This window comes from Rhizobium sp. CG5 (genome assembly GCF_023701945.1).
Lineage (GTDB): Bacteria > Pseudomonadota > Alphaproteobacteria > Rhizobiales > Rhizobiaceae > Allorhizobium.
Genome location: NZ_JABAEF010000002.1, coordinates 393,984 through 506,903 on the forward strand (window position 1 = coordinate 393,984; position 112,920 = coordinate 506,903).

The window sequence follows — 112,920 nt, forward strand, 5'->3', positions numbered from 1 at the left end:
ACGGGAATATTTCGGCATCTGGATCGTCAACGTGCTTTTGACCATCGTCACCCTCGGCATCTATTCCGCCTGGGCAAAGGTCCGGCGCAACCGCTATTTCTACGGCAACAGCGTCGTGGCCGGCCATTCCTTCGACTATCATGCCCGCGGCAAGCAGATCTTCATCGGCCGGGCCATCGTCTTCGTCATCTTCATCATCATCCAGATCGTCGCGGCCTTCTATCCGCTGTTCGGCATCGTCGTGCCCTTCATCCTGCTGGCGGTTTTGCCCTGGCTCATTTCCCGCGGCCTGCGCTTCAATGCCCGCGTCACCAGCTATCGCAACATTCGTTTCGACTTTGTCGGCACCGGCTGGCGCGCCTTCCTGTCCATCCTGCTGGGGGGCCTCCTGGCTTTTTTCAGCTTCGGCATCCTGGCGCCGCTCGCCAGCCGCTGGCTCTATCGTTACATGCTGAACAACCTGCGCTATGGCGATCGCGCCTTTTCGACCGATCCCAAGCTCGGCAAGCTCTACCGCGTCTGGGTACTGCCGGCGCTGATGGTGCTGGTCGGCCTGATCCTTGCCGCCCTTGCCGGCTGGATGGTCTATAGTTTCGATCAGGCCTCCGACCCGGACGCCCTGCTGGACGAAACCGATCTGCAGCTTCGCATTATCGGCACCATCTATGCTGCCGCGATCGCCCTCTTCGTGGTCTATGCCGTGGCAGGGATCTTCTATCGGGTCGGCGTTCGCAATGTGGTGATGGACGCTACACTGCTCGACGGCAAGCACCGGCTTTACAGCGATCTTTCCCGCGGCCGCTATTTCTGGATCGTCCTGTCGAACCTGATGGTCATGGTGCTGACGCTCGGCCTGATGCGGCCCTGGGCGGCGGTGCGCGAACAGCGCTATGTCGTCGAACATACCGGCATCGTGTTCATGGGCGATCTCGATGACATCATGGCCTCCATCCAGGCGACCGGCACGGCGGCAACCGCCGAATATCTCGACATGGAGGGTTTTGACTTTGGCTTCTGACGGTAGCGTGATCGCGACGGGCCATTGGCATCCACCCGGCTCCAGCCGTGCCCTTGCGGCCCGTCTGGTGGGCGAAGGCAGGCGCTTGTCCGTGCAACTCGCCGATGACGAGGACGAACCGGCGGCGGCTGGCGATCTCGCCGACCTCGCCATCTCCGACCGCGTCGGACGCATTCCGCGGCGCATCGGCTTTGCCGACGGCTCGCTGTTCGAAACGCCTGACAATGACGCTATCGATGCCTGGCTTGCCACCCATCGCGCCAACCGCACCGGCTGGATCCATAGGCTCGAAAAATTCCACCCGCGTTTGATCGGCTTGGTCCTGGCCGTCTTCGTGCTGGCCGGCCTGATCTATCGGTATGCCGTGCCGGCCCTGGTCGAGGTGGCAATCGTCCTGACCCCGCCGGTCGCCACCGAAATGATGTCCTCCGGCACCCTGTCCTCGCTCGACAAGGCGGTGTTTTCACCGAGCAGCCTGCCGGACAACGAGCAAACCGATATCCGCACCCGCTTCGAGGCGATCACCGCGCATTCGGTGCGCGGCGTCGACGGCTATTCCTTGAATTTCCGCAGCGGCGGCTTCATCGGCCCCAATGCCTTTGCGCTGCCGGATGGCACGCTTGTTATCACCGACGAGTTGATCGAACTGGCCGATGGCGATACCGAGATGGTGCTGGGCGTGCTTGCCCATGAAATCGGCCATGTCGAGCGCAATCATTCCCTGCGCCAGATCTACCGTGCTGCCGGCACGGCCGCGCTCATCATGCTGATTGCCGGCGATATCGGCACGGCGGGCGAGGATATCCTGACCAATGGCGCAGCCCTGCTGTCGCTCTCCTATTCGCGGTCTGCCGAAAGCGAGGCGGACCGCATTTCGGTCGAACTGATGAGCAAGGCCGGCCATGATCCCGCCGCCATCGGCCGGTTCTTCGCGGTGCTGGAAGAAAAGCTCGGCAGCAGCGGCGAGACATCGATGCTGTCCACCCATCCCGGCACCCCGGAACGCCGCAAGGCGATCGACGATTACGCGATGCAGTTGAAGGAGCGCCAGGCGGTCAAGTGAGCCGCAACACGTGGCGGCTTGACACAGGGTACAGCAAAAACATTCCTGAACGTGTGATGTTTTTACACTCTCGGTTAACCTAACAAAGGCAATTCTTATTGGTGAGGGCCACCCGAATTGCTGCGGTGCTGCATGATGCTCCTGCCTTCCTTTGCTCCCCAGCCATTGCACCGAACCGCTATTTCCCGTCGGCTCGCGTTCCCGCCACAGAAAGTCTTTCCATGTTAAGCCGTTTTTCGATCAAGGCTAAAATTCTGTCCATGATCCTGCTGCTGGGCGTCATCTCCCTGATGGGGATGTCACTGCTGGCAGCCAGGTTCAACCAGGTCAACGCCTCCTATGCCAGCTTCATCCAGAACGAGACCCAGGCGGCCATTCTGGGCGCCCGCTCGTCGGCCGGCATGTGGACGGCGATCAACGCAATTTCCCGCGTCGCGGTTCTCGACGCGGCTTCGCCCGAGTATGAGGCCCTGAGTGCCACCTTCGTGCGCAACTATGCCGGTGCCGCGGAAAAGATGGTCTCGATCGGTACCATGGTGCCGTCCCGCAAGCCGGCCGCGACCGAAATCCTGGCCAGCATGGAGCAGTTCAAGGCTATCTTTGAGGAGATCACCGCTCTCAAGAAGGCCGGCAAGGATGCCGAAGCCCTCGTGGTGGCCAAGCGCATGGACACGCTCTCTGCCGATATCTCCGCCAAATCAGGTGCCAACAACACCGCGATGATGGCCATGATCACCGATGGTGGCAAGGTTCTCTCGGATCAGACCTCGTCGGACATCATCTCCAGCCTGTCCATCCTGGTCGGCGCCATCCTGGCCGTGACCGCCCTGGCCTTCTATGTCTCAAATGCCGGCATCACCAAGCCGATGGAACGCCTGCGCCAGCGCATGCAGTCGCTCGCCCGCGGCGAAGCGCGTGCGGCAATCGAGGGTCTTAACCGGGCCGACGAGATCGGCACCATGGCCCAGGCGGTCGAGGTGTTCCGCAACAACGAGGTCGAGCGCGTAAGGCTGTCCGCCGCCACTGAAAGCGGCCGCACCCAGCGTGAAGCCGAACTTGCCGCCGACGAGGCCCGCCGGTCCCAGGAATCGGCGATACTGCAGCAGGTTGTCCAGGCGCTTGCCGGCGGCCTCCAGGCGCTGGCCAATGGCGACCTCTCGCACCGCATCGACAAGCCCTTCGGCGCCGATCTGGACTCGCTGCGCAACGACTTCAACCACTCGGTACAGAAGCTGAGCGAAGCCATGCGCGTCGTCGGCAGCAATGCCGCTGCCATCAGCTCCGGCTCGAATGAAATCCGCACCGCCAGCGACGACCTGTCCAAGCGCACCGAACAGCAGGCCGCCGCCGTCGAACAGACGGCCGCAGCGCTGGAAGAGATCACTACCACCGTGCGCGACGCCGCAAAGCGCGCCGACGAGGCCCGTCGCCTGGTCGTCGAAACCGGCGCAGACGCCAAGGGTTCGGGTGCCGTCGTGCATTCGGCCGTCGAGGCCATGCGCCAGATCGAGAGCTCTTCTGCGGGCATCTCCAACATCATCGGCGTCATCGACGACATCGCCTTCCAGACCAACCTGCTTGCGCTGAACGCCGGTGTCGAAGCCGCGCGTGCCGGTGAAGCCGGCAAGGGCTTCGCCGTCGTCGCCCAGGAAGTGCGCGAACTCGCCCAACGCTCGGCCAACGCCGCCAAGGAGATCAAGGCGCTGATCAATACCTCCAGTTCGCAGGTCGAGGCCGGCGTCAGCCTGGTGGACAAGACCGGCAAGGCGCTGGAGGCGATCGTCTCCCAGGTCGCCCATATCAGCGACCACGTGCAGGCCATTGCCGAGGCTTACCGCGAACAGTCGCTGAGTCTCCAGGAGATCAACAACGCCGTCAACAGCATGGACCAGGGCACGCAGAAGAACGCCGCCATGGTCGAGGAAGCCACCGCCACGGCCCATGGGCTGGCAACGGAAGCGGCCGAACTCATGTCGCTGCTGAGCCAGTTCCGGCTGCCCGGCGAAGCCCAGGCCTCGCGCGGATACGCTACCGGCGCCCAGCGTTCGCGGGCTGCCTGAAGGGCGGCATCCCGCGCCCCTGAGGCCGGGTCTTCAACACTGGAAAAGGGCGCTCAACGCGCCCTTTTTTGTGGTTCCAAAACGATTGGTTGCCCTGGCCGGTCCCAAGCTCCCGGTCATTCCAGCGAAAAGCTGGAATCCAGCCGCGGCGCGTCTGCGCGGAGTTCTTGATCCCGACCATGACGTAGGGATCTCCCCATCCCAGCAAGCCAGGGGCGGCCGATTGGTCGCCCTTGGCCTATCTGCTGAACATAAGCCCGACTGCATCGCCAAGTGCAGAGTGCCTTTCCGGTGTTACTCCGAGGCGAGTTGCTGGCGCATGAAGGCGACCGCGCCGATCATGGCGGCGGCGACCAGCCATAGCGACAGGATGGCAAACCCGGTCGGCGCCCCGCCTTGTGCCTCTGTGAACCCGACCGGTGCAGCCAGCCAGTCACGCAACATTCCCGCCGCCAGTGAAGGCAAGGGCAGGACGTCATCGGTACGGCCGAAATAGACCTGCGAAAGCGTTGCGCCGATCCCGAGCAGGAAGGCCGGAATGACGGCGGCGATCATCGAGCGGGCGAGGATGGTGATGGCCGAGACGAAGGCCGCCAGCACTGCAAGCTCCAGAAAGGCGATGGCGAAGGCGAGGACCAGGGTCGAGGCGCTGCCCACTGGCAAGGCGGTTGCCAAAATTCCCTGACCGTAGACAAGCGCGTTGCCGATATTGAGCATGAGGCTCCCGGCCGCTGTCAGCACAAGGCTTGCCGAAAGCAAGATCAGGCAGGCGAGAAACTTGGCCGCCCACAAGTGCAGCCGCGAAAAACGCGGCACCAGATGCCGCCAGGTCGAATGGCGATATTCCACGTTAAAGACCGAAGCGATGCCGATCGCAAAGAGCAACTGCGCGACCGAGTTGCCGGAGATGTTGAGCGCCTGGGCGGCCGAGAGCAGGAAATCGGCGTCCGGTGCCGGTATGCGTCCGGTATGGCTGAGCACAAGCGCCTGCAGGCCGAGCTTGAACAGCGTGGCAGCGATCGGGACGGCCAGAAAGCCCCAGAACAGGGTAGCGCGCTGGCGGGAGAGCTTTGTCAGTTCAGCTTTGACCAGCGGCATCATCGCCTACATTCCTTGTTTCCGATAGAAAGACCTGCTCCAGATCCGGCCGGATCCACTTGGCCTCGTAGATCAGCAGGCCGGAGGCAGCCAGCGTGCTGATCAGGGCTGGAACCTCGTCGCGCGCGGTGCGCACATAGACCCCGCCATCACCTGCACTGGCGGTCTCGCCGAGCCGGGCGATCAGGGCCTCGGGCCTGTCGACCTCCAGGAAGAAGCGGCCCTGTCGATCGAGCAGGTCGGCAACATTGCCCTCGGCCACCAGTTTTCCGCGCTTGATGATGGTGATGCGCTCGCACATCCGTTCGACTTCGTCGAGAAGGTGGCTGGAGAGCAGCACGGTGATGCCGTCCTGATGGGCGAGTTCCTGGATCAGCGCCCGCATCTCCAGGATTCCGTCGGGATCGAGCCCGTTGGTCGGCTCGTCGAGAATCATGCCGTCGGGCCTTGAAATCAGGGCGCAGCCGATGCCGAGTCGCTGTTTCATGCCGAGCGAGAAGCCGCTGACCCGCTTGTCGGCCGCATTGAGAATGCCAACGCGGCGCAGCACCGCATCGACTTCGGCCGGCTGGTCGGCGAACGAGGCCAGCATCGCCAGATGCTCGCGCGCTGTCATGAAAGGATAGAAGCTCGGGGATTCGATCAGCATGCCGAATTTTCGCCGCGAGGCGGGGCTGGCGGGCGCGCCGAACAGGTCGATGCTGCCGCGATCGGCGCGTACCAGTCCGGCGATGATGCGCAGAAGCGTGCTCTTGCCGGCGCCATTGGGGCCCAGCAGGCCGTGGATCTTGCCGCGTGGGATTTCCAGCGACAGGCCATCAAGGGCCACGACCGCTCCCGGTCCAAAACCGAAGCGCTTGTAGACCTGGCGCACGGAGATCGCATTGTCCATGTCTGGCCTCATGGTCGCGGCGTCACCGTCGCAGCAGGGCGAGGCCGGCTGCAGGTTGCCCCAGATATTGCTCGAAACCGCTCGATCATCGGCAGCCGTCTCCTTTTGCGTCCGCACCTCCACCGCATCTACAGCCATGCGCCGGCAAGCGCCATTGCTTTTGATCCGGTGCGGCGGATACGTGGCCGAAAACGGCGCCACAATCAGGACCGCGGTCATGGCCGCAACGCAAAACGGCCCGGCGATTTCTCCCCGGGCCGCTCTTGGTATCAGCCTAAGACGAACAGGCTTTCGTCTGCAACTTACTGCGTCGGGCCGTCGTTGAAGCCGACCTTGTCGACCAGTTCGGAGGCCGCCTTGCGGTTGGCAGCGATGTCGGCGAGCGACAGGGTGTCGGGCTTGATCGTGCCGAACGAGGCGACGATGTCGGAGGTCTTGGCGCCCGGCATCACGGGATATTCGAAGACCTGCTCGGCATAGATTTCCTGGGCCTCGCCGGAGGCCAGAAACTCCATGAATTTCACCGCATTATCCTTGTTCGGCGCATTCTTGGCGAGCGCCATGCCGGAAATATTCACATGGGTGCCACGGTCCGCGCTATTGGGGAACAGCACCTTGATGGCGGCCGCCCATTCCTTTTCTTCCGGGTCCTTTTCATTGGTCATCATCAGACCGACATAATAGGTATTGCCGAGCGAAATATCGCATTCGCCGGCCATGATCGCCTTGGCCTGGCTGCGGTCATTGCCGTCCGGCTTGCGGGCCAGATTGTCCTTGAAGCCACGCAGCCAGGTTTCGGTGTAGTCGGCCCCGTGATGGGCGATCATCGAGGCGAACAGGCCGATATTGTAGGAATGCTGGCCGTCGCGAATGCAGATCCGGCCCTTCCATTTCGGATCGGCCAGGTCCTCGTAGGTGATCGCCGTATCCGATACGCGCTCCTTGGAGGCATAGACCACCCGGCCGCGGGTTGTCAGGCCGAACCATTCGCCGGCCGGATCGCGGTAATGGGCGGGGATGTCTTTGTTGATGATCTCGTTGCTGAGCGGCTGCGTGACGCCGCCGTCGCGCGCCTCGACCAGCCGTCCGATATCCACGGTCAGGATGACGTCGGCCGGCGAATTGACGCCCTCGGCGCTGATGCGCTCTACAAGGCCCTTGTCGAGGAAGAGGACATTGGTCGTTATACCGGTTTCCTTGGTGAAGGCGTCAAGCACGGGCTGGATCAGTTCCGGCTGGCGATAGGAATAGATATTGACCTCTCCCTCGGCGAAGGCCTGGCTGCCGATGGCGAAGAATGCTGCCGATGCGGCCAATCCTACGACTGATGTCCTGATGCGAAACATGAGACTCCCTTTTTAGTTTCTGTGCCGATTTTTACTTGAGTAAATATATCATGATATTTTCTCGGCATGTCAACGCAGCCGTGATATGAGGGTGATCACGACCTTGTGTATTTTTGCTATTTTGGAATTGTTCAAAACTGCAAAAGGCATTATATACCGATAAAACTTGATTCCGGGAGTTAAGCATGCGTTTGACGAAGCAGACAAATTACGCGGTTCGCATGCTCATGTATTGCGCGGCCAATAACCAGGGCCTGAGCCGGATTCCTGAAATCGCAAAGGCTTATGGCGTTTCGGAGCTTTTCCTGTTCAAGATCCTGCAGCCGCTCAACAAGGCTGGACTGGTCGAAACCGTACGGGGCCGCAATGGCGGCGTGCGCCTCGGTCGCCCGGCGACCGACATTAGCCTGTTCGATGTCGTGCGCGTCACCGAAGACAGTTTCGCGATGGCCGAATGTTTTGAGGATGACGGCGAGGTCGATTGTCCGCTGGTCGACAGCTGCGGTTTGAACTCGGCCCTGCGCAAGGCGCTCAACGCCTTTTTCGGCGTGCTGATGGAATATTCCATCGACGACCTGGTCAAGGCGCGCCCGCAGATCAACTTCCTGCTCGGCATCAACGAATTCGCCGTGCCACGCGGCTCGGCCGTCACTGCACCGGCTGCCTGACGCCTCACTGTGCAACAGATTCTTCATGAGTCCGTGGACTTTGTCCGCGGGCTTTTTGATGTCGTGTTGCCGCGACGTATCGGTGACGTCGCCCGCCTTTGGCAGCCCATGGGCCGACTTTCGTGGCTCTTGAGTTTGTCACTCCATCAGGCTACGTTTACGTAAACGGAATAGGACTCGCCCGGGGAGAAACGACGGGCGACCTCCCGTCGCAGGGATATCGGGCCGGGGGAACGGATGTTCGATTATGTGGTGGTCGGCGGAGGATCGGCGGGTGGCGGTCTGGCCGGCCGGCTGAGCGAAAATGCCGATGTCAGGGTCTGCCTGCTGGAGGCTGGAGGCATGGGCCGCGATCTCTTGATGCGGGTGCCGTCCGGGGCTGCCGCCATCGTCCCTGGCCATCTTCATTCCTCTAACTGGGCCTTCGAGACCGAGCCGCAGGCAGGCCTTCATGGACGACGCGGTTTTCAGCCGCGCGGCCGCGGGCTCGGCGGGTCCAGCGCCATCAATGCCATGCTCTATGTCCGCGGCCATCCGGGCGATTATGACGATTGGGCGGCGGCGGGTTGCGAGGGCTGGAGCTTTGACGATGCGCTCCCCTGGTTTCGCAAGGCGGAGGGCAATGCCCATGGCGCCGGGCCGCTGCATGGCGCGGATGGCCCTTTGCAGGTCTGCGATGCCGATTGGGCGCGGCCGGTCAACCAGGCTTTCCTGGACGCCGCCGAACAGCGGGGTTTTGCCCGCAACGCCGATTTCAATGGCGTGACCCAGGAGGGCGTTGGTCTCTATCAGGCCACACAGTTCTGGAAGGGGCCGCGCAAAGGCGAGCGCTGCTCGGCCGCGGCCGCCTATCTTCACGACCATGTCGACCGGCCGAACCTGACGATCCTGACCGGCGCCCATGCAACCCGGATTCTCCTTGAGAACGGACGGGCCACCGGCGTCGCCTACCGCCAGGGCCGAAGCGAAGGCCGGGTCTTGGCGGCGCGCGAAGTGCTGTGCTGTGCCGGCGCATTCCAGTCGCCGCAGCTGCTGATGCTGTCCGGCATCGGCCCGGCGGAAGACTTGCGCCGGCACGGCATCACGGTCGCAGCCGATCTGCCGGGCGTCGGGGCCAACCTTCAGGATCACCTGGATTTCACGGCGATCTATCGCTCTTCCGACCGCGACATGATCGGCATCGGCCCGTCCGGTGCCCTGGATATCGCCCGCTCGGCCCGCCAGTGGCGAAACGAGGGTGCCGGCCATCTGCGCTCGACCTTTGCCGAATCGGGCGGTTTCCTGAAAACCGACCCGGCGCTCGACCGGCCGGATATCCAGCTGCATTTCGTCGTCGCCATGGTTGATGATCACGCCCGCAAATTGCATCTGGGCTATGGCTATTCCTGCCATGTCTGCGTGCTCAGGCCCCATTCGCGCGGCCGCGTCACCTTGCGCAGCGCCGATCCGATGATGCCGCCGTCCATCGATCCGGCCTATCTGTCCGACCCGCGCGACATGCAGGAGCTGCTCGCCGGCGTGAAGCTGATGCGTTCGATCGTCGAGGCGCCGGCCTTGGACGCTTACCGCAAATCCGAACTCTACCCGATCGCCGGGCTGGACGATGCTGCGCTATCCGAGCAAATACGCCGTCGTGCCGACACGATCTATCATCCGGCCGGCACCTGCCGGATGGGAACCGACAGTGCGGCCGTCGTCGATCCGCATCTGCGGGTGCATGGCGTCGAGGGATTGCGTGTCATCGATGCCTCCGTCATGCCGACGCTGATCGGCGGCAATACCAATGCGCCCGTCATCATGATGGCCGAGAAGCTGTCGGCAGAAATCCTTGGACGGGCAAGCCCTTGAAGCCTGAAGGCCAATGTTGACCTGACGGGATGTTGCTCTAAAAGGAACTGGCAGCGTGGGCACCGTTTTGTCCTCCCGTGTTTCCTGTCCATCAAGACGATCCCGCCCCCATGTCCCTGCCGGAAATCCGCTCCCTGATTGTGACCGTTCTGCTGGGGGCCCTGGGCGCCGCCGCGGCATTTTACCTGGCGTTTCCCGCACCTTTCCTGATCGGCCCGGCGCTGGTGGTGACGCTGGCAGGTCTTGCCGGGCTGAAGCTCATCATCCCGCTCTGGCTGCGCACGGTCTGCTTCGTGCTGGTTGGCATATCCATGGGTACCGCGGTGACGCCCGAGGTGCTTGAGGCGGCCAAGACCTGGCCGCTCAGCTTCGCCATGGTTTTCGTCGCGGTGGTCGTCCTGCTCTATGCTGCCTATTTCGTACTGAAGATCGGCTTCGGCTACGATCACAAGACCGCCATGCTGGCCGCTTCGCCCGGCCATCTGAGCTATATCGTCAGCCTCGGCGCCGATATCGGCGGTGACATTGCCAGCATCAGCATCATCCAGAGTGTTAGGGTCCTCGCCCTGACGCTGACCGTGCCGCTGATCGTCGAGTTCCTGGATCTCGTCGCAGTCACCCCCGGCGCCTCGGCCGTTGTCATGAGCGCGCCGGTGGTCGCTCTCGTCATCGCCGCATCGGCTGGTCTGGGCTTTCTCTTCCTGCGGATGAACATGCCGGCGGCCTTTCTGCTTGGCGGCGTCGCGGTCTCGGTTGCCACCCATCTGAGCGGAATGGTGTCGGGTTCCGTGCCGCAATGGCTTTTGATCCCGTCCTATGTGACGCTCGGCTGTCTGATCGGCTCGCGCTTTTCCGGCGTACCGATCAGCCGCATGAAGAAGGCCTTTGTCGCCGGCGCCGTGGTCACCGTCGTGGTGGTGGCGATTGCCGCTGTCATCGCCATCTTTGTAACCTCGATGACCGGCCTGCCGCTCAATGCCACGGTGATCGCCTTTGCGCCCGGTGGTCTGGAGACCATGGCGGCCATGGCGGTGATGATGCATGCCGATGCCACCTATGTCGGCGCCCACCACGTCCTGCGCATCCTGGTCCTGACCGTCTTCATGCCCTTCGTGCTGCGGCGTGGCAAAGGCGAGGCCAAAGAATGAGCGCTGCGGGCAATGATCAAGGGAGAGCCGGCATGAACGAACTGCGCAATATAGGTCCCGGTCGGGCCATCGTCGTGATGGGGGTTAGCGGCTGCGGTAAGTCGTCGGTCGGCGCAAAGCTGGCGCTTCGCCTTGGCGCGCCATTTCTGGAAGGCGATAGCCTCCATCCATCCGCCAATGTCGAGAAGATGGCCAAGGGCATTCCGCTGACCGATGACGACAGGTTTCCCTGGCTCGAACGGATCGGAGAGCAGCTCGCCGAGGCGCTGGCGCGCAATCAATCCATCGTCCTGTCCTGCTCGGCGCTTCGAAAATCCTATCGCGACATCCTGCGGCGCGCCGGCAACGGCCGGACCGCATTTGTTTTCCTGGACGGAACGCCGGAGCTTCTGGCCCATCGCATGGGCGCCAGGGAAGGGCATTTCATGCCGACATCGCTGTTGACCAGCCAGTTGCAGACGCTGGAAAATCCAGGCGGCGAGGCAGGGGTGGTGACGGTCAGCATAGACCAGGATCTGAATGCGATCGTCGCCGATGCCCTGTCCGGGCTGGGCGAAATCGGCTGAGCAGCAGCCTCTTCCAGCAATTGCCTCCTGCCTGTGTCGCATTGATGCGACAGATCTGCAAAGAATTTCAGGTCGGACGGCTGACTTTCAAGCGAATGTGATGATTGTTCACCTTGTCCGTGCGGCCGGAAAAGGTCCTTTATACAATTAGACATCGCTCAAAAAGGACAAGCCGTCTGTCATGATCCTCTTGCCGTACCCGCCACCGGCCCTACCTCTTTTTTGTTTTAGCGACAATGACATGGCAGGCGAAGGAAAGCTGACTGATGGCAAGGGGTGAGCGGGCACCGATCAGCCCGGGTCTGCGTCGCAAACCGAAGCAGGAAAGAGCCAAGGAACGGATAGACGCTATCCTGAAGACCACCATGCGCCTGTTGGGGGAAAAAGGCGTGGATGCCGTCACCATGAAGGAAATCGCGGCTGGCGCCGGGGGTCCAATTTCGTCGGTCTACCAGTATTTTCCCAACAAGTCGGCGATCCTGATTGCGCTTTTCGAGCATCATGCGCAATCGGTCCGGTCCCTGTTGGCAGAAAGTTTCAGCAGGCTTCAATCTCTGGACGAGGCGATCGTCGCGATCGAGCAGACGATCCGGGCCTATTATGGCATGTTTTCTGCCAACCCGGCCTTGAGGCAGTTGCAGGTCGCCATCCAGGCCGACAAGTCGCTGACCAATCTCGACATCAACGAACGCCGGGTCGAGGCCGATTTTTTCTTCCAGGCCACCGTGCGGTTCATTCCTGAGGCCAATCGCGACGAATTTCGGCGGACGGTCTTTCTGATGTTTCAACTTGTCAACAACGCCATCCGCCTGGCGCTGGTCGTTCCGCCGGAGGAGTCGGGCGATGTCATGGACGATTTTATCGCCATGATGTGCGACCAGATGTGGCTTTTGGGGCGTGGCGACACGTCGATCAATGTCTGACAGGCCGGAGGATCGCCCGATGAAAATCCAAAGGGACGCATGCGAGGGCTCTGCCCTGCGCCGACAGCCCAAGCAGGACCGCAGCCGCGAACGGCTCGACGAAATCCTCAAAGTGGCCATGGAACTGATCGGCTCAAAGGGGCTGGATGCGGTGACGATGAAGGAGATCGCCACCAATGCCGGCGGTCCGATTGCCTCCGTCTACCAGTATTTCCCCAACAAATCGGCCATCATCGCCACGCTCTACGAGCGTTATGCGCTGTGCATCCGGGCGCTGGTCGCCGACAAGCTGACCCATATCGATGGCTGGGAGGATGTCGGTGCGGCAGCGGAAACCGTGTTCGATGCCTACTTCAAGCTGGTGTCGGAACATCCGCCGACCCAGGATCTGCTGAACGCCATCCAGGCCGACACAAAGCTGAACGACGCAGATGTCGAAGAAACCCGACTGCATGCCAATATGTTTTCCGACGCCACGCAACGCTTCATCCCCGAACCGCGCCGCGAGCAGTACAGACGCACGGTCTTCCTGATGTTCTGCATGGCCGGCGGTGCCGTTCGTCTGGCGCTGATGTTCCGCACCGACGAGACGATCGACATTACAGGCGATTTCAAGGCGATGATCCGCCGCCAGCTGCGGATTTTTGCAAGCGATGACGCAGACTGAATCCCTGCTCAAACCCCGCCGTCGAGGCTGGCAATCGCACCATAGAGATCCGGACGCCGGTCGCGAAACGGGCCCCAGGCCTGCCGCTGCCGTGCAATCCCGTCAAGATCGAAGGTGGCCGTCAGCACTGTCTCGCTGCTGCGGTCGGCCTCGCAGACCATCTCCCCGGTCTGGCTGGTGATGAAGGACGAGCCGTAGAAGGTGAGTTCGGTGCCATCTGCGTCGCGGCGACGGTCACGGTGCGCATGGTCAACGTCCTTTGCTAGATGCCGAGCCTGTCGCGCATGCCATACCACCAGGCGCCCAGCAGGGTGAGCGGCACGCGGAACGTCTTGCCGCCGGGGAAGGGCAGGGCCGGCAGCGACGACCAGACGTCGAAACGTCCGGCATGGCCAGCGACCGCCTCGCCGAGGATCTTGCCGAGCAGATGGGTGGTGGTCACCCCATGGCCGCTGTCGCCATGGGAGAAATAAACGGTGTCGGACAGCTTGCCCATATGTGGAATGCGCGTCAGCGTCAGGGCGAAATTGCCGCTCCAGGCAAAGTCGATCTTGGCGCCGGCAAGCTGCGGAAAGGTTTTGAGCATGTTTGGCCGGATCACGCCGGTCAGGTTGGCCGGATCCTGTCCGCCATAGCCGATGCCGCCGCCATAGAGCAGGCGGTTGTCGGCGGTGCGACGGTAATAGTCGAGCACGTAATTGGCGTCCTCGACACAGTAATTGGCCGGCAGCAGTTCTTCGATCAGCTTGGCGTCGAGCGGCTCGGTCGCCATCACCTGGCTGGAGACCGGCATCATCTTGTCGGTGATCTTCGGCAGCAATTGCCCGAGATAGGCATTGCCGCAGACTAGAACATACTTGGCCTTGACCGAACCCTTGGCGGTATGCACCACGGGATTGGCCCCCATGTCGAGGCCGGTGACGCGGGAATTCTCAAAGATCCGCCCGCCCAGGCTTTCGACGGCCGCCGCTTCTCCCAGCACCAGGTTGAGCGGATGGATATGGCCGCCCAGCCTGTCGATCATGCCACCGACATAGCGGTCGGCTTTCACGTAGCGGCCGACCTCGGCCTTCGACACCATCTCCAGCCCGCTATGGCCGTGCTTTTCCCAATGGGCCTTGACGCCGGCCATCTCGCGCACCTGCTTGTCGGTAAAGGCGGCATAGAAGCCGCCATCAACCAGATCGCACTGAATGCCGTATTTCGCCACCCGATCGCGGATGATCTGGCCGCCCTCCAGCGACATCTGCCCGAGCATCATCGCCTTGTCGGGGCCATAGCGTTTGGCGATGGTTTCGAGATCCCGGCTGTAGCCGTTGACGATCTGCCCGCCATTGCGCCCCGATGCGCCAAAGCCGACGCGCTCGCCCTCCAGCACGATCACCGAATAGCCGTTCTCGGCCAATTGAAGCGCCGCCGATATGCCGGTGAAGCCGGCGCCGATCACGCAGACATCGGCAACCTCTTCGCCCTCCAGCGCCGGGCGGATGCGCGTGTCATTGGCAGACGCCGCATACCAGGAATTGGCATGGCCGGGATTGTGGCTGTTGGTTCTAATCTGGTCGCTCATCTCACACCGTCCTGATATAGGCGTCATATTCGACATCGGTCACGCGCAGCGAGAATTCCGCCTGTTCCTGCTGTTTGCAGGCCGTATAGAGCCCGCGGTATTTGGGCCCGAGCGCCGCATAGGCGAAACTCGACTTGGCAAAGCGCTGGATGGCATAGTCCCAGTTGGTCGGCAGCGGCTCGTGGCCGATCGCATGCTCGTCGCCGCTGATGGCGCCGCCCGGCTGGGTCTTTTCTCGCATGCCGGCGAGCGCTGCCCCCAGGATCATCGCCAGAACGAGATAGGGATTGGTATCCGAGCCCGCCACGCGGTGCTCGATACGGGTGGCGGGTTTGGAGGCGGTGATGACGCGCACCGCGGCCGAGCGGTTGTCGAAACCCCAGGAGGCATAGGTCGGCGCATGCTCGGAGGGGCGCAGCCGGCGATAGGAATTCTGGTGCGGCGCGAATACCGCCATGCTCTCGCCCATGTTGTCGAGAAGTCCGCCGACGCAGTGCATCAGCACCTCGGCCGGGCCGTCCTCGCCGACGAAGATATTGCGGCCCTCTTCGTCGAGAATCGAGAAATGCACATGCATGCCGCTGCCGGCCTGGGTGCCGTAGGGCTTGGCCATGAAGGTGGCGTCCAGATCGTGACAGCGTGCCACGCCTTTGACGATGCGTTTCAGCAACAGCGCATAATCGGCCGCCGCCAGTGCGTCGGGCACATGGTTGAGGTTGATTTCATATTGGCCCGGACCGTTTTCGCGCAGCGTCGTATCGGCCGGAACGCCTTGCGCCCGCGCGGCGGAAGAGATGCCGTAGAACACCTCCTCGAAATCCTGCAATTCCGAAATCGACAGGACCTGCGTCTGGCCGGTGTGCCAGCGCCCGTCGCGCGTATTGGGCGGGCGCACCGGATCGAGGGCCGAGCGCACCGGGTCGATCAGGTAGAATTCCAGTTCGGTGGCGACGACCGGCGTCAGCTTCAGCTTCTTGTAGCGCTCAAGCACCGCAGCCAGCACCTGGCGCGGGTCGCCATAAAAACCGCTGCCATCGGGGTTTTTCATCTCGAGCAGAACCTGGGCGGTCGGCCGCGACAGCCAGGTGACGCGCGACAAGGTGCCGGGAACCGGGAAACAGATCCCGTCCGGATCGCCCGTGCCCTCGGCCAAGCCTGCGGCATTGACGTCACGGCCCCAGACATCCAGCGCATAGACCGAACGGGGAATGGCCATGCCCTTGGTCAGTACGTCAAGCGCCCGCTCGCGCGGGATCCACTTGCCGCGTGGCACGCCGTTGACGTCGATGACGAAGGCTTCAAGCACCTCGATATCGGGGTTGGCGTCGAAAAAGGCTTTGGCTTGGCTTTCCATATCCATAAGGCACCGGCTGTTGCTCGTTGGTCTTGATCAATCGGCATGACACCACGCCGCATGCGAAAGAAACACCGCTAACGGTGCGCGCTCTTCGCGTTATAGATCAAAAACCGTGCCATGCGTCTGCCTGTCGCCTGCTGTCGTGCCGCTTCGGCCGGAGGCTGCCGAAAGACAGCGCTGCATCAGGGCCGAGTGCCTTCCGGAGGGAAGGACTAAAAAACTGGTCGAATGACCAGTTTCTATCCTAGCACTGCTTTGGCCGCAATTCCAGCCGGCCCTTTGCGATCAGGGCCATCCCTTGACGATCAGGGCTTGAAGCGTTCCGGCCGGTAGGGTTCGATGTTGAGGAACGGCTTCTCGCCGTCCATCGCCTCGGCAATCAGCCGGCCGGTGACGGGGCCAAGCGTCAGGCCGTGATGGGCATGGCCGAAGGCGAACCAGACATTGGCGTGGCGCGGCGCCTTGCCGATGATCGGCATCATATCCGGCGTGCAGGGGCGGGCGCCCATCCACGGTTCGGCATCCAGCCGTTCGCCGAGCGGGAAGATGTCGCGGGCAACCTTTTCGGCGCGCTCCAGCTGCACCGGCGTTTTCGGCGCATCGCGAAAGGCGAATTCGGCGCCGGTCGTCAGGCGGATGCCCTGGTTCATCGGCGCCAGGAAATAGCCGCGCTCGTTGTCCATCGTCCAGTTGTTGAGCGTCGCATTTCCGGTCGTGCCGTAATGCATGTGATAGCCGCGCTTGACGCCGAGGGGGAAGCGATAGCCGATGCGCTTGGTCACCTCGTCCGACCACGGACCCATGGCGACGACCACCTGGCTGGCCTCGATCGGGCCGTCGTCGGATTTGACTGTCCAGCTCTTTGCAGACCGGTTTTCGGTGAGCGTCGTCGCGTCGCCCTTGACGAAGCGGCCGCCAAGGCTCTCGAACAGTTTCAGATAGGCCAAGGTCAGGGCATGCGGATCGAGCACCGACCACGGATCCGACCATTTCAGCGCGCCGGTGAAGGTGCCGCGCAGATGCGGCTCTTCTCGGGCCAGATCGGCGGAGGACAGCTCGGTATAGCCGACGCCATAGTCGCGGGCGAGCCGCGCGGCCTCCGCATATTCGGAATCGCGCTTGGCATTGCTGCGGAAAATCTCCATCCAGCCGTTCTTGCGGATCAGATGGCCGGCGCCGGCCGCCTCCACCATCTCGCTATGCTCGCTGACCGAATGCTCGATCAGCGGCGCGTAAGCGCGGGCGATGTCGAGATGGCGCCGATGGTTGGAGTGCCACCAGTATTTGGCCAGGAACGACATGACGCTGGGCACGGCGCGGGGATGATAATGGGCGTCGATCCGGTTGTTGAAGCTGTAGCGCACCAGAAGATCGAGGTTCTGCGGGAAACCGTAAGGCACCACGCCTTCGCGCTGGATCAGGCCGGCATTGCCGAACGAGGTTTCCTCGCCGGCGCCGCGGCGGTCGAGCAGCACCACCGATTTTCCGCGACGCGCCAAATGGACGGCTGTGGAAACGCCGATAATCCCGGCGCCAAGAACGATGGCATCTGCTGACATTCACTGAATTCCGTTTTGAGATCTGGATGGCTTGCAAGGATGCAATTGCCTTTGCTGCGGCGCAAACGAAAAATGCCGGCAGGGATGAAATAGCGGTGGGCGTTGCAAAAATGTGGTCATGGCCCTCCGCTTTGGTGTTATAGCATGTCCCTGATCCCCTCCCACCGAAGGACGCACACGATGATCCGATTCGAGAAGAAGTCCGAGCCCGACCTTCCCAGTGAGGCTGCCAAGAAGACAAAGCCTGCGGAAAACACGGTCGATTACGCTTCGCTTGCCAAGCCCGTGTCGAAAAAGCGCGGCCGCAAGGACGCCACCAAGGACGACGCAGAAGAAACCCTGCTCTAAGGCAGGGTTAAGGCTGGTGACAAACCGGCAATGGGTGCGTCGTTTGGAGGTCTGCTGGAACAGCTTCGGCCATCATCCGGCCCATGACGAAGGATCGGGCCTGATCGCTGCGTGATCGCAAGCAGCACCTGCCGGGTCGCCGGGTCGCCGGGTCGGGCCATCGGCGCCTTGGCCCATTGCCGGGATCGCTTCCAATCGGAAAGGCGCCGGCCGCATGTCTCACACTTGCGTTGAGGCCTGAGGCGATCACACTTACACAGCGCCTCCTATCGCGCGTTCTAACCCTTGATTCTGACATTCGGCCGCGGCTCGATTTGGAGGGGCGTGGCCGTCCGATCGGGCTGCTCTTGGGGCGGCAGGGGATCGGCATGGTCGGCGGCCCGGATATCCGCCAGACCGTCCTCTTGCAGAAGCTGGTTGCCGATAATCTCGGCAACCAGCTGTTTCGCATAGCCGCGCATCTTGCTTGGCGGCGAGCCCATCAGGCCATTCCGGCCGGGTCGCCGATCGGCAGCAGCGCCGGATCGTTCGGATTTCGGTTATCGCCCGGCGCTTGCACGGGCGGCTTTGGGGCTTCTTCCTGCGAGCGGTCGGGCATGCCCGGTGTACCGCTTGGTCCGCGCGGCGTTTCGGCGTCAGGCCGCGGGGTGTTGGGAATGGTGGTCGGCATGGAACTCTCCCTTTTCTCTGGCGTTGGTGGCTTTGGTCATACGTGAACGAGCAGGACGGGCCGATGGTTCCGAATTGTGCATCACCGCCTTCGCAGACCGTGGCCCAAAGCCAAACGGTGGCTGTGCCTTCGAAATGCCCCTTTAGGGTTGGAAGGGTACCCTCGTCCGTCGCTTTTGAACCTTCCTATGCGCCGCAACGGGTTCGCCGATCGGGGGCCGATGATCGATTGCGCGCATGATTTCTAACGGCTTCTGCCGAATGGACAGCCCGGTGCCCAAGCACCGTCACGATATGACAAGGAGACTGATATGATGAAGAATTTTGGAATGGCGCTGACCGCTGCCACGCTCGCTCTGGCTGGCGCACAGGCCGCTGCCGCCGCTGACATGACCCCCGGCTACACGCCGCCGCCGGCCTATGATCAGGACACCGAGGGCGGCGTGAAGATCGGCAACCTGACCTGCGACATCGGCGGCGGCACAGGTTATGTGCTCGGCTCCTCCAAGCAGGCCGATTGCGTGTTCCGTTCCACCGTCGGCACCGAGCTGCTCGACAATTACACCGGCGAGATCCGCAAGCTCGGCGTCGACCTCGGCTTCACCACGCGCAGCCGTCTGATCTGGGCGGTCTTTGCACCGACCGCCGGCTACCACCGCGGCTCGCTGGCCGGCCTCTATGTCGGTGCCTCGGCCGAGGCCACTGTCGGCGCTGGCGTCGGCGCCAATGTCCTGGTGGGCGGCACATCCGGCTCGATCCACCTCCAGGCGGTCAGCGTGACCGGCCAGCTCGGCCTCAACGTCGCCGCCGGCAGCGCCTCGATGACCCTGACGCCCGCCAACTGACCCCTTGAACACCCTTCCCCTTGCGCGTGGTCTAGCAGCGCAAGGGGAAGGTCCGCCCTGCAGTCGTCGAAAGCAGCTCCAGCGGCCGATGACAAAGGCCCGCGCCGAGCGCCCATCCGACCGTTCTGTTCGCCTGGACGGGACGCGAAGTGGCCGTGAACCGGCGGTGCATGCCCGTGTGCTTTGGCCGGCACAATTGCAATCACAGCCATTCGTTGCAACAATCCCTGCCATCGGATCAGGTCGACGGGTACGGCCAGCGGATCCGGCCAACGGATGCGGCCAGCGGATGCGGCCAAGGGATGCGGCCAAGGGATGCGGAAGGAGATGCAGCATGGACCAGGTCACCGGCGGTTGCCTGTGCGGCAATGTCAGATTTCGGGCATCGGGACGCCCCTATAGGGTCGGCATCTGTCATTGCCTCGATTGCCGCAAACATCACGGCGCCCTGTTTCACGCATCGGCGATCTTTCCCGAAGCTGCGGTGACCGTCGAGGGCGAAACCCGCGACTACGCCGGCCGCTTCTTCTGCCCCCGCTGCGGCTCATCGGTGTTCGCACGCAGCGCCGACGAGGTCGAAGTGAACCTCGGCTCCCTGGACGCCCCCGACCAGTTCACGCCCACTTATGAACTCTGGACCATCCGCCGCGAATCCTGGCTGCCGGAGTTTGCGCTGGCCAGGCGATACGAGCGAGACCGCGAGGATGGCGGGCGGTTCGAGGGGTAGGGGGAACGGTGCAACGGACGGTTCCGCGGCGGCAGCCTCTGCCGTGCAAGCGAAAACGGGACTAGACATCTCGACCGATCAGGAATGAAGGGCTTTTCGGGAGAATTGGCTGGGGAACCTGGATTCGAACCAAGATTAACGGAGTCAGAGTCCGTCGTTCTACCGTTGAACTATTCCCCAACTGGGCTGCTTGGCGCTCTCATGTGCGCCTGCCGGTGAGGCGGGCTTATAAACAAAAAGATCGGCACTTGCAAATACCCCCGGCCAAAAAAACTGCAAGAAAATAGCGGAGCCGATTTCATGGCCCCGCAAAGCCCGAACGAGGTCGTGCGGGGCGGGCTTTAGCCGTTGGCCAAAAACCGTTTGGCGAAAGGCCGGGCGGCTGGTATCATTGATCCAACGAAAATCGAAAAGACGCCAGCGGCATCCCTTGATGGCTTTGCGCGGCGCGACGGAAAAAGACAGTGAAAGACCCCGAAAGCGGCCCAGCGCCGCCACTCGAAGGGGCGTCTGCGGCAAAGCGCGGGGAGAGCAATTCCTCCCGGCGTGGCAAGTCGAAGCGGAGAGGGCAGAATGCCTCCCCGCCCGCGTTGTCTGGTGTCGAGGGTCAGTCCGTCAAGGCCGACCCGGCAGGACGTTTCCCGAACCAGGATGGATCGTCTCCGGCGCGCAAGCGCAAGCGTAGACGCAAGAAAAGCACGTCCGCGGCTCTGCCCGGCGCGGCGCCTCAGGCCCGTGCGCCAGAACCCGTCATCGATTCGGCAGTGAGTGTCGCTGTGCCGGCGGACAAGGCCGGCAAGCGTCGGCGCAAATCCCGCAACAAGCGCAGCCTGCAGGGTCGGCCGCTGGTCCCCGGCAAGGCCGCCGTTCCGGCCGGTCGGCCTTCAGGGTCCGGCGCTGCTGCATCTGCAGGCCGCCCATCGGGCCATCCCGACGCGCGCGTCGTGCCGAACGGCGCGCCGTCAGGCGGATCTGCCGCAGGCGAGGCGCCATCACGGCCGGCGGTGGCCGCCGCACCCCATATCCCCGATCTCTATGCCGCGCTCGATCTCGGCACCAACAATTGCCGCCTGCTGATCGCCCAGCCGACCAAGCCCGGCCAGTTCCGCGTCGTCGATGCCTTTTCGCGCATCGTCCGGCTTGGCGAGGGGCTCGCCGCCAGCGGCCGCCTGTCGCCGGAGGCCATGGACCGGGCGGTCGAGGCGCTGCGCATCTGCGCCGCCAAGCTGGCCGGTCGCGAGATCCGCCGCATGCGGTTGATCGCCACCGAGGCCTGCCGGGCCGCCGCAAACGGCGAGGAGTTTTTGCGCCGCGTCGTCGAGGAGACCGGGCTGGACCTGGAAATCATCGATCGCGAAACCGAGGCGCGGCTGGCGGTGTCGGGCTGCTCCTCGCTGGTCGGCCGCGAAACCCGCTCGGTCGTGCTGTTCGATATCGGCGGCGGATCCTCCGAGATCGCCGTGATCCGCATTGCCGACAATCGCTCCAGCCGGCTTGCCAATCATATTACCCATTGGACCTCCCTGCCGGTCGGCGTCGTCACGTTGTCGGAGCGCCATGGCGGCCGCGACGTGTCGCCGGCGATTTTCGAGGCGATGATCGACGAGGTGGCGGCCATGCTCGATCGTTTCGATTGCCCCCCGCTTGCCGATCTCGGCCTTTCCGATGCGGCGGAGGATTTTCACCTGATCGGCACATCGGGGACGGTCACGACGCTGGCCGGCGTGCATCTCGATCTGCCGCGCTACGATCGCCGCCGGGTCGATGGTCTGTGGCTGTCGGACGACGAGGTCACGGCCATGCAGGCCAAGCTTTTGTCCTGGGATTATTCCAGCCGCGCCGCCAATGCCTGTATCGGCCCGGATCGCGCCGATCTGGTGCTGGCCGGCTGCGCCATCCTGGAGGCGATCCGCAGGCGCTGGCCGTCGAACCGCATGCGGGTCGCCGATCGGGGCTTGAGGGAAGGTCTTCTGACCGACATGATGGCGGATGACGGCGTCTGGCGACGCCATCGACCGCGGCGGCCGAACGGCCCAAGAGAGCGTTGAGCACGGGACATAGCATGGCTAAAGCATCGATCGGTGGAAACCGGACCGGCCGTAAACTCGGCCAGAGGGTCAAGAAGGGCAAGCTCAAGGCATCGTCGCGGCGGTGGCTGGAGCGCCATATCAACGATCCCTATGTGCAGCGCGCCAAGCTCGAGGGCTATCGCGCCCGCGCCGCCTTCAAGCTGCTGGAGATCGACGAGAAGCACCAGATCCTCAAAGGCGCCCAGCGCATCATCGACCTCGGTGCCGCACCTGGCAGCTGGTCGCAGATCGCCGCCAATGTCACCGGCTCGACCGATAGCGATATCCGCGTCGCGGCCATCGATTTTCTCGAAATGGACCAGTTGCCGGGTGTGAAGATCCTGCAGCTCGACTTTCTCGATGCCGATGCGCCGCGCCAGCTGATCGAGGCGGTCGGCGGCATGCCCGATGTGGTGATTTCCGACATGGCGGCGCCCACCACCGGCCACCAGCGCACCGACCATCTGCGCACCATGCATCTGTGCGAGGTCGCGGCCTATTTCGCCATCGACGTGCTGGCCGAAGGCGGCCATTTCCTGGCAAAGACCTTTCAGGGCGGCACGGAAAAGGACCTGCTCAACCTGCTCAAGAAGAATTTCAAGCAGGTCATCCATATCAAGCCGGGCGCCTCGCGCGCCGAATCGGTCGAGATGTTCCTGCTCGCCAAGGGCTTCAAGGGCCGCGAGGGCAATATGATCGTCGGTCACCATGACGAGGGCGAGGTGGGCCCCAGCCACGATGCCCGCGAGGATGCCACCGCCGACGAGAACCAGGATTGAGGAAAAACGGCCGCGATGCTGCTCTATGTCACCCTCGGCTCGACGGATCTCGTCCGCTCGAAGCGCTTCTACGATGCGGCCCTGGCCGTGCTTGGGCTGCAGTGCCGCGTCAGCAAGGACGATGAGATCGGCTATGGGGCGGACGGCGATGGTCGCTGCCGCCTGTGGCTGCTCACGCCGGTGAATGGCGAGCCCCAGACGGTCGGCAATGGATCGATGATCGCGCTTGACGCGCAAAGCCGCGCTGCGGTCGATGCCTTTTACCAGGCAGCCCTTGCCCAGGGCGGAACGGACGAGGGCGCGCCGGGCCTGCGGCCCTATCATGCACATTTCTATGCCTGTTACGTGCGCGATCCGGACGGCAACAAGCTGTCGGCTGTCTGCGAGACGCCGGAATAGCTCTCGCGGCAGCTCAAGCTCCGCCTTACTTGACCGGCATTTCCTCATGCGCCTTTGCCACCCCATGGCCGGACACGGCGGCGCCGGCATTGGGCGAGAGCGTCAGGAACGGCAGGGCTGCCAGCAACGACAGCCCGGTGACGATCGCAAAGGCCAGATGGAAATCGCCAAGACCGAGCGGTGCGCCGCTGATGAGGACGCTGGCCTCCAGGATCGCCGCAGCCACGGCCACGCCGAGCGCCTGGCTTACCTGCTGCAGCACGGACCCGACCGAGGTCGCCTGGCTGGCCTGGTCGTCTTCGATATCCGAATAGCTGAGCGCATTGACACCGGTGAAGAAGAACGACCGGGCAAATCCGGCCATCAGCAGCACGGTGGAAATCAGGATAGTGGAGGTCTCCGGCGTGAAGAAGGCCGAGGGCAGGGTGGTGGCGGCGGCAAACAGCGGTGCGGCGATCAGCATGCGGCGGAAACCGACGGCGGCAAACACCCGCCGGGCGGCAAATTTCGTGGTAATGGCGCCGATCGCCCCGGTAAAGGTGATCATCCCGGATTGAAACGGCGTCAGCCCGAAGCCGAGCTGCAGCATCAGCGGCATCAGGAAGGGAATGGCGCCGGTCGAAATCCGGAACAATGTGCCGCCGATCGAGGCGGCGCGGAAATTGCGGTTCTGGAAGAGAGTCAGATTGATCAGCGGCGCCCTGTGGCGGCGGGCATGGTGCACGAACAGCACGGCGCCAAGGACGCCCGACACCATGGCGGCAACGCCGACGATCGGCGGCAGGGCGGGCAGGCTGACGACCGACAGGCCGAAGACGATGCCGGCGGTGGCCAGCGCACAATAGAAAAAGCCCTTGACGTCGACCGGCGGCGGATTGGTGGCCGGCACCTCCGGCAGGTAGATGGTCGCCAGCCAGACGCCGAGAAAGCCGATCGGCACATTGATCAGAAAAATCCAGTGCCAGGAGAAATAGGTGGTGATGAAGCCGCCGATCGGCGGTCCGCTCAACGGACCGACCAGCGCCGGAATGGTCAGAAGCGCCATGGCCGACACGAGATCGCTGCGCTTGGTGGTGCGCAGCAGCACCAGCCGCCCGACCGGCGTCATCATCGCCCCGCCCATGCCCTGCAGGAAGCGGGCGCCGACAAAGGCAAACAGCGAGGAGGACATGGCGCACAGCACCGATCCGAGCACGAAGACCAGGATCGCCAGCCGGAAGATCCGCTTGGCCCCGAATCGGTCGGCCATCCAGCCGCTGACCGGGATGAAGATCGCCAGCGCCACCATATAGGAGGTCAGCGCCAACTTCAGCGTGATCGGCCCGACATGGAGATCGGCTGCGATCGCCGGCAGCGCCGTGGCAATGACGGTGGAATCCATCTGCTCCATGAAGAGCGCGACGGCAAGGATAAGCGGAACGATGCGGTTCATCCGGTAAACACCCTGGAACTGGGGACCTGTGGCGGGGCGGTAAGGCGCGATCCTTCTACCTCCGCAGTGCCGCGCTGCCAATGCCAGATCGGCAAAGTTTCAGCCATCCGTTCACGTCTGCGTGAGGCTGGTGTTCTTCGAGGCTTGCGCCTCTATCTTGGCAAGGGCCCGGTCCAGACGGATCGGCAAGGCAAACAGGAGGGTAGGATGGTTTCATTGAACAGACGCGTATTGCTGGGGGCGGCCGGCATGGGCGCGCTTTCGGCGCCTTATCTCATGACCCGCAGCGCGCAGGCCCAGGCGCAGGCGACCAGCACGACGATGGACATCGATCACGCCATGCCGCCGGAAACCCATCGGTTCAAGGTCGGAACGTTCGAAGTCGTGGTGGTGAAGGATGGCGCAAGGCCGTCCGGCGCACCGGCCGAGACCTTCGGCACCAATCAGTCGGCCGAAGCGGTCGCCGATCTGTTGAAGCAGAATTTCCTGCCCCCTGACCAGTTCGTCAACAGCTTTGCGCCTGTACTCGTCAATACCGGCTCCGAGGTCGTGCTGTTTGACACCGGCCTTGGTGCGGCAGGACGCGCCCAGGGCGGCGGACGCCTGATCGAAGGCCTGACGGCCGCCGGTTATAACCAGGAAGACGTGACGATCGTCGTGCTCACCCATATGCATGGCGACCATATCGGCGGACTGATGGAAAGCGGCAAGCCGGCCTTCCCCAATGCCCGCTATGTGACCGGCCAGGCCGAATATGATTTCTGGGTCGATCCGGCCCGCGCCGGCACGCCGGCCGAGAGCGGCCAGAAGGGTGTGCTGGCCAATGTGAAGCCGCTGGCCGACAAGATGACCTTCATCGCCGATGGCGCCGATGTGGTGACCGGCATCAGCGCCATGGCGGCCTTCGGTCACTCGCCGGGCCACATGATCTATCGGCTGCAGTCGGAAGGACGCCAGCTTGTGCTGACCGCCGACACCGCCAACCATTTCGTGCTGTCCTTGCAGAAGCCGGAGTGGGAAGTGCGTTTCGACATGGACAAGGCCGCTGCTGCCCAAAGCCGCAAGACAGTCTTCGACATGCTGGCCACCGACAAAGTCGCCTTCCTCGGCTATCACATGCCGTTCCCGGCGGTCGGCTATGTCGAACCGCTCGATACCGGCTACCGTTTCGTGCCGAAGGCCTATCAGTTCGATCTCTGACCTTCGCCTGATCGCAAGATGGCGATCCGCATCGCCCGCCGGGCGGTGCGGATCATCGCGTTTGCGGAGAGGTCGGAAAGGCGCTTTCAGCGGCCTTCGTACATCGAGCGTGCCGTATCCTTCAGCAGGGAGGTCATGCGCTGGCGGATCTCGTCATCGAGAACCGTGACGCCGGCGGCATCGAAATCCTGGCGAAGCCGGGCAAAGACGCCATCCTTTTGGGTCACGTCGGCAGCGATCAGGTCTTTGGCATAAGCGTCGGCATCGGCCTTGCCCATGATGGCGGCGGCCCATAGGCCAATCAATCCATTGCGCCGCGCCTGCGCCTTGAACAAGAGCTCTTCGTCATGCATGAATTTGTTTTCGAATGCCTGCGCCCGCTTCTGTAGTGTGGTCATTTTGATCGCCCCTGTATTTGAACTGTTCTCAGTCGGCCTCATGACTTGGCGGGCCGTGACCGGTTTTGTACAGGCAAAGATTTTAAGAACCGCTAGGAGACAGGCTAAAAGATGGATGAATGACATATGTCAAATCGCGGCTGGAGGCTCAACCTGTAGCTGACGGTCGAACAGGTTCTGTCGCCAAGCTCCGCAGACCGCGTCACAAATCCCGCGGCGACTGGCCAAGCGCAAGCTCTGACACCAATAGGGCAACTGACTGCTCCACGTCCTGATTCGCAGTGTCGATAACCAGGGGGCTCTGTCCCCAATCGTCGTAATGTCGGGCTGTAATTTCTTCCCAGGTCGGCTTTCTCAGCCCCGGAACATCGGTTGTCCGCGTTTCCGCCCGTCGGCGATGTTCATTTTTATCGGAACAGATAATCTCTATTTCGACGGATGGCGCCGCCGATCGTCCTGCAACCGAAAGCCAGGCATCTCGAGTTACCTTCAGGCAATTCACAGAATCCGCAATGACCGTATTGCCGAGCTTCAGATTGTCTTCCGCGATCCCATAGGCGACCATATATCCCGCTGGGCCGACCTCCGATTTCAACATCGCAGACGCTCGTATATTTTGCTCGACTGTATCGACGCGGACATAGACCGCGCCGAGTTCCTTCGCCAAAGCACGAGCGATCGTCGTTTTTCCTGTGCCCGGCAAGCCGCCAAGAATGATGAGCATGAAGATTTTCTTCCCATTGTTCATGAGCCCTCGGACCCTCCACACGAGGATTCTCGATCCGAATGGCATGGTACATTTTCGCCGTGACACATTGATCACGACCAGCGGCCGATCGCAAAAGGCCTCCCGAACAGATTTCCAGTATGATAGCCGCTTGAACGTCGATGCCACGACGGGATCGGGCCCCATTTCAGGTGGGGGCCAAAGCCGGCTATTTTTTGCTATTCCCTTCCTGTCATAGACGTGTTACCTGCCCTCGCCAACTTCCAAGCAATTCTTGCAGGAGCAGCCGGGCGGATGATTCGTTCCGGGCGGCTTTGCATTTTCAAAACGAAGGAAATTGGCAATGGCACGCATCGTAATCTCGGCCACCGGCGCGGAAGCGCTCACCTTTGACGATGTCCTCCTGCAGCCCGGACATTCCGAAGTCATGCCGGGGCAGACCAATATCGCCACCCGCATTTCAAGAGACATCGATCTGTCCCTGCCGATCCTGTCGTCGGCCATGGACACGGTCACCGAGAGCCGGCTTGCCATTGCCATGGCGCAATCGGGCGGCATGGGCGTCATCCACCGCAATCTGACGCCGATCGAGCAGGCCGAAGAGGTCCGCCAGGTCAAGAAATTCGAAAGCGGCATGGTCGTCAACCCGGTCACCATCGGCCCGGATGCCACGCTTGCCGAAGCGCTGTCGCTGATGAAGTCGCACGGCATTTCCGGTATCCCGGTCGTCGAGGGCAACAGTCGCCCTGGTCGCCTGGTCGGCATCCTGACCAATCGCGACGTGCGCTTTGCCTCCGATCCGACCCAGAAGATCCACGAATTGATGACCCACCAGAACCTGATCACCGTCAGGGATGGCGTCGACCAGGGCGAGGCCAAGCGCCTGCTGCACACCCATCGCATCGAAAAGCTTGTGGTCGTCGACAATGAAGGCCGTTGCGTCGGCCTGATCACCGTCAAGGATATCGAGAAGTCGCAGCTCAATCCCCATGCCGCCAAGGATGCGCAAGGCAGACTGCGGGTCGCCGCCGCCATTTCCACCGGTGAAGACGGCCGCGAACGGGCCGAGCGCCTGATCGAAGCCGGCGTCGACGTCATCGTCGTCGATACCGCCCACGGCCATAGCCAGAAGGTGCTGGACGCCGTGGCCGAGGTGAAGAAGATGTCGAATGCCATTCGCATCATCGCCGGCAATGTCGCCACCAGCGAAGGCACCCGCGCCCTGATCGATGCCGGCGCCGACTGCATCAAGGTCGGCATCGGCCCCGGCTCGATCTGCACCACCCGCATTGTTGCCGGCGTCGGCGTTCCGCAGCTCGCCGCCGTCATGGCGGCGGTCGAAGAGGCCAACAAGCACGGCATTCCGGTTATCGCCGATGGCGGCATCAAGTTTTCCGGCGACGTTGCCAAGGCGATTGCCGCCGGCGCTTCTGCCGTCATGGTCGGCTCGCTGCTGGCCGGCACCGACGAAAGCCCCGGCGAGGTCTATCTCTACCAGGGCCGCTCCTTCAAGGCCTATCGCGGCATGGGCTCGGTGGGCGCCATGGCCCGCGGTTCGGCCGACCGCTATTTCCAGGCTGAGGTGCGCGACACCCTGAAGCTGGTGCCGGAAGGCATCGAAGGCCAGGTCCCCTACAAGGGCCCGGTCTCGGCCGTGCTGCACCAGCTGGCCGGCGGGCTGAAGGCAGCCATGGGCTATGTCGGCGGCAAGGACATCAAGGATTTCCAGGAGAAGGCCACCTTCGTGCGCATTTCCGGTGCGGGCTTGCGCGAAAGCCATCCGCATGGCGTGACCATCACCCGCGAAAGCCCGAACTATCCGGGCGGCGCATGATCCGCCTGCCCATCAGCATGTAATCAAAGGCCCGAAATCGGTTGCGATATTCGGGCCTTTTTCTTATGGCTTGGCATTCATGCGGAAAGGAAAACGACATGACCGGTTTTGAACTGTTCTGGCCCCTTGTGGCCCATGCCTTCCTGGTCTTCTGCCTTTATGGCCTGTTGGTCCTGCGCCGGGCAAGCGTCGTCAAATCGGGACTGGTCGAGCGCGAGGCGTTCCGGGAGAATCGCGACGAACCCACGGAGAGCCGCGTGGTCAACCGCGCCATTGCCAACCAGTTCGAACTGCCTGTGCTGTTCTACGCGGTCTCGATCCTGCTCTATATCGTCGATGCCGACAATGTCGTAGCCGTTGCCCTGGCCTGGCTGTTTGTCGCCACCCGTTACGCCCATGCCTTCGTGCATGTCACGGCCAATCGGCTGATGCTGCGCCGGCCGCTGTTCATGGCGGGCTTCGTCGCACTCTTTGCCCTGTGGATCTGGCTGGCGGGCTGGATGGCCTTTTCCTGACCCAGCCCGCCTTTTGAGCTAGTGTGACGGTTCGTTGCCGCCCGCTCGCATGCCGCTCAGCATCCGCTCGAAGGCCTCGTCGCCGTGCCGGTGGCCGACCACCTCGTAGCCGATCACAGCGACCGCGGGCGCCAGCATCAGCAGCGTCAGGCAGACGGTCATGCTGACGCCGAAACCGGCGCAGACCACCGGAAGGACGATGAACAGCGCCGTGCCGGCCAGCAGCCAGACATGGAACCGATCTCGCTCTCCGAGAAGATAGGTGTGGAGCGCGAAGATCGTCAGGATGTAAAGGCCGACCGGAAGGGCGACGGTGAGCAGCGTCGCCACCGCGCCGATATGGGCCTCGTGCTCGATATAATAGGCGGCGACATGCAGGCCGGCGCCGGTGGCGGCGATCGCCGCGAAGATCAGCATGTGCCCATAGCCCCAGACGAAGGCGCGGTCCCGCCTGATATGCAGCACTTTGGCGGAGGGCAGCATGAAATAGAGCCACCACATGCCGAAGGTCAGGCCGGTTCCGGCAACGCACATCAGCACGGTGTCCATGCTCCATCCCTGGCTCTCGACGATGGCCGAGATCGACGCGACCGTGCCGATCACCCCTTCGCCGAGCGCAATGATGGCCAGCAGGCCGTAGCGCTCGGCAATGTGATGGGCATGCCAGGGAGTACCGTTGCCCAGGCGCTCGGCCACGATCGGGCCGGCCAGTTCGAAGATGCCAAGCGCCAGGATGCAGGCCGCCGTCGGCAGGAGAGGCAGGTCGACAAAAATCAGAATGGTCCAGCCGATCTGCGCGGTGAAGATCCAGCCGGCATAAAACAGGCAGGCGGCGCGGCCGCCGGGATATTGCCGCGCCGCCCGCAGCCATTGAAAAATCATCGCCACCCGCATGATGACATAACCCATCACCATCACGGCATTGTCGATATATCCGCCGTGGTCCAGCGACGTGAACATCCGCGGTAGTCCGACGGCCAGGATCAGCACGCCGATCATCTGGATCATGGTCGTGACGCGGTAGATCCAGTCGTCCGTATCGAAGGCGGAGGCGAACCAGGAGAAATTGATCCAGGCCAGGCAGATGGCAAACATCGCGAAGGCGAAGCTACCCAATCCGACGGCAAAATGGCCCTCCGCCATAAGATGCGCAAAAGGCGAGGCGGCTGCGCTGAAGGCGATGACGAATGTCAGGTCGAACAGCAGTTCGAGCGGTGTCGCCACCCGGTGCGCTTCATGCGGATCGCGGCCTCGCATGAGGATCGCACGATGATGAGGCAGATGGGGCGAGGGTTCATGGGACATCGGCGACAGGCTCTCTCGATCACGGTGGCACAGGGAACCGACTCCTTGCCTATTATCAATTGTCCGGTTTCGTAAATATTGGTCAAGCCGGTCTGCCGCAAAAGCCGGCCCGAAACTGCCATCTCGGCCGTCGGCTATCGCCCGCTGGAGGCGCTGTCGCAAAGACGCGACCCTTGTGGTTGCACAAATCTCTCCGAAGTTGACATGTATCAACGATCTCCATCCCATTTCCGCTAGGTTCCCCTCGCGTTCGCAATTCCGAACGGCGAGCAGCGCGGGTTTGATCTGCACACCGTCAATTTTCAAGGGAGACATTCATGGCATCGATGATGAAAGCCGCCGTGGTACGGGAATTCGGCAAGCCGCTGACGATTGAAGACATGCCTATCCCGGAGCCGGGTCCCGGCCAGATCCTCGTCAAGTATGAGGCAACCGGGGTCTGCCACACCGACCTGCATGCCGCCAATGGTGATTGGCCGGTCAAGCCCAATCCGCCCTTCGTCCCCGGCCACGAGGGCGTCGGCTATGTCGCCAAGCTCGGCGCCGGCGTTTCGCGCATCAAGGAAGGTGACCGCGTCGGCGTGCCGTGGCTGCACACCGCCTGCGGCTGCTGCTCGCCCTGCCGCACCGGTTGGGAAACGCTTTGCGGCAGCCAGCAGAATACCGGCTATTCGGTCAACGGCACCTTCGCCCAATATGGCCTTGCCGATCCGGATTTTGTCGGCCGCCTGCCGGACAATCTGGACTTCGGCGCGGCAGCACCCGTGCTGTGCGCCGGCGTCACGGTCTACAAGGGCCTGAAGGAGACCGAAGTGCGCCCCGGTGAATGGGTGGTCATATCAGGCATCGGCGGTCTCGGCCACATGGCCGTGCAATATGCCAAGGCCATGGGCATGCATGTGGTCGCTGCTGATATCCACGAGGACAAGCTGAAGCTTGCCAAGGATCTCGGCGCCGATATCGTCGTCGACGGCACGGCCAAGGACGCCATCGAGCAGGTGCAGAAGGCAACCGGCGGCGTGCATGGCGCGCTCGTTACCGCCGTTTCGCCCAAGGCCATGGAACAGGCCTACGGCTTCCTGCGCTCCAAGGGCACCATGGCGCTGGTCGGCTTGCCGCCGGGCTTCATCTCGCTGCCGGTATTCGAAACGGTCCTGAAGCGCATCACCGTGCGCGGCTCGATCGTCGGCACCCGCCAGGATCTTGAGGAATCGCTGGTGTTTGCCGGCGAGGGCAAGGTGGCCGCCCATTATTCCTGGGACAAGATCGAGAATATCAATGCCATCTTCAAGCGCATGGAAGAAGGCAAGATCGACGGCCGTATCGTTCTCGACCTCAACTGAGGCGGGACCCGTACACCAAAATGTGACTGCAGGGGGCGGCCAATGCGGCCCCTTGCCTCTGGCAATAGGCAGACGACTTCCTAATTTATGATGCAGCGCAACATTGCGAATGCAGGGCATCATGTCGAAGTCCGATTGTGACCATATCTTCGTTTTTCAGGGCGGTGGCGCGCTCGGGGCCTATCAGGCCGGCGCCTATGAGGCCCTTCATGCACAGGGCATCGATCCCGACTGGCTGGCCGGCATTTCGATCGGCGCGATCAATGCCGCGCTGATCGCCGGCAGCCCCAAGGAACACCGGGTCGAAAATCTCAAGGCCTTCTGGGACAGGGTCTCGTCCAGCCTGACCTTCGGCCAGGATCATGCTGATACCGATTTCCGCCGGATCTCCAACGAGGTTTCGGCCATGGCAGGCGCCATCGCCGGCATCCCCGGGTTCTTTTCGCCGCGCCTCTACACCCCCTACCAGATGCTGTTCAATCCGAACGCGATGATCAGTTACTACGATACCGAGCCCTTGCTGAAAACGCTGGAAGAGCTTGTCGATTTCGATCTGCTCAACGATTGCGAGACCCGCATCAGTCTCGGCGCTGTCGAAGTGGTGTCCGGCAATTTTGCCTATTTCGACAATCGCCGCCACACGCTGGATGCCCGGCATATCGCGGCATCAGGCGCTTTGCCGCCGGGCTTTGCGCCGGTCGAGATCGACGGACGCTTCTATTGGGATGGCGGCCTGGTCTCCAACACGCCTTTGCAGCATGTCCTGTCCACCAATGCCTCCGAGCGCGACCTCGAAATTTTCCAGGTCGACCTGTTCAGCGCCCGCGGCACCATGCCGAAGGACCATTTCGAGGCGGAAAGCCGGGTCAAGGAGATCCGCTACTCCAGCCGCACGCGCATGAACACCGACGAATTTGCCCGCAAGCAGGTCGTTCGCCGCGCCGCCAAGCGGCTCTTGGAAAAGCTGCCGCCGGAATTTGCCGATGACGAGGATGCCAGGCTGCTGAAATCGATCGGCATCGAATTCGACGTGACGATCGTCCATCTCATCCACCGCCGCGCCGCCTATGCCACCCATGCCATGGATGCCGAGTTTTCCCGTGCGTCGATCACCGAGCATTGGGCAGCCGGCTATGACGATGTCATGCACACGCTCAACCATGAAAAGTGGAAAAACCGTGGCCGGCCGCGCGACGGCATCCAGATTTTCGACCTTGCCCAGCAAGGCCGCGCAAAGAGCTAACCCCCACGCCTCGCCGTCCCTCATCGGCGCCCAAAGGACGCTCGGCCTCGAGACTGGAAACACGGAGAAAGACCATGAAACTCAAGGATAAAGTCTGCATCATCACCGGTTCGGCCAGCGGCATCGGCAATGCGATCGCGAGACGCTATGTCGAAGAGGGCGCCAAGGTCGTCATCGCCGACCTGAAGCAAGACCAGGCCGAGACCGCGGCCGATGCCCTGACGGCAATGGGACCCGGCGAAGCCTTCGGCATCGCCATGGATGTCACCGACGAGGCGGCGGTCAATGCCGGCGTCGCCAGCACGGTGGCCAAATGGGGACGTGTCGATGTCCTCGTCTCGAATGCCGGCATCCAGATCGTGCACAAGATAGAGGATTTCCCCTTTGCCGACTGGAAGAAGATGCTGTCGATCCATCTTGACGGCGCCTTCCTGACCACCAAGGCCTGCATCCCGCATATGAAGAGCCAGGGCGGCGGCGCCATCCTCTATATGGGGTCCGTGCATTCTCACGAGGCGTCGCCGCTGAAATCGGCCTATGTCACGGCCAAGCACGGCCTGCTGGGTCTGGCCCGCGTCGTCGCCAAGGAAGGCGGCCCATCCGGCATCCGCGCCAATGTCATCTGCCCGGGTTTCGTGCGTACACCTCTGGTCGACAAGCAGATCCCGGAACAGGCCAAGGAACTCGGCATTTCCGAGGACGAGGTCATCAAGAAGGTCATGCTCGGCGAAACCGTGGATGGCGAATTCACCACGGTCGAGGATGTTGCGGAGGTCGCGCTGATATTTGCCGATTTCAAGACCAATGCCCTGACCGGCCAGTCACTGGTGGTCAGCCACGGCTGGTTCATGAACTAATACCAAGTGTCGATGATAGGAACCTATAGGATGGCTTATGGCAGGTCTCTGGCTAGGCGCGGTGCGCAGGGCGATGCTTGCGCATCGGACAAGCGGCGCAACAACGCCAGAGGCCTGCCATAAGCCACCTTCGGCCGGCTTCTCGGCCCTGCTGGCGTCGTCGAGATCCTCGACCGATGCGACAGCATCGCTCTTCGGACCTCTCCTAGCCAGCAGGGCCGATCGAGCCGGTCCTATAGGTTCCTATCATCGACACTTGGTATAAGCCTTAGGCGAGGGCGGCGGTTCGGCCCCGTCCCTCCTCGCGCAGGCTGCCGGCGCTTTCGATGATTGACTGCGCCAGAGCCTCCATGTCCTGGCGCCGTGCGCTGGAGCGGCGCCAGATCAGACCGATCTCGCGGCACGGCGCCGGCTCGGCAAAGGGTACGATGCGGATCGCGGTGCGGGCCGTCTCGGTAGCGATTGCCATTTGCGGGATCAGCGTCATGCCCATGTCATGCGACACCATCTGCAGCAATGTGGTCATCGAGGTCGCACCGAAATTGACCAGGCTGCGCCGGCTCGCCGCCTTGCACACCGAGAGCGCCTGCTCACGCAGGCAATGGCCTTCCTCCAGCAGCAGCAGCCGCTCGGGGTCGACCTGGGTTTCCGTCATCGGCGACAGCAGCACGTCGCTGTCGTTGTCGGCCATGGCCATGTAGAATGTGTCGATGAACAGGCTGCGCTGCACCAGATTGTCCCCTTCGATCGGCAGGGCAGCGATCACCGCATCCAGCCTGCCGTCGCTGAGATCGGCGATCAGCCGGTCGGTGATGGCTTCCTTCAGTTCGATCTCGATCAGCGGATGGCTGCGCCGCAGATGCGGCACCATCTGCGGCACGAGATAGGGCGCGACGGTGGGGATGAGGCCGAGGCGAAGCAGCCCTTCCAGCATGCCGCTGCTGCGCCGCGCCGCCTCTTCCAGGTGGTCGACCCCGGCCAGGATCCCTCTGATATGGCCCAGCACCTCATGCCCCTTGGCGGTCAGCAGCGTGTTGTTGCGGGTGCGTTCGACCAATGTCACATTCAGGTGCCTTTCCATCTCCATAATCTGCGCCGACAGTGCCGGCTGGCTGACATGCACCATCTCGGCCGCCCGGCCGAAATGCAGCGTGGTGGCGAGAGCATCGAAATAGCGCATTTGACGAATGGTAATCATGATAGGAAAATCCTATCGTAAATTCCATTAAATACAATTGGGAATTATGAAACATTTGGACGATCCTGCGCCCACCAACGTCAATTTTCCTAAAATGAGGAGGCATCTATGAACGAGCATGCGAAGATCACCGGCAAATGTCCGGTCATGCATGGCGGCAACACCGCCACGGGCAAGTCCGTGATGGAGTGGTGGCCGAATGCGCTGAACCTTGACATCCTGCACCAGCACGATGCCAAGACCAATCCGCTCGGCCCGAGCTTCAATTATCGCGAGGAGCTGAAAAAGCTCGATGTCGAGGCGCTGAAGGCCGACCTGCGCGCCCTGATGCTGGACAGCCAGGAATGGTGGCCGGCCGACTGGGGTTCCTATGTCGGCATGATGGCCCGCGTCACCTGGCATGCTGCAGGCTCCTACCGCACCACGGATGGTCGCGGCGGCGCCAACACCGGCAACCAGCGCTTCGCACCGCTGAATTCCTGGCCGGACAACGTCAACACCGACAAGGGCCGCCGCCTGCTGTGGCCGATCAAGAAGAAGTACGGCAACAAACTCTCCTGGGCCGATCTGATCGCGCTGGCCGGTACCATGGCCTATGACGTCGCCGGCCTGAAGACCTTTGGTTTTGCGTTCGGCCGCGAAGACATCTGGGCTCCGGAAAAGGACACCTACTGGGGTGACGAGAAGGAGTGGCTGGCGCCGAGCGACGAGCGTTACGCTGATGTGACCAAGCCGGAAACGCTGGCCAACCCGCTGGCCGCCGTGCAGATGGGTCTGATCTACGTCAATCCCGAAGGCGTCAACGGCAAGTCCGATCCGCTGGCAACCGCCGCGCAGATGCGCGAAACCTTCGCCCGCATGGGCATGAACGATGAGGAAACCGTGGCGCTGACGGCCGGCGGCCACACCATCGGCAAGTCCCACGGCAATGGCAGTGCCGGCAATCTCAGCGCCGATCCGGAAGCCGCCGGTCCTGAATTCCAGGGTCTCGGCTGGATGAACACCAAGGGCCGTGGCATCGGCCGCGACACCGTCGTCTCCGGCATCGAGGGCGCCTGGACGTCAGAGCCGACCAAATGGGATAACGGCTTCTTCGAAATGCTGTTCAAGCATGAATGGACGCTCACCCACAGCCCGGCCGGGGCGTCGCAATGGGCGCCGATCACCATCGCCGAGGAAGACAAGCCCGTCGATGTCGAGGATGCCTCGATCCGCGTCATGCCGATGATGACCGATGCCGACATGGCGCTGAAAGTCGATCCGATCTACCGCGAGATCTCGCTGAAGTTCAAGGACGACTTCGCGGCGTTCTCGGATGCCTTCGCCCGCGCCTGGTTCAAGCTGACCCACCGCGATGTCGGCCCGAAGTCGCGCTATTTTGGCCCGGACGTTCCGGCCGAAGACCTGATCTGGCAGGATCCGATCCCGGCCGGCCGTAACGATTACGACGTCGTTGCCGTCAAGGCCAAGATCATCAACAGCGGCTTGTCCACCGGCGAGATGGTGGCGACAGCCTGGGATAGCGCCCGCACCTTCCGCGGTTCCGACAAGCGCGGCGGTGCCAATGGTGCCCGCATTCGCCTCGCCCCGCAGAAGGATTGGGAAGGCAACGAGCCGCAGCGTCTCGCCAAGGTTCTGGCGGTTCTCGAAGGCATTGCCGCGGAAACCGGCGCAAGCCTTGCCGACGTCATCGTTCTGGCCGGCAATGTCGGCGTTGAACAGGCAGCAAAGGCGGCCGGTTTCGATATCACAGTCCCCTTCGCGCCGGGCCGTGGCGACGCCACCGCCGAGCAGACCGATGCGGACGGTTTCGCCGTTCTCGAGCCGCTGGCCGATGGTTTCCGCAATTGGCAGAAGGCCGACTATGTCGTCAGCCCTGAGGAAATGCTGCTCGATCGCGCCCAGTTGATGGGGCTCACCGCTCCGGAACTGACCGTTCTGATCGGCGGCCTGCGGGTGCTCGGAACCAACTACGGCGGCACGGCGCACGGCGTGTTCACCGACCGCGTCGGGGCGCTGACCACCGACTTCTTCAACACCCTGACGGACATGGCCTATACCTGGGTCCCGACCGGCAGCAATTCCTACGACATCCGCGACCGCAAGAGCGGTGCGACCAAGTATACGGCGACCCGCGTCGACCTGGTGCTCGGCTCGAACTCGATCCTGCGCTCCTATGCGGAAGTCTATGCCCAGGACGACAACACCGAGAAGTTCGTGAAGGATTTCGTCGCGGCCTGGACCAAGGTGATGAACGCCGATCGGTTCGACCTGCTGTGATCGTCGCCGAACCGTCGTCTTCAACTGAAATCTCGATAATGGTTATTAGGTAAAGACGACCAACAGCCTCAAAGCCGCCCCATCGGGGTTTGGCTGTCGCATTATGAGACAGGTGATCGGAGATATACTCTCCGGTCACCTTTTTGCATTCCCGCTTCGCTACAAGTTGAGTGATTTTCTTCAGCAAAGTTCAAGGGCTGTCCTCTAGTTACCCAGTCTCGATGGCCAGATATAGTGCTGGCTGCTCGTGATCGCTGGAGGAATGGACGGGGATGCCCAAGTCTATGGACACGAAACGCACCATTCTGCGAAAGAAACCGCAGCAAGAGCGCAGTATTCAGCGTCTCGATACTATGCTACAGGCGGCGGCCGAATTGCTGGTCGAGCAGGGTATAATCAACTTCAAGATGACCGATCTGGCAGCCCGTGCCAAAGTGCCGATCGGCTCACTGTACCAATTCTTTCCTGAAAAGGCGGCCGTGGTCCGTGCTCTGTTCGATCGGAGGACCTCCAGGAGCAAGGCCCGCGTCAAGGAGATGTTTTCGGACATCGCCTCGCTCGAGGAGGTGATGGAAGCCATCCTTTCCTCGCTCGATTGGTACTATGAGCAATATCGGCAGGATCCGATGTGGACGGCGCTGTGGGCCGCCGGCATGATGGATCGTGATCTCATGGAAATGCATCGCGACCACAATGTCGAGATCTCCCGCATATTTTGCGAGGCTGTCAATGCATTGCTCCCGGCGGATGTGGCCCGGCGGATGGAGGCCCGCTCGATCCTGTTCACCCATCTCAGCGGCTCAACCCTGCGGTTGGCGGTGACCCAGGACGACGATATGGCGCGCCGCATCCTGGACGAATGGAAGACCATCGTCCGGGAGCAACTGTTCCGCTAGTCCAGATGCCGATTGGGCAACGCTGTGGGTTCACCAGCCGGGGATCATATGGCCGGTGCGCAGGCGCGGAAACTGGCGCGGCATGCTGACATCACCGTTCAGATCGTCGTCCACAGCCGCTGGCGTGATATTGTCCAGGCAGGCGGTGATGTGATCGGTAATGGCATTCATCAGCGATGGCGACAGGCCGGGCCGCTTCATGATGCCGATCTGCACCGGCGGCAGAGGCGGGAACCCGTCATTCTGGGTCAGCACTTTCATGCCGGTGCGCAGCGCCGATTCCGGTAGCACCGACACGGCCATGCCGGCCAGCACCGCGGCAGCCACGACCGTCGACGACCAGCTGGTAAACAGCACCTGATACTCGCGCCCGTCGGCATCCAGCGCTGAACAGGCCAGCTGGCGCCAGTTGCAGTCGCGCCGCCCGACCGCCAGCGGCACCGGCGCGTCCTCCTTCAGCGGATGGTTGGCAGAGCCGACCCAGCACAGCGGCTCGGTCCGCACCACGTCGGACGAGCGGGCCTGCGGGTTGTGGGTCACCAGTGCAATATCCAGCTCGCCCCGCGCCATTTTTTCCGACAAGCTCGCTGACGGTTCGCAGATGATATAGAGCTCGACGCTCGGATGGGTCTTGGCAAAGCGGCCGATGATCTCGGGCATGTAGCGGTCGGCATAGTCGTCCGGCGTGCCGATCCTGAGCGTGCCCTCGAGACGGTTGTCGTCGAAGGCGGCGATCGCCTCGCTGTTGAGGCGGATGATGCGCCGCGCATAGTTCAGCAGCTTCTCGCCCTCGGCCGTCAGGCGGTTGCCACGACCGTCCTTGATGAACAGCTGCTTGCCGATCCGCTCTTCGAGCCGGCGCATCTGCATGGACACCGCCGATTGCGTCTTGAACACCCGTCCGGCCGCCTTGGTGAAACTGCCGGTATCGACGATTGCGATGAAAGTCTGAAGCTGGTCAATATCGAGAGGAGCCGCCATGGGAACCGTCCATCAGATTGTTTGATGATTACCATTAGAAACATTCGTTGGACTGATCAATAGCTTTTCGCATCGCGGTGCATGCAAATCATCGAGACTTGGTATTGGCTCTTCCTACCTGCCGCCAATGCCTCGCGCTGAGCGGCCAACGCAGGAGGCATTGGCGGCAGGTTCGGCGTCCTATTTGTACTTGTCGGGATTATTGTTCATGTCATTGTAATCGTTCAGCGCATCCTGGTAGCGCGCGAAGATCTCGTTGATGTCCGCAGGCGGCGGGTTCTGGGTTCGGGCCGTCTGATATGCGGTATTTGCCGCGGCAAAGTTGGCCCTGATCTCAGCCTGGCTCTTGGTCGCGCTTGGACCGCTGCTGCTTCCGGTCGGCCCTGGCTGTGGCGGAGGCGGGGAGGTTGGCGGCGCCTGGTTCGCTTGCTGACTACCCGGATTGCTCGGTGGGCCGCCCCAGCTTGCCCAGTCGCCCAGCATTTCCGGCAGTTCCTGTTGCAGAAGTGCTGAAGAGGTCGTCATCTCCATCAGCCCCTGGCCTTCGTTGACGATCACTTCCATGTCATTCTCGGCGCTGACCTTCAGGATGCCGTGATAGGCGGTCTGCATCTGGTCGGGATCGGCCTTGTCGGGAACGACGGCGCCCTCGAAGATCGCAACGTAGATCCAGCCGAGGTCCTTGTTATAGACGGCGGTGACCTGGCTGATCTTCACGCGCACCCGGCTGTAGTCGTTGGTCAGAACCTGATTTGCGATAAAGACCTGGACGAAATCGTTGATCGCCCGTTCGGCCTGCCATGGCTGAACACCGTGGTCGACCGGCTGCGCCCGGACATCGCTCCCGCTGGCCAGCAGGGGCATCCACAACGCCAGTATCGCGACCGCAATGAGGCGCCAGCTGCGAAATGATACAAGGGTCATGGGGTCACCTTTCCTGACGGAACTTCGCGGTTGAAGCATTGCGGCGATCGGCCGTGCCAGCCTGGATCACCCCAGGCCGCCAGCGTCACGCTATATCTGCTCTGTGGTGCGGGAAAGTATAAGTTGTATGTATTTATAGAAAACCCGCATCGCGATTGGCAATTGTTAAGAAATGATGACCAAGAACATGCGCCTGCCGCGCAATGAGACGATCGGCAAAGCGTGTGGGGTCGGCAATTGTCCCGATCGATCATTCATAAGAACGATTGATGTCTGGCATAAGAAACATTCGTTGGACTGATCGATGGCTTTTGGGCATTTTGATCGGGCAAATCACTACGAACAGGGAGTTGGCCCAATGCCTGCTTCCGCGGATTTTGGCTGATCCGTTCCGGGCACCGGAACGGCATGCCTTTACTCGTGCCGACATCGAAAGGATATTCCCATGCGCACGACAGAACGGATGATCGAACTTGATAGACCCGCTTCCAGCACGGCTGTGACAACCCGTCTGGCTGGCCTGTGGATCTCGGTGAAATCCGTCTGGCGTGCCGTCCGAAACCGCCATGTTGCGAACCGCCTTGCCGATCTTGATGACTATCTGCTGGACGATATCGGGCTGACCCGGTCCGATATCGACCGCATCCTCGGAGATACCGGCCTGGTGGACGATCCTTCGCAACAGTTGACCTGGGCCGCTCTCAAGCGCGCCCGATACATGCTCATCGGCGCCTCGCGCGTCTGAGAGCCTTCCCATCCCCGCAGGGTGATAGCCAATGAGCCCTGCTGCTTGGCCCGGTGACAGTTCGACTGTTGCCGGGCTTTTTTCTGCGTGGATCCGGCATCGCCCCCGTTTGCCCCCAGGATCGGGTCCGCTGCCCGCCTCAGGCCTTGGCGTCTTCGGGCGGTGGCTCGGGCGCCTCTTTCGGCGCGGCCTTTGCCATATAGGTTTCGAAAATCTGCTCCATGCTCTTCTGGTAGTTCTTCTGAACCTCCAGTCCGCTGTCGAACATCGAGTTGATCATCGAAACCATAGCCTGGGCCGGCTCGGCCTCACCGGCGCTCTTGGCCGTTTCCTTCGGCGCAGCCGCGGCTTGCGCCGCAGCGCCCTGACCGAAATTACCGCCCATCATATCCTGGAAGGCCTTGGCAAAGGGATTGTCCATGAAAGGGTTGGCGTTCGCGGCCGGCTTCGGTGCCTGGGCGCCGCCCATCATGTCGCGGAAGGCGTTGGCGAAGGGATTGTCGAACAGGCTTGCTTCCTTCGGCGCCGGTTTGGGTGCAAAGCCGGTGCTTTCCAGCCATTGCTGCATCATTGATGCCATCGGCGTATTGGCGAACGGATTGCTGGCCTCGGGCATCTGGCCCATGCCCTGCTTGAACAGCCCGCCCATGATCGTGTCGGCCATGGCTGGCAGCATCTGCTTGAGGATGTCCTGGCCGATGCCCGTCAGTTGCGCCGCCTGCGCCGCCACCGCCCGCGACACCTCCTTGGAACCGAACAGCTGTTCCAGCACCGAATTGCCGTCGGCGACGCCCTGCGGCGTGAAGGCCTTTCCCATGTCTTCGAAATATTTGCCGTAATTGCCGGACGACATGCTGCTGAACAGCGCCGACATATCGTAGGGGTTGCTGGCGGTGCGCTTCAGGCCGGAGGAAAAGGCCGGCATCAGCGCCGCCATCGCCTGCGCCGCCTTGTCCTGGGCCAGACCGAACTGCTTGGCCATGGCGTCCATCGCCATGCCGTTCTGCGCCCGCATCATCATCTCAAAAAGTGGCAGCATCGACGTCCCTTTCCCAGCAACGCATCGTGGTTGCACTATAGCCGGAAAAGATTGATCGCAAACCGCTTTTTAACATCGGCTCGGGGTGCGGCGCAGCAAATGCAGGCGCTCTAAGGTTTCAGGCCTCAGTACTGATACTCGTCGAAGACGGGCTGGACGGAGCCGTTCCAGCGGCCATGATAGAGCATCAGCAGATCGTCGGCGAGCGTCGCCTTCTTGGCCAGGATTTCGTCGAGCGAGGCCAGGAACACGCTTTCGTCCTGCCCTTCGCCATTCAGTCTGGCCCGTGACTTCAATCCCGAATGGGACATGGCCAGGACTTCGCGGGCGACATCCCGCACATCGCGTCCGGCAACCTGGGCTTTCAGCCCTTGCGCAGGCACCGCGTCGCGCATCGCCTGCACGTCCTCGAAGGTCCAGTCGCGGGTCAGTTCGTCGGCGGAAGCCAGAGCCGCATCGTCATAAAGCAGGCCGACCCAGAAGGCCGGCAGCGCACAGATGCGCCGCCACGGGCCGCCATCGGCGCCGCGCATTTCGAGGAAGCGCTTCAGGCGCACGTCCGGGAACAGGGTGGAGAGATGGTTGGTCCAGTCGCCCATGGTCGGCTCCCATGCGGCAATCTCGCCCTTCAGGGCGCCGGCCATGAACTGCCGGAACGTGACATGGGTGCAATCGTGATAGCGCCCGTCGCGCACCACGAAATACATCGGCACATCCAGCGCCCATTCCACATAGTCGGTAAAGCGGAAATCGTCCTTCAGCGAGAAGGGCAGGACGCCCGAGCGCTGGTTGTCGGTGTCGCGCCAGATCTCGCCGCGCCAGGACAACAGCCCGTTCGGCTTGCCTTCGGTAAACGGCGACGAGGCAAACAGAGCCGTGGCGATCGACTGCAGCTTCATCGACACCCGCATCTTGGTGCGCATGTCTTCTTCTGAGGAAAAGTCGAGATTCACCTGGATGGTACAGGTGCGGTACATCATGTCCAGACCCTGAGCGCCGACCTTCGGCATGTAGCGGGTCATGATGTCGTAGCGTGACTTCGGCATGCGCGGCGTCTCGGCCAGCGTCCATTGCGGGCTGCCGCCGATGCCGAGAAAGCGGATGCCCATCGGCTCGGCGATCTCGCGCAGCATCGCCAGATGCTGGTTGGATTCCCGGCAGGTGTCGTGCAGCGTCTCGACAGGCGCGCCCGACAATTCGAACTGGCCGCCCGGCTCGATCGAGATGGCGCCCTGACCATGAGCCTCGGCAAGGCCGATGATGTTGTCGCGGTCCATGATCGGTTCCCAGCCGAGCTTGGCCTGCATGCCGTTCAGCAGCGCCGAAATGCTGGCATCGCCGGCATAGGGCACGGGGCTGTTGTCGGCACGGAAGAAGGCGAATTTCTCGTGTTCCGTGCCGATGCGAAAGGCGTCTTTCGGCTTGGAGCCGGCGGCCATGTAATCGGCCAGTTCCTGCACCGAGGTGAGCGGCGTATCGTCGGTGGTGTCGCGAGCCATGAAGACTACCTTTTGGGAACAGCCTGCCGGACGGGCAGGGTAAACGGAAGGGTGATTGAACCGGTTTTAGCAGTTGCGCAAGTGAATTTCTTTCAAGACCACCTCAATTAATCCGAAGGTCGGGTGCATTTCAAACGGTCCCGTCAGTGCCAGTCGCCGATCACCGCCTGTACCACGGCGAGCGCCGCCACCGCCGCCGTGTCGGCGCGCAGGATACGCGGGCCCAGCGGAATGGCGGTCACGTAAGGCAGGCCGCGCAGCAAAGCCCGTTCCTCGTCCGAAAAACCGCCCTCCGGCCCGACCAGCAGGGCCAGCGACCGCTCGTTAATCGCGGAAAGGGCGGCGATCGGGTTCTGCGTCGAACTGTCCTCGTCGCAGAAGACGATGCGGCGATCTCTGTCCCAACCGTCCAGCAGGTCCGTCAGCTTTTTCGGCGGCTGCACGGTCGGGATCGCCAGCACCCCGCATTGTTCGGCGGCCTCCACGGCATTGGCCTGCAGCCGCTCGAGATTGGTGATCTTGCCCTGCACATGCTGGGTCATGACCGGCTGTAGCAGCCCGGCGCCCATTTCGACCGCCTTCTGCACCAGATAGTCGAGCCGGCCGACTTTCAGCGGCGCAAACAGGAAATGCAGGTCGCAAGCAGCCGGCTGCGGGCGGGTCAGCTCGACCGGCGTCAGGACGATCCGCTTGCGCGTCGGAAAGGACAGGCTTGCCTTCCATTCGCCGTCGCGGCCGTTGAACAGCAGCAGCTCGGCCCCGTCCGTCAGGCGCAGCACATTGGCCAGATAGTTGAACTGCTCGCCATTGGCCTCGACGCCCGTTCCCGGCAGAAGCGGAGCCTCGACATAGAGCCGCTGCATTCGATAGTTGGCGCGCATGGGTACAATTCCGGTGTCAGACAAAGAGCTGGAACATAGCCCAGTACAAAAGCGCCGCAAGCCCTGCCGAAGCCGGCACGGTAATGACCCAGGCGCCGACGATCGTCATGAAATGCGAGCGGCGCACCAGATAGCGTCGTCCGACCTCGTCCGGATTGTGCTCGCCGCTGTCCTCGATCTCCCAGGCCTCGGCCTTCATCTGCATGTAGGCGATGCGGCGCTTGGAATTGCGGGTGTACCATTCGCGAAAGAAGCCGACCCCGAAAACCGCGCCGACCGCGATATGCGTCGTGCTGACCGGCAGCCCGAGCCCGGCCGCCAGGATGACCGTCACTGCCGCCGACAAGGCGACGCAATAGGCCCGCATCGGATTGAGCTTGGTGATCTGGCTGCCGACCAGGCGGATGAGGCGTGGCCCGAACAGCAGCAGGCCGGCCGAAATGCCGAAAGCGCCGATGATCGTCACCCAGAATGGCGCTGTCGCCACGGCATCGACATGGTCCATCTGGGTGGCATTGACGATGGCCGTCAGCGGACCGATGGCATTGGCCACGTCGTTGGCGCCATGGGCAAAGGACAAAAGGGCCGCCGAGAAGATCAGCGGCAGGCGGAACAGCTTGCGCAGCGACTGGTTGCGGTTTTCGAGCCCGGTCGACTGCAGCCTGATGAAGGGTATGCTGGCCAGCCACACGGCGAGGCCGACGACAAGGCCGGTCAGCAGTGCCGTCGGCGTGCCGATGACGATGATTTGGCCTGCGCCCTTCATGGTCAGATAGGCGCAGAATGCCCCGACCATGGTGCCGTTCAACACCGGCACCCAGCGCCTTGCCGCGGCGATCTTGTCCTCGCGATAGATGATGAATTCCTTGATGAAGGCCAGGAAGACGATGGCCAGCGCCCCGCCGAGCAGCGGCGAGAGGATCCAGCTGAGGGTAATGCCGGCCATCACATCCCATTGCACGGCATTGACGCCGAGCGCCGCCAGGCCCGCTCCCATGACGCCTCCGACGATGGAATGGGTCGTGGAAACAGGCGCATTAACCCAGGTCGCAAAATTGATCCACAGCGCTGCCGCCAGCAGGGCGGCCATCATCGCCCAGGAGAAGACGGTGGGATCAGGCGCCGAGCTTGGATCCAGGATTCCCTCCGAAATGGTCGAGACGACGTCGCCGCCGGCAATCACAGCCCCGGCGATTTCAAACACCGCTGCCAGCACAAGGGCGGAGCCCATGGTCAGCGCTCGCGCTCCGACGGCCGCGCCGACATTGTTGGTGACATCGTTGGCGCCGATATTCATCGCCATATAGGCGGCGATCGACGCCGCCGCGATAACGATCAGTGCCCCCGGCCGATCCATCACGGAGGCACCGGCAAAGATCATCGCCACGACCAGGAAGATCAGTCCCATGCCGAAGGGTGCGTAACCGCGCGACACGAGGTTAGTGGCTTCCTCGACATAGCTGACCTTGTCCAGATCCTTGTCGAGTGTCGGTTTGACGAGCTTCGGCATCGCCTTGGTCATGGCTCGTGCTGTCTCCCTCCGGAAGTACCGCAGCTTGGGCGGGCCGGGACGATGGTCAATGGTTCGGGAGAAACGCGGCCTGTGGGGCATGGCGCACGGAAACGACTGTCCGCGCTCCCGCGACAGGCCTTAATACCAAATCTCTGTGCATTCAATACGACAGCGCGGCACAGGATGACGTCACCGCGCCTCTTCGGGGGCCGGGACGATATCGCCGCCGTTGAGCATCATCTGGGCGAACCGGTGAAACAGCACTTTCAGCTCGGGCTCCTGGACACGGGCCGCGGCTTCCTGGCAATTGACCCATTCGGCCCGCCGCGTTCCCTTTTCCGGAAAGTCCTTCAGCATGTCCTTCACCTCAAGGGGATAGACCTGCACCTTGCAGTTGATTTTCAGGCCCCCTTCCATGCCCTTGGCATAGGAGTAGTGACCGATCGGTTCGCGTCCCACCTTGCCCTTGACGCCTGCCTCCTCGTAAGCCTCGCGCTCGGCCACCGCATGGGATTTCTTGCCTTCCATCGGCCAGCCCTTCGGGATGACCCAGCGGCCGGTATCCCGGCTGGTGATCAGCAGAACTTCCACCTGCTCCTGCTTCTTGCGCTGCCGATAGCACAGCGCGGCATATTGCTGCCGCGGCGGGCGCCGCAGCATCAAATGCACTTCAGAAGCAATGCGGCTTACAATCGTCAATTTCGGGCGATCCTTATCTGATCTATGTTGAATATATAGGGAGGAACGTAAATTTTGTGATGCTTGACGCGAGAAAAAACCGAATCAATTGCATCACCGGTATGACCGTTGATCATGAAACTATGGCGGTCTACGTCAAGCGCTGAAAGCGACCACTTTTGGTCTACGAGAGTTTAGACAGGGTTTTCAACTGTTGCGTGACGGTGCAACACCCCAGTGACGCAATCCCTCCATCACACCATCGGCTTCTGGCCTGTCGGCGCGCACAATCCTGGGATTGCCCTCGCACAGAGTGACCAGCTCGGCATGACCATTGGCGGGAATGACGCCACGCACCATGTCCAGTTCGAACATCGCCCGATCATTGCCCGCATCTCCTGCCACCACGACCTCGTCGAGCCCGATCCCCAGCCGGTCGCACAGCCAGCGCAAGGCCTGTCCCTTGTCTGCATTGCCGGGCAGCACGTCGAGGTCGCGCTTGCTGGAATAAACCAGCTTGACCGCCAGACCGGCCGCGATCAGCCGGCGTTCCAGTGCCTTAACCTCATCCGTCGAGGCATCGTGCAAAAACCAGCTCGACTTGCGGGCATGCTGGTAGCGCTCCGGTTGCCGCTCGACGCCGGGCAGGCCGGTCATGATGGCGGCAATGCGATCGGCATCGTAGTTGGCCCCGAGCGTTTCGCCGTAATGCTCCGACAGGTCGGCATGGGTCGGCGAGGCCAGCATGGTGCCGACGCCGCCGATCACGATATCAGCTCTTGGCAGGCCTTCCTGCTCGGTAAAGGCCAGAATGTCATCGACCAGCCGGCCGCTATTATAGACCAGCACCGGACGGGTCGCGTCGTCCAGCCGGGCCCAGAAGTCGGCGAAACGCTTCGAGGCGTCCCGATTGCCGGCCAGCGTACCGTCCAGATCGGAGGAAAACAGCCGGACCGGTTTCAATCGCCATCGTTCCACGGTTCGGCCCATTCCGTATCGTCGAGCGCCTGTGGGATCGGACGGCCTTCGACCATGGCCACCAACTGCTGGGCAATGCCGGTCCAGGTAAACAGGCTGCGGGCCTTGTGGGCGCCCATGCGCGACAGCCGGCCATAAAGGCGCGGATGCTTGAACGGCTTCATCATGGTGATGCCGAGATCTTCCTTGTCGAACGGATCGGCAAACAGCGCATGCCGCCCATAGCTCACCGCCCGGAACAACCCGCCATGCACGGTGATCACCGTCGGCGTGCCGCTGGCCATCGCCTCGATCGCCGTCATGCCGAACGGCTCGTAGCGGCTCGACAGCACGAACATGTCGGCGGCACGATAATAGTCCGGCAGGTCCTCGTCGGCGATGAAGCCGGAGAAATCGACCCGATCCTCAAGCCCATGCTCTTTCACCTTGGCATGCAGCTCGTCGAGGATCTTCTGCTCCTGGGGGTCGAGATTCTCGCCGCCCAGCGCCAGGTGCAGCCTTGCATCCGGCACGCGGCTGGCCATGACCGCAAAACCGTCGATCAACAGGTCATAACCCTTGTTGGTCGCCAACCGGCCAAGCGCCAGAACCACGGTGCCGGAAAAGCCCAGCTTGTTGCGGATCATCTGCCGGGACGCGTTGGAGACCGGATAGAAGCGATTGTCGTCATAGCCGGGCGGGATCATATGCACACGGTTCTTCGCCATGCCGTAGTCGTCGATCAGCATGTCGAGCTGGATCGGCGTGGTGGCCACCACCAGCTGGCAGCTGCGATAAACGATCAGCTCGTGCTGGATGCGTTCCTTGAAGTTGAACTCCGCCTCGAACTTGTCGGCGCGTTCCGGATAGTCCGTTTCCATCTGCCGCTTCTTCCACAGTCCCAGCGAATGGGGGGTATGGATATGCGGAACGGAGAGCGCTTCGGACAGCCGCTGGCCGGCGACGCCGGCATCCCAGTAATGGCTGTTGATGAACAGGTAGGAGAGGCCCTCGCGCTTGATGTAGCGCAGCGCCTTCTCGCACCATTCGGTCAGGTGGCGGTGCAGATATTCCTTCGGGATGAAGTCGCGGCCGCCGCAGGGAATACGCACCACACGCACGTCATCGTCGACGATGTCGATCTCCGGCTGGTCCTCGAAGCGGCGGGTGTAGATATCCACCTTGTGCCCGAGCTGAGCCAGTTTCTTGGCCAGTTCAATGACATAAACGACCTGTCCACCGGTGTCGGCGGCGCCGAGCGGCGGGTGAGCCGCGACATAGCCATGGGTGGAAACGAGTGCGATCCGCGGTGTCTCGGAGATATCCGTAACTGTTACCATAATCCTCACACTATAGAATTTTCGTTCTCAAAATGCAAGGAATGAATGCATTGAGATCGGATATGTTCCAGTGTGCGGGAATTAGATTCCCTGGATATGTCCCCGTGACGGTTTTGGAACGACGCGGCTCCTTCAGCCAACCAGCAGAATATGCAGCGCTCTCGGCCCATGTGCGCCCAACAGCAGGGTCTGCTCGATATCGCCCGAGCGCGATGGGCCGGTGACGAAATTGACGGTGCGCGGCATGACGTTCCGGCCGTTGGCCTGCCGCAGCCGAGCCCAGATGGTTTCCATGTCGCCAGCGATGTCGGAGGCGTTGACCACGACGATATGATGTTCCGGCAGGAAGGTCAGCGTCACGGGATTGTCCGGCCCCGACAGCAGGGCCAGCGTCCCGCTTTCGGCAATGCCGCCGAAGGCATGGCTGACGGCGGTGAGGTCGTGGCCGTGAGAGGCGCCGTGGCGAACCTCCAGCGTGCCTTCCTCGCTCCACGGCGCCGAGGTCAGGCGCGGGTCCGCGCCGATCCTGACCGACGCCGGCAGGTTGCGGGATTTCAGGTAGGTGCTGACGGCGGCCGGCAGGGCATCGAGACTGCTGATGCGTCCCACACTGGCGCTGTATGTCTCTGCCATCCGGCAAAACAGTGCGACCCGCTCGTCCAGCGGCAATTGCCCGCGCGCCGGAATGATGCCGACCGGCGGCGTCGCCAGCCGGGCCGACGCCACCGACTGGCGCTCGCTGTCATGCGGCGAGGCCTTCAGCGCCGAGCGGATTTTCAGGAGGATGGCGGTTCTGCCCTGCATGGTCAGGCTCCCCGGTTTTTGGCGGATGACTGCTCGGCCGATTGCCGCGCCGCCCATTGCTCGAGGAAGGAACGTCCCTCCGGCGCCGGCATGTCACGATGTTGTGTCCAGCCGGAGGCCAGCGGCAGCGACGGGATCCGCTGGCTCTTGCCGCCGAGCCACACGAGCGCCGTCCGGCCGATTGCGGCGGCCAGGTGATAGAGCTTCGGCCGCTTGGCGAAAAAGGCCCATAGCGTGATGCCGTAGCGGCTGGCGGCCGGTGTCAGGTGCCGTTCGAACTCCCGCTCGCGCCAGTGCCGCATCATCTTCGGCAGCGGAATGCGCATCGGACAGACGCTTTCGCAGCGTCCGCAGAAGGTCGAGGCATTCGGCAAATGGCCCGACTGGTCGATGCCGAACAGCGACGGCGTCAGCACCGAACCCATCGGCCCCGGATAGACCGAGCCATAGGCATGGCCGCCGATCGCATGGTAGACCGGACAGTGGTTGATGCAGGCGCCGCAGCGGATGCAGCGCAGCATCTCCTCGAATTCGGTGCCGAGCATGGCGGTGCGGCCATTGTCGAGCAGCACGACATGGTATTCCTCCGGTCCGTCCGGATCCTCCGGCCGCTTCGGCCCGGTGGAAAAGGTCGTGTAGACCGACATGTCCTGCCCGGTCGCCGAGCGGGCCAAAAGCCGCAGGATCTGCGAACAGTCCTCCAGCGTCGGCACGATCTTCTCGATCGAGGCGACCACCACATGCACCTTGCCGAGCGTCTGGGTCAGGTCGCCATTGCCTTCGTTGGTGACGATCACCGAGGAGCCGGTCTCGGCAATCAGGAAATTGGCGCCGGTAATGCCGACATCGGCCTGGAAATAGCGCTGGCGCAGCACCTCGCGGGCTTCCGCCAGCAGCAGTTCCGGCGCTCTCAAGTCCCGGTCCGCGTCGAGATGGGTGTGAACCCGGCGGAAATCCTCCTCCACCTGTTCCTTGTTGAGATGCACGGCGGGCGCAATGATATGGCTTGGATGCTCGCCGCGCAGCTGGATGATATATTCACCTAGATCGGTCTCCACCGGCTCGATGCCGTTCGCCTCCAGGAATTCGTTGAGATTGATCTCCTCGGTGATCATCGACTTGCCCTTGGTAACGGTCTTGGCGCCGACCCGCTGGCAGATATCCTTGATGATCTGGCGCGCGTCCGCCGCACTTTCCGCCCAGTGCACATGCCCGCCCGACGCCGTCACCTTGGCCTCATAGGCCTCCAGGTAGAGATCGAGATGGGCCAGCGTATGGTTCTTGATGTCGCGGGCCCGGTCCCGGAGCGCATCGAATTCCGGCAGCGCTGCGGCCGCCGTCGCGCGCTTGGCGATAAAGCCGGTCTCGACATTCTTCAGCGCCTTCTGCAATTGCGCATCCACCAGCGCGCCGGCGGCATTGGACTTGAACTGCGTCGAGGTCATCTGCATCGCATCAGTCCTTCACTTGCCGCTGCCGGCGATCGGCGGCTTGTCGGTCATCCCTGCCAGCACTTCGGCGACATGGCGCACCGCGATCGGCGAGCCCTCGCGCTTCAGCTTGCCGGCCATGTTCATCAGACAGCCCATGTCGCCGGCCAGCAGCAGGTCGGCGCCGGTTGCAGTGATGTCGGCGGTCTTCTTGGTGACCATGGCGCCGGAAATATCGGAATATTTGACGCAGAACGTGCCGCCGAAGCCGCAACAGACGTCGCTGGTCGCCATTTCCTTGAGCTCAATTCCCTCGATGGAGGCGAGCAACTGGCGCGGCTGCGCCTGCACGCCGAGTTCGCGCAAACCCGAACAGCTGTCGTGATAGGTGACGGTGGCGGACAGTGTTGCCGAGACCGCCGGCACGCCCCTGACGTCGGTCAGGAAGGACACCAGCTCGAAGACCTTGTCCGAAAAGCGCCGACAGCGCTCCTCCCATTGGGCGTCGCCCTTGAACAGGCCGGGATAGTGTTTCTTCAGCATCGCAGCGCAGGAGCCGGACGGCGCCACCACATAGTCGAAGCCCTCGAACTGCTCGATCACCTGCTCGGCAATGGCGCGGGTGTCCCGGCGGTCGCCGGTATTGTAGGCCGGCTGGCCGCAGCAGGTCTGCGCCATCGGCACGATCACCGTGCAGCCCGCATCCTCGATCAGCTGGGCGCTGGCAAAGCCGACGCTCGGGCGAAACAGATCGACAAGACAGGTGGCGAACAGGCCGACCCGGGGCCTTGGCGTCTGCGCTTCGGTATTCATGTCTCGATGTCCGTTTTTTCGTTGGGCTGGGGGGAGGCGACGCGCGGCGTGCCCGGCTGGCTGTCGCGCTGCAGCAGCCGCAGGCGCGCCACGCGGCCCCATTCGTCGGCCCGCGCTGCGCTGTCGACGGCCTGCATGACGAAATCGATATGGGCCTGTGCTGCCCGTTTGGCGCGGTCCGGATCGCCCGCCGCGATCGCCTCGTAAATGGCGATATGCTGGGCCAGCAGCCGGTCGCGGGCATCGGCAAAGGCAAACACGGCGCGTCGGTTGAAAAAGATGCCTTCGCTGAGCAGCCGGTAGCAGGCGCGCATGGTGTGCAGCAGAATGATATTGTGGGCCGCTTCGCCGATCGCATTGTGGAATTCCACGTCCGCCGCCAGCTCGTCTTCCGGCCGGCCGCGGCCATGGGCGGCCTTCATGTCCTCGACAATGCGCGCCAGCAGCGAAAGATCGGTTTCGCTGGCCCGGCGGGCGGCAAGCTCGGCCGTCAAGCCTTCCAGCTCGCGGCGATATTCCAGATAGTCGCGCGTGGCGCGTTCGTGGCGGGAGATGAGGTCGATGATCGGTTTCGAAAACACCTGGCCGATGATATCGGCGACATAGGTGCCGCCGCCATGCTGGCTGACCAGCAGGCCGCGCTGTTCCAGCTCCTTCAGCGCCTCGCGCAGGATCGGCCGGGACACGTCGAAATCGAGCGCCAGATCCCGTTCGCCCGGCAGCCGGTCGCCATCGCGCAACACGCCTTGCAGGATCAGCAGTTCGATCTGTCGAACCACTTCGCTGGCCGTCCGGCTATGGGTGATCTGGGCGAAAAGCCCGGCATCCTTGTCGGTCACGCGATCCTCCTGTGCCGTTGTTCTAGCAAGCGGTGGCATAATTGGTCAATAAACTTGTCCACTTGTCGCATTACAGCGTTGCGAAGCGGATAGAGAGGGTACTGCGGCAAAGGTGTGACTTCCCCATTGCTTCGCTTTTGTTAAGATCGCCACCTGTAACGGGGAGACTGAAAGACGTGGTGAAACGGTCGTTTGCATTTCCGGCAGCCCCGGACCGGGCGCTGGCGCTCGGCGAAATCCATGCGCGGCCCTATGCGCTGGTGAAATCGGCGCGGGTCATCTTCCAGCTCGCCTTCATGATGGATGGCGGCTCGGCCGTGCATCACGCGGCGATCGCCGAGCTGTCGCGCAGCCGCGGCGTGTCGCCGCCCGAACGCAATGCCCGCTATCACGCACTGGCCTGGGGGCAGGGCACGCTGCGCTGGGAACGCCACACGGAATTTTCCACCTGGTTCTGGGATGGGCCGCTGCCCGAGCAGTTCGGCGGCGAGGTCGCGGTACATCCCTTCGGCGACGGCTTTTCGCCACCCGGCCCGCTGATGTCGGGCATAAGGCTTGAAATCCGCCCGGATGGCCAGCCGGTCACCGATGCGATGAATGTCTTCGATCCGGCCAGCCTCTGTTACAGCGAGGTCAAGAACGGCCAGGCGGCTGTTCTGACCGACTTCCGCCAGGATGGCGATGGCCTCACCCAGATCCTCGTCATCGACCGGGGTCTGAGCGAAGCCGGCCGCGGTGCCCTGGTGCAGCGCCTGCTCGATATCGAGACCTATCGCACCTTCGCCATGCTCGGCCTGCCGCTCGCCCAGACCCTGTCGCCGGATATCCGCCGCATCGAGGATGGCTTAACCGGCGTCACCCAGCGCATGAAGACCAATGCCCGCGACGAGGCGGATGCCATGCTGGGCGAAATCACCCGGCTTGCCGCCGAACTGGAGGCCAATGACGCGCTCAGCCTCTACCGCTTCGGCGCCAGCCGCGCCTATGACGGCATCGTGCGCGAGCGCATCAAGACGCTGGATGAAACGCCGGTGCCGGGCTACGAGACCCTGGGCTCGTTCCTGGAGCGGCGCCTGGCGCCGGCCATGCGCACCTGTCAGTCCGTCGAGGAGCGCCAGGCCAACCTGTCGCGCAAGCTGTCGCGCGCCACCGGCCTCGTCCGCTCCTGGATCGACGTGGAGCTGGAACGCCAGAACGGCGACCTGCTCTCCACCATGAACCGCCGTGCCGAAATGCAACTGCGCCTGCAGCAGACTGTCGAGGGCCTGTCGGTGGCGGCGATCTCCTATTACATCGTCGGTCTCGTCGGCTATCTCGCCAAGGCGATCAGCCACGACCTGCTGCCGGTCGATCCTGGCGTCATCACCGGCCTTTCGGTGCCCTTCGCGGTGCTCGGCGTCTGGTACGTGGTCCGCCGCGTCAGGCAGCGCCATGCGGAGGGGGATTGAGCTTATTGCTCGGCGGCGGACTCGATTACGTCGGAGATCCATTCGTTGAGGCTTTTCTGCTCGGCGCGTGCGGCAAGAACGGCAGCTTCATGCAGTTTCGGGGCAAGCCGCACGTTGAACCTGCCGGAGAATTGCCGATAGGGCGATACGCCGTTTTCCGCGCACATCTCCAGGAAAACCTTGAGCGACAGAGCGCCTTCTTCACGCAGCTTGTCGATGCTGTCGGCATAAAAGTCCGCGCCGCCATTCAGGCCGAGAAATTCGCCGCGCAGCAGGCCGATATCCGGATCCAGGGACACGACGGCTTTCTGGCCTTCAATCTCGATAATGTTGTTCACGGCACTATTCCATTCTCTTCGAACCATCTGCGGATGCTGGCAACAGCCCCCTTGTCGGTGTCCGGCGAGGGATGCGGCCGGTGAAAGACCTTGATCTGGCCGAACAGGAAAACCCCGACCCGCGACCCCTCCCGTTCGCTGACCTCCGCGCCCAACGCGATAAACAGAGCCTCGATCTCCGACCAGCGGATCGTGCCGCTCACCGGACGAGAAAAGATCTGTTCGAGCGTGGCGCGATGTTTACGCTTCATACATTTCGATACCATTATCTGGTACCAAAATCAATGGTAGCCCTCTCTTGGTAGCCTGTCCTTGAGGTGCATCACCGCAAATTCCCTTGCCCCGCTTCCGCATCCGGCCGATAAAGATTGCGCAGATCAAACAACGGCGTGACGAAAGCAGATGGTCCGGCAGACACGTGCAAAGCTCGACAAGAACGGTTTGAGCAGCCTCGGCCTCGACAAACTGGTCGATATTCTGCTCGACGAGGCCACGGCCAACAAGGCGTTGAAGGCCCGTCTGCAGACGGCTTTGGCCGGAGAGGTCGGGCCGCAGGAAATGGGCCGGCTGATCGACAAGCGTCTCGACAGCTCGGATCGTGCCACGACGCGCATCAACAGCGCCCGCGCCAAGGACCTTGCCGCCGAATATGCCGGCCTTGCCCGCAACATCCTCTCGGAACTCGGCGCTGCCGATCCGGCCGGCGCTGCCGATCGCATCCTGCGGTTCCTGGCGCTGCGCTTTTCGCTGTCGGCCCGGCTGGTCGCCGACAGTCCCCGCCTGTGGAAGGTCTTTGACGATGCCGAGGTCGCGGCTTGTGAGTTGATCGCCACCGTGGCCCCGCAGGATCAGGTGCTGCTGGTGCCGCAGATCGAAATGCTGCGCCAGCGGGATCGTTACGCCGAGCAGACCGGCTTCCTGCGTGCCCTCACGGGCGTCTTGGAAAGGCCCGCCGCCGATGCCTGGAAAGCGGTGTTGACCGGCGTCCTGCCCACCGAGCCGCTGAAGCTGCGGGCGCTCGATCTGCTCCAGGCCCTGGCGCTGCACCAGGAGGACATGGATACCTTCCTGAAGCTTGAAGGTGACAAGCCGGAAAACCGCCGCGATACCCTGGCCGTCGCCACGTTGCTGCATGCCGCCGGCCGCCATCAGGATGCGCTGGAATGGGTGCGCATGCGGCCAAGCGGCATGCGGCTTCTGCCCGTCAATGGCGAGATCATGTCCGTCGGCCCGGAATATGGCGCCCGCGAGCGGCGTCTGCTGGAGGCCGAGATCCTCGAACGCCTGAAACGGCGCGAGGATGCCCAGGCCCTGCGCTGGCGCGAATTCGCCGAGACCTACGATCCTGCCGTGCTCCGGCTCTATCTGTCGAAGCTCGACGATTTCGCCGAATTCGACGAGATGGACCGGGCTTTCGCGCTGGTCGACGATGCCAGCGACATCTATGCGGCGCTGGAGTTCTTCATCTCCTGGCCCAAGCTTGACCGCGCCGCGGCGCTGGTGCTGCGGCACGAGGCCAGCTGGGAAGGCCGCTATTACGAGGATCTGGCACCGGCGGCCGAGGCTCTGTCCGAACAGCAGCCGCTGGCCGCCACCGTTCTTTATCGCGTCCTGATCAATGACATCCTGCGCCGCGGCATCGGTGCCGCCTATCCCTATGCCGCCCTCTACCTGACGGAGCTTGAGCGCCTTCTGCCGCATCTGCCGGAGGATGCGCGGTTGAAGCACCACGACGATTTCATGGACGACCTGCGCCGCATCCATCCGAAGAAATACAGCTTCTGGAGCGCCGTTCCGGGCGGGCTGCGCGGCTGACGGTCACCCCTCCCAATAGGGCACGGGACCGTAGAGGCCGGAGAGATAGTCGATGAACAGCCGCACCTTGGCGGGCAGGAACTGCCGGCTCGGATAGACCGCCGAGAGCGCCACATTGCGCGAGCCCTCATAGCCGGGCAGCACCTGCACCAGCCGGCCGCTCTTCAGCTCCGGGCCGATATCCCAGGTGGAGCGCAGCGCGATCCCCAGTCCGACAATCACCGCCTCGCGGATCACCTCGCTGGAATTGGTGATCAGCGCCCCTTCCGGCTTCAGCACAAGACTGCCCTGCGGCCCTTCCAGCCGCCAGGCATCGTAATTATGGGCCGGCAGGCAGATATGCCGTTTCAGGTCGTCGATATCCTCCGGCATGCCATGAACCGCGATGTAATCGGGCGAGGCGCAGAGAATGCGCCGCACCGGTGCCAGCCGCCGCGCCACCAGCGTCGAATCGGTCAGTTCGGCAATGCGGATCGCCAGATCGAAGCCGCCACCGACGATATCGGTAAACTCGTCCGACAGCACCAGATGCAGGGTGAGATCCGGATGCGCCGCCATGAATCCTTTCAGATGCGGGGCAATGTGCAATCGCCCGAACGAGGTCGGCGCGGAGATCTTCAAGGTTCCGGTGACATCGGAGGAGCGCCCGGAGGCATAGGATTCGGCCTCTTCCAGGCCGGAGAGAACCGCCACCACCCGGTCGTAAAAGCCCTGTCCGGCTTCGGTCATCGAAAGCTGGCGTGTCGTGCGTTGCAGAAGCCGCGTGCCGAGCCGGTCTTCCAGCCGTTTGATGCGCTTGGAGACGACGGCCGGCGACAGCCCGAGCGCCCGCGCCGCCGTCGACATGCTGCCGGCAGCGATCACCCGGACAAACACTTCGAGATCGCCGAGATTGGTCATGCCGGCCGGGCCTCCACAGATGCATTCTTTCCGAAATCGTCATAAGTCCATAACATTTGCATGACTTTCGTCAAAGTGGTAAAGAAACAATACCAGTTGAAGCGCATGCGGCGGGAGTGTATGCGGGTTCCATGCGGTGAGGGGAGACATGCATGACGGAAGCCATCCAGTTTCTGGTGCCTGATGCGGCCATCATGGCGCGTCGCCGGGAGATCGTTGACGATCTGAAGGAGCTCGTGCCGGCCAATCGCCTGATCCACGAGCCGGTCGAACTGGTGCCCTTCGAGACCGATGGCTTCATCGCCTATCGCCGCCGTCCTTTGGCGGTGGCCCTTCCCGAGACCACGGCGCAGGTCGCCGCCATCCTCAAATATTGCCACAAATATGGCATTCCCGTCGTGCCGCGCGGCGCCGGCACATCGCTGTCGGGCGGTGCCATTCCCCAGGAAGATGCCGTCGTTCTCGGCCTCTCGGCCATGTCGCGCATCCTCGATATCGACTACGCCAACCGCACCGCCACCGTGCAGGCCGGCGTGACCAATCTCAACATTTCCGAAGCCGTCAGCGCCGATGGCTTTTTCTACGCGCCCGATCCGAGTTCGCAGCTGGCCTGCACCATCGGCGGCAATATCGGCATGAATTCCGGCGGCGCCCACTGTCTGAAATATGGCGTCACCACCAATAACCTTCTGGGCGTCAAGCTGGTGCTGGTCGATGGCACGATCATCGATCTCGGCGGCAAGGCGCTGGATGCCGAGGGCTACGACCTGCTCGGCCTCGTCTGCGGCTCGGAAGGCCAGCTCGGCGTGGTGACGGAAGCGACCGTCCGGCTGATCGCCAAGCCGGAAGGGGCGCGGCCCGTGCTGTTCGGTTTCGACAGCGCCGAAGCCGCCGGCTCCTGCGTCGCCGACGTCATCGGCGCCGGCATCGTGCCGGTGGCGATCGAATTTATGGACAAGCCGGCCATCGAGATCTGCGAGGCCTTTGCCCATGCCGGCTATCCGCTCGATGTCGAGGCGCTTTTGATCGTCGAGGTCGAGGGCTCCGAGGCCGAGATGGAGGCCATGCTCGAAAGCATCTGCGATATCGCCCGAAAGCATGATGTGAAGACGGTGCGCGAAAGCCAGTCGGCGCTGGAATCGGCGCTGATCTGGAAGGGCCGCAAATCGGCCTTCGGTGCCACCGGCCGCATCGCTGACTATATCTGCATGGACGGCACGGTGCCGCTCAGCCAGCTCGCCTATGTGCTGAAGAAGACCTCGGAAATCACCGACCGCTATGGCCTGCGCGTCGCCAATGTCTTCCATGCCGGCGATGGCAACATGCATCCGCTGATCCTCTACAATATCAACGATCCCGAGGATGCCGCCCGCGCCGAAGCGGCCGGCAACGAGATCCTGAAACTCTGCGTCGATGCCGGCGGTTGCCTGACCGGCGAACACGGCGTCGGCATCGAGAAGCGCGACCTGATGCTGCACCAATATGCCCAGGTCGACCTCGACCAGCAGATGGCCATCCGCGCCGCCTTCGATCCCAACTGGACGCTGAACCCCAACAAGGTCTTTCCGCTGGAGGGAAGGGCTTGAGACGATCCCGCTTCAGCTCCGCCAAGACTGCCCCTCATGTCAGGCGCAAAGCGTTGCGCCCGACCTGCCGGCACTTCTCGCCGCAGGTGGCCGGGCTCTTGCATTGGAGCGAAGACCCTCTCTGGCCTGCCGGCCATCTCCCCCACAAGGGGGGAGAAGACTCGTGGGAACCGCTCGGCTCCAACCGCCGGGAGTGCGACTGGGTTAAGCCCTCCCCCTTGTGGGGAGGGTTTGGGAGGGGACTGTTTTCATATGCGACAGCCCTCCTACCGGCGGGGAGAAGGCCCTATGCCGGTCAGGGTGAGGGGCAAGCACCGTTCGATGGTGCCGCCGCATGAGTGATTTCTTCACGCCCTTTTCCGAAAACGATGCCGCCGGCATCATCCGCGATTGTGCCGAGCGGGACATTGCCCTGTCGATTGCCGGCGGGCGCACGCGCATCGGCTTCGGCAATGCCGTGGCCGCAACGGCGAGCTTGCGGTCGACGTCGCTCGCGGGCATCGTCGCCTACAACCCGGCCGAAATGGTGCTGACCGCCAAGGCCGGCACTCCTGTGTCCGAAATCCAGGCAGCGCTCGATGCCAATGGCCAGATGATGGCCTTCGAGCCGGCCGATCATCGCGGCGTCATGGGTACGTCGGGCGAGCCGACCATCGGCGGCGTCTTTGCCAGCAATGCCTCCGGCCCGCGCCGGCTGACGGCGGGCGCTGCCCGCGATCACCTGCTCGGCGTGCGCTTCGTCAATGGCCATGGCGAGGTGGTCAAGGCCGGCGGCCGGGTGATGAAGAATGTCACCGGCCTCGACCTAGTGAAATTGATGGCCGGCTCCTTCGGCACGCTCGGTTTCCTGACCGAGGTGACGTTCAAGGTCTGGCCGCAGCCAAAGACATCCGCTACCATCGTGCTGTCCGGCCTCGACGATGCCGAAGCAACGGCCGCCATGGCCGCTGCCATGGCCCTGCCGGTCGAGGTTTCCGGCGCCGCCCATCTGCCGGAAAGCGTGCGCGGCCGTTTTCTGCATGGCGCTCTCGCCGATGGCCCGGCCACCGTGCTGCGGCTCGAAGGCCTGCCGGCCTCCGTCTCGGTCCGTGTCGAGAAACTCGCTGCCGCCATGGGCCGCTTTGCCCCGGTCAGCCATCTGGATGCCGAACAGACCAGCCTTCTCTGGCGCGAGATCCGCGACGTGAAACCCTATGCCGACGGCACGCCGCGGCCGCTCTGGCGGGTGTCGGTTGCCCCTTCGCAAGGCCACCAGCTGGTGGCGGCGCTGCGGCTCGAGGCGGGCGTCGATGCCTTCTACGACTGGCAGGGCGGCCTGGTCTGGATGCGCATGGAGGCCGATCCCGAGGGCGAGATCCTGCGGCGCTATATCAGGGCGCTCGGCGGCGGCCATGCCGTGCTGGTGCGCGCGTCTGACGCCGCGCGTGCCGCCATTCCCGCCTTCGAGCCGCTCGCCCCCGCCGTCGCCCTGCTGTCGCAAAGGGTCAAGGCCAAGCTCGACCCGCGCGGCATTTTTAATCCGGGCAAGATGGGGTGGGGCGTATGAGATCTGATTATAAACAGTGGTTGGAAGATGAAGAGTACGCGGCAAATACCGTAGTTGCGCAGCTGCATCGGGTGGCCAAGGTGGAGCAATATTATGGAGACCTGGAAGAGGCACTGAATAATGCCCAATACGATTCGATAATTGCAGATTTGACATATTCGGCAAGTGATGAGAAAGCCGCGAAGCCAAATCCATCCCGAATGATATTTGAAGGTAACATTCGAAATAACCTTCAGTCCTATAAGAATGCTGTTGTGCGTTATCGCAAGTTCCTGACGAACCAGGTCTTGGATAAAGAGGCATCGGCCGCAGCGCGACTACCACTGGAAGTATTTGAAGCGCCCATCGAAAAGCAGAAGCTCTCCCTTGAAAGGGACATGCAATCTGCCCTCAGAAGAGACGTGGATCTGCTGGAGGCCGGCCTCCACATCATAGATGATGGTGCTGAACGAGCTGTAAGCTCCGGCTTTATCGATATCCTCTGTCAGGACCAAACGGGCAAAACGGTTGTTGTTGAACTGAAAGCTGGAAAAACGGACGCCAGGGTTGTTGGTCAGATCCTTGGTTACATGGGGGATCTCATGTTCGAGGACGAGCCGACCGCGGTTCGTGGAATTATCGTAGCCCATGAGTTTGATAAACGGACTATCTCCGCTGCCAGAGCTGTGCCGAACCTAAAGCTAATGAAGTACTCGATCTCTTTTAAGTTCGAAGCTGAAGAAGGCATCTGATGCAAACCAATTTCACCGCCGAGCAGCTTGCCGATCCGCATGTCGCGGCCTCCGAGGCGATTTTGCGCAAATGCGTGCATTGCGGCTTCTGCACCGCCACCTGTCCGACCTATGTGACGCTGGGCGATGAGCTCGACAGTCCGCGCGGCCGCATCTATCTGATCAAGGACATGCTGGAAAACGACCGGCCGGCCGATGCGCAGGTGGTCAAGCATATCGACCGCTGTCTCTCCTGCCTTGCCTGCACGACCACCTGTCCCTCCGGCGTCGACTATATGCATCTGGTCGATCATGCCCGCGTGCATATCGAAAAGACCTATCGGCGCCCGGTCATCAACCGGCTGACGCGCGCCATCCTGGCCATGGTCCTGCCATATCCGGGCCGCTTCCGTTTGGCGCTCAGCCTGGCGCGGCTCGGCCGGCCTTTCGCGGGCTTGATCCGCCGCGTCCCGGCGCTCAAATCCTTCGGCGCCATGCTCGATCTGGCGCCGTCCACCACGCCGCCGCCCTCACGCTACGACCTGCCCGGCACATTCGAGAGCCAACAGGCAGAAAAACGGGGCCGCGTCGCCATCCTGGCGGGCTGTGCGCAGCCGGTGCTCGATCCCGGCATCAATGCCGCCACCGTGCGCCTGCTCACCCGGCTTGGCGTCGAAGTGGTGGTGCCGCAGGGGGAGGGCTGTTGCGGCGCGCTGGTCCATCACATGGGCCGCGAAGAGCAGGCGCTCGCCTCCGCCCGCAACAATGTCGATGTCTGGAGCCGCGAAGTCGAGGCCGGAGGGCTCGATGCGATCATCATCACCGCGTCCGGCTGTGGCACGACGATCAAGGACTACGGCTATATGCTGCGCCTCGATCCGGCCTATGCCGACAAGGCGGCGCGGATCTCGGGGCTTGCCAAGGACGTCACCGAATATCTCTCGACCCTGGACCTGCCGGCCCAGCCGAGCCGCGGCATGACCGTCACCTACCATTCGGCCTGTTCCATGCAGCACGGCCAGAAGATCACCGCCCTACCGAAGCTGCTGCTCAAAGCCGCCGGCTTCACCGTCAAGGACCCGGCGGAAGGCCATCTATGCTGCGGTTCGGCCGGCACCTACAATATCATGCAGCCGGAAATCTCGGCAAAGCTGAAAGCCCGCAAGGTAAAGCACCTGGAGGCGACGCGGCCGGACCTGATCGCCACCGGCAATATCGGCTGCATGACGCAGATCGGCTCCGGCACCGCCATTCCGATCGTCCACACGGTCGAATTGCTCGACTGGGCTTACGGCGGCGAGCGGCCGGCAAAATTAAACAAGTCCTAATCTTACCGGTCTATCACTAAGCGCAAGGTAACGTATTCCCTATGGGGAGGCAGACCATGCGGACGAAGTTCTGGGTATTGTGCCTGATGATCGCCGGGGCCGGCGTCGAGGCCCACGCGGCGGACCGTTTTTATTGCGCTGTCGATGACGGCGCGATGAAGCTCTCCGTTGAAAGCGGCTTTCTCCTCGGCGAGGGCCAGGAGCTCAATCATTTTCGCGGCATTGTGGCCTTCAATCAGGACAAGGGTCCGACCCCGGTCGCGGAAGCCCGGCTGACCTCGGCCATGCTGACGCAGCACTGGATGGACGGCGATGAGATGCGTCTGCGCGTCTATTACAAAAGTGAGCGGGATAAGAGCGCCGCATCGCTCGATCTGACGATCGAAACCAAACGCACCAAACGCGGCTCTGGCCGTTTCGAGGGAAATTACACCGCCGTCATGCAGGCTGACGGCTCGGCGAGCAACGCGCCACCACCGGTCACCCGCAACGGCAGGCTGCTCTGTTCGCTGCGGTAAGAGCGCCGTCTACCAGTGAAAGCTGACGCCGAGATTGACGGCATTGGTGAAAATATCGGTCTCCAGCCGGTCGCCGCTATCGATATCCACATCGACGAAAGAGTAATTGCCCTTGTATTCGGCAAACACCGACCAGCGCTCGGTCATCTGGTAGGAGACGCCGGCCTGAGCCTGCAGCGTCATGCCGCCGACCTGGTAGTCCCAGGTCCGCCCGCTCGGCCGAATGACCTCGACATGGGGAATATTGATGCCGACGCCGGCGCCGACATAAGGCACGAATTTCGAATTTTCCATCGGCATGCGGTAAAGCGCGTTGACCGTCAGAAGGTTGATGCCATCGGTAAATTCGAAATGATCCCAGCCGGTCTCTGTCAGCGTTTCATCGTCGGCATAGACCTTGGCATGGGTGAAATCGAGCGACACGCCGAGATTCGGCCGGTTGAGGTTGTCCATCCACCAGATGGCACGGGCGCCGTAATAGGGCGGGGCGGCAAACGACTTTCCCTCCCAGCCGGCGTTAAACGATGTGGGTGCCGTCGGACCGCTCACCGTCACGTCGCTATGGGGGGCCGTCTGCGCGCCGCCGTAGATGGAAAATTCCATTTCGGCGCGAGCACCGGGTGCCGGCAGGAACACGATCGCCGTGGCGCCGATCGCTCCAGACAGCAGGGAAAGCATTTTCGACATGCAAGACATCCGGTGTATAGAGAAAGCAACACTGACTGCCGTATCAGGCTTTCATTGCGGATATTTGACAGGAGCTGGGGAAACGAAAAGGCGCGAAGGATAACCCGCGCGCCTTGTGGCAATGTTGGAAACGGGCGGACCCCGTCGTTACGGGAACGGAGCGGTCAGCCGCCGAAGATGGTGCGCAGGATATCGATGCCCTTGTCGTCGAAGCTCACTTCGCCCTGGCGGTTGCCCGGACCGACGACGATCACCTTGGTGCCGACGCCGGCGCGCTCGTAGAGATGCTCGACATCCTTGTTCATCATGCGGATGCAGCCCGACGACATGTTGAGGCCGATCGTCCAGGGCTGGTTGGTGCCGTGGATACGGAAGATCGTGTCGCGGCCGCCCTTGTAGAGATACATGGCGCGGGCGCCGAGCGGATTGTCGATGCCGCCTTCCTGCACGACGGGAAGCATATGGCCCTTCTTCGCCTCGCGGGCCCGCATTTCGGCCGGCGGACGCCATTCCGGCCATTCCTGCTTGCGGCCGATCTTCACCACGCCCGACCAGCCGAAGCCATCGCGACCGACACCGACGCCATAGCGCGTCGCGCGGTTATTGCCTTCGACATAGTAGAGAAACTTGTTGTTGGTATCGATGATGACGGTACCCGGCGCCTCGTTGGTCTGCAGGCGCACCACCCGGCGCTTAAACTTTTCCGCCGGCTCCTTGGGCTGCTGCGCCACGAGCATGGTGTTGTTTGGCACCTTGGGCGCCGCCGCGCCGCTGAAGGCGGCCGCCGGAAGCGGGGCCAGCAGGCTTAGAGCCGCAATGGCGCAGGCCGCCATTGCAATCCGATATCTCGACATTCGATCGTCCCTCTCAAATCACGTCCCGGCGGAAGCGTATCGAAGTTTGCGGCCGTTTCAACTGGTGAAACGACCAGGTCAAGCAGATTTGAGCACTCCGCCAAGAAAAGCCAGGCAAAAGGGCTTTCGATCTGTGATTTAGATCACAATCACCGTAGTTCCGACTTTGACCCGCTCGTAAAGATCCACCACATCCTCGTTGCGCATGCGGATGCAGCCGGACGAGACGCCGCTGCCAATCGTCCAGGGCGCATTGGTCCCGTGGATCCGGTACAGCGTCGAGCCGAGATAGAGCGCGCGTGCCCCGAGCGGATTTTCCGGGCCGCCTGCCATATGGGTCGGCAGGTAGTGGCCCTTGGCGGCCTCGCGGGCAATCATTTCCTTGGGCGGCGTCCAGTTCGGCCATTCGGCCTTGCGGGTGACCTTGTGGGCGCCGGCCCATTCGAAGCCCGGCTTGCCGACACCGACGCCGTAGCGCCGCGCCTGGCCATTCTCCATGACGAGATAGAGGAAGCGATTGTTGGTGTCGATGACGATCGTGCCGGGCCTATGCTTGGTCTCGTAGGAGACCATCTGCGGCAGGAACATCGGCTCGATCTGCGATCTGACCGGCGCGTTCGTCCGACCGGTGACCGCCTGCTGCACCAGCGGGCGGGTGGCCTGGCCGCGGCGGATCACCTGCCGCTGGTAGACGCGTTGGGCAGGCTGCGGATTGGCATAGACAACCGGCCGCGTCGCAGCGCCACCGAGCTGCATCACCCAGGGGGCGGTCAGATCCGGGCTGACGATGACCGGCGGGCGTGACTGGTAACGTTCGGCGGCAAGGGTCACCTGGCTGAAGGACAACAGCAGGCTGGCTGTGAGCAGGAGGGTTTTGTGGATCATCGGACGGACTCGCTACATTTTACCGAGACTAGGATGCCGCGATGGTGGCATCGCGCCCGCCGAAAAAGGGTAAACGCCGCTCCGCTAAAAGGCTGGAGACCTTGTAAACCTTTCATCAGGGTTAGCGCCGCGTTTGGAAAAATAGTGAACAAATGGTAAACGGCAATCGATGATCAGAGGGAATCACCATCCATGGAAAAAACCGGTCTTGTGACGGGCGACGATGGCCAGGTGCGCTGCTCCTGGCATGGCAATCTGGAGGACTATCGGCGCTATCACGACGAGGAATGGGGCCGGCCGGTGACCGACGACGCACGGCTGTTTGAAAAGATCTGCCTGGAAGGCTTCCAGTCGGGCCTGTCCTGGCTGACCATCCTGCGCAAGCGCGACAATTTCCGCTTAGCCTTTGCCGATTTCGACTGCCACAAGGTGGCGCTGTTTAATGACGAGGATATCGCCCGGTGCCTTGCCGATGCCGGCATCATCCGCCATCGCGGCAAGATCGTCTCGACCATCAACAATGCCCGCCGCGCCGTCGATCTGGAGGCCGAATTCGGCTCGCTGGCCCGCTATTTCTGGAGCTTCGAGCCTGGCGCCAATGAGCGCCCGGCCCGCATGGACTATGCGACGCTCCGGGCCAATCCGACCTCGCCGACCTCGGTGCGCCTGTCGAAGGACCTGAAGAAGCGCGGCTGGACATTTGTCGGCCCGACCACCGTCTATGCCTTCATGCAGGCCATGGGCCTGGTCAATGATCATATCGAAGGCTGCCTGTGCCGCGACAGCGTCGAAAAACTCCGGGCCTCGTTTCAGCGGCCGCGCTGATCAGGTGATCGAGGCGACCAGGTCCGGCAGCGCGCCCAGATGGGAAAGTTCGCGAAACCGCGGCGCCTCGGCGGGCTTGTCCACATGCTCGAGAATCCAGGTCAGCTCATGGGGCACGAACACGCCCCAGGCGCCGACCGCAATCGCCGGCACCACGTCGGATTTCAGCGAATTGCCGACCATCATCGCCCGCTCCGGGCTCTCGCCATTCTTCGAAAAGATGCGGCGATAGGTGGTCGCCGTCTTGTCCGAGACGATCTCCACCGCATCGAAGAAATCGCCAAGGCCGGATTGGGCAAGCTTGCGCTCCTGGTCGAACAGGTCACCCTTGGTGATCAGCACCAGGAAATAGGAACCACTGAGCGCTTCCAGCGCCTCATGCACATGCGGCATGGTCTCGACGGGGTGGCGGAGCAGATCGCGGCCGATCGACAGGATCTCGCCGATCACCCGGCCCGGCGCCCGGCCATCGGTGATCTCCAGCGCCGTCTCGATCATCGACAGGGTAAAGCCCTTGATGCCGAAACCGTAGTGATCGAGATTGCGCTTTTCCGCCTCCAGCAGCCGCGCCGAGATATGGTCGGGGTCCGCGAAGTCGTTGAGCAGGCCTTTGAAATGATCCTCGGTCAGCCGATAATATTGCTCATTCTGCCAGAGCGTGTCGTCGGCATCGAGGCCGATAGTGGTCAGGGCGCGGCCGGTCATCAAGCGCTCCTCATGGCTGTGATGTGTTCTCCATTGTGCTGATCAGTCAGCAAAAGGGCAAGCCTGTGACGGGGCGTTACCTGTCCTATGGAAAAATGCGTCTGTCCTATAATAGGCGGGCTAACCAGGCGATCATGGCGCCTCGGCACGATCGCCTTGACACGCCGCCACCCCCCTCTGTCCTGCCGGACATCTCCCCCACACGGGGGGAGATCACGCAGAGTTAACCGCCCAATTCCTCCAACACGCGACGCATCAGATGTTTTGAACATATCTTATGAGGCAAGAGGCCAGCTGCGAGTCGATCTCCCCCCGTGTGGGGGAGATGGCTGGCAAGCCAGAGGGGGGTAACATCCTCTCCTTCGGCTCTGTATCAGGCGATCTGCAGCATATGGATCAGCAGCAGGCTGGTCGCACAGAGCATGACGAGTGACAGGCAGGCGGCGAGGATCACTCGCCCGCCGGCCCGCGTCGCGCTGCGGATATCGACCGAAAGCCCGAGGCCGGCCATCGCCATCACGGTCAGGAGGTTGGAGAGGCTGGCGATCGGCTGCAGGGCGGCGTGAGGAATGAGGCCGAGCGAGCGCAGCGCCATCATGGCAGCAAAGCCGAGGATGAACCACGGCAGCACATGCTGCAGCGATACTTTCCGGCCGCGGCGTCCGTTGATGATGCCGAGCATCACAAGCACGGGGCCGAGCATCAGCACGCGGATCAGCTTGACCAGCGTGCCGGTCTGCATGCTGATAAGCCCGGCCGGGGCGGTTGCCGCCAGCACCTGCGGCACCGCATAGACCGTCAGCCCGGCAAAGGTGCCGTATTGCAGGGCGCTCAGCCCGGCCATCGTTTGCATCAGCGGCATCAGCAGCACCGCGCCGACGCCGAGAATGGCGGTAAAGGCGATCGACGCCGCCACGTCGTGCGGCTCGGCCGCGATCACCGGTGCGGCGGCGGCAATCGCCGAATTGCCGCAGATCGAATTGCCGCAGGCCACCAGCGTGGCAAGCTTGGCCGGCAGGCCGAGCGCCAGCCCGATGCCGAAGCTGAACAGCAGCGACAGGCAGACCAGACCGGCAATGCCGGCCACCAGGCCAAATCCGGCTTCGCCGATATCAGCAACGCTGATCGAGGCGCCAAGCAGCACCACGGCGCTTTCCAGAATGGTCCGGGCGCTGAACTCGATGCCGGGCTCGAAGCGGGGTCCAAGCGGCAGCGCCGAGCGGATGGCCGTGCCGAGCAGGATGGCCAGCACCAGGCTCTCGATGAAATGGCCGCCGGTTGCCGCGATCTCCACCTGTTCGATCAGCATGGCAGCCAGCGTCACCGCGCCGGCAAGTGCCAGACCGGGAAGAACAGCGAGAAGACGGGACAAGGAGAACATCGCAGGACCTGTGTGGGTATCGTCCCACACTGTCATTCACGATCATCGACATCCATCGAATAGTGTGTCACATTTCATTCGATAAAATCGAATGAATGATCGATGACCTTCGAACAGCTCTCCATCTTTGTCGCCGTCGCCGAGCGCGAGCACCTGACCCAGGCCGCAGCGGCGATCGGACTGACACCCTCGGCGGTCAGTTCCGCCATCAAGACGCTGGAGGGTTTTTATGGCGTCGCCCTGTTCGACCGGGTTGGCCGGCGCATCGAGTTGACGCAGGAAGGCCGGGTCTTTTTGGGCGAGGCGAGGGCGGTGCTGGCGCGGGTGCGTGCCGCCGAGCAGATGCTGGCCGATATGGGCGGCCTGATGCGCGGCACGCTGTCGGTCCATGCCAGCCAGACCATCGCCAGCTACTGGCTGCCGCCGGTGCTGATGCGCTTCCACGGCGATTATCCCGGCGTCGCCCTGACGCTGTCCATCGGCAACACCCGCTCGGTGGCCTCAGCCGTGCTGCAGGGCACGGCCGATATCGGCTTCGTCGAAGGGGCGATCGACGAGCCGGCACTGTCGGTCTCGAAACTGGCCGACGACGATATTCTCATCGTCACCGGTCCCGATCACCCCTGGGCCGATGGTCGGCGCCTGGAAGGCCATGATCTGGCCACCTCGGGCTGGGTGATGCGCGAGCCGGGCTCCGGCACCCGCAGCGCCTTCGAGGCGGCCCTTGGCGGTCTGGATGTCGATCCCTCCGCATTGCAGGTGGTGCTCGAACTGCCCTCCAACGAGGCGGTGCTGTCGGCTGTGCGGGCCGGCCCCTGCGCCGCCGTGGTCTCCGGCATCGCCGCCGAGACGCAATTGCACGAGGGCCTGCTTAGAAAAGCCGGTTTCGACCTGCCGCCCCGCCAGTTCTCCGTCCTGCGCCACAAGGAACGCCGCATCACCATTGCCGCCGCCATGCTGGAACGCCTGAGCCGGGAGGCCGCAGCGGCGCAGGACATCTAAGCCCGCGCCGCCCGCGATTCGAAAACGTTTACTTCCCCTTCGACGCCAGCCAGGCCTTCATCATGGCGATTTCGGCTTCCTGCGCCTTGATCACCGCTTCGGCCAGTGTGCGGATTTCCGGATCCTTGCCGTATTGCAGCGCGATCTTCGCCATGTCGATGGCGCCCTGATGATGGGGGATCATGCCGCGCACGAAATCGACATCGGCGTCACCCGAATACTCGATCGCCATATCCGTGTGCATTTTGCCATTGGCCTCGGCAAAGGCCATGCTGGACGGCCCCTGGTCGCCGCTCGGCTGGCTCATGTCCATGGCCGCCGTATGGCCCTCGTGACTCGTTGTGTCCTGAGCCTGGACAAGGGTTGCGGTCAGCAGTGCGGTGGCGGTGAGAATGGATTTCAAAAACATGGGGTTACCCTTTCTGACGGTGCAGAATCTTGGAAAGCGCCGCAGGGGCGCATGAAAGGTAAGAAATCTGTCGGGGAACGTCAGGCGCGGGGAGGCGGGTCGAGCGGCGCGGCCGTCAGCGAGACGAGGCGGCTTGCCACAGTCGGCGCCTCGGCACCCCGCGCCGGTTTGCCGGCATCGTGGATCAAAATATCGGCGGCCAGCGTCAGGCAGGCAGCGCAATGGCCCTTGGCCATGGTCTGCGGCTGGTGCGGACAGCCGTCATCGGAGGCAGCCATGGTTGCCGTCATCCTATGGCCGGCATCGCCATGATCCATGGCCGCAGGACCATGGTCCCCATGCGAGGCAACCGCCGTCGGAACGGCCATGACAGCCGCCACCGGGGCCATGCCGGTATAGGGCATCGCGCCATAGGCGAAGGCGGCAAATAGAGCCATGATCCGGACGAAACAGCGCATGATCCCGAAGGTAATCCCCATTCCGGCGAAAGCAAGGCGTATCGCTTTGTTTTCATGCAGTCCGCGCCTAGACGGCCACCACCCTGTGCACGATGCGATAGTGCGGGCTTTCCTCGCCGAGTGGTGCCACCGGCCAGTCCCAGCTCTGGCCGTTCGGAGGAATGGTCACGCCGTGCATCAGGTCGAAGATCTCGCGCACATCGCCGGTCCGATCGAGCACCGTATAGCCGGTGTCGGTGAGCAGGCAGGTCTTGGCGGCGGTGATGGCCAGCCCGTCGAGATGGGCCTGGATGAGCTGCGCCGGCGTATCCGCCGGCATGCGCCCGGCCGGCTCCGTCTCCAGCCGCCGGGCGGCGCCCCGGCCGATCTGCGACAGGATATTGGCGGACACCACGAAGTCGAGGTAAGGCACCTGCCGCAGGAAGGCCAGCGGCTCCGGCACCCGCCCTGTCGCCAGATCGTCGTAGCCCGACAGGTCCCGTTCGATCAGCCGCACGTTGCGGATGCCTTTGGCGAGCAGCCACAGCCTGACGCTCGCCAGATGCACCAGATCGACCAGCACCACCGTGTCGAAGGCGCTGCTAAGCTCGAGGATCGGCACGTCGCGCAGCAGGCCGGAGCCGAGCACCACCGCCGTGCGCCTCTGCTTGAGATCCGCAAAGGCAGCCCGCACTGCCGCCTGGCAATATTCCTCATGCTCGCGCCAGACCCTGGCGCATCGCCCGGCGCGTGACCACAGATTGACGGAATAGCGGATCGCCCCCCGGTTCGCCTTGGCCGTCAGCGGCCAGGTCGCCGCATAGTTCAGCGCTTCGAGGATCATGATGTCACCGGTAGACGGAGCTTCGATGGCCGATCTCGATCACCAGCACGACCAGCCTCTCATCCTGGATATCGCAGATGATCCTGTAGTCTCCAACGCGATATCGCCAGAATTGGCCGAGTTCAGAGCCCTGCAGACGGTCGGCAATCTGTTTGGGGTCGTCGAGGCCTGCCACGCGCTCTTCGAGAAATTGACGGATCCGCTTGCGGACAACAGGATCGAGTTTCTCCAGTGATTTCCGGACGGGCTGGCGATATTCAATCGTCCAGGCCATTCCAGAACTCTTTCGAACTCAGAACACGATCTTCCCCACTCTGTATCCGCTTCATGGCGGCCTCCGCAGCGGCAATATCTTGCAGGTCCTCAAGATGCCGCTGCAATGCCATGGTTGCGTAGTCGTCGGGGTCGAGGCCATGAAGGTCTCCGTACTGTGTGATCAGCCGGTGCATTCCTTCCGGTATGTTTATGGCGACACGCTTGTTCATTGGTCACTCATCTTCTTCAGTTGCTTGATGGCCTTGTCATCTAGGTCAATCGTCCAGGCCAAGTTCGCGCTTCACTTCTTCCAGCGAATAGGTCCGGCTTTCGCCGCGCGCTCGTGCCGCCAGCACCTCCTCGGCCTGTTTCACGAAATAGGCGTCCTCCAGCCGCTCCTCGATGATCTCGAGCATATAGGCATTGGGGTCCGCCCCGGTTTCGGCTGCATATTTCAGCACCAGGCGGTGCATTTCTTCCGGCATGTCGAGCGTGACGCGCGTGTTCATGGCTTCTGTTCTGATTGTGCGGGTCAATATAGCATCTGTCCGGCCCGCCTTAAAGCCTTGACCGCCGCTTCGCCCTTGCCGCCAAAACCCTGATCCTCTAAGACACCGGCACTTGAAATTCGAAAAGATCCGGTGCCCGTATCATGAGCGACAAGACCAAGAAGCCGCAGAAACTGAGAGCCCGCCTGCCGCGTGGTTTCGTGGACCGCGAGGCCGGCGATATCCGCGCCGTCAATGAAATGACCGCCAAGATCCGCGAGGTCTATGAGCGCTACGGTTTCGATCCGGTCGAGACGCCGCTGTTTGAATATACCGATGCGCTGGGAAAATTCCTGCCCGACAGCGACCGCCCCAACGAAGGTGTCTTCTCCCTGCAGGACGATGACGAGCAATGGATGAGCCTGCGCTACGACCTGACGGCGCCGCTTGCCCGTCATGTCGCGGAAAATTTCAACGAGATCCAGCTGCCCTACCGCACCTACCGCGCCGGCTACGTCTTCCGCAACGAAAAGCCCGGCCCCGGCCGCTTCCGCCAGTTCATGCAGTTCGACGCCGACACGGTCGGCGCGCCCGGCGTCCAGTCGGATGCCGAAATGTGCATGATGATGGCCGATACGATGGAAGCGCTCGGCATCAAGCGCGGCGATTACGTGATCCGGGTGAATAACCGCAAGGTTCTGGATGGCGTTATGGAGGCGATCGGGTTGGGCGGCGAGGAGAATGCCGGCCGACGGCTGAGTGTGCTGCGGGCGATCGATAAGCTGGATAAGTTTGGGTTTGAGGGGGTCGCGAAGCTTCTGGGTGCCGGTCGTAAGGACGACTCCGGAGATTTCACCAAAGGAGCGGAACTAGCAGGCGAACAAATCGACTTAGTTGCGCGCTATGTCCAATCTGGAGATAGGCATGAACGTGAGCGCAGAGTTCAGCAACTAATCTCTGCCATGACGGCCGGTCAGGATTCACTCAAAATTCTGATGGGTGGCTGGGCCGAGGTCGAGGCGCATAAGGTACGTGAGGAATCAAAACTGTCGCCAGACCAAATAAGCGAGTTATTTGCCTATCTCGGCATGGTTCCACGGTTTGTTCAGCCGAACGCACCTGATCGGCCTCAATGGGATGATGATTTGTTCATTCGTGCCCGTTTTGTTGACGATGAGTACAAGCTTCGAATAGATAACATCAAAACTATTGAAATGCTGCGCGTTAGGCTTCCTAAGAATGCTCTCATTGAGGAAGGCCTCAAGGAGCTCGAATTAATTGCATCTTTGGCTGAATCGTCGAGATATGGATCCGGTAGAATCCTCATCGACCCCTCCGTCGTCCGCGGCCTCGAATACTACACCGGCCCCGTCTATGAGGCTGAACTCACCTTCGACGTCACCAATGAAAAAGGCGAAAAGGTCGTCTTCGGCTCGGTCGGCGGTGGCGGTCGTTATGATGGTCTGGTGTCGCGCTTCATGGGCCAGCCGGTGCCGGCCACCGGTTTCTCCATCGGCGTGTCGCGCCTGATGACCGCCTTGAAAAACCTCGGCAAGCTCGGCGCCGACGATGTCATCGCCCCGGTCCTGGTCACCGTCATGGATGGCGATGTCGAGAGCATGGGCCGCTACCAGCGGTTCACACAGGCGCTTCGCGCCGAAGGCATCCGCGCCGAAATGTACCAGGGCAACTGGAAGAAATTCGGGAACCAGCTGAAATATGCCGACCGGAGAGGCTGCCCGATCGCCATCATCCAGGGCGGTGACGAGCGGGCTCAAGGCATGGTGCAGATCAAGGATCTGATCGAGGGCAAGCGGCTGTCGGGCGAGATCACCGACAACACCGAATGGCGCGAGGCCCGCGTCGCCCAGGAACTGGTGACAGAGGCCGATCTGGTCGCAAAAGTCCGTCAGATCCTCGACGCCCAGGCCGAGGACCGCCTGCGGGCAAAGCAGGCCGGCCTCTGAGCTTACCCTCCCCTTGAGGGGGAGGGTCGGAGCGAAAGCTCCGGGGTGGGGTGACCCGCCACAACGGCAGAAGGATCACCCCCACCCGCGCGTTCCGCGCGACCTCCCCCCTCAAGGGGGAGGTGGAGCCCAGATCGCCGCCCACTCGTCTGGGTAAAGGCCGAAGACAGTCAGCAGGGTTCCCGTAAAATCCGTCTCAGCGCTCTCAACGTCATCCAGCCCGGCGAACGCAGGCCGCGATTCGATCTCCCCCCGTGTGGGGGAGATGCCCGGCAGGGCAGAGGGGGGCGAACTGGCTCCGCGGTTGGCCTGCTGAGCTTGCTCTAACCCGCCCATCGGCATTAGACTCATACCCCTTAAGGGGAGAACACCGCGATGGCCATCCTGTTTCTCGATCATGTCCAGCTTGCCATGCCGGAAGGGCGGGAGGCGGATGCGCGGGCGTTTTATGCGGGCGTGCTCGCCATTCCGGAGGTCGAGAAGCCGGACAATCTCAAGGCCCGCGGCGGCTGCTGGTTCGAGGATGGGCCGGTGAAGATTCATCTGGGCGTCGATCCCGACTTTCATCCGGCCAGAAAGGCCCATCCGGCCTTCATCGTCGCCGATCTCCAGGCGCTGGCAACCCGCATCGGCCGGTCCGGTTATCTGGTCGTCGCCGATCAGCCGCTCAAAGGCTACGAGCGCCTCTACGCCCATGATCCCTTCGGCAACCGCATCGAATTCATGCAGGTGATCGTCTGAAGCGGATGTTTCGCTGTTCCCCTGCCATAAAAAGTGGCGGCCCGATCATGCCCGTCGTTGACATGGGCGCCAAAGGGTGGTGTTCGGATTGGCCGAAAGACCTGAGCCAAATCGCCTGACTTTAACAGCCTGACTGAAATTCCGCTGGGATCCTCATGCCCCTGATCAACATGCCCGACTTTGCCGGCGAACTGCTGGACGAATTTGCCGCGCGCGCCACCACGCGGGTCGACACACCCGTCATCCAGCCGGCCGAGCCCTTTCTCGACATGGCCGGCGAAGACCTGCGCCGCCGCATTTTCCTGACCGAAAACGAGCGGGGCACAAGCCTCTGCCTGCGCCCGGAATTCACCATTCCCGTCTGCCTGCGCCATATCGAGACCGCCACCGGTACGCCGAAGCGCTACGCCTATCTCGGCGAGGTGTTCCGCCAGCGCCGCGAGGGCGCCCATGAATTCTACCAGGCCGGCATCGAGGATCTGGGCGACACGGCCATTGCCGGCGCCGATGGCCGGGCGATCGGCGATGCCTATGCGGTACTGGTCCGCCTGCTGCCGGGCCGAAGGCTCAAGGTGACGCTCGGCGATCAGGCGGTGTTCGAGGCGGTGGTCCAGGCGCTCGGCCTGCCCGCCGGCTGGCAGAAGCGCCTGATCCAGGCCTTTGGCAATTCGGCTCAGCTCGATCAGCTCCTGAAAAAGCTCGCCACCCCCCATCCGGTCGAGGGCCTCGATCCGATGGTCACAGCACTTCTGGCCTCCGGCAATGAGCGCGCCCTGATCGCCCATATCGACGACACCATGCAGGCCACCGGCTATTCCACCAATGCCAGCCGCACGCCGGCCGAGATCGCCACGCGGCTGAAGGAAAAGCTGGAGCTGGCTGAAACCCGGCTCGATGGCGCGGCGCTGCTGCTGCTGCGCGAATTCCTGTCCCTGGAACTGCCGCTGTCGGAGGCCTCCGCCGCGCTGGCCGGCTTTGCCGATGCCGCCGGCTTGAAACTTGGGGCCGCCGTGTCGCGCTTCGACGAGCGGGTGGCAGCCCTTAGCCTTGCCGGGCTGGATCTTGGCCGTATCACCTATCGCGCCGCCTTCGGCCGCCCACTCGACTATTACACCGGCCTGGTCTTCGAGATCGCCGTCGAGGGCTCGTCGGCCGTGTTGGCCGGCGGTGGCCGTTTCGACCGGCTGCTGACCCTGCTCGGCGCAAAGGACCGCATTCCGGCCGTCGGCTTCTCGCTGTGGCTGGATCGCATTGAAGCGGAGAGGGCCGACGACGCGGCGATCCGAAAAGTGGAATCCGGTTTTCGGGCGGAATCGCCGCGCGAAGAAAAGAGCAGAGCATGACCATCACCATTGGCCTGCCCTCCAAGGGCCGCATGAAGGACGATGCCTCGGCCATTTTCGAGCGCGCCGGCATGAAGATCGTCGCGGTCGGCAATGACCGTTCCTATCGCGGCCGCGTCGAAGGGGTCGACGATATCGACATCGCCTTCCTGTCGGCGTCCGAAATCTCGCGCGAGATCGGCAATGGCACGGTCGATTTCGGCGTCACCGGCGAAGACCTGATCCGCGAAGGCCTGAGCGAGGCCGACAGCAAGGTCGAGATCGCCGCCCGCCTCGGCTTCGGCCATGCCGATGTCGTGGTGGCCGTGCCGGAAATCTGGCTTGATGTCGATACCATGGCCGACCTTGGCGACGTCGCGGCCGATTTCCGCGCCCGTCACGGTCGCCGGCTGGCGATTGCCACAAAGTACTGGCGCCTCACCCAGCAGTTCTTCTCCAGCCAGCACGGCATCCAGCTCTATCGCATCGTCGAGAGCTTAGGCGCCACCGAAGGAGCACCCGCCGCCGGCCAGGCCGATATCATCGTCGACATCACCTCGACCGGTTCGACGCTTGTGGCCAATCACCTGAAGATCCTCTCCGACGGCGTCATCCTGCGGTCAGAGGCTTGCCTGGTGCGGGCGAGGAAGCCGGAGCATGACGGCAATCCCATGATCGGCCGGATCGTCGAGGCCGTGCGCGGCGTGCTTTAAATCCAACTTGAGATTGCCCCTCACCCTGACCCTCTCCCCGCAAGCGAGGAGAGGGGACGGACACGGTGCAGCTTGCTGCCTTCTCCCTGCTTGCGGGGAGAAGGTGCCGGCAGGTCAGGTGCAACGTGTTGCACCAGGGATGAGCATCTGTGTTCGGTGTCAAGGTGGATTTGAGGTCCAGAGGCGATCATGAGTGAGCAGGCAGTTGGCAAGGACGACGAGTTTTCGCATGACGGCGACGAGGATGACCTTGGGCGGTTTTCCTGCGGCTTCGAGCGTTTTGGCGAAGCGGGAGAGCGCCGGATTGAAGCGGCGGGCCGACAGGGCGGCCATGTAGAGGGCGCGCCGTGGTGCGGGTCTGCCGGCCCGAATGGAGCGTCGGCCGGTGCGGGCGCCGCTGTCATTGGCGATCGGGGCGAGACCGGCGAGCATGGCGGCCTGCTTACCGAACAGGTCCCCAGTTCGTCCATGCCCGCCATCAGCGCCCAGGCCGTGATGCGGCCGATGCCGGGAATAGAGGTGAGGATCTCGACCTTGCGGCACAGGTCCGGATCCTCGCCGACACACCGTTCGATCTCGTCGTCGAGACGGTCCACATGCCGTTCCAGCCCTTTGACGCGGCGCGACAGTTCGCCGCGCAGGAAGGCGGTGGTGGCGGTGGTAGCACGGTTCTGCAGCGCGGTGATCTCGCCCTTTGCCGCCGAGCGTGCATTGACCAGTTCCTGCAAGGCCTCAATGCGAGGGCTCGGCGGCCGGTCGGCGCCAGGTCGCAGGCTTGCCGCCAGAAGCGCCAGCAGACGGGCGTCGAGCCGATCGGTCTTGGCCAGATAGCCGCAGGCGCGGGCAAACATGCGCGCGCGCAGCGGATCGACGATGGAGACGCAAAAACCGTCAGCCGAAAGCGAGCGATGGGCGAGGCGGTGGAACTTGCCGGTCGCCTCCATCACGATGCTTTGCGGGCCGTACTTGGTCAGCATGCGTTTCAACTGGCGGATGCCGGTCTTGTCATTGCCAAACCGCCGGCTTTCGCCGAGCGGATGGAGATGAATGTCGAGCCACTCTTTACACACGTCCACGCCGACGTAAACTGTCGGCATCGCGTCTTCTTCGAACGAAACCTTGCCTTGCATGCGGGACTTGCTCCCCATCATCTGTTCAGGACAAACGCGAGGACGGCCGGACCAATCTCATCCCCGGTTCTTGCCAAGGGGCGCGCGGTCCCGACCGTCCGCTCTCCGGCGGATGGCCATCCGCCGGAGAGCGCATCAATCATCCAACAATCGATGCTGTTTGAACATGCAAGGGGCAGCTACCACACGACGCAAAACAGCCCGCCGGATCGCTCCGACGGGCTGCTTGTTTTGCCCTAAATGGGGCAGGGATATCAGGCGGTCACAACCACGCCGCGGCGGGCATCGATCGAGTAGGCGCCGGGGCCGAAGGTGGCGAGCAGGATATAGGCGCCGCCGAGCGTGATGTTCTTCATCAGCATGATCTGGTTGAACACGGTCAGCCAGCCATTGGCGGCAGCCGGGAAGTCAGGCACGTTGATGGCCGAGCTGTGGAAGACCAGACCGGTGAACACGCAGAACAGGGCAAGCGCCCAGCCGGTCAGCTTGGTCTGGAAACCGACCAGCACGAACAGGCCGGCGACGAGTTCGAACAGGCCGGCGGCATAGGCCAGCAGATCGGCGGCAGGAAGGCCGGCGCCGGTGATCATGCCGGCCGTGCCGGCCGGGTTCACGAGCTTGTCGAAGCCCGACATGATGAACATGACGGACAATAGGATGCGGGCGACGAGAATGATCAGATCGTTGGTCTTGGACATGGAAGCTTCCTCTATGGCGTGACGCCGCAATGGGGTCGGGCTGTTGGTTCCGAATTTCGAATTGATCTTTGCCATGAAGTTATTGTTGCGCATAGATAGACAGTCTTTGACTGTTCGTTCGCAAATAGAAGACGATCTCCCCCGACGGTCTGGCTGATGGGGTCAGGCGGGGCGACGATCGTGCTGTCAGGCAATGGAGGACGCGCTCGTGGCGCTGACACGCTTCAAAGTCCTGAAAATCTGCAAAATGCAGCCGCTGGTCAGGGTTGGCTATAAAGATAGGCGCCGGGCGCCAGCTTGAACCGGGGAAACACGAAGACGCCGATCATGCTGCCGGAATACTTCTGCTCAAGCCCGGTGGATTCGCCGATGCAGAACACCGGTTGCCGTTCGCCGGTGTTCATCACGATCGTCGTGGAATAGCAGAAGTTCGACGACGACGTCGCGGCCTGTTCGAACAGTTCCAGGATGTGAGCGCGATCATTCGGATCGTAGGAACGCATCATGCTGAGCAGGCCGCATTCGGGGCCGTCCAACCCGTGCAGCGCGGTGGCGCGCTGTCCCAGCTTAATCACGCCATTCGACATATCGCCAGCCCAGCCTTCGCAAAAGCCGAACTGGTAAAGCAGGCTGCTATAGGAATCGCTCATCGCCAGGGGACCTGGACCAAACGGAGCGGCAACATCGGCTTTGGCAATCTTAAACAAGACGTTCCCCAAATCGAAAGCCTATATAACGCTCCAGGACTTTCGGACCAGTTTCGGATATTGTCGTCTGGAGAGCCGCGGCCTCAAAAGCCCCAACCCACCCAATTGTCGCAACGCACGTTTCGTCGGCATCCCAGCAGTTCCAAGAAATGCCAATTTTTAACCAGCGACCCGTCTTTATACAAGCTCATACAAGTCATAAATATCGCGCATAGGTTTAAATGTCGAATCGTAGGTCCTTGCCGACGGTGCCTGTTGCACGCTCGGAACGGCAAAAGCCGACGGCATCGAGACGATATGAACCATCCTCATGGGCAGGGTTATAAATTTTTTGCTCGCTCGGCAATGTATTTTTTTGATACGCAATCGAAAAAGTGAATAATCGTCAGGTAATCCTGCCTTCGGTCAGCTTATCCCCGAGTCTCCAAGGTTTTGCAAGGCCTCTGGGATGCATCGAGCTGACGAATGGGAAGAAATCAGGCTTTTAGTATTCCAGATTCTGCATATTTCAGACGCTTAGTGCGTAGTATATAAGTAAGAATGCAAGTAAGAAGTTCCGAAAGCTTGGTTGCTTGCGCAGCGAACGTGCCCGATGCAAGACGGCTTCCTCACCTTACATTCAGCATTCGTCAAGTTATACCTTCTGAAACGTTAACGTATCCAATGGTTGTGGCCTCCTGCGACCGGAGATCCGGCGGCCTTGCCATCGCCGGATATGAAAAAGGGCGATCCGAAGACCGCCCTTTCAAAATTTCCGATGCCAGCCATGCCGCCAACTCAGCGCGCTCGGCGCGCTGAAAGACTTTTGTTCATGGCCGTCATTCGTAACAAGGCTTCCGCCTTGTTACATCATGCCGCCCATGCCGCCCATGTCAGGCATGCCGCCGCCCATGCCGCCGGCGTCCTTCTTCGGAAGTTCGGCAATCATGGCTTCGGTGGTGATCAGCAGCGAAGCAACCGAAGCTGCGTTCTGCAGGGCGGTGCGAACAACCTTGAGCGGATCGACGATACCCATGGCGATCATGTCGCCGAATTCGCCGGTCTGGGCGTTGTAGCCGAAGTTGTCGGTGTCGCTTTCGAGGATCTTGCCAACGATGATCGAACCTTCGTCGCCAGCGTTCTCAGCGATCTGGCGAACCAGCGACTGAAGAGCCTTGCGAACGATGTTGATGCCGGCTTCCTGGTCGTCGTTTGCACCCTTGACGGTGATCTTGACCGAAGAGCGCAGCAGGGCCGTACCGCCGCCGGGGACGATGCCTTCCTGAACAGCAGCGCGCGTCGCGTTCAGAGCGTCGTCGATGCGGTCCTTGCGTTCCTTGACTTCGATTTCCGTCGAGCCGCCAACGCGGATCACGGCAACACCGCCGGCGAGCTTGGCCAGACGTTCCTGCAGCTTTTCCTTGTCGTAGTCCGAGGTGGTTTCCTCGATCTGCGCCTTGATCTGGGCAACGCGACCTTCGATGTCCGACTTCTGGCCGGCACCATCAACGATCGTGGTGTTTTCCTTGGTGATGGAGATCTTCTTGGCGCGGCCGAGCATGTCGAGGGTGACATTTTCGAGCTTGATGCCGAGGTCTTCGGAGATGACAGTGCCGCCCGACAGGATGGCGATGTCTTCCAGCATGGCCTTGCGGCGATCGCCGAAGCCCGGAGCCTTGACGGCAGCGATCTTCAGGCCGCCACGCAGCTTGTTGACGACGAGGGTCGCAAGAGCTTCCCCTTCAACGTCTTCAGCGATGATGACGAGCGGCTTGCCGGACTGGACGACGGCTTCGAGAACCGGCAGCATGGCCTGGAGGTTCGAAAGCTTCTTTTCGTGCAGCAGGATGTAAGCGTCGTCGAGGTCGGCGATCATCTTTTCCGGGTTGGTCACGAAGTAAGGGCTGAGATAGCCGCGGTCGAACTGCATGCCTTCGACGACTTCGAGTTCGGTTTCAGCGGTCTTGGCTTCTTCGACGGTGATGACACCTTCGTTGCCGACCTTCTGCATGGCTTCAGCGATATCGCGGCCAACCTGTGCGTCGCCGTTAGCCGAGATCGTGCCGACCTGGGCAACTTCTTCCGAGGTCGAGATCTTCTTGGCCTTGCTCTGCAGGTCCTTGACGACTTCCGTCACGGCCAGATCGATGCCGCGCTTCAGGTCCATCGGGTTCATGCCGGCCGCAACAGCCTTGTTGCCTTCGCGAACGATGGCCTGGGCCAGAACGGTCGCGGTCGTGGTGCCGTCGCCGGCGATGTCGTTGGTCTTCGAAGCAACTTCGCGAACCATCTGGGCGCCCATGTTTTCGAACTTGTCTTCAAGTTCGATTTCCTTGGCAACCGATACGCCGTCCTTGGTGATGCGCGGAGCGCCGAAGGACTTGTCGATGATGACGTTACGACCCTTGGGGCCGAGCGTTACCTTGACGGCGTCAGCGAGGATATCGACGCCGCGCAGCATTTTTTCGCGCGCAGTGCGACCGAATTTGATTTCTTTAGCAGCCATTTTCAAAACTCCCGGGCATCAGCCCATTGGTGAATTGTTGATTTTGGGAAGGGTAAACCGGCTGATCAGCCGATAACGCCCATGATGTCGGCTTCCTTCATGATCAGAAGGTCTACGCCGTCGAGCTTGACTTCGGTGCCCGACCACTTGCCGAACAGGACGCGATCGCCAACCTTGACGTCGAGCGCGACCAGGTTGCCCTTGTCGTCGCGAACGCCGGAGCCGACAGCGATGATTTCGCCTTCAGCGGGCTTTTCCTTGGCAGTGTCAGGAATGATGATGCCGCCCTTGGTCTTTTCTTCAGCCTCAATACGGCGGACGACGACGCGGTCGTGGAGCGGGCGGAAAGTTGTGCTTGCCATTGTCTAATCCCTCGATCAAATGACATTCGCGGACCGCAGATGGATCCGCATCGATATTGTTAGCACTCGCCCTTGGGGAGTGCTAGCGAGCTTGAGATAAGGATGCTGGCGGAATGAGTCAAGGATGACGTGTCGAAAAAACGTCATGACACATCGCTAGGACGGCCCCATGACAAAGTCTTCTTCCACGGAAATACGGCAACAGCGTGCCGACGCGCCAACCTTCCCGGAACTGGTGCGCGTCTTCGGTCATATCGGCCTGATGAGCTTCGGCGGCCCGGCGGCGCAGATTGGCCTGATGCACCGCATCGTCGTCGATGAAAAACGCTGGGTTCCGGAAGACCGTTTCCTGCATGCGCTGAACTATTGCATGCTGCTGCCGGGGCCGGAAGCCCAGCAGCTCGCCACCTATATCGGCTGGCTGATGTTCGGCGTGCGCGGCGGTGTCGTTGCCGGTCTGCTCTTTGTCCTGCCTGGCCTCGCCGTCATCATCGGCCTCTCGGCCGCCTATGCCCTGTTCCAGGATACCACCTGGATTGCCGGCCTGTTCTTCGGCCTGAAAGCCGCTGTGCTGGCCATTGTCGTCGAAGCGCTGATCCGCATCGGCAAGCGGGCCCTGAAAACGCAGGTGCACCGGATCATCGCCTTGACGGCGTTTCTCGCCCTGTTCCTGCTGTCCGTGCCGTTTCCGCTGGTCGTGCTGCTGGCCGGATTGGCCGGTTACATCGCGGCACGGTCGAGCCGGGCAGCAGACCAGCCGCTCGACGGTCTGCAGGATGGCGAAAAAACCCTGGCCCGCCCGCATCTGGGGCGCTCGGCCGCCGGCCTGCTGTTCTGGATCCTGGTCTGGCAGGCGCCGCTGCTGGTGTTGTGGCTGGTGCTGGGGCCGGGCAGCTTCACCGCGCTCTTCACGTTCTTTTCCAAAATGGCGCTGGTGACCTTCGGCGGCGCCTATGCGGTGCTGGCCTATGTGGCGCAGGTCGCGGTCGAGCAATATCAATGGCTGAAGCCCGGCGAAATGCTGGATGGCCTGGCGCTGGCCGAAACCACGCCGGGGCCGCTCGTTCTGGTATTGTCTTTCGTCGGCTTCCTCGCCAGCTTTCGCCAGTCCATGGGGCTCGATCCGGTTCTGGCCGGCATCCTGGGGTCTGTCCTCACCGCCTGGGCGACTTTCGTGCCGAGCTTCCTCTGGATCTTTGCCGGCGCGCCCTATATCGAGCGGCTGCGCGGCAACCGGCTGCTGTCGGGTGCCTTGTCAGCGATCACCGCTGCGGTGGTCGGTGTCATCCTGAATCTGGCCGTCTGGTTTGCCCTGCATGTGCTGTTTGCCCGCGTCGACCGGCTGATGATCTGGCCGCAGATGGAGAACGTCGCTGGCCCGCCCGCGCCGTTTTCCCTGTCGCTGTCGGTTCCCGACTGGACGACGCTCGACCCTGCGGCCCTTGTCATATCCCTTCTGGCCGCCGTGATGATCTTCCGCTTTCACCAGGGCGTCGGGCGCACGCTGGCCGTTTGCGCCGTGGTCGGCCTTGCCCTGCGCGCTGCCTTCTGATCGTCCGGGATCGCTGCGCTATTTGCGCCACCGGCCGCAAAGACCCTTGCTTTGCCGAGATTCCTTTGCCATGTCAGCCGGACGCAATCTGAAGACAGGAACCATCCATGGCCGAGCGCATCTCCACCCTCAGCGACGTCAGCACGCTCTATGACGTTCTCCTCTGCGATGTCTGGGGTGTGCTGCACAACGGTGTCGACGTGTTCCAGCATGCCTCCGAAGCCCTGTCGGCCGCCCGCGAAAAGGGCGTGACCGTGGTGCTGATCACCAATTCGCCGCGCCCGGCGCCCGGCGTCATCACCCAGCTGCGCATGATGGGCGTCGCCGATACCGCCTATGACCGGATCGTCACCTCGGGCGACGTCACCCGCAAGCTGATTGCCGAAGGCCCGTCCAAGGTCTTCCTGCTCGGCCCCGAGCGCGACATGCCGCTGCTCGACGGGCTGGAGGTCCAGGTCGAGGCTGCCGAGACCGCCCAGTCCATCGTCTGCACCGGCCTGTTCGATGACGAGGTCGATGTTCCGGAAGATTATCACGACATGCTGCTGGCCTTCCAGACGCGTGGCGTGCCGCTGATCTGCGCCAATCCCGACCTGATCGTCGAGCGCGGCCACCGCATGATCCCCTGCGCCGGCGCCGTCGCCGCCTATTACCAGCAGCTCGGCGGCGAAATCCGCATCGCCGGCAAGCCGCATAAGCCGATCTATCAGGCCGCATTGGCCGAGGCCCGTGAACAGCGTGGCACCGAGATCGATCTCAGCCGCGTCATGGCCATCGGCGACGGCATGCCGACCGACGTGCGCGGCGCCGTCGATGCCGGCCTCGACCTGCTCTATATCAGCGGCGGCATCCATGCGGCCGAATATACCGTCAACGGCAAGCCGGACGAGGCGATCCTCAATGCCTGGCTGAAAAGCGAGGGCGTCGACCCCCGCTTCTGGATGCCGCGATTGGCATGAGACGAGGCGTTGGACGATGAATTTGCGGCAAGTCATTCCCCTCCGTAATGCGAGCCTATCGAACGGGGTACCCTCGCGTAATGCTGGCTGTCCGGTCCTGGGAGCCATCCCAGCCAATGGAACCCTCTCATGACCGTCTTTCACCGCAACGACAAAAAGAATCCGCTGCCGGAAAGCCTGAGGGGCGGGGTGATTGCTATCGGCAATTTTGACGGCGTGCATCGCGGTCACCAGACAGTGCTGGCCCGGGCGCTCGAACTGTCCGACCAGCGCGGCGTGCCGGCGCTGGTGCTGACCTTCGAGCCCCATCCGCGTTCGGTGTTCAATCCCGACCGGCCGGTCTTCCGCCTGACGCCGGCGCCGCTGCGGGCCCGCATCCTGGAGGCGCTCGGCTTTCACTCGGTCATCGAATATCCCTTCGACCGCGAGTTTTCGCAGCGCTCCGCCGAGGAATTCATCCAGTCGATCCTGGTCGACTGGCTCGGCGCCTCGGAGGTCGTCACCGGTTTCGATTTTCATTTCGGCAAGGGACGGGAAGGCGGGCCTGCCTTCCTGATGGACGCCGGCGGCCGCAACGGCTTTGGCGTGACGCTGATCGACGCCTTCCGCGACGAGGGCACCGATGTCGTCTCGTCGAGCCGCATTCGCGGCCTTCTGGGCAACGGCGAGGTGGCGGAGGCCGCCGGCCTGCTCGGCTACCGCTTCACGGTCGAAGCCGAGGTGATCAAGGGCCAGCAGCTCGGCCGCACATTGGGCTATCCGACCGCCAATATGGCGCTGCCGCCGGAGGCCGAGCTGAAACCCGGCATCTATGCCGTCAAGCTGCGCCGTGCCGATGGCCGCATGCATGACGGCGTGGCAAGCTTCGGCTATCGCCCGACGGTCACCGACAACGGCGCCGCCCTGCTCGAAACCTTCGTCTTCGATTTCTCCGGCGATCTCTATGGTGAGATCTGCGCGGTCTCGTTCTTCGGCTATCTGCGTCCCGAACTGAAATTCGACGGCCTCGATCCGCTGGTCGCCCAGATCAGGCGGGACGAGGAGGAGGCAAGGGCGCTTCTGTCCGGCGTCAGGCCGATCGGCGAACTGGACCGCAGAATCGCGTTCTGACACCCAGGCTGTTGGTCGGCATCAACGAGACCCTGCCAGCCGCCGGTCAAACGGCCAGGACCGGAGCCGCCCGAGGCTTGTGCCCTGTCGGCGATTCACCAGAGCTTTACCGAGATCGTCCAGAATACCGGCAATATCGCGATCTTTAATCATTCTGAGACCACTTGGGTGATTGACTTGGTCGAGGCCGTGTTCAGGAAGCTTTCGCCCCCATGTTCGATTTGCTGACGATCGTAACGTACAACGCCGTGATCAACCTGGTGATCGCGATCATCGCAGCCATTGCCTGGTGGCGTCACCGCCGGCAGACGGACATCATCTACTGGTTGCTGACCACGTGGTTTATGGTGCTTGGCGCGGTCTGCACCAGCATGACCGAGCTCTTGCCCTACAACATCCTCGGCTATGTCGGCGGGACAATCTATGTGACAAAAACCGGCTTCATGTGCCTCGGGTTCAAGGCATTCTATGGTCAGCCCCACAGGCTGCGGGAGGCCTTCTATGTCTCGGCGCCTTTCCTTGTACTCCTGATCGGGGCCAGCGTTCTCGATGATCCGGGCCCAACGCGCATCTTTCTGATCTATCTCGGTTCTGCGATCAATCTGGCGCTCTGCGCACAGGTTCTCTGGCGGGCGGGGCAAGGCGAGCGTTTGCCGTCTGGACGGCTGGCCGCTTACATCCTGACCGTTTACGCTGGCGCCAACGCGCTGATTTCCCCGCTGGCGATTTTATATCCTGTGCAGTTCGTCGGTCGGATCCCGGTCTCCGACTGGATGGCCTATACCAGCATCCTCCTGCTGATCTTGAACGTCCTGTCCTTTCTGATGGTCATGGTTCTGAAGCTTGAGCGCAGCAGCGAGATCCAGCGCCAACTGGCCGAGCGGGACGCGTTGACGGGCGCCGCCAATCGACGAACCTTCCTGCGCGAGGCGGCACGGCTGGAAAAGGCGGGCGAGATGGCCATCGCCATCGTTGATCTCGATCATTTCAAAGTGGTCAACGATACCTTTGGCCACAAGGGAGGTGACGACGCGCTGGTCCAGTTCGTTGCCCGCGCTGGAATGAACTTGCCGGCGGACGCCGTCTTCGGCCGCCTCGGTGGCGAGGAGTTTGGCATATGTCTGCCTGGACATGATCGGAGCGCCGCCCGGGTGGTCCTCGAGACCCTGCGGGACGCCATTGCCCGCATGGAAGTCCGGTCGGACGGTCACACGTTCGGGCTGACCATGTCCTGCGGCTACACGGTCACGGATGACCGCGTTCGCAGCCTGGATGCGTGGATGGCAGATGCCGACATGGGCCTTTACGCCGCCAAGAACAATGGTCGCAACTGCGTGGTTGCATACAGACCGGAGATGGCGCTGTCCGTTCTGACAACGCCTGCTGCCGGCACCGTATTGCCCATGGCAGAGCCGTCGCGCCTGACGGCTTAGTCGCAAGCCTGCATCGGGTCGCCGGTGTCGACAGCGGCGCCGGAAGACCCGCAGTCCCTCGGCCACGACACGCAAACTTCTTGGCCGCCGCCTCTTTCATTTTCCCGCAAAAACGCTTAGACAACCGGCACTATGACCCAATACCGGTTGATGACCATATCCCGAATTATGGGCCCGGCCTTCTGAGGCGCTTTTTCAAAAGCCCGCCCGAAGGTCCGGGATTTCCGCGCTGGGTATGCCCGCGCGTCTGCCTTTAAAGACAATCCGTATGATCGGGCGGCTGGCCACCAGCGCCCCAGCCAATGGCGATACCATGACCGACAGCACTGAAAAGCTTGACTATTCCAAGACGCTCTATCTGCCCGAAACCGAATTCCCGATGCGCGCCGGCCTTCCCCAGAAGGAGCCGGAAATGGCGAAGAAGTGGAAGGACATGGAGCTCTATAAGAAGCTCCGCGCTTCCGCCGCCGGTCGGACAAAATTCGTCCTGCATGACGGCCCTCCTTATGCCAACGGCAATATCCATATCGGCCATGCGCTGAACAAGGTGCTCAAAGACGTCATCACCCGCTCGTTCCAGATGCGTGGCTTCGACGCCAATTACGTGCCTGGCTGGGATTGCCACGGCCTGCCGATCGAATGGAAGATCGAGGAAGCCTATCGCGCCAAGGGCAAGGACAAGAACGAAGTCCCGGTCAATGAATTCCGCAAGGAATGCCGCGAATTCGCCCAGGGCTGGATCGACATCCAGTCCGACGAATTCCGCCGCCTCGGCATCGAGGGCGATTTCGAGCGCCCCTATACGACGATGAACTTTCACGCCGAGAGCCGTATCGCCGGCGAACTCTTGAAGCTCGCCATGTCCGGCCAGCTTTATCGCGGCTCCAAGCCGATCATGTGGAGCGTGGTGGAACGTACCGCGCTGGCGGAAGCCGAGGTGGAGTATCACGAGGTCGAGAGCGACACGATCTGGGTGAAGTTTCCTGTGGTGGAGGCCGGTACCTTCGACGTTGTCCCAAGCGATACGATGCCAATTCGGTTGACCGACGCCTCTGTCGTTATCTGGACCACCACGCCCTGGACCATCCCCGGCAACCGCGCGATCTCCTATTCGTCGCGCATCGAATACGGCCTCTACGAGGTCACCGAAGCCACCAACGACTTCGGCCCGCAGCCGGGTGAACAGCTAATCTTCGCCAAGCGTCTGGCCGAGGATTGCGCCACCAAGGCCAAGGTCACCCTCAAGCTGATCCGCGATGTCACCGGTGCGGAACTCGGCGCGATCACCTGCGCCCATCCGCTGGCCTCCATGGGCTACGACTTCCTCGTCCCCCTGCTCGACGGCGACCATGTCACCGACGATGCCGGCACCGGTTTCGTGCACACCGCCCCCGGCCATGGCCGCGAGGACTTTGACATCTGGATGGCCAAGGCCCGCGACATCGAAGCACGCGGCATCTCGTCAAAAATCCCCTTCACCGTCGACGATGCCGGTTTCTACACCGAGGATGCGCCGGGCTTCGGTCCGTCCGCCGAGGGCGGTGCCGCTCGCGTCATCGACGACAATGGCAAGAAGGGCGACGCCAACAAGCGGGTGATGGACGCGCTGATCGCGGCCGGCAATCTGTTTGCCCGCGGCCGTATCAAGCATGACTATCCCCATTCCTGGCGCTCCAAGAAGCCGGTCATCTTCCGCAACACGCCGCAATGGTTCGTCTACATGGACAAGGAGCTTGGCGACGGCACGACGCTGCGCAGCCGAGCCCTCTCGGCCATCGACGACACCCGTTTCGTGCCCGCCGCCGGCCAGAACCGGTTGCGCGCCATGATCGAAGGCCGCCCGGACTGGGTACTTTCCCGTCAAAGAGCGTGGGGCGTGCCGATCTGCGTCTTCGCCGATGCAGCGGGCAATGTCCTGCAGGATGAAGAGGTCAACAAGCGCATCTTGGAAGCCTTCGAGACGGAAGGCGCCGATGCCTGGTTTGCCGGAGGCGCCAAGGAGCGTTTCCTGGGCAATGCCCATGACGCCGAACAGTGGACCATGGTCACCGACATCCTCGACGTCTGGTTTGATTCTGGCTCGACCCATACCTTCACGCTGGAAGATCGCCCGGATCTCAAATGGCCGGCCGATGTCTATCTGGAAGGCTCCGACCAGCATCGCGGCTGGTTCCATTCCTCGCTTCTGGAAAGCTGCGCGACGCGCGGTCGCGCACCTTACAACGCCGTCGTCACCCATGGGTTCATCATGGATGAGAAGGGCGAGAAGATGTCGAAGTCGAAGGGCAATGTGACCGCCCCGCAGACCATCATGAACGATGCCGGTGCCGATATCCTGCGCCTCTGGGTCATGTCGTCCGACTATGCCGAGGACCTGCGCGTCGGCAAGACGATCATCCAGACCAATATCGATTCCTACCGCAAGATCCGCAACACGCTGCGCTGGATGCTCGGCACGCTCGCCCATGACAAGGGCGAGGAGATTTCTTATGCCGAGCTGCCCGAACTCGAAAAGCTGGTCCTGCATCGTCTGGTCGAACTCGATGCCATCGTGCGCGACGGCTATGACGAATTCGACTTCAAGAAGATCGCCCGCGCGCTCACCGATTTCGCCAATGTCGAGCTGTCGGCCTTCTATTTCGACATCCGCAAGGACGCGCTCTATTGCGACGCCCCGTCGTCGCTGCGTCGGCGCGCCGCCCTGCATGTCATCCGCAAGCTGTTCGATTGCCTGGTTCTGTGGTTCGCGCCGATGATGCCGTTCACGACAGAAGAAGCCTGGCTGTCGCGCGATCCGTCTGCGGTCTCGGTGCATCTGGAACAGTTCCCGACCATTCCGGCCGAATGGAAGAACGACGCGCTGGTCGAAAAGTGGAAGAAGATCCGCACCGTGCGTCGCGTCGTCACCGGCGCGCTCGAAATCGAGCGCAAGGACAAGCGCATCGGCTCGTCGCTGGAGGCCGCACCCGTCGTGCACATCGCCGATCCGGACCTGGCAAAAGCGCTGGAGGGCCAGGACTTCGAGGAGATCTGCATCACCTCGGCGATCACCATCGTCAGCGGTGCCGGCCCGGCGGATGCCTTCCGCCTCGATGACGTCGCCAATGTCGCCGTCGAGCCGAAGCTGGCCGAGGGCACGAAATGCGCCCGCTCGTGGCGGATCACCACCGATGTCGGCGCCGATCCGGCCTTTCCGGATGTGTCGGCCCGCGATGCGGCAGCGCTTCGCGAGCTCGGCGTGACACGTTAACGAAATATGACCGGATGGTTTGCGCTTTTGCGCGCCATCCGGTAAAACCTGCCTGAAATTGGCCGAAGTTCTCTGTCAGGCGATGGCAGTACGGGGTCGAAACATGATGGATGACCGGCGAGGCTGGAAGGTTTTGATGAATAGCGCAGATATGTTTCGAGTTGGCGCCGGTGCGGCGGGCATTCTCATTGCCTGCCTCGGCCTGAGCGGGTGCGTCGGCAGCCCGACCTATGGCACGGATAAAACCGCCGCCGAACAGTTGGCCGATGATGTGGGATCGATTGCATCGATCGGCTCCAATCCCAACAAGGGCGGCGATATCAAGCAGAATCCCCGGCCCAACCTGGTCATGCCGCCGGACACCGCCAAGGCCGAGCTGGTGGCACCGCAGCAGTCGCTGGCCAGCAAGGACAATCCGGAATGGCTGGAAGCGCCGGAAGAGACGCGCAAGCGCCTCGTCGAGGAGGCCGATGCCAATGCCGACAATCCGCGCTACCGCTCGCCGCTGCTGGCCGGCTATGGCAGCAATGGCACGATGACCGAGACGCAGAAGTGGGAAGCGTTCCGCGAGGCCCGCAAGGTCCAGAAGGGCGCCTATCTCGACCAGCGTCGCTTCCTCTCCGAACCGCCGAGCGAGTACCGCCAGGCTTCAGACCCGGCCGTGCTCGACGATCTGGGCGAGCCCGAGGACGCCAAGGCCAAGCGCCGCAAGAAGGAAGCCAAGGCTGCCAGCCAGACATCGTCCTGGTGGATGCCCTTCCAATAAGCGCGCAAGACCGATTGAAGACCATCAGGGCAGGCCGGCAGCGGCCTGCCTCTCTTTTTGGGAAAACCTCTCGTCTCAGGTAGAGCCAATGACATTCACCATTCGCGATGCCCGCCCGGACGATGCCGCCACCATCCTGCGCTTCATCACCGATCTCGCCATCTTCGAAAAGGCCGGCGACGAGGTGGAGGCAACGGTGGAAAGCCTGACCGAGACTTTGTTCGGTCCGGGCTCGGTGACCGGTTCGGTCATTCTGGAGAAGCACGGCGTGCCGGCCGGCTTTGCCATCTGGTTCTACAACTATTCCACCTGGCAGGGTCGCCGGGGCCTCTATCTCGAAGATCTCTATGTCGCGCCTGAGCATCGCGGCTCCGGCGCCGGCACGCTGCTGCTGCGTTACCTCGCAAAGCGCGCCCTGGCGGAAGGCTGCGGCCGCTTCGAATGGAGCGTGCTCGACTGGAACACTCCCGCCATCCGCGTCTACGACGCCATCGGCGCGGCCCCGCAGACCGAATGGATCCGCTACCGCATGGCCGGCGACGCGCTGAAGGAGTTTGCCGAGGGGTGAGGCCCCGAGTTCGTTCATTGACAAAGTAAGCGAATTTCCTTACTTTCACGGTCAATCAAGGAGACTTGGATGGCCGCCCTGTTGAAAAAAATCAGCACGATTACCGAGAAAGGCCAAGTGACCGTTCCAAAGTCCGTGCGGGATGCACTCGGCCTTGGTTATGGCGGGCGGGTTGCTTTCTATGTCGATGAGAACAGGCATGTCTCCATCGAAAAGGTAGACGAAGCCGACGACGACCCGGTGATTGACAGCTTCCTCGGCTTCCTCGCAAACGATATGGAAAAACATCCGGAACGTGTCCAGGAGTTCCCGAAGGCCTTGGTTGATCGCATGGCTGAACTGACCAAGGGCATGCATGTCAATCTGGACGACCCCATCCTGGGCGATGTGACGATCTGACCGATGCCGGTGGTCAACGGATGGACGATACGGGCTCACCCACTCCTGCTCGATCAACTGGAAAAACTGACGGCATCGGTTGAGGCGCTGAGGCGCAAAGACCCTCAGAGCTATCAGGAGAGCGCCAACGCCAAACTGCTGGCCGCACTCCTTGCCCTGATGTTTGAAAAGATTCCTCAGGACCCGACGTCGACAGCCTATGTTCAAGGCAAGACGCTTGGAGCGAGCCGACGGCATTGGTTCCGAGCCAAATTCGGGGCGGCGCGTTTCCGTCTTTTCTTCCGCTATAGCAGTCGCGCCAAGGTGATCATCTTCGCCTGGGTGAATGACGAAAACACCTTGAGGACATACGGGTCAAAATCGGATGCCTATGCCGTGTTCAAGGACATGCTTGATAGCGACAACCCACCGGACGACTGGGAAACGCTGTTGAAAGCAGCATCGGACCGCAAGGCTGAAACACGTTTAAACAGCGCCCACGCATCCGCATCGAAAAAACAGGACTGACGTGCCGTGCTGCTTTCCGCAGCGTTTTGGATCCCCGCGCCACGGCGGCAGGGCAATCGCATATGAAAACAGTCCCCTCCCAAACCCTCCCCACAAGGGGGAGGGCTTAACCCAGCCGCACCCTCTATGGATAAAAGCGAGCGCGTTCGTCCGGGTGTTCTCCCCCCTTGTGGGGGAGATGGCCGGCAGGCCAGAGAGGGTCTTTTCTAATATGCGATTGCCCTCGCCCCAACGGGGAGAGGTCCGCCGAGCAAAGCGGAGGCGGGGTGAGGGGGCGCCACGCACTGCTTTCTTCCCGAAAACGCCTGTGCAGCCAGCCAACGCGCTCTACCGTCGCTCCTTGAAAAAATCCTTAAGAATTCGTGCGGCTTGCGTTTCGCCGATACCGGAATAGACCTCCGGCGCGTGATGGCAGGTCGCTTGCCCATAGAAGCGCACGCCATTGTCCACCCCGCCGCCCTTCGGGTCTTCGGCGCCGTAATAGAGCCGCCGCAGCCGCGCAAAGGAGATGGCCGCGGCGCACATGGTGCAGGGCTCCAGCGTCACATAGAGGTCGGCGCTGGTCAGCCGCTCCTGGCCAAGCCGCTCGGCAGCGCGGCGGATGGCGAGGATTTCGGCATGCGCCGTGATGTCGTTTGCCGCCCGGGTTTCGTTGCCGGCCGAGGCGATGATCTCGCCGTCCAGCACCAGAACCGCGCCGATCGGCACTTCGCCCCGTGCGCCGGCGGCCCTTGCGGCGTCCAGCGCTGCATCCATGAAGCGATTTGTCTCCGGCATATGACACTTTTCCTCTTAACCCTTGCCGCGCGAACTGATACGACACGCCAAACGACAGGCAAACAAAAATGACATCCAAAGACAAGCCCACGCGACCCGCCGGCAAGCCGTTCGATCGCGACAGAAAGCCGTCGCCGGCGAAATCGCCGCGCACGGCGGACAAATCTGCGTCGGAAGCGCCCCGCAAGCGGGCCGAGCCCTCGACATCAGGCGAAGACGCCATGAAGCCGGAGCGCATCTCCAAGCTGCTCGCCCGCGTCGGCGTGGCCTCGCGCCGCGATATCGAGCGCATGATCATGGAAGGCCGCGTCAAGCTGAACGGCAAGGTGCTCGACACCCCCGTGGTCAACGTGACGATGGCCGACAAGATCGAGGTCGACGAGGTCGCCATCCGCGGCATCGAGCGCACCCGCCTCTGGCTCTACCACAAGCCGGCCGGCCTGGTGACCACCAATTCCGATCCGGAAGGCCGCCAGACCGTCTTCGACAACCTGCCGGACGAATTGCCGCGCGTCATGTCGATCGGCCGTCTCGATATCAATACCGAAGGTCTGCTGCTGCTGACCAATGACGGCGGTCTTGCCCGCGTCCTCGAACTGCCGACCACCGGCTGGCTGCGCCGCTACCGCGTCCGCGCCTATGGCGAGATCGACCAGGCCGGCCTCGACAAGCTGAAGGACGGCATCGCCGTCGACGGCGTCTTGTACGGCTCCATCGAGGCGACGCTCGACCGCACCCAGGGCCACAATGTGTGGATCACCATGGGCCTGCGCGAAGGCAAGAACCGCGAAATCAAGAACGTGCTCGGCGCGCTCGGTCTCGAGGTCAACCGCCTGATCCGCATTTCCTACGGTCCGTTCCAGCTCGGTGATCTGCCCGAGACCAAGGTCGTCGAAGTGCGCGGCCGCATGCTGCGCGATCAGCTCGGGCCTCGCCTGATCGAGGATTCCAAGGCCAATTTCGACGCGCCGATCTTCACCAATTCGCCCGACGAAGAGGAAGAAGAAGCCGCCGCCAAGCCGTCGCAGCGCGCGCCGGAACGTGCCGAGCGGCCCAAATGGGGCAAGCCGGAAGACAAGCGCGAACGGGCACTTGGACGTTTGGACACCCGCCGCGACGACAGCAAGACGCGGGCCCCGCGCAGCGGTGGTCGCGACGATGACCGCAAGGGCGGTTCCTTCGGCGCCGACCGTCCAAGCCGTCCGCCCCTGGGCAAGTCCCGCACCGCCAATGTCTGGATGGCGCCCGGCGCCCGTCCGGTCTCGGAAAAGACCGCCGCCAAGAAGGACGAGACCGAGAAGCGCACGCCGCGGCCCCGCCCCGAGGGTGCGCCGCAGACCAAGCGCTACGGTCGCAGCAAGGACGGCACGCCGACCAAGAGCGCCCGGAAATTCGATCCGGATCGCAGCTCCGGCGGTTCGGGCTTTGCCCGTCCCGATCCAGGCCCTCGCGTCGTGGTCAACCGGGCGGCCGAAGACCGCGACTGGATCCGCGCCGACGGCCCGGATACCAGCAAGCCGCGCGGCGACAGCGAAGGTTTCGGCCACAAGAAATCCTTCGGCGATCGGCCCGCCCGCAGCGGTGATCGCCCGGATCGCGGCAGCGATCGGCCCCGTGGCGATCGTCCACAAGGTGCCAGGCCGCCGCGCGATGATCGCCCGCGCGAAGCCCGCTCGTTTGGCGACCGTCCGCGCAGCGATCGCCCGAGAGAGGACAGACCCAGGGACGACAGGCCGCGCGAAGATCGGCCACGGGGTGAAAAGACCTGGGGCGACAAGCCGCGCGGCGACCGTTCGGCCGATAGCCGGCCCGCCGGCGGCAAGCCCTTCGGCAAGCCGGCTGGCGCACGCCCTTACGGCGACAAGCCGGCCGGGGAAAAACCCTTCGGGGCAAGGCCCGGGGCTGAAAAATCCTTCGGTGGCAAGCCGGGCGGATCCACGCCCGGTGGCGGCAAACCCGCCGGTGCACGGCCCTATTCGGCCCGGCCGAGCAGCGATCGGCCGGGCGGCGGTAAGCCATCCGGTCCGCGCGGCGGCGGCAAGGGCAGGGGCTGACGCGCGGTGCGGATCGTCGGCGGTGAATTTCGCGGCCGGCCCTTGGCCGCGCCAAAGTCCAACGCCATCCGGCCGACCATCGACCGGACGCGCGAAAGCCTGTTCAACATCCTGACCCATGCCCATCCGGAGTGTCTGGAGGGGACGCGGGTGCTGGACCTGTTTGCCGGTACCGGGGCGGTGGGGCTTGAGGCCCTGTCGCGCGGCTGCCGGTCGGCGCTGTTTGTCGAAAACAGCGTCGAAGGCCGCAGCCTGCTGTGGGAAAACATCGATAGCCTCGGCCTGCATGGCCGGGCCCGCATCCTGCGCCGCGACGCCACGTCGCTTGGCAGCAGCAATACCATCGAGCCCTTCCATCTGCTGTTTGCCGATCCGCCCTACGGCCAGGGGCTCGGTGAAAAGGCCTTTGCCGCAGCGCATGAGGGCGGCTGGCTGGTGCAGGGCGCGCTGGCCATTCTCGAAGAGCGTGCCGATGTCCTCGTCCAGGTCGACCGCAATTTCACCTTGCTGGAAGATCGCCTGTTCGGTGACACGAAAATGTACTTCTTTTCCTATAGGCCTGTGTGACATCCTTCGATTGAAAGCCGTCAGACATGCAAGATGCAAGAGCCTCCACTGCCGCAGCCCTGGTGCGCTCAGAGAGATCCGAGCCCACGGTCGCCGTGGCCTTCGGGGCCGGCGGTGCCCGCGGCTTTGCCCATGTCCATGTCATCGAGGTTCTGAACGAACTGGGCATTGAGCCGGTGGCGATCGCCGGCTCGTCGATCGGCGCCATCATGGGGGCCGGCATGGCAGCCGGCATGAGCGGCGCCGAGATCCGCGATTATGCGCTGGAAACGGTCGGCAAGCGGGCGACGGTCGCCAACCGGCTGTGGAGCCTTGGCCCCAACACCATGCGCGACAAGCTCGGCGGCTTCCGCCTTGGCCAGTTCAATCTGGAACGCATCCTCAAGGCCTTCCTGCCGCCGCAGATCCCGGATGATTTTTCCGAGCTGAAGATCCCGCTCAAGGTCATGGCCACCGATTATTACGGCCAGGCCGAAGTGATCTGCGAGGAGGGCGATCTCAACGAGGCGCTGGCGGCGTCTTCCGCCATTCCGGCCCTGTTCATGCCGGTCAAGCTCAATGGGCGGATCATGATCGACGGCGGCATCTTCAATCCGGTGCCCTACGAACACCTGCTCGGCTTGGCCGACATCGTCATCGGCATCGATGTGGTCGGCGCGCCGGATGGCGACGGCCGGACCGTGCCGGCCCGCTTCGATAGCCTGTTCGGCGCCTCGCAGCTGATGATGCAGTCGCATATTGCCCTGAAGCTGAAGCTCGGGGCGCCGGCGATCTTCCTTCGCCCGTCTGTCAACGGCTTCGGCGTGCTGGATTTCCTCAAAGCCCGCCAGATCCTCGATCATTCCGAAGGGGTCAAGGACGACCTCAAGCGCGCCCTTGATGCGCAGTTCGCGCTGCTCTCGAAGATGGATTGATATCAGCCTCTAAACGCCTTCTGCCGTGTCCTCGCTGGCCTCTTCGGCAGCAGCGGCACCGCGCTTCGGCTTCATCAGCGGCTCGGGGCGCACCGGCCGGTTGTGCAGCATGTGCCGTCCGGCCGAAATGCCATCCACCGCCTGGATCTGCAACCGCTCCTCGTCGCGCCGGCGGATATCGTCGCTGATGGCGGCGGCCCTCTCTTCGGTCACTCCGAGCGCCTCGATGGTCTTCTGGCCGAACAACAGCCCGGATTCCAGCGTTTCGCGCAGCTCGTACTCGACATTGCGGGCCCTGAGCGACAGGCTGTGGATGCGGTCATAGGCTCGCACGAACAGGCGCGCATCGGGAAATTCGGATGCCACCAGATCGACGATGCGGTCGGTGACCTCCCGTTTCTGGGTGCACACCGCAACAATCTTGGCCCGCTCGATGCCCGCCGCCCGCAGCACGTCGAGCCGGGTGCCATCGCCGAAATAGATGCGGAAGCCGAAGTTTGCCGCCTGGCGGATGCGGTCGGCGCTGTCGTCGATGATCGTCACCTCCCGGCCGCTGGCCAGAAGGATCTGCGCTGCGATCTGCGCGAAGCGCGAAAAGCCGATCATCAGCACGTCGGCGCCGGCCCCTTCGAAATCCTCGTCCAGCTCCTCGCGGCTTTCGTTCGACATGACCCGCGAGGCAAGGGCCGCCGCGATCGGCGTCAGCGCCATGGTCAGCGTCACGATGGAGATCAGCAGCGACGCCGTGCCGCTGGAAAATACGCCGGATGCGACGGCGGTGGTGAACAGCACGAAGCCGAATTCGCCGCCCTGCGGCAGAAGGGCCGCAATCCGTATGGCATCGTCATGGGGAGATCCGGCCAGACGGCAGATCGTATAGATGATGGTGGCCTTGATGGCCATCACGGTCGGGACGGCCACCAGGATGAACACCAGGTTGTCGACGATCACGTCGAGCTCGACCGACAAACCGACCGCCATGAAGAACAGCGCCAGCAGAATGCCGCGGAACGGCTCGATATCGGCCTCGAGCTCGTGCCGATAGGAGGATTCGGCCAGCATGACGCCGGACAGAAAGGCGCCCATCGCCATCGACATGCCGCTTGCCTGCATCAACATGGCAGACCCCAGCACGATGAACAGCGCGGCGGCGATCATCACTTCCCGCGCACCGGTACGTGCGATGATCTGGAACATCGGCGTCAGCAGGTAACGACCGACCATCACCATGCCGAACACCGTCGCAACGGCAACGGCGATGTCGATCAGCACCGATCCGGCCTGCGGGTCCTGGCGATTGCCGAGAATGGTGACCATCGCCAGAAGCGGCACGATGGCCAGATCCTGCAGCAGCAGGATGGAGAACGAGCGCTGGCCATAGCGGCTGTTGAGATCGGCGCGGTCGTTGAGGATCTGCAGGGCAAAGGCCGTCGAGGACAGCGCCAGGCCGAAGCCGGCTACCAGCCCACTGCGCCAGTCGGCAAGCCCGGTCGCCACTGCCGCACCGGTCAGCGCCAGTCCGCTCAGCACCACCTGCGCCGTGCCCAGCCCGAAAATATCGGCGCGCATGTGCCAGAGCCTCGAGGGTTTCAGCTCGAGCCCAATGACGAACAGCAGGAACACCACGCCGAGTTCCGCGACCGACAGGATCGCCTCGGCATCGGTGATGAGATGGAGGATCGGACCGATGATCACGCCGGCGGCCAGATAGCCGAGCACCGTTCCAAGCCCCAGCTTGCGGAAAATCGGTGCGGCGACCACGGCGCCGCCCAGAAGCAGCAAGGTTTCGACGTAAAGCAGATTCGGCGTGGTCATCGCGAAAATGCCCTCCCTTTGGCGTTTCTGGCGTGGATTACCGGGAATCGGCGGGCCTGCCCTTGATGCATTGTGGAATGCACAATAAATGGAGCCGGAATGAAAGGCCAAGCCATGTCTTCACAAATCGATTCCGCCAATCTTTTATCCCGTGCCCATGAGTTGGTCGAGCTGGCCCGAAAGGCCGGTGCCGATCGCGCCGATGCCGTGGTCGTCAGGTCTCGCTCCCATTCGGTCAGCGTCCGCCTCGGCAAGGTCGAATCGACCGATGCCTCGGAAAGCGACGACTTTTCGCTGCGGGTGTTCATCGGCAACCAGGTCGCCAGCGTCTCGGCCAATCCGGGCTTCGATCTCAAGGTGCTGGCCGAACGGGCCGTCGCCATGGCCAAGGCCTCGCCGGAAGATCCCTATGCCGGTCTCGCCGACGAAGCCGATCTGGCGCGCACCTATCCCGATCTCGACCTATACGATGGCACGGAAGTCTCGAGCGATCAGCTGCGCGAGGCCGCCCTGGCCGCCGAAGCCGCGGCACTTGCCGTGTCTGGCGTCACCAATTCGGCCGGTGCCGGTGCCTCCGCCGGCATGGGCGGGCTGGTTCTGGTCACGTCGCACGGCTTTGCCGGCAGCTATGCCGGCTCGCGCTTCGGCCGTTCGGCCGGCGTCATCGCTGGCGAGGGCACGCGCATGGAGCGCGACCACGATTATGACAGCCGCCTGTTCTTCGCCGACCTCGATGCTTCCGAGGATATCGGCCGCCGCGCTGGCGAGCGGGCCGTGCGCCGGCTGAACCCGCGCCAGGCCGAAACCGGCCGCAACGTCACCGTGGTTTTCGACCCCCGCGTCTCGCGCGGCTTCGTCGGCCATATCGCCGGAGCGATCAATGGCGCCTCCGTTGCCCGCAAGACCTCGTTCCTGCGCGACCGCATGGGCACCCAGGTGCTGAAGGCCGGCCTCAACGTGACCGACGATCCGCTCAAGGTCCGCGGCTCCTCGTCGCGCCCCTTCGATGGCGAAGGCGTGTCGGGCCGCAAACTGGCGATGATCGAGGATGGCGTGCTGAACCATTGGTTCCTGTCGTCGTCCGCAGCCCGCGAACTCGGCCTGAAGACCAATGGCCGCGGCGCCCGCGGCGGCACCTCCGTCTCGCCGTCGTCGACCAATCTGGAGCTGGAACCCGGCCCCATGACGCCGGAAGAGCTGATCCGCAGCATCGGCACCGGTTTCTACGTCACGGAATTGATCGGCCACGGAGTCGACATGATCAGCGGCGACTACAGCCGCGGCGCCTCCGGCTTCTGGATCGAGAACGGCGAGCTTGCCTATCCGGTCTCGGAAGTCACCATCGCCTCGAACCTGAAGGAGATGTTCCTGCAGCTGACGCCTGCCAGCGACATCGACCGCAAGTTCGGCGTGGCGGCGCCCACCATCGCCATCGAAGGCATGACGCTCGCCGGCCGCTAAGGGCCGCAGTCCCGAAAACAGAAAGGCCTCGTAGCACCTAATGCCGGCAGACTCACCCTTCGATTGGCAGAGCGATCTTGCGCTGATCGCCGATGCGGCGCGGATCGCGGGCGAGATCGCCTTGACTTTTTTTGGTCAATCGCCGGAAGTCTGGTGGAAGAACGAGGGCCGTTCGCCCGTCAGTGCGGCAGACTACGCCGCCAACAAAAGCCTGGAAGAGCGCCTGCGCACGGCCCGCCCCGGCTATGGCTGGCTGTCGGAGGAAACCGACGACGATCCGGCGCGGCTCGCCTGCGACACGCTGTTCGTGGTCGATCCGATCGACGGCACGCGCGCCTTCATCGCCGGGGAGAAGACCTGGTGCGTCAGCGTCGCCGTGGTGCACAAGGGCCGGCCGGTGGCCGGAGTGCTGGTGGCGCCGGCGCTGCACGAGGTCTTCACAGCGGTGCTCGGCGGTGCGGTTTTGAAGAATGGCGTACCGATTTGCGTGTCGAATCCGGAACCGCAAGACCGCTTGCGGCTTGCCACCCCGATGGATCTGATCGATGTGCTGGAAAAGCCCTATCGCGATCGGCTCGACCGGGTGAAGCATGTGCCGTCGCTGGCCTACCGGCTGGCCATGGTCGCCGACGGCCGGATCGACGCGACACTGGTCAAGCAGAACTCCCATGACTGGGATCTGGCGGCTGCCGATCTGATCCTCGAACAGGCCGGCGGGAGCCTTGTCGACATGGACGGCAATGCCCTGTCCTACAATCGCCCGACCGTCCAGCATGGCCTGCTGTGCGCCTGTGCCGCATCCGTCCTGCCCGATCTGCTGCAGCACATGAAAGCCGCCGCAGGTTGACCTTTTCCCCGAAATCAAGCAGATGAAGGCTTGAATTGAAATTAAACGGAACCCCATGAAATGACCGATTCCAGCGATAAGAAGCAGCTTCTCCATCTGGTCTTCGGCGGTGAGCTTTCCAGCCTGGAGGATGTCCAGTTCCGCGACGTCAGCAAGCTCGATCTCGTCGGCATGTATCCCGACTATGCCAGCGCCCTGGTGGCCTGGAAGAGCAAGGCCCAGCAGACCGTGGACAACGCCCATATGCGCTATTTCATCGTCCACATGCACCGTCTGCTGACCCCCGGCCAACAGACCATCGTCAAGGATTGATCGGGCCCTGGGCCACGGTGCCGTGAGGCCGGCTTTACGGCCACGGCATTATTTTAAACGCATTTATGACGCAAAACGATTTTTAATCTGCAAGCCTGACCGAGAGGGCAAAGGGCGTTGATAACCAACAAAAACAAGCGGACCGGAGCAAAATGAGCGGATTGGCACGGGTTGCTCTCGCGACATATCGCTGGGCGGGTCTGGTGGCATACCCTCTTGCGGTGCCGTTTCTGGCGATCCGCGCCGCCAAGGGCAAGGAAGATCGGGCCCGCAGGCTGGAGCGGTTCGGCCATCCGGCCGCCGATCGGCCGCAAGGGCCGCTCGTCTGGGTGCATGCCGCCAGCGTCGGCGAGATGATTGCCGTGATCCCGCTGATGCGCGAGCTGCGCCGCCGCGATATCAACGTGCTGTTGACCACCGGTACGGTGACCTCGGCCGAACTGGTGCGCTTTCGGCTGGATGGCGACATCATCCATCAATATGTGCCGATCGACGTCAGGCCGGCGATCAGCCGTTTTCTGGCCTATTGGCAGCCTGATATCGCGATCACGGTGGAATCGGAAATCTGGCCGGCGACGCTGATGGAGCTTCGCGACCGCCACATTCCCCATATCCTGGTCAATGCCCGCATCTCGGATCGGTCCTACGATCGCTGGCGCGGTCATCTGTCGATCGCCGAAGCTTTGTTCGGCAAACTGGCCATGGTCGTTGCCCAGTCGGATCTCGATGCGGAGCGGTTCCGCGATCTGGGCGCCTGGCCGGTCATGGTCTCCGGCAATATCAAGGTCGATACCGACGCGCCGCCCTGCGATGCGGCGGTTCTTGCCCAATACCGTCGGCAGATCGGCGATCGCAACACCTGGGCGGCCATCTCCACTTTCGAGGGGGAAGAGAAGGTCGCCATGATGGTGCATCGCGCCGTCAAGGCCCATACCGGCATGCTGACCATCGTCGTGCCGCGCCATCCCGAACGGTGCGACGAGATCGAGGCGATGATGGTCGAGAAGGGCCTGAAGGTGGCCCGCCGCACCCGCAACGATCCGATCACCCCGGAAACCGACATCCTGCTCGGCGACACGATCGGCGAAATGGGCCTTTATCTGCGCCTGACGGAAATCGCCTTTGTCGGCCGCTCGATGCATGGCAAGGGCGGCCAGAACCCGCTGGAGCCAGCCATGCTCGGCTGCGCGGTGCTGACCGGTCCGAATGTCGAGAATTTCCGCGAGAGCTATCAGAAACTGGTCAAGGGCGGCAGCGCCCGCGTCGTGCGCGATGCGGAAATGCTGGCCAAGGCCGTGCATTTCCTGACCGGCAATCACCTGGCCCGCCAGAAGATGGTCGATGCCGGCATGGAAAGCGTCCAGCAGATGCGCGGCGCTTTGTCTGCCACCATCAAGGGCCTGGAGCCCTATATCAATCCGCTGACCGTCAAGGCGCGGCTGGAACCGAGGGCCGCGCGCGGATGAGCGGTTCGGACCGTGATGCCGAGCGCAGCCCGGCTGCCATCGTCGGACTTCTCTTCGACAAGGATGGCACGCTTCTCGACTATGACGAAAGCTGGGGGCCGGTGAACCGGCAGCTGGCGCTGATGGCCGCCGATGGCGATACGGTTCTGGCCGATCGCCTGCTGTCTGCCTGCGGCATGGATCCGGAAAGCGGCTATGTCGTGCCCGACAGCCTGCTGGCGGCCGGCAATTCCCGCGAGATCGCCGAAGGCCTGGCCGAAGCCGGCTCGCCTTTCGATGCCGACACGCTGGCCGAGCGGCTCGACGAGATCTTTGCCTCGGCCTCCGACATATCAGTGCCGGTCACTGATCTCGCCCTGCTGTTTAAGCGGCTGACCGGTCTCGGGTTCCGGCTCGGCATTGCCTCCAGCGACAATGAGCGCTCGATCCGCAACATCGTCCGGCGCTTCGGGCTGGAGAGTTATGTCGAATTCGTCGCCGGCTACGACAGCGGTCATGGCGTCAAGCCGGAGCCAGGCATGGTGCTGGCCTTCTGCCGGGCGACCGGGCTTGAGCCCTACCAGGTGGCGGTGGTCGGCGACAACAATCACGATCTGCACATGGGCCGCAATGCCGGCGTCGGTTTGACCGTCGCCGTCCTGACCGGTACCGGCTCCCGCCTGACGCTCGAACCGGCCAGCGATTTCTGCCTGAACGACATTACCGAGCTCGAACGGATCCTGCGGTAGGACCGTTTCGAACCGCCGATTGGAAAAGACCCTCTCTGGCCTGCCGGCCATCTCCCCCACAAGGCGATAGCCCCTTCGTCGCAAGGGTGGATCATCTGCCTGTTCCGTTATATGACACTCACCTTGTACCGGCTGGAGGGGATGCCAAGCGATGATCTCGGAAGCGCCGCCGTTCTGGTGGAGAAAGGCGGACTGGCGCGCCTGGCTGCTGTCGCCGCTCTCCTTCGTCTACGGGCGGGTCGCCGGCTATCGCATGCTCAAAGGCAAGCGCCATGCGGTGGCCGTGCCGGTCGTCTGCGTCGGCAATTTCACCGTCGGCGGGGCCGGCAAGACGCCGACCGCGCTGACGCTGGCCCGCGCCGCCAAGGCGAAGGGCCTGAAGCCCGGCTTCCTCAGCCGGGGTTATGGCGGTCTGCTGGATGTCACCACCGTCGTCGATCCGGATCATCACCGCGCCGCTGATGTCGGCGATGAGCCGCTGCTGCTCGCCCGTGAGGCGCTGACCGTCATTTCCCGCCGCCGCACCGCCGGCGCCGACCGCCTCGTCAAGGAAGGCGCCGATATCATCATCATGGACGACGGTTTCCAGAGCGCCCGCCTGGTGATCGACTATGCCCTTGTCGTGATCGACACCGTGCGCGGCATCGGCAATGGCCATATCGTCCCCGGCGGCCCGGTGCGCGCGCCCCTGCGCCGCCAGATGGCCTGTCTGTCGGCCATCCTGAAGGTCGGCAATGGCAATGCCGCCGACAAACTGGTGCGCCAGGCGGCAAGGGCCGGCAAGACGGTGTTCGTCGCCACGCTCGAGCCGCGCGACAGCGCCGACCTTGCGGGCGTTCGGGTCATGGCTTTTGCCGGCATCGCCGATCCGGCCAAATTTTATCGCACCCTGGAAAGCCTCGGCGCCGAGATCGTCGCCCATCGCGCCTTCGGCGATCATCAGCTTCTGAGCGAAGACGAGATTGCCGAACTGCTCGACTATTCCGCCGAACATGGTCTGACGCTGGTCACCACATCAAAGGATTTCGTCCGTCTCAAGGGCGCCCATGGCCGGGCAAGCGACCTCATCGCCCGAAGCCGGGTGGTCGAGGTGGAGATGGCCTTCGACGATCGCCACGCCCCGGCCGCCATCCTCGACCGTGCCATCGAAGCCTGCCGCACCCGCCGCCTGCGCGCCTCTGCGAAAGCTCCGGTTTGATCTGCTGACCTCAGAGGCCAGCGCGACCATGGCAAAAGACCCTCTCTGCCCTGCCGGCGTTCGTCACTGAAATCGATTCACGGGATCGATTTCTCCGCTGCGCGGACCGTTCCTCAACCCCCACAAGGGGGGAGAAAACGCGCGGATACACTTCGTCAAAAACCATAGAGGTTTCAGCGGGTTAAGCCCTCCCCCTTGTGGGGAGGGTGGGGAGGGGATTTTTTTAAAGACAATTGTGACGAGGATGAACAAGGCTTGGGCCTCGAAATCCACCACCCCAGCCGCCGATCAGCGAGGCTGTTGCGAGGGCAGGGCGCCGGCGCGTTTTTCGGCCTCGAACGAGGCCAGGGCGTCGGCATAGGGTTCCTGGCGGGCGACGCTCCAGTATTTCAGCTCGTCGATCAGGATTGGCTTGCCGGTCATGGCGCAGACGACATAGGAGCCGGGCGACAGGATCTGGAAGTCGGCATCGAGATACCTGATCTTCGCCTCGCGGTTGCCGCCGCCTTCAAACCGGTTCATGTCTTGCTCCTGCTGCCGTCATCAGACTGCAATAAACCTTGGCGCATTAGATTTCCAGAAATTTCAGCTTCGGCCGAACAGCCGCTCGATATCCGACAGCTTCAGCTCCACATAGGTCGGCCGGCCGTGATTGCATTGGCCGGAGCCCGGCGTCTGCTCCATCTGCCGCAGCAGCGCGTTCATTTCTTCGACCCGCAGGATCCGGCCGGAGCGCACCGAGCCGTGGCAGGCCATGGTGGCCGCCACATATTCCAGCTTGGCCGACAGGCCGGCGGCCGTGTCCCATTCGGCGATCTCGTCGGCCAGCTGCCGCAACAGGCCCTGCACGTCGACTTCGCCCAGCATGGCCGGCGTCTCGCGAACGGCAATGGCGCCGGGCCCGAACCGCTCGATGGCAAGCCCCATCTGCTCGAAGCTCTCGGCATGGCCCATCAGCCGGTCGCAATCCTCCTCCGTCAAGTCGACGATTTCGGGGATCAGCAGTCCCTGCGACGGCAGCCGCCGCCCGGTCAGCGCCTTGCGCATGTCCTCGAACACCAGCCGTTCATGGGCGGCATGCTGGTCGACGATCACAAGGCCGTCGCCGGTCTGGGCGACGATATAGTTGGAGTGGACCTGCGCGCGGGCAGCCCCCAGCGGATACTGCGCCGGCTCGCTGCGGGATGGCTCGGGGCTCGTCACGCTCTCGCTGCGCGCCGTCGGCATCGCCATGGTCTCGAAGCCGGCCTGCTGCGCCTCTGCGAAGCCCGCAGCCGAGGGGCTGGAAAACGGCCGGTAGGGTGAGGTCGCCGCGCTCCAGCCGGCGACGTCCGGCCGTGCACTTGGCTGGAAGCCCGGACGGAAGGCGCGCAGCATGCCGCCGGCGCCGGTCGTCGAGGCGCGGTCGCCCTCGCGGGTAAGCGCCTCGCGCACGGCGCCGACGATCAGGCCGCGAATGAGGCCGGGATCGCGAAACCGGACGTCTGACTTCGCCGGATGCACGTTGACGTCGACCAGCGCCGGATCGAGCGTGATCGACAGCACGGCGACCGGAAAGCGGCCGTGCGGCACGGTCTCGGCATAGGCGCCACGCAGCGCCGAAAGGATCAGCTTGTCCTGCACCGGACGGCCGTTGACGAAGGCGTATTGATGGGCCGAATTGCCGCGGTTAAAGGTCGGAATGCCGGCAAAGCCGCCGAGCGCCACATCCTCGCGCACCGCATCGAGCGCAATGGCATTGTCGCGGAAATCGGCGCCCAGTATCTGCGCGATGCGGGCCAGGTGATCGTCGCCGGTCGCTGCGAACTCCAGCGTCGAACGGTCGCTGCCCGACAGCACGAAGCGGATCTGCGGAAAGGCAATCGCCATGCGCTTGACCACTTCGGTGATCGCCGCACTTTCCGCCTTCTCGGTTTTCAGGAATTTCAGCCGCGCCGGCGTGGCGAAGAACAGGTCGCGCACCTCGACCATGGTGCCGGGATTGGCCGCCACCGGCCGGAGCGCTGTCAGCCGGCCGCCCTCGACGGAAATCTGCGCACCGCCGGCACTGTCGGCGCGCCGGGTGGAAATTGTCAGCTTGGCGACAGAGCCGATCGAGGGCAGGGCCTCGCCGCGAAAGCCGAGGCTGCGGATGTCGCTGAGCGAAGCCTGCAGCTTCGACGTGCAATGGCGCCGGACCGAAAGTTCGAGATCCGCCTCGCTCATGCCCGAGCCGTTGTCGATCACCCGCAGCAGGCTTTTGCCGCCGCCAGACGTGGCGATCTCGATGCGGCTGGCGCCGGCATCGATGGCGTTTTCGATCAGTTCCTTGACCGCGCTGGCCGGTCGTTCGATGACCTCGCCGGCAGCGATCTGGTTGATCAGGGTCTCGGGCAATTGCTTGATGTTCATCTCGCCATTTTCCCGGATTCGTGCGGTCATGGGAAGGGCGAACTGCGGCCGGCTGGCATTTATTCGCGGTACAAATTCCGGTTGGTTGCCATTAAGATCGCCTTAAGGGAATCCCGCTAATTTGACCCCTAACTTGAAATGATTATGCAATTGAGCTGATAACCGGTGGTTTGTGACGGCAAGCTGGAAGCCGTCACGCAATTGACAGCCGTTTTGTTGCATCAAGTTCGGCATCCAGCATGTTTTCTGTTCTGCAAGATATACATGGGACTGCAAGCGGTGATGCGCCTGCACGGGTCGTTTGAGGCGGTATAGTGAAAGAATTTGCACCGGCCTCGGCAGAGGAAAGGCTTCACGGGGGCCTGTGGATGGAAGAAGCGCCATCAACCAATACAGCCATCCAACCGGCTCTGCTGGATGCGGTCTGCGACGCGCTGTCCTCTGCCATCATCATCTACGACAAAAACGACCATCTGCTCTACGCCAATCGGCTTGGCCTTCATTATTTTCCGGTTCCCGCGGCGTTCCTGTCGGTCGGCACACGGCTGCGTGATTTCCTCGGCGCGGTCTACGATCACTCCATCCGCATGAGCTTGACCGCCAACGGTGGCCCCTTGCCCGGCCGCGAGGAATGGATCGCCGAACGCATTGCCGCCCATTGGCGCGAACGGTCCGAGACGCAGGAACGGGACAAACGCGGCCGCTGGATCCGGCTTGCCAAGCGCCGCCTGCCGTCCGGCTACGGCATTTGCGTGGTCACCGATATCACCGATCAGAAGAAGCGCGAGGAGCAGTGGCGCGCCGACCTGGAACGGGTTCAATTGACCGAGGAAATCCTCGACAACCTTCCCCATCCGATTTTCGTCAAGGACCGCAACTTCAACATGGTTGCCGTCAACAAGCTGTTCTGCGCGCTGCTGGGCGCCGGTGCCGAGGCCATACTCGGCCGCCCCTGTGCCGAGATCTTTGATGCAGGCCTCGCCGCGAAGCTTGATACGGCCGACCGCCATGTTCTCGAAACGGGCGTACCGGCCCTGTCGGTCGAGCGTCTGACGGGCCGGGATGGCACAGAAAGACAGGTCATCGTCCGCAGCCAGCGCGTCGGCAAACCCGGCCGCTATTTTCTGGTGACCAGCATGGACGAAGTCCTGGAGCCGAGAGCGGCTGACGGCCGCGGCGCGATGGCGCCGTCCTTGACCGCCGAACCCGCGCCTCAGGCGAAACCGGCAACCGGAATCACGGACGAGCGCCGCTCGCCCATGCGGTCGTCGCCGATCGGTTTTTCCGGCCGCAAGGTGCTGCTTGTCACCGCCGATACCGACTTCGAGGCCAAGAGCCTCAAGGTCCTGACCCGCCTGGGCGTCGATTCCTGTTCGGTGCGCAGCGAAACCGAGCAGCAGGCCTTCTTGAGTGTCGCCAAGTCCGTCGATGTCACCCTCGATCTGGTGGTCGTCGACAACCAGATGGACCTCGCCTGCCTCGAGCTTGCCGAACAATACGGCATCGATGTCGTAACGCTCGATGCCTTTCAGCTCGATACCGATCTCGCCTTCCTGGTCAGCGAACACTTGAGCGACGCCGAAGGAACCCATCTTTTGGCCTCCGACGACTGGGAAATCTCCACCGTCAGCGATGGTCCGGCGCCTGACGGGGCGTCGGCCATCGAGGTCCTGGTGGTCGAGGACAACGAGATCAACCAGATTGTCTTCTCGCAGATCCTGGAAGGGCTCGGTCGCCGCTACCGCATCGCTGCAACCGGCAGTGAGGCGCTGCGGCTCTGGGACGAACTGCGCCCGCCGCTGATGCTGCTCGATGTCTCCCTGCCCGATATCAATGGCATGGAGGTCTGCCGCACCATTCGCGAGCAGGAGAACCGCACGGGTCGGCAAACGCCGATCATCGGTGTGCTGGTGCCGGCTTTCGATCAGGACCGGGCCAAATGCCTGGCGGCCGGCATGAACGACGTCATCCTGAAACCGCTGAGCCCCGATGCCATCGAAACCCTTCTCGATCGGTTCATGCCGATCGAGGGTTTTGGCCTCGCGCCTTAGCTGAAAACACTGTCAACCCCCTAATTCACGGGTTAGAACCTGTAGTCAAGGCTACGGAATTGCTATGATTTTTTTAATATTTCACGCCCATCCTTCATCCATGAGGAATTGATTTATTTTAGGATTTATGGATGGGCCCCGCTGAATCGACAGTGCCGCCAGCCAGCCAGAATGAGCTGCAGGCGATGGCCTATACCGATCAGCTCACCGGACTTGGCAATCGTTATCGCCTGCGCGACAAGATCCGCTCGCTGGCCGCAGAACGCGCCAGCGACCCCGCGCCGTTTACGGTGGCTTTGGCCAATCTCGATGGCTTCAAGCCGATCAACGACCTGTTCGGCACCATGGCCGGCGACGAAATCCTCTGCCAGGTCGCCCATCGGCTGAAGGCCTGCATGCCCGATGGCGCCACCGTCACACGCCACGACGGCGACGAATTCGCCATTATCCTGCCGCTGATCTTCGAGCGGGTCGGCGCCGAGCGCATCGGCCAGATGATCAAGGATGTCCTGTCGGCGCCTTATGATCTCGGCGACCGCAATGTGCGCCTGTCGGCCTCGCTGGGTTTCTCGATCTATCCGTTTGCCGGCGCCGATTTCGATGAACTGATGAAGAGCGCGGAAACGGCGCTCTATCGCTCCAAGCGTCGCGGCCGCGGCCAGATCACCGTCTACTCCCGCGAGATCGCCCAGGAGATGAAACGCGCCACCCAGATCGAGCAGGCGCTGCGCAATGCCATCATCGCCGACGCGGTCGATGTGCATTTCCAGCCGATCGTGCAACTGCAGGATGGCCGGGTTGTCGGTTTCGAGGCGCTCGCCCGCTGGGTCGATCCCGATCTCGGATCGGTGTCACCGGCGGTCTTCGTGCCGCTGGCCGAAGAGCGCGGCTTCATCGACACCCTGTCCGAAACGCTGTTGCGCAAGGCCGCCGAAGCGACGCTCGCCTGGCCGCGCGAGCTGTTCCTGTCCTTCAACCTGTCCTCGGCCCAGTTGATGGATCCCTCCACCACGGCCAATATCCTGGCGATCCTCAACGGCGTTGGCTTCGATCCTCGCCGGCTGGAGCTGGAAATCACCGAAACCGCCGTGATGACCTCGGCCGAAACGGCCTCGCGCATCATCTCGGAGCTGCGCGCCGCCGGCGTGCGGATCTCGCTCGATGATTTCGGCACCGGACAATCGAGCCTTGGCCGCCTGCGCGATTTCGCCTTCGACAAGGTCAAGATCGACCGCGCCTTCGTCTCCGCGATCACCAAGGATCGCGCCTCCGAGCATATCATCAAGGCAATCGTCACCTTGTGCGATGGTCTGGAACTGGAAGTCGTCGCCGAAGGCATAGAGACCGCCGCCGAGGCCGAAAAGCTGAAAGCGCTCGGCTGCGGCATGGGCCAGGGCTATTTTTACGGCAAGCCGGTCGATGCGGCAGCGACGCTGCGCTACCTCGCCAACCACTACCACGAATTCGCCGTGGTCGACCGGGCCAGCGCCTGATCCTTTGACCTGCCTGCGTCCTGAACGCCACATTCGGAGCAGAAAAAACGACGCGGACCGGACAGGCTTCGCCGCCTCTGGATATAGCCATAAGCCTGGACCTGCCCGATGATGCTCTTTTTGAACGGCGCACCCTGACCGGTCATGGGTTGCCTGAAAAGGAATTGCCATGGACCTGTCACGCGACCCCCTTCTCCAGCCGTTTCAGCTCAAGCACCTGACGCTCAAGAACCGCATCATGTCGACGGCCCACGAGCCGGCCTATTCGGATGGCGGCATGCCGACGGATCGCTACCGGCTCTATCACGTCGAAAAGGCCAAAGGCGGCATAGCGCTGACCATGACGGCGGGGTCGGCGATCGTCTCAAACGACAGCCCGGCCGCCTTCGGCAATCTGCACGCCTACAAGGACGAGATCGTGCCCTGGCTGAAGAAGCTGGCCGATGACTGTCACGAGCACGGCGCGGCCGTGATGATCCAGCTCACCCATCTCGGCCGGCGCACCAATTGGAACAAGGGCGACTGGCTGCCGGTTCTGTCGCCCTCGGCGATCCGCGAGCCGGCCCACCGGCATTTTCCGAAAGAGATCGAGGACTGGGACATCGAGCGCATCGTCGGCGATTATGCCAGCGCTGCCCAACGCATGCAGGCGGCCGGCCTCGATGGCATCGAGTTCGAAGCCTATGGCCATCTGATGGACGGTTTCTGGTCGCCGGCCACCAACCGTCGTGACGACGCATTCGGCGGCAGTCTCGACAATCGCATGCGCTTTTCGACCCTGGTCATCGACGCCGTGCGCAAGGCCGTTGGCCCCGATTTCATCGTCGGCATCCGCATGGTGGCGGACGAGGACTGGGACAAGGGCCTGTCGAAGCAAGAGGGTGTCGAGATCGCCCGGCGGCTGGCAGCCTCGGGCGATATCGATTTCCTCAACATCATCCGCGGCCATATCGAACATGATGCGGCGCTCAACAACGTCATCCCGATCCAGGGCATGGCCGCCTCGCCGCATCTCGATTTTGCCGGTGAGGTGAGGGCCGCCACGAAATTTCCGGTCTTCCATGCCGCCCGCATCGCCGATGTCGCCACGGCCCGCCACGCCATTGCCGAGGGCAAGCTCGACATGGTCGGCATGACCCGCGCCCATATTGCCGATCCGCATATCGTCGCGAAGATCATTGCCGGCCGCGAGGCGGAGATCCGCCCCTGCGTCGGCGCCACCTACTGTCTCGACCGTATCTACGAGGGCGGCGAGGCGCTCTGTATCCACAATGCGGCCACCAGCCGCGAGGCGCTCATCCCGCATATCATTGCCAGGGCGGACAAGCCCCGCAAGGCGGTGGTCGTCGGTGCCGGTCCGGCCGGGCTCGAGGCGGCCCGTGTGCTGGCGGAGCGCGGCCATGGGGTCGAGGTGCTGGAGGCGACGGGGGAGGCGGGCGGCCAGATCAATCTGCTGATCCGCAATCCGCGCCGCCGGGAAATGATCGGCATCGTCGACTGGCGGCTGGCCGAGCTGGAGCGTCTGGGCGTGACGATCCGCTACAACACCTATGCCGGCACAGAGGATATCCTCGCCGAAAATCCCGATCTGGTGGTGATCGCCACCGGCGGCATTGCCCAGTCGCCGGAACTGGAGGCCGGCGAGGAGCTTTTGACCTCAAGCTGGGATATCCTGGCCGGAGCGGTCAAGCCGGAAGGCCCGGCGCTGCTGTTCGACGACAATGGCGGCCATCCGGGCATGAGTGCGGCGGAAGCGATGGCCAAAGCCGGCGTGGAGCTGGAACTGGTCTCGCCCGAACGGTTCTTCGCGCCGGAAATGGGCGGCATGAACCATGTGCCCTATGCAAAGGTCTTTGCCGAACACAATGTCCGCGTCACGATCAACACACGGTTGCTCGCCGTGCGGCGCGAGGGCAATGGCCTGGT

The 112,920-nt window shown here is 62.8% G+C and carries 107 protein-coding genes, 1 tRNA gene and 1 pseudogene (2 of these 109 running past the window's edge); 58 read left to right on the forward strand and 51 right to left on the reverse strand.

The window, feature by feature from the left end; translation table 11 throughout:
* From HGO38_RS05260 to HGO38_RS31000, 3 genes are all read left to right on the forward strand, one after another.
* Positions 1-1,018, forward strand: partial view of a YjgN family protein gene (locus HGO38_RS05260; RefSeq protein ID WP_250954859.1) — the 3' portion only. 62 nt of this gene lie to the left of the window's left edge; 1,018 of the gene's 1,080 nt are visible here — the last part of the coding sequence; its start codon lies beyond the left edge, outside the window; its stop codon occupies positions 1,016-1,018.
* Positions 1,008-2,081, forward strand: coding sequence for a M48 family metallopeptidase (locus HGO38_RS05265; protein ID WP_250954860.1), 1,074 nt, complete (start codon positions 1,008-1,010; stop codon positions 2,079-2,081). The genes HGO38_RS05260 and HGO38_RS05265 overlap by 11 nt, the downstream gene beginning before the upstream one ends.
* Positions 2,082-2,302: 221 nt before the next feature.
* Positions 2,303-4,141: a methyl-accepting chemotaxis protein gene (locus HGO38_RS31000; RefSeq protein WP_284739323.1), complete on the forward strand. Its 1,839-nt coding sequence runs from the start codon at positions 2,303-2,305 to the stop codon at positions 4,139-4,141.
* A gap of 294 nt (positions 4,142-4,435) precedes the next feature.
* On the opposite strand, the gene HGO38_RS05275 is transcribed toward HGO38_RS31000, so the two are convergent.
* The 3 genes from HGO38_RS05275 to HGO38_RS05285 all read right to left on the reverse strand — a co-directional run bounded on the left by HGO38_RS05275 (position 4,436) and on the right by HGO38_RS05285 (position 7,477).
* Positions 4,436-5,242: an ABC transporter permease gene (locus tag HGO38_RS05275; RefSeq protein ID WP_250954861.1), complete on the reverse strand. Its 807-nt coding sequence runs from the start codon at positions 5,240-5,242 to the stop codon at positions 4,436-4,438.
* Entirely contained in the window at positions 5,220-6,269 is a 1,050-nt protein-coding gene (locus tag HGO38_RS05280; protein WP_250954862.1) for an ABC transporter ATP-binding protein, read from the reverse strand. The genes HGO38_RS05275 and HGO38_RS05280 overlap by 23 nt, the downstream gene beginning before the upstream one ends.
* Positions 6,270-6,433: 164 nt before the next feature.
* Positions 6,434-7,477, reverse strand: a complete 1,044-nt coding sequence (locus HGO38_RS05285) for a Fe(3+) ABC transporter substrate-binding protein (protein ID WP_250954863.1) — start codon at positions 7,475-7,477, stop codon at positions 6,434-6,436.
* A 185-nt stretch (positions 7,478-7,662) separates the two neighbouring features.
* Here HGO38_RS05285 and rirA point away from each other — a divergent pair, with 185 nt between their 5' ends.
* From rirA to HGO38_RS05315, 6 genes are all read left to right on the forward strand, one after another.
* The gene (gene rirA, locus HGO38_RS05290; RefSeq protein WP_250954864.1) at positions 7,663-8,145 is read left to right on the forward strand and encodes an iron-responsive transcriptional regulator RirA; all 483 of its coding nucleotides are present in this window, start codon (positions 7,663-7,665) and stop codon (positions 8,143-8,145) included.
* 237 nt (positions 8,146-8,382) lie between these two features.
* The gene (locus HGO38_RS05295) at positions 8,383-9,993 is read left to right on the forward strand and encodes a GMC family oxidoreductase (RefSeq protein ID WP_250954865.1); all 1,611 of its coding nucleotides are present in this window, start codon (positions 8,383-8,385) and stop codon (positions 9,991-9,993) included.
* Positions 9,994-10,103: 110 nt separating this feature from the next.
* Complete coding sequence (locus HGO38_RS05300) at positions 10,104-11,141, forward strand: AbrB family transcriptional regulator (protein WP_250954866.1); 1,038 nt, start codon at positions 10,104-10,106, stop codon at positions 11,139-11,141.
* A gap of 32 nt (positions 11,142-11,173) precedes the next feature.
* A complete protein-coding gene (locus tag HGO38_RS05305) occupies positions 11,174-11,707 on the forward strand; it encodes a gluconokinase (protein WP_250954867.1) in 534 nt (177 codons plus the stop codon).
* Between the two features lie 266 nt (positions 11,708-11,973).
* Positions 11,974-12,630, forward strand: a complete 657-nt coding sequence (locus tag HGO38_RS05310; RefSeq protein WP_250954868.1) for a TetR/AcrR family transcriptional regulator — start codon at positions 11,974-11,976, stop codon at positions 12,628-12,630.
* Positions 12,631-12,649: 19 nt separating this feature from the next.
* Entirely contained in the window at positions 12,650-13,297 is a 648-nt protein-coding gene (locus tag HGO38_RS05315) for a TetR/AcrR family transcriptional regulator (RefSeq protein WP_250954869.1), read from the forward strand.
* An 8-nt stretch (positions 13,298-13,305) separates the two neighbouring features.
* Here the strand turns inward: HGO38_RS05315 and HGO38_RS05320 are convergent, their stop codons facing one another.
* The 4 genes from HGO38_RS05320 to HGO38_RS05335 all read right to left on the reverse strand — a co-directional run bounded on the left by HGO38_RS05320 (position 13,306) and on the right by HGO38_RS05335 (position 17,783).
* Positions 13,306-13,593 carry a nitrilase-related carbon-nitrogen hydrolase gene (locus HGO38_RS05320; protein ID WP_250954870.1) on the reverse strand — a complete coding sequence of 96 codons (288 nt, stop codon included), beginning with the start codon at positions 13,591-13,593 and terminating at the stop codon, positions 13,306-13,308.
* Positions 13,560-14,867 (reverse strand): NAD(P)/FAD-dependent oxidoreductase, encoded by a 1,308-nt coding sequence (locus HGO38_RS05325; protein ID WP_250954871.1) that lies wholly within the window; start codon positions 14,865-14,867, stop codon positions 13,560-13,562. Before HGO38_RS05325 ends, HGO38_RS05320 begins: the two co-directional genes overlap by 34 nt.
* A 1-nt stretch (position 14,868) precedes the next feature.
* On the reverse strand, positions 14,869-16,227 hold the full coding sequence (locus tag HGO38_RS05330) for a glutamine synthetase family protein (RefSeq protein ID WP_250954872.1): 1,359 nt from the start codon (positions 16,225-16,227) through the stop codon (positions 14,869-14,871).
* A gap of 302 nt (positions 16,228-16,529) precedes the next feature.
* Positions 16,530-17,783, reverse strand: a complete 1,254-nt coding sequence (locus tag HGO38_RS05335; protein WP_250954873.1) for an NAD(P)/FAD-dependent oxidoreductase — start codon at positions 17,781-17,783, stop codon at positions 16,530-16,532.
* Positions 17,784-17,963: 180 nt separating this feature from the next.
* On the opposite strand from HGO38_RS05335, the gene HGO38_RS05340 reads away from it, so the two are divergent.
* Entirely contained in the window at positions 17,964-18,131 is a 168-nt protein-coding gene (locus tag HGO38_RS05340) for a hypothetical protein (protein WP_250954874.1), read from the forward strand.
* A gap of 278 nt (positions 18,132-18,409) precedes the next feature.
* On the opposite strand, the gene HGO38_RS05345 is transcribed toward HGO38_RS05340, so the two are convergent.
* Together HGO38_RS05345 and HGO38_RS05350 are read right to left on the reverse strand one after the other, a co-directional pair.
* Entirely contained in the window at positions 18,410-18,613 is a 204-nt protein-coding gene (locus HGO38_RS05345; protein WP_250954875.1) for a hypothetical protein, read from the reverse strand.
* Positions 18,613-18,801 (reverse strand): hypothetical protein, encoded by a 189-nt coding sequence (locus HGO38_RS05350; RefSeq protein ID WP_250954876.1) that lies wholly within the window; start codon positions 18,799-18,801, stop codon positions 18,613-18,615. The genes HGO38_RS05345 and HGO38_RS05350 overlap by 1 nt, the downstream gene beginning before the upstream one ends.
* A 310-nt stretch (positions 18,802-19,111) precedes the next feature.
* On the opposite strand from HGO38_RS05350, the gene HGO38_RS05355 reads away from it, so the two are divergent.
* Positions 19,112-19,645 carry a DUF992 domain-containing protein gene (locus tag HGO38_RS05355; protein WP_250954877.1) on the forward strand — a complete coding sequence of 178 codons (534 nt, stop codon included), beginning with the start codon at positions 19,112-19,114 and terminating at the stop codon, positions 19,643-19,645.
* A gap of 334 nt (positions 19,646-19,979) precedes the next feature.
* Positions 19,980-20,372 (forward strand): GFA family protein, encoded by a 393-nt coding sequence (locus tag HGO38_RS05360; RefSeq protein ID WP_250954878.1) that lies wholly within the window; start codon positions 19,980-19,982, stop codon positions 20,370-20,372.
* A 106-nt stretch (positions 20,373-20,478) separates the two neighbouring features.
* Here HGO38_RS05360 and HGO38_RS05365 read toward each other — a convergent pair.
* Positions 20,479-20,552 (reverse strand) — tRNA-Gln (locus tag HGO38_RS05365).
* 284 nt (positions 20,553-20,836) lie between these two features.
* Here HGO38_RS05365 and HGO38_RS05370 point away from each other — a divergent pair.
* From HGO38_RS05370 to HGO38_RS05380, 3 genes are read left to right on the forward strand one after another with little or no spacing between them, the layout of a single operon-like run.
* A complete protein-coding gene (locus HGO38_RS05370; RefSeq protein WP_250954879.1) occupies positions 20,837-22,420 on the forward strand; it encodes a Ppx/GppA phosphatase family protein in 1,584 nt (527 codons plus the stop codon).
* A 14-nt stretch (positions 22,421-22,434) separates the two neighbouring features.
* Positions 22,435-23,220, forward strand: a complete 786-nt coding sequence (locus HGO38_RS05375) for an RlmE family RNA methyltransferase (protein WP_250954880.1) — start codon at positions 22,435-22,437, stop codon at positions 23,218-23,220.
* Positions 23,221-23,235: 15 nt separating this feature from the next.
* Positions 23,236-23,619, forward strand: a complete 384-nt coding sequence (locus HGO38_RS05380; RefSeq protein WP_250954881.1) for a VOC family protein — start codon at positions 23,236-23,238, stop codon at positions 23,617-23,619.
* 25 nt (positions 23,620-23,644) lie between these two features.
* Here the strand turns inward: HGO38_RS05380 and HGO38_RS05385 are convergent, their stop codons facing one another.
* On the reverse strand, positions 23,645-25,051 hold the full coding sequence (locus HGO38_RS05385; protein WP_250954882.1) for a DHA2 family efflux MFS transporter permease subunit: 1,407 nt from the start codon (positions 25,049-25,051) through the stop codon (positions 23,645-23,647).
* Between the two features lie 207 nt (positions 25,052-25,258).
* On the opposite strand from HGO38_RS05385, the gene HGO38_RS05390 reads away from it, so the two are divergent.
* The gene (locus tag HGO38_RS05390) at positions 25,259-26,251 is read left to right on the forward strand and encodes an MBL fold metallo-hydrolase (protein ID WP_250954883.1); all 993 of its coding nucleotides are present in this window, start codon (positions 25,259-25,261) and stop codon (positions 26,249-26,251) included.
* 86 nt (positions 26,252-26,337) lie between these two features.
* On the opposite strand, the gene HGO38_RS05395 is transcribed toward HGO38_RS05390, so the two are convergent.
* A complete protein-coding gene (locus HGO38_RS05395) occupies positions 26,338-26,649 on the reverse strand; it encodes a DUF1476 domain-containing protein (RefSeq protein ID WP_250954884.1) in 312 nt (103 codons plus the stop codon).
* Between the two features lie 202 nt (positions 26,650-26,851).
* On the reverse strand, positions 26,852-27,373 hold the full coding sequence (locus tag HGO38_RS05400) for a P-loop nucleotide/nucleoside kinase family protein (RefSeq protein ID WP_250954999.1): 522 nt from the start codon (positions 27,371-27,373) through the stop codon (positions 26,852-26,854).
* A 346-nt stretch (positions 27,374-27,719) separates the two neighbouring features.
* Between HGO38_RS05400 and guaB the strand changes: the two genes are divergently transcribed.
* Together guaB and HGO38_RS05410 are read left to right on the forward strand one after the other, a co-directional pair.
* Positions 27,720-29,210, forward strand: coding sequence for an IMP dehydrogenase (guaB, locus tag HGO38_RS05405; RefSeq protein WP_250954885.1), 1,491 nt, complete (start codon positions 27,720-27,722; stop codon positions 29,208-29,210).
* A gap of 98 nt (positions 29,211-29,308) precedes the next feature.
* Positions 29,309-29,725, forward strand: coding sequence for an MAPEG family protein (locus tag HGO38_RS05410; protein ID WP_250954886.1), 417 nt, complete (start codon positions 29,309-29,311; stop codon positions 29,723-29,725).
* 18 nt (positions 29,726-29,743) lie between these two features.
* Here HGO38_RS05410 and HGO38_RS05415 read toward each other — a convergent pair whose 3' ends face one another.
* Positions 29,744-31,030, reverse strand: coding sequence for a low temperature requirement protein A (locus HGO38_RS05415; protein ID WP_250954887.1), 1,287 nt, complete (start codon positions 31,028-31,030; stop codon positions 29,744-29,746).
* A gap of 317 nt (positions 31,031-31,347) precedes the next feature.
* Between HGO38_RS05415 and adhP the strand changes: the two genes are divergently transcribed.
* The 3 genes from adhP to HGO38_RS05430 all read left to right on the forward strand — a co-directional run bounded on the left by adhP (position 31,348) and on the right by HGO38_RS05430 (position 34,473).
* The gene (gene adhP, locus HGO38_RS05420) at positions 31,348-32,373 is read left to right on the forward strand and encodes an alcohol dehydrogenase AdhP (RefSeq protein WP_250954888.1); all 1,026 of its coding nucleotides are present in this window, start codon (positions 31,348-31,350) and stop codon (positions 32,371-32,373) included.
* A 121-nt stretch (positions 32,374-32,494) separates the two neighbouring features.
* Entirely contained in the window at positions 32,495-33,616 is a 1,122-nt protein-coding gene (locus HGO38_RS05425) for a DUF3734 domain-containing protein (protein ID WP_250954889.1), read from the forward strand.
* A 74-nt stretch (positions 33,617-33,690) separates the two neighbouring features.
* A complete protein-coding gene (locus HGO38_RS05430; RefSeq protein ID WP_250954890.1) occupies positions 33,691-34,473 on the forward strand; it encodes a 3-hydroxybutyrate dehydrogenase in 783 nt (260 codons plus the stop codon).
* Between the two features lie 268 nt (positions 34,474-34,741).
* Here the strand turns inward: HGO38_RS05430 and HGO38_RS05435 are convergent, their stop codons facing one another.
* Entirely contained in the window at positions 34,742-35,671 is a 930-nt protein-coding gene (locus HGO38_RS05435; RefSeq protein ID WP_250954891.1) for a hydrogen peroxide-inducible genes activator, read from the reverse strand.
* Positions 35,672-35,779: 108 nt separating this feature from the next.
* Here HGO38_RS05435 and katG point away from each other — a divergent pair, with 108 nt between their 5' ends.
* Both katG and HGO38_RS05445 read left to right on the forward strand, forming a co-directional pair.
* Positions 35,780-37,951 (forward strand): catalase/peroxidase HPI, encoded by a 2,172-nt coding sequence (katG, locus tag HGO38_RS05440; RefSeq protein WP_250954892.1) that lies wholly within the window; start codon positions 35,780-35,782, stop codon positions 37,949-37,951.
* Positions 37,952-38,223: 272 nt separating this feature from the next.
* A complete protein-coding gene (locus HGO38_RS05445) occupies positions 38,224-38,847 on the forward strand; it encodes a TetR/AcrR family transcriptional regulator (protein WP_250954893.1) in 624 nt (207 codons plus the stop codon).
* A gap of 30 nt (positions 38,848-38,877) precedes the next feature.
* On the opposite strand, the gene HGO38_RS05450 is transcribed toward HGO38_RS05445, so the two are convergent.
* Together HGO38_RS05450 and HGO38_RS05455 are read right to left on the reverse strand one after the other, a co-directional pair.
* Positions 38,878-39,828: a LysR substrate-binding domain-containing protein gene (locus HGO38_RS05450; protein ID WP_250954894.1), complete on the reverse strand. Its 951-nt coding sequence runs from the start codon at positions 39,826-39,828 to the stop codon at positions 38,878-38,880.
* A 180-nt stretch (positions 39,829-40,008) separates the two neighbouring features.
* Positions 40,009-40,752: a hypothetical protein gene (locus HGO38_RS05455; protein WP_250954895.1), complete on the reverse strand. Its 744-nt coding sequence runs from the start codon at positions 40,750-40,752 to the stop codon at positions 40,009-40,011.
* 445 nt (positions 40,753-41,197) lie between these two features.
* Between HGO38_RS05455 and HGO38_RS05460 the strand changes: the two genes are divergently transcribed.
* On the forward strand, positions 41,198-41,497 hold the full coding sequence (locus HGO38_RS05460) for a YjiS-like domain-containing protein (RefSeq protein ID WP_250954896.1): 300 nt from the start codon (positions 41,198-41,200) through the stop codon (positions 41,495-41,497).
* 139 nt (positions 41,498-41,636) lie between these two features.
* On the opposite strand, the gene HGO38_RS05465 is transcribed toward HGO38_RS05460, so the two are convergent.
* From HGO38_RS05465 to HGO38_RS05515, 11 genes are all read right to left on the reverse strand, one after another.
* Positions 41,637-42,536 (reverse strand): DUF937 domain-containing protein, encoded by a 900-nt coding sequence (locus tag HGO38_RS05465; protein ID WP_250954897.1) that lies wholly within the window; start codon positions 42,534-42,536, stop codon positions 41,637-41,639.
* 125 nt (positions 42,537-42,661) lie between these two features.
* A complete protein-coding gene (locus HGO38_RS05470; protein WP_250954898.1) occupies positions 42,662-44,035 on the reverse strand; it encodes a glutamate--cysteine ligase in 1,374 nt (457 codons plus the stop codon).
* Between the two features lie 143 nt (positions 44,036-44,178).
* Positions 44,179-44,916: a 16S rRNA (uracil(1498)-N(3))-methyltransferase gene (locus tag HGO38_RS05475; RefSeq protein ID WP_250954899.1), complete on the reverse strand. Its 738-nt coding sequence runs from the start codon at positions 44,914-44,916 to the stop codon at positions 44,179-44,181.
* 16 nt (positions 44,917-44,932) lie between these two features.
* Complete coding sequence (locus tag HGO38_RS05480) at positions 44,933-46,438, reverse strand: inorganic phosphate transporter (protein ID WP_250954900.1); 1,506 nt, start codon at positions 46,436-46,438, stop codon at positions 44,933-44,935.
* A gap of 180 nt (positions 46,439-46,618) precedes the next feature.
* Positions 46,619-47,128 (reverse strand): NUDIX hydrolase, encoded by a 510-nt coding sequence (locus HGO38_RS05485; protein WP_250954901.1) that lies wholly within the window; start codon positions 47,126-47,128, stop codon positions 46,619-46,621.
* Positions 47,129-47,314: 186 nt separating this feature from the next.
* Complete coding sequence (locus HGO38_RS05490) at positions 47,315-48,070, reverse strand: HAD-IIB family hydrolase (RefSeq protein ID WP_250954902.1); 756 nt, start codon at positions 48,068-48,070, stop codon at positions 47,315-47,317.
* Entirely contained in the window at positions 48,067-49,404 is a 1,338-nt protein-coding gene (locus HGO38_RS05495; protein ID WP_250954903.1) for a glycosyltransferase, read from the reverse strand. The genes HGO38_RS05490 and HGO38_RS05495 overlap by 4 nt, the downstream gene beginning before the upstream one ends.
* 132 nt (positions 49,405-49,536) lie before the next feature.
* Entirely contained in the window at positions 49,537-50,208 is a 672-nt protein-coding gene (locus tag HGO38_RS05500) for a LutC/YkgG family protein (protein ID WP_250954904.1), read from the reverse strand.
* Positions 50,209-50,210: 2 nt separating this feature from the next.
* Positions 50,211-51,659 carry a LutB/LldF family L-lactate oxidation iron-sulfur protein gene (locus HGO38_RS05505; protein ID WP_250954905.1) on the reverse strand — a complete coding sequence of 483 codons (1,449 nt, stop codon included), beginning with the start codon at positions 51,657-51,659 and terminating at the stop codon, positions 50,211-50,213.
* A gap of 12 nt (positions 51,660-51,671) precedes the next feature.
* Positions 51,672-52,451, reverse strand: coding sequence for a (Fe-S)-binding protein (locus HGO38_RS05510; RefSeq protein ID WP_250954906.1), 780 nt, complete (start codon positions 52,449-52,451; stop codon positions 51,672-51,674).
* The gene (locus HGO38_RS05515) at positions 52,448-53,290 is read right to left on the reverse strand and encodes a FadR/GntR family transcriptional regulator (RefSeq protein ID WP_250954907.1); all 843 of its coding nucleotides are present in this window, start codon (positions 53,288-53,290) and stop codon (positions 52,448-52,450) included. The genes HGO38_RS05510 and HGO38_RS05515 overlap by 4 nt, the downstream gene beginning before the upstream one ends.
* 176 nt (positions 53,291-53,466) lie before the next feature.
* Here HGO38_RS05515 and HGO38_RS05520 point away from each other — a divergent pair, with 176 nt between their 5' ends.
* Positions 53,467-54,738: a DUF3422 family protein gene (locus tag HGO38_RS05520; RefSeq protein WP_250954908.1), complete on the forward strand. Its 1,272-nt coding sequence runs from the start codon at positions 53,467-53,469 to the stop codon at positions 54,736-54,738.
* Positions 54,739-54,740: 2 nt separating this feature from the next.
* On the opposite strand, the gene HGO38_RS05525 is transcribed toward HGO38_RS05520, so the two are convergent.
* Both HGO38_RS05525 and HGO38_RS05530 read right to left on the reverse strand, forming a co-directional pair.
* Entirely contained in the window at positions 54,741-55,076 is a 336-nt protein-coding gene (locus HGO38_RS05525) for a type II toxin-antitoxin system HicB family antitoxin (protein WP_250954909.1), read from the reverse strand.
* The gene (locus tag HGO38_RS05530) at positions 55,073-55,327 is read right to left on the reverse strand and encodes a type II toxin-antitoxin system HicA family toxin (RefSeq protein ID WP_250954910.1); all 255 of its coding nucleotides are present in this window, start codon (positions 55,325-55,327) and stop codon (positions 55,073-55,075) included. Before HGO38_RS05530 ends, HGO38_RS05525 begins: the two co-directional genes overlap by 4 nt.
* A 151-nt stretch (positions 55,328-55,478) precedes the next feature.
* Between HGO38_RS05530 and HGO38_RS05535 the strand changes: the two genes are divergently transcribed.
* Positions 55,479-56,891 carry a DUF6880 family protein gene (locus HGO38_RS05535; protein WP_250954911.1) on the forward strand — a complete coding sequence of 471 codons (1,413 nt, stop codon included), beginning with the start codon at positions 55,479-55,481 and terminating at the stop codon, positions 56,889-56,891.
* 3 nt (positions 56,892-56,894) lie between these two features.
* On the opposite strand, the gene HGO38_RS05540 is transcribed toward HGO38_RS05535, so the two are convergent.
* On the reverse strand, positions 56,895-57,791 hold the full coding sequence (locus HGO38_RS05540) for a LysR family transcriptional regulator (protein WP_250954912.1): 897 nt from the start codon (positions 57,789-57,791) through the stop codon (positions 56,895-56,897).
* Between the two features lie 152 nt (positions 57,792-57,943).
* On the opposite strand from HGO38_RS05540, the gene HGO38_RS05545 reads away from it, so the two are divergent.
* From HGO38_RS05545 to HGO38_RS05565, 5 genes are all read left to right on the forward strand, one after another.
* Entirely contained in the window at positions 57,944-59,377 is a 1,434-nt protein-coding gene (locus HGO38_RS05545; RefSeq protein WP_250954913.1) for an FAD-linked oxidase C-terminal domain-containing protein, read from the forward strand.
* Between the two features lie 334 nt (positions 59,378-59,711).
* Positions 59,712-60,923: an FAD-binding protein gene (locus tag HGO38_RS05550; RefSeq protein WP_250954914.1), complete on the forward strand. Its 1,212-nt coding sequence runs from the start codon at positions 59,712-59,714 to the stop codon at positions 60,921-60,923.
* Positions 60,920-61,654 carry an endonuclease NucS domain-containing protein gene (locus tag HGO38_RS05555; RefSeq protein WP_250954915.1) on the forward strand — a complete coding sequence of 245 codons (735 nt, stop codon included), beginning with the start codon at positions 60,920-60,922 and terminating at the stop codon, positions 61,652-61,654. Before HGO38_RS05550 ends, HGO38_RS05555 begins: the two co-directional genes overlap by 4 nt.
* On the forward strand, positions 61,654-62,961 hold the full coding sequence (glcF, locus tag HGO38_RS05560; RefSeq protein WP_250954916.1) for a glycolate oxidase subunit GlcF: 1,308 nt from the start codon (positions 61,654-61,656) through the stop codon (positions 62,959-62,961). The genes HGO38_RS05555 and glcF overlap by 1 nt, the downstream gene beginning before the upstream one ends.
* A gap of 56 nt (positions 62,962-63,017) precedes the next feature.
* Entirely contained in the window at positions 63,018-63,479 is a 462-nt protein-coding gene (locus HGO38_RS05565; protein ID WP_250954917.1) for a hypothetical protein, read from the forward strand.
* A 9-nt stretch (positions 63,480-63,488) separates the two neighbouring features.
* Here the strand turns inward: HGO38_RS05565 and HGO38_RS05570 are convergent, their stop codons facing one another.
* The 3 genes from HGO38_RS05570 to HGO38_RS05580 form a co-directional block, all read right to left on the reverse strand.
* The gene (locus HGO38_RS05570) at positions 63,489-64,166 is read right to left on the reverse strand and encodes an outer membrane protein (RefSeq protein ID WP_250954918.1); all 678 of its coding nucleotides are present in this window, start codon (positions 64,164-64,166) and stop codon (positions 63,489-63,491) included.
* 164 nt (positions 64,167-64,330) lie between these two features.
* Positions 64,331-65,020, reverse strand: a complete 690-nt coding sequence (locus tag HGO38_RS05575) for a L,D-transpeptidase (protein WP_250954919.1) — start codon at positions 65,018-65,020, stop codon at positions 64,331-64,333.
* 138 nt (positions 65,021-65,158) lie between these two features.
* A complete protein-coding gene (locus HGO38_RS05580; RefSeq protein ID WP_250954920.1) occupies positions 65,159-65,905 on the reverse strand; it encodes a L,D-transpeptidase in 747 nt (248 codons plus the stop codon).
* A gap of 192 nt (positions 65,906-66,097) precedes the next feature.
* Here HGO38_RS05580 and HGO38_RS05585 point away from each other — a divergent pair, with 192 nt between their 5' ends.
* Positions 66,098-66,730, forward strand: coding sequence for a DNA-3-methyladenine glycosylase I (locus tag HGO38_RS05585; protein ID WP_250954921.1), 633 nt, complete (start codon positions 66,098-66,100; stop codon positions 66,728-66,730).
* Here HGO38_RS05585 and HGO38_RS05590 read toward each other — a convergent pair whose 3' ends face one another.
* Together HGO38_RS05590 and HGO38_RS05595 are read right to left on the reverse strand one after the other, a co-directional pair.
* On the reverse strand, positions 66,731-67,435 hold the full coding sequence (locus HGO38_RS05590) for an HAD family hydrolase (RefSeq protein WP_250954922.1): 705 nt from the start codon (positions 67,433-67,435) through the stop codon (positions 66,731-66,733).
* A gap of 373 nt (positions 67,436-67,808) precedes the next feature.
* A complete protein-coding gene (locus HGO38_RS05595) occupies positions 67,809-68,816 on the reverse strand; it encodes a YeiH family protein (RefSeq protein ID WP_250955000.1) in 1,008 nt (335 codons plus the stop codon).
* Between the two features lie 102 nt (positions 68,817-68,918).
* Here HGO38_RS05595 and HGO38_RS05600 point away from each other — a divergent pair, with 102 nt between their 5' ends.
* The gene (locus HGO38_RS05600) at positions 68,919-69,818 is read left to right on the forward strand and encodes a LysR family transcriptional regulator (protein WP_250954923.1); all 900 of its coding nucleotides are present in this window, start codon (positions 68,919-68,921) and stop codon (positions 69,816-69,818) included.
* Positions 69,819-69,846: 28 nt separating this feature from the next.
* Here HGO38_RS05600 and copM read toward each other — a convergent pair whose 3' ends face one another.
* From copM to relB, 6 genes are all read right to left on the reverse strand, one after another.
* On the reverse strand, positions 69,847-70,227 hold the full coding sequence (gene copM, locus HGO38_RS05605) for a CopM family metallochaperone (RefSeq protein ID WP_250954924.1): 381 nt from the start codon (positions 70,225-70,227) through the stop codon (positions 69,847-69,849).
* A gap of 80 nt (positions 70,228-70,307) precedes the next feature.
* The gene (locus HGO38_RS05610) at positions 70,308-70,685 is read right to left on the reverse strand and encodes a hypothetical protein (RefSeq protein ID WP_250954925.1); all 378 of its coding nucleotides are present in this window, start codon (positions 70,683-70,685) and stop codon (positions 70,308-70,310) included.
* A gap of 67 nt (positions 70,686-70,752) precedes the next feature.
* Positions 70,753-71,508 carry a hypothetical protein gene (locus tag HGO38_RS05615; protein WP_250954926.1) on the reverse strand — a complete coding sequence of 252 codons (756 nt, stop codon included), beginning with the start codon at positions 71,506-71,508 and terminating at the stop codon, positions 70,753-70,755.
* 4 nt (positions 71,509-71,512) lie between these two features.
* Positions 71,513-71,782, reverse strand: a complete 270-nt coding sequence (locus HGO38_RS05620) for a type II toxin-antitoxin system RelE family toxin (RefSeq protein WP_250954927.1) — start codon at positions 71,780-71,782, stop codon at positions 71,513-71,515.
* Positions 71,766-71,993, reverse strand: coding sequence for a DNA-binding protein (locus tag HGO38_RS05625; RefSeq protein WP_250954928.1), 228 nt, complete (start codon positions 71,991-71,993; stop codon positions 71,766-71,768). The genes HGO38_RS05620 and HGO38_RS05625 overlap by 17 nt, the downstream gene beginning before the upstream one ends.
* A gap of 45 nt (positions 71,994-72,038) precedes the next feature.
* Positions 72,039-72,272 (reverse strand): type II toxin-antitoxin system RelB family antitoxin, encoded by a 234-nt coding sequence (relB, locus tag HGO38_RS05630; protein WP_250954929.1) that lies wholly within the window; start codon positions 72,270-72,272, stop codon positions 72,039-72,041.
* 143 nt (positions 72,273-72,415) lie between these two features.
* Here relB and HGO38_RS05635 point away from each other — a divergent pair, with 143 nt between their 5' ends.
* The 4 genes from HGO38_RS05635 to hisG all read left to right on the forward strand — a co-directional run bounded on the left by HGO38_RS05635 (position 72,416) and on the right by hisG (position 76,994).
* On the forward strand, positions 72,416-74,218 hold the full coding sequence (locus HGO38_RS05635) for a histidine--tRNA ligase (protein WP_250954930.1): 1,803 nt from the start codon (positions 72,416-72,418) through the stop codon (positions 74,216-74,218).
* Positions 74,219-74,593: 375 nt separating this feature from the next.
* Complete coding sequence (locus tag HGO38_RS05640) at positions 74,594-74,959, forward strand: VOC family protein (RefSeq protein WP_250954931.1); 366 nt, start codon at positions 74,594-74,596, stop codon at positions 74,957-74,959.
* 155 nt (positions 74,960-75,114) lie between these two features.
* Positions 75,115-76,302, forward strand: coding sequence for an ATP phosphoribosyltransferase regulatory subunit (locus tag HGO38_RS05645; protein WP_250954932.1), 1,188 nt, complete (start codon positions 75,115-75,117; stop codon positions 76,300-76,302).
* On the forward strand, positions 76,299-76,994 hold the full coding sequence (gene hisG / locus HGO38_RS05650) for an ATP phosphoribosyltransferase (RefSeq protein ID WP_250954933.1): 696 nt from the start codon (positions 76,299-76,301) through the stop codon (positions 76,992-76,994). Before HGO38_RS05645 ends, hisG begins: the two co-directional genes overlap by 4 nt.
* Before the next feature lie 159 nt (positions 76,995-77,153).
* Here the strand turns inward: hisG and HGO38_RS05655 are convergent.
* The 5 genes and pseudogenes from HGO38_RS05655 to groES form a co-directional block, all read right to left on the reverse strand.
* Positions 77,154-78,124 (reverse strand): annotated as a pseudogene (locus HGO38_RS05655) (IS110 family transposase).
* A gap of 254 nt (positions 78,125-78,378) precedes the next feature.
* Positions 78,379-78,822 carry a DoxX family protein gene (locus HGO38_RS05660; RefSeq protein WP_250954934.1) on the reverse strand — a complete coding sequence of 148 codons (444 nt, stop codon included), beginning with the start codon at positions 78,820-78,822 and terminating at the stop codon, positions 78,379-78,381.
* Positions 78,823-79,082: 260 nt separating this feature from the next.
* A complete protein-coding gene (locus tag HGO38_RS05665; protein WP_250954935.1) occupies positions 79,083-79,529 on the reverse strand; it encodes a hypothetical protein in 447 nt (148 codons plus the stop codon).
* Between the two features lie 844 nt (positions 79,530-80,373).
* Complete coding sequence (gene groL / locus HGO38_RS05670) at positions 80,374-82,014, reverse strand: chaperonin GroEL (RefSeq protein ID WP_250954936.1); 1,641 nt, start codon at positions 82,012-82,014, stop codon at positions 80,374-80,376.
* A 65-nt stretch (positions 82,015-82,079) separates the two neighbouring features.
* Positions 82,080-82,376, reverse strand: a complete 297-nt coding sequence (gene groES / locus HGO38_RS05675; protein ID WP_168474999.1) for a co-chaperone GroES — start codon at positions 82,374-82,376, stop codon at positions 82,080-82,082.
* A 169-nt stretch (positions 82,377-82,545) separates the two neighbouring features.
* Between groES and chrA the strand changes: the two genes are divergently transcribed.
* The 9 genes from chrA (at position 82,546) to HGO38_RS05720 (ending at position 92,920) form a co-directional block, all read left to right on the forward strand.
* Positions 82,546-83,928, forward strand: coding sequence for a chromate efflux transporter (gene chrA, locus HGO38_RS05680; protein ID WP_250954937.1), 1,383 nt, complete (start codon positions 82,546-82,548; stop codon positions 83,926-83,928).
* A 107-nt stretch (positions 83,929-84,035) separates the two neighbouring features.
* Complete coding sequence (locus HGO38_RS05685; protein WP_250954938.1) at positions 84,036-84,887, forward strand: TIGR01459 family HAD-type hydrolase; 852 nt, start codon at positions 84,036-84,038, stop codon at positions 84,885-84,887.
* A 129-nt stretch (positions 84,888-85,016) separates the two neighbouring features.
* Positions 85,017-85,997 (forward strand): bifunctional riboflavin kinase/FAD synthetase, encoded by a 981-nt coding sequence (locus tag HGO38_RS05690; protein ID WP_250954939.1) that lies wholly within the window; start codon positions 85,017-85,019, stop codon positions 85,995-85,997.
* A gap of 212 nt (positions 85,998-86,209) precedes the next feature.
* Entirely contained in the window at positions 86,210-87,430 is a 1,221-nt protein-coding gene (locus HGO38_RS05695; RefSeq protein ID WP_250954940.1) for a GGDEF domain-containing protein, read from the forward strand.
* A gap of 313 nt (positions 87,431-87,743) precedes the next feature.
* Positions 87,744-90,680, forward strand: a complete 2,937-nt coding sequence (gene ileS, locus HGO38_RS05700) for an isoleucine--tRNA ligase (protein WP_250955001.1) — start codon at positions 87,744-87,746, stop codon at positions 90,678-90,680.
* Positions 90,681-90,816: 136 nt separating this feature from the next.
* Positions 90,817-91,446, forward strand: a complete 630-nt coding sequence (locus HGO38_RS05705; RefSeq protein ID WP_250954941.1) for a hypothetical protein — start codon at positions 90,817-90,819, stop codon at positions 91,444-91,446.
* Positions 91,447-91,534: 88 nt separating this feature from the next.
* Positions 91,535-92,014 (forward strand): GNAT family N-acetyltransferase, encoded by a 480-nt coding sequence (locus HGO38_RS05710; RefSeq protein WP_250954942.1) that lies wholly within the window; start codon positions 91,535-91,537, stop codon positions 92,012-92,014.
* A 69-nt stretch (positions 92,015-92,083) separates the two neighbouring features.
* A complete protein-coding gene (locus HGO38_RS05715) occupies positions 92,084-92,413 on the forward strand; it encodes a type II toxin-antitoxin system PrlF family antitoxin (RefSeq protein WP_250954943.1) in 330 nt (109 codons plus the stop codon).
* Positions 92,414-92,416: 3 nt separating this feature from the next.
* Positions 92,417-92,920: a type II toxin-antitoxin system YhaV family toxin gene (locus HGO38_RS05720; RefSeq protein ID WP_250954944.1), complete on the forward strand. Its 504-nt coding sequence runs from the start codon at positions 92,417-92,419 to the stop codon at positions 92,918-92,920.
* A 327-nt stretch (positions 92,921-93,247) separates the two neighbouring features.
* On the opposite strand, the gene HGO38_RS05725 is transcribed toward HGO38_RS05720, so the two are convergent.
* On the reverse strand, positions 93,248-93,697 hold the full coding sequence (locus HGO38_RS05725; protein WP_250954945.1) for a nucleoside deaminase: 450 nt from the start codon (positions 93,695-93,697) through the stop codon (positions 93,248-93,250).
* A 68-nt stretch (positions 93,698-93,765) separates the two neighbouring features.
* On the opposite strand from HGO38_RS05725, the gene HGO38_RS05730 reads away from it, so the two are divergent.
* The 3 genes from HGO38_RS05730 to HGO38_RS05740 are packed head-to-tail and all read left to right on the forward strand — an operon-like array spanning position 93,766 to position 97,232.
* Positions 93,766-95,751: a pseudouridine synthase gene (locus HGO38_RS05730; RefSeq protein WP_250954946.1), complete on the forward strand. Its 1,986-nt coding sequence runs from the start codon at positions 93,766-93,768 to the stop codon at positions 95,749-95,751.
* A gap of 6 nt (positions 95,752-95,757) precedes the next feature.
* Complete coding sequence (gene rsmD / locus HGO38_RS05735; protein ID WP_250954947.1) at positions 95,758-96,318, forward strand: 16S rRNA (guanine(966)-N(2))-methyltransferase RsmD; 561 nt, start codon at positions 95,758-95,760, stop codon at positions 96,316-96,318.
* 26 nt (positions 96,319-96,344) lie between these two features.
* Complete coding sequence (locus tag HGO38_RS05740) at positions 96,345-97,232, forward strand: patatin-like phospholipase family protein (RefSeq protein WP_250954948.1); 888 nt, start codon at positions 96,345-96,347, stop codon at positions 97,230-97,232.
* Positions 97,233-97,241: 9 nt separating this feature from the next.
* Here HGO38_RS05740 and HGO38_RS05745 read toward each other — a convergent pair whose 3' ends face one another.
* Positions 97,242-99,047, reverse strand: a complete 1,806-nt coding sequence (locus HGO38_RS05745; RefSeq protein ID WP_250954949.1) for a monovalent cation:proton antiporter-2 (CPA2) family protein — start codon at positions 99,045-99,047, stop codon at positions 97,242-97,244.
* 114 nt (positions 99,048-99,161) lie between these two features.
* On the opposite strand from HGO38_RS05745, the gene HGO38_RS05750 reads away from it, so the two are divergent.
* The 6 genes from HGO38_RS05750 to lpxK all read left to right on the forward strand — a co-directional run bounded on the left by HGO38_RS05750 (position 99,162) and on the right by lpxK (position 105,059).
* The gene (locus HGO38_RS05750) at positions 99,162-100,508 is read left to right on the forward strand and encodes a TldD/PmbA family protein (protein WP_250954950.1); all 1,347 of its coding nucleotides are present in this window, start codon (positions 99,162-99,164) and stop codon (positions 100,506-100,508) included.
* A gap of 40 nt (positions 100,509-100,548) precedes the next feature.
* Entirely contained in the window at positions 100,549-101,355 is an 807-nt protein-coding gene (locus HGO38_RS05755) for a 3'(2'),5'-bisphosphate nucleotidase CysQ (protein WP_250954951.1), read from the forward strand.
* 60 nt (positions 101,356-101,415) lie between these two features.
* A complete protein-coding gene (locus HGO38_RS05760) occupies positions 101,416-101,667 on the forward strand; it encodes a DUF4170 domain-containing protein (RefSeq protein WP_250954952.1) in 252 nt (83 codons plus the stop codon).
* 152 nt (positions 101,668-101,819) lie between these two features.
* The gene (waaA, locus tag HGO38_RS05765; protein ID WP_250954953.1) at positions 101,820-103,133 is read left to right on the forward strand and encodes a lipid IV(A) 3-deoxy-D-manno-octulosonic acid transferase; all 1,314 of its coding nucleotides are present in this window, start codon (positions 101,820-101,822) and stop codon (positions 103,131-103,133) included.
* Entirely contained in the window at positions 103,130-103,861 is a 732-nt protein-coding gene (locus HGO38_RS05770) for an HAD family hydrolase (protein WP_250954954.1), read from the forward strand. Before waaA ends, HGO38_RS05770 begins: the two co-directional genes overlap by 4 nt.
* Positions 103,862-104,012: 151 nt before the next feature.
* Complete coding sequence (gene lpxK / locus HGO38_RS05775) at positions 104,013-105,059, forward strand: tetraacyldisaccharide 4'-kinase (RefSeq protein ID WP_250954955.1); 1,047 nt, start codon at positions 104,013-104,015, stop codon at positions 105,057-105,059.
* 288 nt (positions 105,060-105,347) lie between these two features.
* Here the strand turns inward: lpxK and HGO38_RS05780 are convergent, their stop codons facing one another.
* Complete coding sequence (locus tag HGO38_RS05780) at positions 105,348-105,581, reverse strand: DUF2093 domain-containing protein (RefSeq protein WP_250954956.1); 234 nt, start codon at positions 105,579-105,581, stop codon at positions 105,348-105,350.
* A 63-nt stretch (positions 105,582-105,644) separates the two neighbouring features.
* On the reverse strand, positions 105,645-107,450 hold the full coding sequence (gene mutL / locus HGO38_RS05785; RefSeq protein ID WP_250955002.1) for a DNA mismatch repair endonuclease MutL: 1,806 nt from the start codon (positions 107,448-107,450) through the stop codon (positions 105,645-105,647).
* A 314-nt stretch (positions 107,451-107,764) separates the two neighbouring features.
* On the opposite strand from mutL, the gene HGO38_RS05790 reads away from it, so the two are divergent.
* The 3 genes from HGO38_RS05790 to HGO38_RS05800 all read left to right on the forward strand — a co-directional run.
* Entirely contained in the window at positions 107,765-109,501 is a 1,737-nt protein-coding gene (locus HGO38_RS05790) for a response regulator (protein ID WP_352230460.1), read from the forward strand.
* A 131-nt stretch (positions 109,502-109,632) separates the two neighbouring features.
* Positions 109,633-110,994 carry a putative bifunctional diguanylate cyclase/phosphodiesterase gene (locus HGO38_RS05795; protein ID WP_250954957.1) on the forward strand — a complete coding sequence of 454 codons (1,362 nt, stop codon included), beginning with the start codon at positions 109,633-109,635 and terminating at the stop codon, positions 110,992-110,994.
* A gap of 169 nt (positions 110,995-111,163) precedes the next feature.
* Positions 111,164-112,920, forward strand: the 5' portion of a protein-coding gene (locus tag HGO38_RS05800; protein ID WP_284739324.1) for an oxidoreductase. The gene runs 289 nt beyond the window's last position; the window shows 1,757 of its 2,046 coding nt (coding positions 1-1,757); the start codon lies at positions 111,164-111,166; its stop codon lies beyond the right edge, outside the window.

What these genes read in the sequence shown, in the direction of transcription:
- HGO38_RS05535 (WP_250954911.1), top strand. Translation starts at nt 55,479, where the DNA reads ATGGTCCGGCAGACACGTGCAAAGCTCGACAAGAACGGTTTGAGCAGC.
- HGO38_RS05415 (WP_250954887.1), bottom strand. Translation starts at nt 31,030, where the DNA reads ATGTCCCATGAACCCTCGCCCCATCTGCCTCATCATCGTGCGATCCTC.
- HGO38_RS05715 (WP_250954943.1), top strand. Translation starts at nt 92,084, where the DNA reads ATGGCCGCCCTGTTGAAAAAAATCAGCACGATTACCGAGAAAGGCCAA.
- HGO38_RS05595 (WP_250955000.1), bottom strand. Translation starts at nt 68,816, where the DNA reads ATGTTCTCCTTGTCCCGTCTTCTCGCTGTTCTTCCCGGTCTGGCACTT.
- HGO38_RS05695 (WP_250954940.1), top strand. Translation starts at nt 86,210, where the DNA reads ATGTTCGATTTGCTGACGATCGTAACGTACAACGCCGTGATCAACCTG.
- HGO38_RS05435 (WP_250954891.1), bottom strand. Translation starts at nt 35,671, where the DNA reads ATGATTACCATTCGTCAAATGCGCTATTTCGATGCTCTCGCCACCACG.
- waaA (WP_250954953.1), top strand. Translation starts at nt 101,820, where the DNA reads ATGAGCGGATTGGCACGGGTTGCTCTCGCGACATATCGCTGGGCGGGT.
- HGO38_RS05350 (WP_250954876.1), bottom strand. Translation starts at nt 18,801, where the DNA reads ATGCCGACCACCATTCCCAACACCCCGCGGCCTGACGCCGAAACGCCG.
- HGO38_RS05360 (WP_250954878.1), top strand. Translation starts at nt 19,980, where the DNA reads ATGGACCAGGTCACCGGCGGTTGCCTGTGCGGCAATGTCAGATTTCGG.
- HGO38_RS05660 (WP_250954934.1), bottom strand. Translation starts at nt 78,822, where the DNA reads ATGTCCAAGACCAACGATCTGATCATTCTCGTCGCCCGCATCCTATTG.
- HGO38_RS05345 (WP_250954875.1), bottom strand. Translation starts at nt 18,613, where the DNA reads ATGGGCTCGCCGCCAAGCAAGATGCGCGGCTATGCGAAACAGCTGGTT.
- HGO38_RS05295 (WP_250954865.1), top strand. Translation starts at nt 8,383, where the DNA reads ATGTTCGATTATGTGGTGGTCGGCGGAGGATCGGCGGGTGGCGGTCTG.
- HGO38_RS05625 (WP_250954928.1), bottom strand. Translation starts at nt 71,993, where the DNA reads ATGAACAAGCGTGTCGCCATAAACATACCGGAAGGAATGCACCGGCTG.
- HGO38_RS05305 (WP_250954867.1), top strand. Translation starts at nt 11,174, where the DNA reads ATGAACGAACTGCGCAATATAGGTCCCGGTCGGGCCATCGTCGTGATG.
- HGO38_RS05470 (WP_250954898.1), bottom strand. Translation starts at nt 44,035, where the DNA reads ATGGCTCGCGACACCACCGACGATACGCCGCTCACCTCGGTGCAGGAA.
- HGO38_RS05570 (WP_250954918.1), bottom strand. Translation starts at nt 64,166, where the DNA reads ATGTCGAAAATGCTTTCCCTGCTGTCTGGAGCGATCGGCGCCACGGCG.
- HGO38_RS05640 (WP_250954931.1), top strand. Translation starts at nt 74,594, where the DNA reads ATGGCCATCCTGTTTCTCGATCATGTCCAGCTTGCCATGCCGGAAGGG.
- relB (WP_250954929.1), bottom strand. Translation starts at nt 72,272, where the DNA reads ATGAACACGCGCGTCACGCTCGACATGCCGGAAGAAATGCACCGCCTG.
- HGO38_RS05385 (WP_250954882.1), bottom strand. Translation starts at nt 25,051, where the DNA reads ATGAACCGCATCGTTCCGCTTATCCTTGCCGTCGCGCTCTTCATGGAG.
- HGO38_RS05755 (WP_250954951.1), top strand. Translation starts at nt 100,549, where the DNA reads ATGCCGGCAGACTCACCCTTCGATTGGCAGAGCGATCTTGCGCTGATC.
- HGO38_RS05725 (WP_250954945.1), bottom strand. Translation starts at nt 93,697, where the DNA reads ATGCCGGAGACAAATCGCTTCATGGATGCAGCGCTGGACGCCGCAAGG.
- HGO38_RS05565 (WP_250954917.1), top strand. Translation starts at nt 63,018, where the DNA reads ATGCGGACGAAGTTCTGGGTATTGTGCCTGATGATCGCCGGGGCCGGC.
- HGO38_RS05315 (WP_250954869.1), top strand. Translation starts at nt 12,650, where the DNA reads ATGAAAATCCAAAGGGACGCATGCGAGGGCTCTGCCCTGCGCCGACAG.
- HGO38_RS05390 (WP_250954883.1), top strand. Translation starts at nt 25,259, where the DNA reads ATGGTTTCATTGAACAGACGCGTATTGCTGGGGGCGGCCGGCATGGGC.
- HGO38_RS05615 (WP_250954926.1), bottom strand. Translation starts at nt 71,508, where the DNA reads ATGATCCTCGAAGCGCTGAACTATGCGGCGACCTGGCCGCTGACGGCC.
- HGO38_RS05355 (WP_250954877.1), top strand. Translation starts at nt 19,112, where the DNA reads ATGATGAAGAATTTTGGAATGGCGCTGACCGCTGCCACGCTCGCTCTG.
- HGO38_RS05475 (WP_250954899.1), bottom strand. Translation starts at nt 44,916, where the DNA reads ATGCGCGCCAACTATCGAATGCAGCGGCTCTATGTCGAGGCTCCGCTT.
- HGO38_RS05510 (WP_250954906.1), bottom strand. Translation starts at nt 52,451, where the DNA reads ATGAATACCGAAGCGCAGACGCCAAGGCCCCGGGTCGGCCTGTTCGCC.
- HGO38_RS05375 (WP_250954880.1), top strand. Translation starts at nt 22,435, where the DNA reads ATGGCTAAAGCATCGATCGGTGGAAACCGGACCGGCCGTAAACTCGGC.
- HGO38_RS05730 (WP_250954946.1), top strand. Translation starts at nt 93,766, where the DNA reads ATGACATCCAAAGACAAGCCCACGCGACCCGCCGGCAAGCCGTTCGAT.
- HGO38_RS05280 (WP_250954862.1), bottom strand. Translation starts at nt 6,269, where the DNA reads ATGGCTGTAGATGCGGTGGAGGTGCGGACGCAAAAGGAGACGGCTGCC.
- HGO38_RS05685 (WP_250954938.1), top strand. Translation starts at nt 84,036, where the DNA reads ATGGCCGAGCGCATCTCCACCCTCAGCGACGTCAGCACGCTCTATGAC.
- HGO38_RS05460 (WP_250954896.1), top strand. Translation starts at nt 41,198, where the DNA reads ATGCGCACGACAGAACGGATGATCGAACTTGATAGACCCGCTTCCAGC.
- HGO38_RS05770 (WP_250954954.1), top strand. Translation starts at nt 103,130, where the DNA reads ATGAGCGGTTCGGACCGTGATGCCGAGCGCAGCCCGGCTGCCATCGTC.
- HGO38_RS05745 (WP_250954949.1), bottom strand. Translation starts at nt 99,047, where the DNA reads ATGACCACGCCGAATCTGCTTTACGTCGAAACCTTGCTGCTTCTGGGC.
- HGO38_RS05445 (WP_250954893.1), top strand. Translation starts at nt 38,224, where the DNA reads ATGCCCAAGTCTATGGACACGAAACGCACCATTCTGCGAAAGAAACCG.
- HGO38_RS05330 (WP_250954872.1), bottom strand. Translation starts at nt 16,227, where the DNA reads ATGGATATGGAAAGCCAAGCCAAAGCCTTTTTCGACGCCAACCCCGAT.
- HGO38_RS31000 (WP_284739323.1), top strand. Translation starts at nt 2,303, where the DNA reads ATGTTAAGCCGTTTTTCGATCAAGGCTAAAATTCTGTCCATGATCCTG.
- HGO38_RS05600 (WP_250954923.1), top strand. Translation starts at nt 68,919, where the DNA reads ATGACCTTCGAACAGCTCTCCATCTTTGTCGCCGTCGCCGAGCGCGAG.
- HGO38_RS05590 (WP_250954922.1), bottom strand. Translation starts at nt 67,435, where the DNA reads ATGACCGGCCGCGCCCTGACCACTATCGGCCTCGATGCCGACGACACG.
- HGO38_RS05410 (WP_250954886.1), top strand. Translation starts at nt 29,309, where the DNA reads ATGACCGGTTTTGAACTGTTCTGGCCCCTTGTGGCCCATGCCTTCCTG.
- rirA (WP_250954864.1), top strand. Translation starts at nt 7,663, where the DNA reads ATGCGTTTGACGAAGCAGACAAATTACGCGGTTCGCATGCTCATGTAT.
- HGO38_RS05635 (WP_250954930.1), top strand. Translation starts at nt 72,416, where the DNA reads ATGAGCGACAAGACCAAGAAGCCGCAGAAACTGAGAGCCCGCCTGCCG.
- copM (WP_250954924.1), bottom strand. Translation starts at nt 70,227, where the DNA reads ATGTTTTTGAAATCCATTCTCACCGCCACCGCACTGCTGACCGCAACC.
- HGO38_RS05645 (WP_250954932.1), top strand. Translation starts at nt 75,115, where the DNA reads ATGCCCCTGATCAACATGCCCGACTTTGCCGGCGAACTGCTGGACGAA.
- ileS (WP_250955001.1), top strand. Translation starts at nt 87,744, where the DNA reads ATGACCGACAGCACTGAAAAGCTTGACTATTCCAAGACGCTCTATCTG.
- HGO38_RS05580 (WP_250954920.1), bottom strand. Translation starts at nt 65,905, where the DNA reads ATGATCCACAAAACCCTCCTGCTCACAGCCAGCCTGCTGTTGTCCTTC.
- adhP (WP_250954888.1), top strand. Translation starts at nt 31,348, where the DNA reads ATGGCATCGATGATGAAAGCCGCCGTGGTACGGGAATTCGGCAAGCCG.
- HGO38_RS05795 (WP_250954957.1), top strand. Translation starts at nt 109,633, where the DNA reads ATGGGCCCCGCTGAATCGACAGTGCCGCCAGCCAGCCAGAATGAGCTG.
- HGO38_RS05325 (WP_250954871.1), bottom strand. Translation starts at nt 14,867, where the DNA reads ATGAGCGACCAGATTAGAACCAACAGCCACAATCCCGGCCATGCCAAT.
- HGO38_RS05720 (WP_250954944.1), top strand. Translation starts at nt 92,417, where the DNA reads ATGCCGGTGGTCAACGGATGGACGATACGGGCTCACCCACTCCTGCTC.
- HGO38_RS05285 (WP_250954863.1), bottom strand. Translation starts at nt 7,477, where the DNA reads ATGTTTCGCATCAGGACATCAGTCGTAGGATTGGCCGCATCGGCAGCA.
- HGO38_RS05400 (WP_250954999.1), bottom strand. Translation starts at nt 27,373, where the DNA reads ATGCTCATCATTCTTGGCGGCTTGCCGGGCACAGGAAAAACGACGATC.
- mutL (WP_250955002.1), bottom strand. Translation starts at nt 107,450, where the DNA reads ATGAACATCAAGCAATTGCCCGAGACCCTGATCAACCAGATCGCTGCC.
- HGO38_RS05480 (WP_250954900.1), bottom strand. Translation starts at nt 46,438, where the DNA reads ATGACCAAGGCGATGCCGAAGCTCGTCAAACCGACACTCGACAAGGAT.
- chrA (WP_250954937.1), top strand. Translation starts at nt 82,546, where the DNA reads ATGACAAAGTCTTCTTCCACGGAAATACGGCAACAGCGTGCCGACGCG.
- HGO38_RS05710 (WP_250954942.1), top strand. Translation starts at nt 91,535, where the DNA reads ATGACATTCACCATTCGCGATGCCCGCCCGGACGATGCCGCCACCATC.
- HGO38_RS05425 (WP_250954889.1), top strand. Translation starts at nt 32,495, where the DNA reads ATGTCGAAGTCCGATTGTGACCATATCTTCGTTTTTCAGGGCGGTGGC.
- HGO38_RS05495 (WP_250954903.1), bottom strand. Translation starts at nt 49,404, where the DNA reads ATGGTAACAGTTACGGATATCTCCGAGACACCGCGGATCGCACTCGTT.
- HGO38_RS05450 (WP_250954894.1), bottom strand. Translation starts at nt 39,828, where the DNA reads ATGGCGGCTCCTCTCGATATTGACCAGCTTCAGACTTTCATCGCAATC.
- HGO38_RS05760 (WP_250954952.1), top strand. Translation starts at nt 101,416, where the DNA reads ATGACCGATTCCAGCGATAAGAAGCAGCTTCTCCATCTGGTCTTCGGC.
- katG (WP_250954892.1), top strand. Translation starts at nt 35,780, where the DNA reads ATGAACGAGCATGCGAAGATCACCGGCAAATGTCCGGTCATGCATGGC.
- HGO38_RS05505 (WP_250954905.1), bottom strand. Translation starts at nt 51,659, where the DNA reads ATGCAGATGACCTCGACGCAGTTCAAGTCCAATGCCGCCGGCGCGCTG.
- guaB (WP_250954885.1), top strand. Translation starts at nt 27,720, where the DNA reads ATGGCACGCATCGTAATCTCGGCCACCGGCGCGGAAGCGCTCACCTTT.
- HGO38_RS05620 (WP_250954927.1), bottom strand. Translation starts at nt 71,782, where the DNA reads ATGGCCTGGACGATTGAATATCGCCAGCCCGTCCGGAAATCACTGGAG.
- HGO38_RS05780 (WP_250954956.1), bottom strand. Translation starts at nt 105,581, where the DNA reads ATGAACCGGTTTGAAGGCGGCGGCAACCGCGAGGCGAAGATCAGGTAT.
- HGO38_RS05705 (WP_250954941.1), top strand. Translation starts at nt 90,817, where the DNA reads ATGAATAGCGCAGATATGTTTCGAGTTGGCGCCGGTGCGGCGGGCATT.
- HGO38_RS05430 (WP_250954890.1), top strand. Translation starts at nt 33,691, where the DNA reads ATGAAACTCAAGGATAAAGTCTGCATCATCACCGGTTCGGCCAGCGGC.
- groES (WP_168474999.1), bottom strand. Translation starts at nt 82,376, where the DNA reads ATGGCAAGCACAACTTTCCGCCCGCTCCACGACCGCGTCGTCGTCCGC.
- lpxK (WP_250954955.1), top strand. Translation starts at nt 104,013, where the DNA reads ATGATCTCGGAAGCGCCGCCGTTCTGGTGGAGAAAGGCGGACTGGCGC.
- HGO38_RS05750 (WP_250954950.1), top strand. Translation starts at nt 99,162, where the DNA reads ATGTCTTCACAAATCGATTCCGCCAATCTTTTATCCCGTGCCCATGAG.
- HGO38_RS05610 (WP_250954925.1), bottom strand. Translation starts at nt 70,685, where the DNA reads ATGCGCTGTTTCGTCCGGATCATGGCTCTATTTGCCGCCTTCGCCTAT.
- HGO38_RS05340 (WP_250954874.1), top strand. Translation starts at nt 17,964, where the DNA reads ATGATCCGATTCGAGAAGAAGTCCGAGCCCGACCTTCCCAGTGAGGCT.
- HGO38_RS05335 (WP_250954873.1), bottom strand. Translation starts at nt 17,783, where the DNA reads ATGTCAGCAGATGCCATCGTTCTTGGCGCCGGGATTATCGGCGTTTCC.
- HGO38_RS05550 (WP_250954914.1), top strand. Translation starts at nt 59,712, where the DNA reads ATGAGTGATTTCTTCACGCCCTTTTCCGAAAACGATGCCGCCGGCATC.
- HGO38_RS05555 (WP_250954915.1), top strand. Translation starts at nt 60,920, where the DNA reads ATGAGATCTGATTATAAACAGTGGTTGGAAGATGAAGAGTACGCGGCA.
- HGO38_RS05545 (WP_250954913.1), top strand. Translation starts at nt 57,944, where the DNA reads ATGACGGAAGCCATCCAGTTTCTGGTGCCTGATGCGGCCATCATGGCG.
- HGO38_RS05275 (WP_250954861.1), bottom strand. Translation starts at nt 5,242, where the DNA reads ATGATGCCGCTGGTCAAAGCTGAACTGACAAAGCTCTCCCGCCAGCGC.
- HGO38_RS05465 (WP_250954897.1), bottom strand. Translation starts at nt 42,536, where the DNA reads ATGCTGCCACTTTTTGAGATGATGATGCGGGCGCAGAACGGCATGGCG.
- HGO38_RS05380 (WP_250954881.1), top strand. Translation starts at nt 23,236, where the DNA reads ATGCTGCTCTATGTCACCCTCGGCTCGACGGATCTCGTCCGCTCGAAG.
- groL (WP_250954936.1), bottom strand. Translation starts at nt 82,014, where the DNA reads ATGGCTGCTAAAGAAATCAAATTCGGTCGCACTGCGCGCGAAAAAATG.
- HGO38_RS05455 (WP_250954895.1), bottom strand. Translation starts at nt 40,752, where the DNA reads ATGACCCTTGTATCATTTCGCAGCTGGCGCCTCATTGCGGTCGCGATA.
- HGO38_RS05690 (WP_250954939.1), top strand. Translation starts at nt 85,017, where the DNA reads ATGACCGTCTTTCACCGCAACGACAAAAAGAATCCGCTGCCGGAAAGC.
- HGO38_RS05740 (WP_250954948.1), top strand. Translation starts at nt 96,345, where the DNA reads ATGCAAGATGCAAGAGCCTCCACTGCCGCAGCCCTGGTGCGCTCAGAG.
- HGO38_RS05300 (WP_250954866.1), top strand. Translation starts at nt 10,104, where the DNA reads ATGTCCCTGCCGGAAATCCGCTCCCTGATTGTGACCGTTCTGCTGGGG.
- HGO38_RS05500 (WP_250954904.1), bottom strand. Translation starts at nt 50,208, where the DNA reads ATGCAGGGCAGAACCGCCATCCTCCTGAAAATCCGCTCGGCGCTGAAG.
- HGO38_RS05530 (WP_250954910.1), bottom strand. Translation starts at nt 55,327, where the DNA reads ATGAAGCGTAAACATCGCGCCACGCTCGAACAGATCTTTTCTCGTCCG.
- HGO38_RS05585 (WP_250954921.1), top strand. Translation starts at nt 66,098, where the DNA reads ATGGAAAAAACCGGTCTTGTGACGGGCGACGATGGCCAGGTGCGCTGC.
- hisG (WP_250954933.1), top strand. Translation starts at nt 76,299, where the DNA reads ATGACCATCACCATTGGCCTGCCCTCCAAGGGCCGCATGAAGGACGAT.
- HGO38_RS05575 (WP_250954919.1), bottom strand. Translation starts at nt 65,020, where the DNA reads ATGTCGAGATATCGGATTGCAATGGCGGCCTGCGCCATTGCGGCTCTA.
- glcF (WP_250954916.1), top strand. Translation starts at nt 61,654, where the DNA reads ATGCAAACCAATTTCACCGCCGAGCAGCTTGCCGATCCGCATGTCGCG.
- HGO38_RS05540 (WP_250954912.1), bottom strand. Translation starts at nt 57,791, where the DNA reads ATGACCAATCTCGGCGATCTCGAAGTGTTTGTCCGGGTGATCGCTGCC.
- HGO38_RS05395 (WP_250954884.1), bottom strand. Translation starts at nt 26,649, where the DNA reads ATGACCACACTACAGAAGCGGGCGCAGGCATTCGAAAACAAATTCATG.
- HGO38_RS05310 (WP_250954868.1), top strand. Translation starts at nt 11,974, where the DNA reads ATGGCAAGGGGTGAGCGGGCACCGATCAGCCCGGGTCTGCGTCGCAAA.